This is a genomic window from Leptospira vanthielii serovar Holland str. Waz Holland = ATCC 700522, from assembly GCF_000332455.1.
Taxonomy (GTDB): Bacteria; Spirochaetota; Leptospiria; order Leptospirales; family Leptospiraceae; genus Leptospira_A; species Leptospira_A vanthielii.
This window is the reverse complement of sequence record NZ_AOGY02000051.1, coordinates 1-115,343: the sequence shown is the minus strand read 5'-3', so window position 1 is coordinate 115,343 and position 115,343 is coordinate 1. Positions and strand designations below refer to the sequence as shown.

The window sequence follows — 115,343 nt, the reverse complement described above, 5'->3', positions numbered from 1 at the left end:
GTTAGAGTAAATCCCGTTTGAGGATTGAACGGAAAGTTCGCGTAACCTCTGTAAGATAGAGTTTACTTGGTCTAAAGATCCTTCGGTGACTTGAATAAACGACATACCATCCTGGGTATTTCGTTCTGCTTGGCCAAGGCCCCGAATTTGTGATCTTAATTTTTCGGACACGGCGAATCCCAGAGAATCATCCCCTGGTCTGTTGATTCGCATACCCGTTGCTAGGTGTTCCATGGATTTATCCATGTCACGCCCGGTGTTTGTGAGCGCCCGTTTCGCAACAAGCGCGCTGATGTTGTGATTGATAATCATTGTCACACCCTCCTGTGTGTCCATGACCCGCCTGTTTCCCTACATGCGGAGAAAAGTAAAAATCACTTTCCGAGAAATCCGTTCCCGTCGGGAAGAGAAGGGGTTGCCTGCCCTTGGTTCTTCCGTGAATTTTGCCTTTCCAGATGATTCTATACCAAAAAACTGATGTCTGTAAAGAAAATTTAAGCACTTAAGGAGTGGGAAATTGAAAATCTACACCAAATTTGGCGATGGTGGTCAGACCTACCTTGCTTCCGGAATCAAAGTTTCCAAAACAGATCGCAGGGTGGATCTCTACGGAAGTTGTGATGAACTCAATAGTACGATAGGCCTTGCTCTTTCATTTACAAAGGATCTGAGTTTCGACCCCCCTTTTCTAAATTACCTAAAAGGCATTCAAAGTTTTCTTTTTGAGATTGGATCAGAACTGGCAGGTTATGTTCCGAAGGATTCTAAGGAAGGAACGGTTGTTTTGCGATCAGATGTAGAAAGTTTGGAAAAGGAAATTGACAGGCTTATGGAAGTCCTTCCTGAAATTAAGTTTTTTATTTTACCTGGGGGAAGTTCAGTGGCAAGCACTCTGCACATTGCTCGTACAATTTGCCGGCGATTGGAAAGGGACCTTCTTGTATACATTGAGTCTGGCGGAGAGATCCATTCCGACTTAAGAATTTATCTCAATCGGCTTTCTGATTATCTTTTTGTTGCCGCACGGTTTGCCAATTTTTCTATTGGAAACGAGGAAACCATTTGGAAAAGCCGAACGAAATAGATTTGGACAAACACCCCGAAGGAATCGCGCCACTCTTTCTCACCGAGATGTGGGAAAGACTTAGTTATTATGGGATGCGAGCTCTCCTTGTTTTGTATTTGGTAAAGTCACTCGGATTTTCTGATGCAGATGCAGGAGCTGTTTATGCTTTTTATACAAGTTTCGTCTATCTAACGCCTGTTCTTGGAGGATATTTAACAGACAGATTTCTTAGTTACAAATTATCCATATATTTGGGAAGTTTTCTTATGCTTTGTGGGCATATCTCCCTTGCTTTTTCTGATTTATCTTTTTTTTATTCGGGCCTTGTTTTGTTAGCTCTCGGGAATGGATTTTTTAAACCCAATATCTCTACCATCTTTGGAAGGTTATACGAAAGGAAACCTGGGCTTCGGGACAGTGGATTTACCATATTTTATATGGGGATCAATTTGGGTGGACTGATTGGTCCAATTCTCTGTGGAAGTTTGGGGGAACGAGTGGATTGGCATTTGGGTTTTTTATCTGCCGGATTTGGAATGGCAATCGGTATGGTCGTATTTTATTTCGGAAGTAAACGTTTGCCAAATTCCCTTTGGGAGAAACAAAGAGACCGAGTTGTCTCTTCTGCTATGACCGTAAACGACCACCAAACCAAACCAAAAATTTTACTAATCATTTTACTCTCTTTTTTTAGTATCTTCTTTTGGATGGCTTTTGAACAAATGGGTTCTTCACTCAACCTATTTGCACTCCGAAATACTGATAGATTTTTGTTTGGATTTGAAATCCCAGCGTCGGTATTACAATCCATCAATCCTTTATTTATCCTTCTATTTGGTCCTATCGTCTCTACTCTTTGGACGGGCCTTGCCAAACGAAAAAAGAATCCTAATCCTGTTTTGAAATTTGTTCTTAGTTTGGTTCTTCTTGGAATTGGATTTCTCGTGATGGTCGTTGCTGCAAAATATGCCGAAGCGGGAATTGCTGTTTCTATTTTGTTTTTGGTGTTTGTATACTTTTGGAATACATTAAGTGAACTTTGCCTTTCTCCAGTAGGATTATCTTTTGTGAGTCACATGGCGCCTGTTAAATACGCATCCGTTCTTATGGGGATTTGGTTTTTATCCAATGCCTTTGGGCATTATGCCGCAGGGATTTTATCGGGTTACCAAAACCAATGGGGAAGTATGACTAACTTCTATGGTTTTTTTGTTCTCTGTTCTTTCTTTGGTGCCATCCTTTTATATGGAATCTATTCTCTGAAAAAGAAATCGATTCTACTTTTGTTAAAAGGTAAAGAAGAAGAAAATGCGATCTCGGCTGCTTAAGTAAAAAGATGGGACTCTTGATTCTATTTTTTATCGGGACAAGAATCCCAACACTACCTAAGTCAAACTAACCTTTAGTTTCTAAAACCAGGGATTCGATTTCATCAAATTTTTCTTCTCCTGCAAGTGCTATCACTTGTTCGGCGAGGAGTTTTGCTTTCCAAGAAGAAATTTCCTGCACTTTTTCTCCGACTTCACGCATCAGCGGGAGTGCAGAACTCAAATCCCTAAACCCAAGCCCAATGAGGACAGCGGTAAACATGGGATCACTTCCAATCTCTCCACAAATACTAATGGGTTTTTTCTGAGAATTGGCAACATCGGCAATGTTCTTCAAAAGAAGTAAAAAAACCACTTGCCACGGGTTGTAAAGGTCACCCACCAAATGGTTGTTACGCTCTACTGCGAGAAGGTATTGTAATAGGTCGTTTGTCCCGACACTATAAAAATCTACATGGTTTCCGAGAAAGGGTAGGTTTAGGGCGCAAGCAGGTGTTTCTACCATGATCCCAAGAGGAATTTTTTTTGTGATGTCAAGTCCTGTAATCTTTAGTTCTTCACGACATTCGGCAAACAAAGTTTTTGTTTGTAAAATTTCCGAACGGGTTGTGATCATGGGAAGCATGATTCTCATGGTTCCAAATTCACTAGCACGAAGGAGGGCTCTCAGTTGTTCCTTAAAAAAGTGCGGATGGCGGAGAAGGTAACGAATCCCCCGATTTCCGAGAAAGGGATTGGCTTCTTCGTATCCATTTTCCATTTTGTCAGCACCGATGTCCCAGACACGGAAAGTTACGGGCCGTCCCACCATCTTTAGTAAAATGCGTTTGTAAACGGCAAACTGTTCTTCTTCTGTGGGTTTGAATTCTACATAGCGAATGAATAAAATTTCGGTTCTTACAAGACCAATTCCATCGGCTCCTTGTTCAAAGGCCAAATCCACTTCGTCTTCGGAATCAATATTGGCTCTGAGGGAAAACTTTTTTCCATCTTTGGTTTTGATTTCTCTTGGACCATCACTGATTTCACGAAGGGGTTGGACTTTGTGAATTTCACTTCGGATTCCAGCGAGTTTGATTTCATCAATCCCGGGAGACCGGTTTAAAATTCCTTTAGTAGCATCTAATAAAATATAGTCATCGTCTTCTACGTGTGAGGTGATGTTTTTTAAACCGACAATCGTTGGAATTCCGTAATTTCTTGCAATGATTGCCGTATGACCCGTTTTCCCTCCAAAGTCTGTGGCAATTCCTCTTAGGCCTACTTTTCCCAATTGGATCATCTCCGAGGGAGTGATTTCCTTGGCGATAAGGATGACATCCTCAGGGATTTTCGTTTGATCGGCTAATTTGTCAGGATAAAGATTGGATTCAATTCGTTTCCCAATATCCAAAATATGGTCGGCCCGTTCCCGAAAGAATTCATCGGGAATGGATTGGAATTCGTCGTATAAGGAACTAACAGCTGTTTCTAGGGCAAGGCCCGCCGACTCGTTGTTTTGCGAAATTCTTTCGAAGACTCGCGCACGAAACAAGGGATCATTCAAAAAAACAATTTGGGATTCTAATATTTCGGAGAGTTCTCTGTTTGCCTTAGATTTTTGGACGAGGTCGGCCAGGTCATCTTCAGTTTTGAGGAGTCCCTTTTTTAGGAGTTCTACTTCTTCTTTGATTTCGTCAGGGGAGAGGTCCGTGCGGTCTTCGCGTTTTCGTTTGGATTGTTTCCAACGAAACACTTTGCCATAAACTGTGCCTGGATAGGCAGAAATGCCTTTAAATGTGGTTTTTTCTTCCATCCGTCCCTTTGCCAAAAATACTTTCGGCTAGGCTTCGTTTGGAAAGTAAAAAACTGCGGATTCTAACGGACCGCTTGTTTTTTAGCGAAAAGTGGGATTCTTTTGCTTTTGAACTGGGTAAGTTCATTTCCCGTGACTTGGCTCATAATGCATTTGGCAAGAGAGATGTCTAGGGCGTGACCTGCTTTGGAAGCAATCAAATGGCCACGAAAAGGCCGGCCCATCACTGCTAAGTCCCCAATGAGATCGAGAATCTTATGACGGACACATTCGTTGTCATAACGCAAAGTTTCATTCAAATACCCGTCATCTGTCAGAACAACCGCATTGTCGAGAGACCCACCCATGGCAAGGCCTCTTGCTTGGAGGGCTTCCACATCTTTCAAAAACCCAAAAGTTCGGGCAGGAAGGATGTCTGTTCCTAAAATGGATTCGTCAAGAGTGGTGGTGTAAGATTGTCCTCTGAGGAGGGGGTGGTTGAAATCGATGCTATAAGTGACTTTGAGTTCGTCGGAAGGTAACATAACGAGGTATTTGTCCCCGTCAACCACCCAAATGGGGTTGGCAATGGTAATGGGTTCAATGGTTTCATCCAGCACCCGAATTCCTGCCGACCGGATTCCTTCCCAAAAGGGAAGAGAGGAACCATCCATAATCGGAACTTCTACGGAATCAATTTCAAAAATACAATCAGTAATGCCTAAGGTATGGACTGCGGCAAGAAGGTGCTCTATCGTTTGCACCCGGTTGGAACTTCCGTCACCGATGGTTGTGGCGTTACTTGTATCGACTACATGGTCGAGAGAGACGGGAATTCGAATTTTTTGGGTCCCTTTGTAGAGATAAAAGATAAGTCCTGTATTTGCTTCCGCCGGATGGAGCCGTAAAGTTACCATTTTCCCGGAATGTACGCCAATTCCCTTAAGAGTGATGGAGTTTTGGATCGTTTTTCTATGTATCGCCGTTACCATAATCAGTTCCTACTTACAAATTTGTAGAAATAGGGGGAGGGACAATTCCAAAACCGTAGGCCCAAGTCAAAAAAATGTCTCCTTTTTACAACAGTGTGGTGGGATTGTGACGGCCTCCATTTGTGCACCAAACCAAAGATTTTTACTACAAATGGGACCGTATTTTGCGTGTTAGTGCTTAAAATGCGCTGAGGGCAGAACGAATGAAACTCGTGACGGGAGCCTGTTCCCTGGTGTCTTCCAGTCCTTCCCGGAGCTCTTTCAAAACAACCTGGGCATCGCCAAGAGTGGTATTCACAGACTTATGTACATCACTTTCATTGATGAGTTTTCCTAGGGTTCCTTGGCCTTCATTGATTTTTCCGGTAATTCCGGCTATGTTTTGTACGGTTTTGCGGATATCGGAGCGATTTTCGACAATGAGTTCGGATAAGGAAACGAGAGGGTCTTGTGTGACTTTTCCCTGGATGGGCATCAGTTTTCCTGACTTGGGGGAGATCTCCACTTTGGTCAGAGCAGGTTCTGTCATCATATATTCTTTGGTTTTTGGATCGACCGGGAACTTGGAGCCTGGGTCGAGAGAGACCACACGTCCAGAAAGGAGGCTCTCGTTTTTGATGGTGATTTCGTAATTGGAAAAAAGTTGCACATTACCTTTCAAAAGAAGTGTGAGTTCCACCTTCGTTCCAATCCCCGATTCTCCTTCGGGGAGTAGATTTCCATATTCATCAATCTGCACCAAACGGATTTTCGAAACATATCCAAACGGAACCCCGTGGATGGTGACCTTGTTTCCAATTTTAATCCCTTCCGCATCGGGAAAGTATACGGGAAGTTGGTAACCCGACTTTTGGAAGGGACCACCTTCTGTGACTATGGTAAAATAACCCACTGCCACAAGGGAAAAGATAAATAAAAGACCGACGATGAGAGCGCGACCTACGGTAGGCATTCCCTAAAGTTCTCCTAATGTTTGAGGCAAAGTCAATTGGATTTTCCTTTTTTTAATTCCGAATGATCCAGAATCATCGGACCTACTGTATTTCCATGAATGAACTGTTGGATGACGGGATTGGTTGATTTTTGGATCTCTTCCGAAGTCCCGCAAAACTGCACCTTACCTTCATAGAGAAAACTAATTCTATCGGCAATCCTGTAGGCTGAATTCATATCATGAGTGACCACTATAGAAGTTAGACCGAGTTCCTTTTGCAACCGGATGACAAGATCATTGATGACATTGGACATCACTGGATCAAGGCCCGATGTTGGCTCATCGTATAACACGATTTTAGGTTGGGAAGTGAGTGCTCGTGCAAGACCCACACGTTTTTTCATCCCCCCAGAAATATTACTCGGTAACGTGTCTTTGGCGGGAACTAAATCCAACCATTTTAATTTTTCCATAACAATGCGGTCAAGCTCTGCCCCTGAGGCAATTTTATGTTCTCGGAGAGGAAGAGCTACATTTTCATATACAGTAAGCCAGTTGATGAGAGCCCCAGACTGGAACAAAACTCCTAATTTGGAACGGAGCGTTTCTCTTTTTTTTTCATTGGCATACACTATGGATTCACCAAAAATTTGGCAATCTCCTTCATCGGGATCAAGGAGCCCTGTGATGTGTTTGAGACTCACTGATTTTCCTGTTCCCGAAGGACCAAGGATGACCATAGTTTCTCCTTGTTTTACTTGAATGTTCATTCCCGTTAGGATCTTTCGTTTTCCGAAAGCTTTGTGGACGTTTTTCATTTCAATGGCAAAGGTTTCCATACTTTCCTTCATTTATAAAATAAGGCAGTGAGCACATAACCAGAAAAAATGACCATAAGAAACGATGTGACCACAGCCTTTCTTGTGGTTTGACCCACACCGATGGCACCACCTTCTGTCCTAAGTCCTTGGCTGCAGGAAATAGTCGAGATGGAGAGACCAAACACATAACCTTTGAGAAGTCCCACATACAAATCTTTCAGGCCTGGAACGGAAGAGATTCTATAATATACATCTTGGAAGTAACTAATCATATCAATTCCCAGTTGAAAATGTCCAACAATACCTCCACCTAAGATTCCTAAGGCGGCTGAATACACGCAGAGCACGGGAACCATAAGGGAAAATCCAACGATTCTTGGCATCACCAGATACCGAACGGGATTGATGGACATCACTTCTAACGCATCAATCTCTTCGGAGACTTTCATGGTTCCAATCTCAGCAGCCATCGCCGAACCCACGGAGGCAGCAAGGATGAGAGAGGTCATAAAGGGAGACATTTCTCGAGTGAGTGTGATGGTAAGCAGTAGTCCAATTTGCCCTTCGGCCCCAAAGTCCCGAAGACCAAGACCAGTGTTTAGGCCAAGGATCATTCCTGTAAAAATAGATACGATGGAGACAACAAAAAGAGAACCAACACCCGCAATGAACATCTGTTCAAGGATTTCTTTTCGTTTGAAATAGAGATGGTGGGACTGGCCAACCGAACGAAAGAGAAGGAGGACCGTATACCCAATGGCATAGAGTAAAGGTTCCAAGGTTTTGGAATATAAGCGCTTCATAGTTCCCACCAAAGGAGTTTGTATTTGTTTATTGTTTCTCTTGTATCGATCCCAAAAAGTCCATAACCCAATTCATATCGAAAACCAGTAGGTGATTTAGAATACTCTACAAGGATTGGTATGTGGATATGGGTTTCTTCTTCCGTCCATCTTTGAGTATAAAGTCTTGTGATTAGATGCAAACGTTTCTCTCCATTGGAGGACCTTTTGTATTCGATAAGAGAAAAGATAGGTTCCCAAACATCTTCCATCACTTCAAAACGAACCGGGATGATGGCAAGTGTATTCCAGCCAAAATTTCCATCAGCGTCTTTGTGGTAACGAAACAAAGGCCATAGTTTCCAATAGTAATCTTCTCTACCTGTTTGGACATATTCACTTTTCATCTGGGAATAAAAAGGTAATAAAAAATGGGAAGTTGCTTTTAGGTGAGAGGTATTTTGCGACAAACGGATGTAAAATGGAGTGATGAACTCCGCTTCTTTATTGGCAAAATAAGAATATCCATAAAAGGGAAAAAACACTAGTTTTTGTGTATCCTTTTTTTCAGAAGTTGTGTATTGGAAAAAAATAAACAGCGCCGTGTAATTGGTTTGCCCTGTTTTTTTATCATAACCATAAGAAAATAAAGAATTCAAAATGGGAAACCAAAGATAGGCTCTACTTTTCATATTTCCATCTTTTGAATCTTTGCTGTTATAGAAGGGAAAAAAAATTGAGTAAGTTGTAGGTTCTTTTTTATCCAACCTTTCTTCTCCCCACTGAAAAAAAGGCCAAAGAAAAGATTGGCGTTTGTATTTTCCTTCGTGTTCCTTTTTAGAATACAAAGGAAAGATTCGAAAGTCACTTCTAGTTTCGGAACCGCCCCACATGACTAAAGGCCAAAGGATGGATTTGGCTTCGTAAGTTTTGTACTTCCACTCAGAATAAATGGGAAAAAGTGCATAACTCAGTTCTTGATAAGAGAGTTTGTTCCGAATTTTGCCGTAAAAAGGAAAGACACTAAAATAGTTTTCCCTTTGGGATTCTCCTTTTCCCCAAATGAAAAGTGGAGTGAAAAGAATGTCTTCATCGGCGTCTCCTTCTTCGTGTTTGAATCCCGTACCACTAAAGAAAAATAAAGAAGACCAAGTATACCAGTAGTTGGTTTCTTCTTTATAATAAAGAGGGGATAGATAACTCTTAAAACGAAAGGCATAGGTTTTGTCTTGAAAACCTATGTAGAATGGGCGAAAGGCTAAATAACTTTGGCGCCCTCTTGTTTCCGATTCATATAAAAACCAAAATTGGTGGTAGTTGGATTTGATGTCTTCGGTAAAGGAGTTGGGGAGTTTTGCATATATGGAGGAACTGAGAAAGAGGAGACAAAAAACAATTCCGAATTGAATTTTAAAGCGGGAATCCACGTAATTTCAATATCTTCAAGTTTCTAGAAAAGGAATCAAGTGATTTCATGATCCAAACCAAAATCGCACTGCTTTTCGGAGGTATCTCCGGGGAACATATCATCTCCATTCGTTCTTCTTATTTCATTTTTAATACAATCGATCGGGACAAATTCGAAATTTGTCCTGTTTACATTGACCAAACGGGAAAATTTTGGATCCCGAAAGGAAAAGATCCGATCTACCCTGACCCTACGGATAAAACCGAATCTGATTTTTTAAAAGAATTTTCTTCCATAAACCAGATATCAGAACCAAAGTCAGGGGCAGGGCTATTGGAACATGGATTTGCGGCCGCCTTTTTGGGATTACACGGTGGAGCCGGTGAAGATGGAAGGATCCAAGGATTTTTAGATGTATTAGAGATTCCGCATACTGGTTCAGGAGTTTTGGCATCAGCTCTGGCAATGGATAAATACAGAGCCAATCTTTTATTCCAAACCATCGGTATTCCTGTTGCTCCCTTTGTGGATTTAGAAAAAGGAAAAGTAGACGCAAGAAAAACAGTTTTAAATCTGCCCTTTTCCTTCCCCGTATTCATTAAACCGACATTAGGCGGATCTAGTGTCAATACAGGAATGGCAAAAACCCCAGAAGAGGCAATGGTTCTTGTTGATAAAATTTTTGTCTCCGAAGACCGGGTACTCATCCAAAAGTTAATTTCGGGAACAGAAATATCCATTGGGGTTTTGGAAAAAAAGGAAGGAACCAAACGAATTCCCTTTGCTCTCGTGCCAACAGAGATTCGGCCTAAGTCCGAGTTTTTTGATTTTGAAGCCAAATACACCAAAGGGGGAAGTGAAGAAATCACTCCAGCACCGGTGGGGGAGGAGATCACAAAAAAACTCCAAGAGTATACTTTAAAGTGTCATGAAGTGCTTGGTTGTAAAGGATACTCGCGGACAGATTTTATCATTAGTGATGGAATCCCTTATGTTTTAGAAACCAACACTCTGCCAGGAATGACGGGGACAAGTTTAATTCCCCAACAAGCAAAAGCACTGGGGATAGAGATGAAAGAAGTATTTACTTGGCTTTTATCGATTGCTCTTTCTTAGGAAAGAAGTACATTCCCACAAGGATGGCGATAAGACTGGCTATCGTTCCATAGAAATGGCTTGTCATATCGTCGCCATACACTTCGAGTACGAGCCAAGTCCCAATTCCTACAAAGAGGGATAAAAGGGCAGCCCGTTCGTCTGCTTTTTGGCTTAATAGCCCAAAAACCATGGGAATGAAGAGTGTCACGAGAGAGATCCCTCCTGAGTCTTCCACAAGAGCGTAAATAGATGGTTTTCCTACAGCGAGTAAAAATGAAATTCCTGCAATGATAAGAACGGAAGTTCTTGAGAGAAAGAGTAACTTTTTATCATTCATATCTTTAAATGCGTATTTTAGAATATTCTCAGATAGTATGGAGGAAGGAGCGAGGATGGCCCCTGGGGCAGTCGAAAGTATAGCAGAGATGAGGGCTGAAAAAAATAAAACCTGAACCCAAGGGCTTGCAAATTTTGAAATCATAGTGGGGATGAGGAGTTGGCCCGTTTCACCGTGTAAATCAAAATCGGGTAAGAGACTTTTGGCATGGAGACCTAAAAACAAAGGAATCAGGGCAAAAAGCAGATACAAAATGGAAGAAAGATAAGAGGCGGTAATGGCCACTTTTTCGGATTTTGCAGACATCACCCTTTGGAAGATATCCTGTTGGGGTAAAGATCCAAACCCAACCACCATCCAAGCAGAAAGATACAAAGTCCATGCATGGTAATTGGACTCTGGAAAAAAACGAAAGAACCCATCGGGTTTTTCTTGAATCGAAGTCCAAATTGGTTTAACTTCGTTTAACTCGAATAAGACGATCACAAGACCCACAATGATGGAGATGGATTGGAAAAAATCTGTTAAGGAAACCGACCACATTCCCCCAAGATAAGTATAAAAAACAACAAGACAAGCTCCTATGACTATGGCTGTGAATTGGTTGATTCCAAAAAGAATCTGCACCATAATTCCGAGTGCCACAAATTGTGCGGCCACCCATCCGAAATAGGAAAAAATCAAACAGATTCCGGCGATAAATTCCATCTTCTTTCCATACCGGTTTCTATAAAAATCGCCAAAGGTAAGGATTTGCATTCGGTAGAGATACTTTGCAAAAACGAGACCTAGTAAAAAAAGACAAAGGGCTCCGCCAAACGGGTCTTGGATGACAGATAAAAACCCTCCTTTAGCGAATTCAACGGAAGAACCAAGGATGGTTTCACTTCCAAACCAAGTAGCAAAAAGTGCGGCAGTAGAAATAGGAAGAGGAAGGCTTCTACCCGCTAAGATAAAGTCACGAGAGTTTTTGACTTTTTTTGCCGCATACACTCCAATGGCGATCGTTATGAGTAGGTAACCAACAATGAAAACTGCTTGGAAACTCATTCTTTAAAATAAATCTTCTTCCACAGGTTTTGAAGGCCCATCTTCTTTCTTTTTTTTGACCGCAGATTTTACGATTTCACCACTCGGTGCTTTGGATAAAAATTCAATTTTTGCTTCTGCATCCACAAGTCGTTCGGAACAAACTTTTTTTAATTCCATTCCTCTTTCATAGGCCTTGATGGAATCTTCTAAGGAAAGGGTTCCTCTTTCTAATTTTTCTGCAATGTCTTCTAATTCACGCAGTGCTTCTTCAAAACTAATTGATTTTTTCTCTACCATTTTGAATTCCTATATTTTTTCTTTTACTTCTACGAGAAGTTTTCCATCGGAGAGGAATACTTCTAAACTTTCATTTTCTTTGATACTATGGATGGAAGATAAAACTTGTTTGTTTTGATTACGAACTACCGAATACCCACGTTTTAAGGTCCCTAGTGGAGAAAAATGTTCTAATCTTTGTTCTGCGAGAGTGAATTTATTATGGATTCTTTCTAAATAGGATTTCCAGTTATGGGAAAGGTTATCAAACCTCTGGAATTCGCTTTGTTTGCGAACCAAATAGTTTTTTCCGAGCAGTGAAATTTTGGTCATCAGTTCATCCAGTGTTGTGGATCTGATTTCTAATAAAGTTTTCGGATTTTGAAAAACAGGTCTTGTGATAAGGCCTGCCCATTTTTCTTTTCCTATGCGGATAACATTAGTTAGGGCAGATTTAATTCGGTCTTCCATTTCATCCAGTCGGATGAGAGTATCCGATACATTGGGAATGGCTAGTTTTGCCGCGGCTGTGGGAGTGGGAGTAGTCGCATCCGCCGCAAGGTCTGTGAGCACTCGGTCTATTTCATGACCCACTGCGGAAATAATAGGAATCCTTGAATGGTAATAAGCCATCACGACTGCTTCTTGGTTGAAGGCCATTAGGTCTTCGAAGGAACCACCACCACGTCCTGCAATGATCACATCCACTTCCCATTTGGGATCATTCAGTTCTTTAATGGCTTCGATGATAGAGACCTCAGCCCCATCTCCCTGTACTAGGCAAGGGGAAACCAAAATCTGAATGGAAGGATTTAAGTCTGTGGCAATCCGAATGATATCCTCTACAGCTGCCCCTTTGGGTGAGGTAACTATACCTAGGCGTTTTGGGAACTTGGGAAGAGGGCGTTTGTGTGTGACATCAAAAATCCCTTTATCCAATAGTGCTTTTTTTAATTTTTCAATTTTGAGAAGGATGTCACCCTCTCCAATTTCTTCAATCTTTTGAACTGTTAAACTATAATACCCACCAGGTTCATAAACTGAAATCGAACCATATACCAAAATTTCCATTCCGTTCCTCAGTGGCGTTCCACGGTAGTTTTTGGCTTGGAAGGAAAAAAAAGCACACTTGATCACACTCGTCTGATCTTTCAGGGAAAAATATACATGGCCTGAGCTATTGGTTTGCGAATGGTTGGATATCTCGCCGCGAACCCAAATGTTTTTAAAATCCGATGAGTCCTGGAGTTTGGCTTTTATGAGGCGGTTGACCTCACTGACACTGAGAGATGAGTCCACAAGTTCCATTTAGATATTCTGAAAACGTGTCTCTCTAAAAATTTTCCAAAAATCCCAAAGGATGATGACAAGTGTTAAGGCCATAGGTCCAATAATGATCCCAGCGACACCAAACTCTTGTAAACCGCCAATGAGAGACAAAAATATTAAAAACGGATGAGTTTTTAGTTTTTTATCTAAAATTTTGGGTTTTACTAAGTTCTCTAAAATCAAATAACTCGCACCACCCGCGATCATAAAAAGTACACTCCCTGTCCAGTTCTCTTGGACAAGTCCAATATACAAACCAATGGGTAACCAAACAACCGATGTTCCCACAACAGGGATGAGTGAGAAGATGGTGGCGATGCTAGAAAGTAAAAACTTATTTGAGACGGAGGTAAATAGTAACAATACGTATACGAAGGTTCCTTGTAATAGAGAAATGAATAAGTTTCCCATCATCACAGTGCGAATGGCTTCTTCGATACGCCTACCTAGTCGTTCTTCAATTTCTGTTGGGAAGGGAAGTAAAACAAAAAGTGCATGTTCCATCCGGCTTCCTTCTTTGTATAAAAAGAAAAGTAAAATAAATGTAAAAAATGCATTAAAAATAATGGCACCAGGTACTTCAAACGAGCCAACTAAAAAACCAGAGGAGTTTTTTAGTAAACTATAAATGGAATCTAGATTTAAAATGTCCATGTGTTGGCCTACATATTCCCGGTACAACAAAGGAAGTTTGATCCAAAAAAATTCGTTCTCCGTAAAGAAGTCTGTGAGCATCGGACTATTAAGTAACAAAGATACAATAGATTCTTCTGTGAGTTGGTTTCTAATATAGCTGACTAAGTTTAAAGACTCGCGAATTAGAGTAGAAAGAATCAAATAAGACGGAATAAATACTCCAGCAAGCATAAGGATCACCATGATATAAGGCGAAAGTCCGTGGAATTTGACTCCGAGTATGTTTTTTAGTTTTTTGTGAATCTTTCTTGTTGTAAGATAAAACAGTAGAGCAAGGAAACTGGCCCAAAGAAAAGGTTTGAATACAAAAAATAAAGTAAGACAAGTCCCTATAAATATGGCACCAAGCAAAAGATAGACGATAATTTCGTTTTTGTTTTTAATCCAATTCATAATTAATAACTGGATTGTTTTCTAAAATAAAAACGTAAAAAATGAGAATTCCCAGCACTTTCAGAGACAACGATCGAAAGAGATTTTTTGATAAAACCTTCCAATAAATAAGTAATTTCTCCGTTTTTTTCTGTTTTATCGATGAGTTTCCAGTCACCTTGGGCTGCACGAGTTTCAATTCGTTTGCGAATACTTTCTATACTTTCTTCCGACTCCACTAGAAGATAGGCTTCCTTGGTGTGGATGTGACTTGTTTTGAACTCACTTGATTGTAGAAACTTGGTTTGGTCAGGGAAAAAAGACTGTGGGAAAGCGGGTGGTGCGTTTGTCGGGTTTTTTGTAACTATGATTTGATCGAAACGATAGATTTCCGTTTGGGTGGTTGGTGAACAAGCCCAGAGAAATAGCAATAAAATAGGCAGAAATCGAAGCATTAGGGAAAGCAAATGTGAGACTAGGGATTCCTTCCATTCATTTTTTTAAATCTTTGTTGCCATTGGACAGGAAGGCATATCTTTTCTTTTGTGTTGGATTTTCTACAGTTTGATGCCTTTTTGACTCGGATTTTAGAGTTACCGCCCGTCGTGCTTTGGGGTTTCTTCTGTTTTTCAAATTTTCTGGAAAATGTTTTTCCCCCTTGGCCGGGCGACACGGTCACTGTGTTTTCTGGATTTCTGGCCTCAAGTCCGGGTTCTCCTCTGTCTTTTGTTTCTGTAGTAGCGGCTACTTATTTGGGGAATCTTCTTGGGGCCCTTGTCATGTATTTTTTTGGGGAAAGGATCCTCCATTTTCTAAAACGATCACGGTTCCCTTTTTTGTCGGCCCTCTACCAGGAAGAAAACTTACATAAAACACTAGTCTGGTTTCGCCGGTATGAACTCATTGTGGTTCTCTTGTCCCGATTTTCCGCAGGAATTCGCTTCTTTGTTTCCATTGTTGCAGGAATGAGTAAAATGAACGTTATTAAATTTGTATTGTTGTACTCGATTGCCATTTCGCTTTGGTGCGGAATCCTGCTATTGGGAGGCTCAGTTTTGGGAGCCAACTGGAACCAAATCGTTGTTATGTTATCTTACTACAATCAGGTCATAGGATTAATCATTCTATGTTTATTCTTTTACTTTCTATACCAAATTAAGAAGAAAAGAAATACAAAGTTGACATGATTTTATTTTCTGTTAGGGTTTTCACCCATGAACTCTTGGGGAAATATAGCGTTTGATTTTTATACATTCGGCTCTCTGGTCGGTGTAATTTTTACTTTTTACAATGCACAATTTTTTTTAACGGTTAAAGAAAAGTCGGAGGCTACCTACCAATTGGGAATGGGAACTCTTTGGCTTGGCCTTTTTCATTTCGGATATATGATCAATTTTTCCTTTATGGGACCTGCTTCCGCATACTTGCGTTGGCTTGTGATCATTGGTGCTATGGCCGGTGCCACTTACCTGACAAGTTTTTTCTTAAGTTATCCAGAGGTTTATTTCCCGCGATTTAAAAAATACCTCTTTCGAATCATGATTTCGGTTGTTGTATTCGTTACAGGATATTTTGTTTACATTAGTCTAACAGCAGGTAGGTTGTTTTTCTTTAGTGGCCATTATTGGGACTTCCCCGTTCCTGCTTTTTATAAAGTTTATGCGATCATAGTTTTGGTTTTTTTTGTTACCTTTTCTTTAGTTGCATTAGTTCAGATTTTCAAAATGCAAAAGGAGTCAAGATTTGCTACAACAAGTATCTTGATTGCTTTTATCCTTGTAACCATCATTCCGGGAATCATGAATGCTCAGTCAAGAGATGGCGCCATTGGACGGGGTATTTATCAAACCATAACGGATCTTGTTTTGGTTGTTGGACTTTTTGTGGCCAATGTGGTCTATATCAACAACACAAAAGATAAAACCACCATTATCTCTCGGATCATCGGAATCTCGCTCGCTTCTTTTCTGTTAGTATTACAATTAGTTGCCTATGTAGTCATTCAACAATCAGAAGATAACTATGATATGGTGCATACTGCCCGCGCAAAGAACTTCATCGCTGGTTTAGAAACGGACCAAGTCCCTAGTTTTCATTATACTTATGATACCAGCCAAAAAGAATTTATTCGGAAAAAGGGAATGGATGAATCTGCGGTCGACCCCAAAAATTATGAATCGGAGTATTGGAACTATTGGGCTCTAGAAACCATTCTATCTTTCAAAGAAAGTAAGGATTGGAAAGATAAAACAAAAAATTTACTTTCCGTTTTACCTGAAACAAGCAGTGGTTATGTGGCAGAAATTAAACGGCTTTTAGCTTTAGAAAAAGTTACCGATCCAAAATCTTTGATCCATGAATTAGAATCGGAAAAAAGAAAAATTCTCTATACAAGAAACAAATTGAGGGAAATACAGACGAAGAATTTTTCGGACAATGCAGATTCTCTTGTTTCCAAAAAAGAGGGACCTCTTTCCGGTTTTTACGCAGAGGCGCGTTCCGTTCTCGACTCCCAACTCCCAGAAGAAAAAAAATCGGAAATCCTCGACCAAATGTTTTCCCCCATGCCAAATCATGGAGACAGAAACTATCGGGGTCGTGTTAAATTTGCCGAGGACAATCCTGAGTATTCATTTTACGTAAGTTATCTGATAGTCGACAAAACAAAGGGTCTTGTACATGAAGTAGGTTACCCTTATCTAGATTACCGGGAATTCCAAGAGGAGGTGACTCTACCTTGGATCATTGGCGTTTTATCCCTGGCTGTTCTTGTGATTTTTGGTTATAGACTCTTCTTTTTAATAGCACTCCTTAGACCCATAGAACAAATTATTGAAGGTTTGACTGAGGTAAATTCCGGAAACTTAGAACATCGCCTGACCGTGCATGTAGAAGATGATATTGGATTTATGGCTCGATCCTTCAACCGAATGGTTCGTTCCATCCAGGCCGCAAGAAAGAAATTAGAGCAGTACGCAGATCAGTTGGAAGTCAAGGTGCAGGAACGCACCAAGGAATTGGAAAACACTTTGAAGGAAGTACAATCCTTAAAACACCAACAGGATGGTGATTATTTTTTAACTTCTCTTTTGTTACAGCCATTTAACGCCAATCATGCGAAACATGAAAATGTCCATATTGATTTTTTACTGGAACAAAAGAAAAAATTTACCTTCCGCCAGTATGAAAAAGAAATTGGTGGGGATTTAAATATCGCCAACCAAATTTTTCTAAACAATCGCTCCTATACAGTTTTTCTCAACGCAGATGCTATGGGAAAATCGATGCAAGGTGCTGGTGGAGCATTGGTGCTTGGCTCTGTATTTGAGTCCATCATCACAAGGACGCAACTTTTGGGTGAGGCAAGAAATACTTATCCAGAACGTTGGATAAAAAATACTTTTTTGGAACTTCATAAAATTTTTGAAGGGTTTGATGGGTCCATGCTTGTTTCTTTGGTTCTTGGTCTGATTGATAATGAAACAGGGTTATTGTATTTTATTAATGCCGAACATCCTTGGATGGTTCTTTACCGAGATGGGATTGCCAGTTTTATCGAAAACGAATTGATGTTTCGGAAATTAGGAACTTCGGGCGTTCAGGGAAATCTTTATATCAAAACCTTCCAGCTAGAACCTGGAGACATTTTGATTGCCGGTTCAGATGGTCGGGATGATTTACTGATTTCGCACACCGCCGATGGAAAACGGGTGATTAACGAAGACGAAAGGTTATTCTTAAAAGTTGTGGAATCGGGAAAGGGTGAGCTCGATAAAATTTATGATGAATTGGCTAAATACGGTAGTCTCACAGACGACTTATCCTTGTTACGTGTTTCTTATATCGAGGAAAAAGAACGGTACAAAATTGAAAAAGAACGTTTGAAAGAAATCCAAGCCCTCCTACTCAAAGCAAAGGAAGCCAGTGAATCCTCTGATTTACAAGAAGCGGTTGCCTATCTTGAGGAAGCAAACTCCCTAGAAGAAAACATCCCTGAGATCAAAAAGAAATTCATCCAACTCTACTTAAAATTAAAAGACTATGGCAACGCCAAAAAAATGGCAAAGGACTATAGTTTGTTAAAACCTATGGATACAGAGATTATGTATATCACTGCTTTTTGTGCCCGTAAAGTTGCCGATGTCAAAACAGCCATTGACTTTGGGGAAAGGGTTCGTCTTCGTGATCCGGGGCATGTCAAAAATTTGATTAATTTGGGGCAGACGTATTTGGCAGATAAAAATTTGGATCGGGCAGAGAATATACTCAGTTCCGCTTTGGAATTAGATCCAGAAAATCCTAGTTTGCAACGGCTTCTTGACCACATTCGGAAGAAACAAAACAAACAAGATGTTGTAAGTTAGAGTCTAAGGTTTACATTGAGTGAATCATTTGAGATTACGATTTCCCACAAGTTTGGGGAGTTTACAAAGGAAGAATGGAATCTCCTGGTTTTACCAGATTCGGTCTTTCAAGAATATGAATTTCTATTTGGATTAGAGAAGACAGGTTGCATAGGAGATTCCGATTGGACTCCTGTGCTTGTCTCTGCTAGGCGAAGAGGAGTTCTATCGGGAATCCTTCCTGCTTATGTTCGGAGTGATTCCTACGGGGAATATATTTTTGATTTCCAGTGGGCCAATGCATTCCACCGGGCAGGAATTCCTTATTACCCAAAACTCACAGTAGCGGTTCCCTTTACTCCGGTGACGGGAAGTCGGATTTTACTCCATCCAAATCTGACAGCAGAGGAAAAAGTTTTTTTAAGTTCTGAGCTTTTACAAAGACTACTCCAGTTCGGAAAACAAGAGGAAACGTCTTCGGTTCACCTTTTATTCTGCAAAGAAGAAGAACAAAAAATAGGAATTGCCAATTCTTTTGCTCCTAGGCTCTCTCATCAATACCACTGGTTTAACAAAGGTTTTGCGAGTTTTGAGGAGTTTTTAGCAACACTCGTAAAGGATAGAAGAAAAACCATTCGCCAAGAACGACGGAAAATTTCTGAGTCAGGGCTTACCATTCAAACTCTCACTGGAGATGGAATTACGGAAGACCATGCACATATATTTTATGAATTTTATAAGGATACCCATTCCAAAAAATGGGGACAACCCTATCTTAACCGTCAATTTTTTTTAGAGATGTACCAAACCTTTCGCCATAGACTTTTGTTAGTTTTGGCATCGGACCCATCGGGTAAACCAATCGGTGGAAGTTGGAATGTATTTCGGGATGGGTTTTTATTTGGAAGGTATTGGGGGGCTTTGGAACATGTTCCCAATTTGCATTTTGAATGTTGTTATTACCGATTGATCGATTATGCTATCGAACATAAAATGGAACGAGTGGAAGCGGGTGCCCAAGGCGAACATAAATTCCTTCGGGGGTATGAAGCGGTTCCTATGTACAGTTTGCATCATATTTACAATGAACAAGGCCGAGCCGCAATCGAATCCTATTTGGAACGAGAGATTGTTATGGAAAGGGAAAATATTTCCGCCTACAATGCGCAGTCTCCTATTAAGGCTCTGCGGGAGGGATAATGTCAGATCCAAAAAGAAAGTCTTACACAGACATGAACGTAGAACTGCTTGAACGGGAAAAACAAAAGCAGAAATTAAAGAAACCGGATCGTTATAAGGTGATTCTCATCAATGATGATTACACTCCGCAGGAATTTGTAGTTTATGTTCTTGCCAATGTTTTTCGGAAATCTATGGAAGAATCTCGTCAAATTATGTGGAAGGCGCATACTTCTGGCTCTGCCGTTTGCGGGGTGTATTCTTTAGACATTGCAAGAACCAAAGTTGCGGAAGTCCATAAACTGGCAGAAGATGCAGGACATCCATTACAATGTCAATTGGCAAAAGAGGAGGACGAATGAACCTTTCCACTGATTTAGAAAAAAGTCTGGAGCTTGCAGGAAAAGAAGCATCCAAATACCACCATGAATTTATCACCTTGGAACACTTGTTATATGGACTGACTTTTAATGAAAAAACAAAAGAAGTCCTAGTGAATGTGGGTTGTGATTTGGATCTCCTCAGAAAAGAATTGACTGAATACTTCGAAGAGGATCTTTCGACAATCGCAGTTCCTAATTTAAAAATCCAACCACGTTATACTGTGGGAGTTCAATTTGTCATCCAGTTTGCAGCCTTTCATGTGCAAAATTCCGGCAAAGATGAAGTGGATGGAAACAATGTGCTTGTTGCACTCTTTCGAGAAGAAGATAGCCAAGCCTATTACCTTCTCGCCAAACAAGAAGTGAACAGACTCGATGTAATCAAATACATCTCCCATGGAATCAAAAAAGAAAAGGATTCCGAGGAACCTGAATTTGCCGAAGAAACGGAATCCGGCGAAGCGGACGCAAGCTCTCGTAAGTCAGCATTAGAAAAATTTTGTGTGAACCTCACAGAAAGAGCTAAACAAGGAAAACTAGATCCTTGCATTGGACGAGAAGTAGAAATCGAAAGAACCATTCATATTTTATCACGTCGTCGTAAAAACAATCCCATCTTTGTCGGAGAAGCGGGTGTTGGAAAAACTTCCATTGTGGAAGGAATCGCCGAACGCGTAGACAAAGGTCTTGTCCCCAAAAGCCTTCTGAATATGGAAATTTATTCTTTGGACATGGGCCTTGTCATGGCAGGAACCAAATTCCGTGGAGAATTTGAAGAACGCCTGAAGGCCATCTTACAAGAAGTCGTCGGAAAACCAGAGAGAATCATTTTTGTAGATGAAATTCATACCATTGTGGGTGCCGGAGCTGTCTCTGGGGGAAGTTTAGATGCTTCCAATCTAATGAAACCTGCCCTTGCCAATGGCGAATTGAAATGCATTGGAACCACTACGTATAAAGAATACAAATCGATCTTTGAAAAAGACCATGCTCTTTCCAGACGATTTCAAAAAATTGAAGTTTCGGAACCGTCTCGGGAAGATGCGATTGAAATTCTAAAAGGCCTAAAACCCAAATACGAATCTTTTCACGGAGTCACTTACAGTGTTAAGGCCATTGAAGCTTGCGTGGATTTATCCAGTTTGCATTTGCGAGACCGATTTTTGCCAGACAAAGCCATCGATTTAATGGATGAATCTGGCGCCTTTGTCAAGTTACGCGATGAGAAAAAGGAAAAACCTAGAAAACAAGTTGGGATCTCGGAAATTGAAACCTTGGTCGCAAAGATTGCTAAAATTCCAGAAAAAACTGTCAAAGCGGATGACAAAAAGAAATTGGAACATCTGGATTCGGAAATTAAGTCCGTTGTTTTTGGACAAGACCATGCCATAGAACAAGTGGTAGATGCCATTCACTATTCTCGTTCAGGACTAAGTGACGAAGGAAAACCGATTGGTAGTTTTTTATTTGTGGGTCCTACAGGTGTTGGAAAAACAGAAGTGGCAAAAACTTTGGCAGAGAAAATGGGAGTGGAGTTCCTTCGGTTTGATATGAGTGAGTACATGGAAAAACATTCCGTGTCTCGCCTGATTGGAAGTCCTCCCGGATATGTGGGATATGACCAAGGGGGTCAACTTACAGATGCCATTGCCAAAAATCCCCACTGTGTTTTGTTATTCGATGAGATTGAAAAAGCACATGAAGATATTTATAATATTTTACTCCAGGTGATGGATCATGCCACACTTACGGATAGCACTGGTAAAAAAGCTGACTTTCGTAATGTGATCCTAATCCTAACGACCAATACAGGAGCTCAGGAAAGTTCCAAACCACTTCTCGGTTTTGATACAGATAGGTATGATGATCGGTCCTTGAAAGCCATCGAACGGACATTTACACCTGAATTTCGAAATCGTTTGACTGCGGTTGTAGAGTTTAACGCATTATCCATCTCTGTGGTAGAACTTGTGGTCAAAAGAATGTTTCGCAGTTTACAAGCCAAAGCCGAAGAAAAAGGGATTCATTTGGAATTGTCAGAGAAAGCGGTGCGTTATTTGGCGGAGACAGGTTATGACAAAGCCATGGGAGCAAGGCCCATCCAACGGATTCTCAATTCAGAAATCGGAAAACCCCTTTCTAAAAAAATTCTTTTCCACAAAGACAAAGTGAACCGTTACCTTGTGGATGTGAAAGAAAAAGAGGGGAAAGATGTATTAGAAATCCAGGAAGTGAGTTCCTAATTAAAAGTTCTAAAGTAAGAGAGTCAAAAATCTTTTGATTTCTAGGCAGATTCTTTCTAAAAACGGTAATGACGTATGGACCAAGAGACTGGTCCATAAACCACATAGTTTATGGATGAATTCTACTTAATACTTCATCTTCTTTTTTGAAGGTGAGATATCCAAAAACAAACGCTCCGAGTACTGAACTTAAAAACAAATAGAATGGAATGTGGAGTCCCACTTCCTCTGGTTTCACAAAATCATAAAAATAACGTTTGGGATCCAAATACCCCCAGATCACAAAAACAACCGATACCATTTGGCTTGCGAAAAACCAAAACCTCGTCCATTGGGATTTCCAAAATCCGAGGAAAAAAAAGTTAAGAAGACTCAGGAGAATGAACACCGAATTTAATTTGGGCCCAAGCGAAATGGATTCTTTAATTTCAAAAAAACGAATCTCATATGAAAACCAAGGAAGGATAGAGAAGAGTAGTTGTAAGAATAAAAAGATAAAAAATATTTTATCAAAAAAAAGTTTTGTGTCCCAATAACGATAGAGAGAAAGGAAAATCCTTTTTGTTAAAAACCACCAAGCAAGGATTAGGTCAGGAACAAAAAGAAATGATTCTTTGGTGAACTGAAAAATAGCTATACATTTAATCAAAAAAGAATTTGTCATTCGACTTCGGTCACCACTTCCAATTCCACACTGGCATCCAGTGGGAGGGAACTCACTCCAATCGCAAACCTGGCATGTTTTCCTTTGTCTCCAAAAATTGCGGCTACAAGTTCTGAAGCTCCATTGGCCACCAAATGGTGTTCGGTAAATTCAGGACTGGAGGAAACAAAGACACCTAACTTCACAATGGATTTGATTTGGTCTAAGGATTCAACCTGAAGTAAGATGGCAGCGAGGGCATTCAGTAAGCACTGTTTGGCCTCTTCTTGTGCTTCGGCAAGGGTGACATCCTTTCCTACCTTTCCTGTTTTCCGCAATTTTCCAGCAACGAGAGGCAATTGCCCAGAGGTAAAAATTAAGTTTCCAACCCGTTTGGAAGGGATATATGCAGCAAGGGCTGCGGGAACAGGAGGGATTTCTAAACCCAATTGTTTTAAAGTATCTTGGATAGGCATTGGATTCCAGGCTAGAGAGGACTGGTGTTAGGGACAAAATTTTTTTTCTAAAATATGATAAAATAGAAAACATTCTTGACGATTGGCAGTCAAACATGTAGAGTGCTAATGAAAATAGCAATCAAGAAATTTGAGTGCTAAAGAGGAGAATGAGCATGTTGTTCCGAATTCTAGACCCACAAACAAAAGCAAATCAGTTCTGGAGAGACTTTGACCGGTTGAATGATGAGTTGACCCGATCCATTTTGGACAGCCAATTCGGTTCTTCTTCCAATTTCCCTCCTGTAAATGTTTATACAAAGGAAGATGAGGCTCTGGTTACTTGTTTACTCCCTGGGATGGAGGCCGACGAGATCGATATCAATGTAAAAGACAATCTTCTTTCCATTCATGGAAAGAAAAAAGCTGAAGAATTGGCGGAAGGAACAGAGGTGCATCGTCGTGAAATCTTTAATGGAGAGTTTCATCGAACTTTGGAACTACCATTTCGCGTCGATCAAGATCATGTCCTTGCAAAATTCACAAACGGTGTTTTAAACATCCACCTTCCTCGCAGAGAAGAAGATAAACCTAAAAAAGTATCCATCATTGCTGGTTAAGGAGAGAATTATGAATACACTCACAAAAGAAAACAAAGAAGAAGTCACAGGTAAAGTTGCCGAGAAAGTGGAAAAAACACCGGTGAAAGTTTACTCACCAAATGTAGATGTGTTGGAAACAGAAGCGGAACTTCTATTTCGCGTGGAAATGCCAGGGGTTGACCAATCTTCTGTGGAGATATCAATTGAAAAAGACCAACTGATTTTAGAAGGAAAGTTTGTTACACAAGTGGAATCTCGAGGCCAAGTGCGACTTGCAGAATACAGAGAAGGAAACTACTTCCGTAAATTTACCATTGGGAAGGCGATTCATTCTGACAAAGCAACGGCAAAAATGAAGAATGGGATTTTGGAACTAACCATTCCTAAAATGGAGCCGAAAAAAACAAAAATCGAAATTCAAAAATAAACAATTCCTTGTTAGGTGTTTGGTAATCCTTAACGGAATTTTATCACAAACCCGGTTTGTCAATTCTGACAAGTCGGGTTTTCTTTTATAGAAAGAAGGCTCAGTCAGTTCAGTTGCGTTTCTTTTATAAAAGGGTGCGAATTGTTTCTAGCAATTGTTTGTTTTCTTCTGGGGTTCCAATGGTGATTCGAATGTAGTCTTTGGAAATTCCTGTAGAGAAATAACGAATGAGAATGTTCTTTTCTTTTAATTGTAAATAAAGACTTTCCGGAGAGATTCCCACTTTTGGTTTACAAAATAAAAAATTGGTAGAAGAGTTTGGAATGGAAAATCCGATGGACTCCAATTCTTTTTTTAACTTTATTCTTTCCTGGATCACAAGGGATCGTTTTTCAAAAAAGTATTCTTTGTCTGAGTATGAAGCTTCGGCAACCACTTGTTCCAAAATTCCCACATTGTAAGAATCTTTTAGTTTACGAATCCAATGGATGACATTAAGGGATCCCACAAGATATCCCACCCGAAGTCCTGCAAGCGCATAGGATTTGGAAAAGGTCCGGGAAACAACAAGATTTGGATGGTTTTTAATCTCAGAAATTAAACTAGCGTTAGGCTCAGTAAAATCAATATAGGCTTCGTCAGAAAGAACAAGTCCTGAAAAATTTTTAACTAAGTTTAAAAGTTTTGATTTTTCTTCTTCCACACCGGTTGGGGCATTCGGGTGGGCAAAACAGAGTAACTTACCTTTTTCTTTTAATAAAGATTCAAAATCAAAATGTAAATTAGGTAGGAGGGGAACCGCTTTGTAGATAGCCCCCACCATCATTTGTTCAGTAAGGACCGGATAGTAGGAATACGTGGGGTCTGGCGCCACAACCACATCCCCAGGTCCAATGAGTGTATGGAATAACATCCGTAAGGCTTCATCCGAACCATTGGTGACTAAAATTTGGTTGGGATCCAAATCATAATCTTTTGCTATGAGCTCTTGAAGTTTCCTTGCGTGGTAGTTGGGATACTTCCGTAAAACACCAGTTAGCATGACTTTCTCTACCGCATCTTTGGTTTTGGGAGAAGGTGGGTAGGGGTTCTCGTTGGTATTGAGTTTGATGGTAGATGTGCTAAGACCTGGTTGTTCGCCAGGAGTGTATGGTTTGAAAGTTAGTAACTCTTTACGCACCAATGTTTCCATAGAAAATATTTCGTTTGGACTTGTCACTGGATTATAACCGATTCAGGGCATTGATATAGGCTTTCGCACAGGCTTCAATGATATCTGTGGAATCCCCTTTTCCTACCACTCGTCTTTCCCCATCTTCTAAAGTCACAGAAGCTTCTGCCATGGCATCGGTTCCTTCCGTCACGGGAGAAATCACAAGCCGAGATAAGAGTGGGGAAAGTCCAGTCACTTGGTTTATTGCTTTAAAGATACTATCTACCGGCCCATCTCCATGGGCTTCTCCTTGTTTAGTTTCTCCTTTGATGGACAAAGAGATTTTGGAATCAGGAGTTTTGTTTGTTCCTGTATTTTGTTCAAAGGAAACAAGTCGGTAGGTTTCCTCCACTTGGGAACGGCTGATTTCTCCTTGAAAAAGTGCGGCTATGTCTTCATCAAAGACTTCCTTCTTTTTATCAGCAATCTCAAGGAAACGGTTGTAGGCGTTGTCAATTTCTTCCGGTTTGGGTTCAAAACCCATACGGATGATTCGATCTTTGAATCCCGCTCGGCCAGAGTGACGACCAAGAACCATACGATTGGATTTGAGTCCCACGGATTCCGGTGTCATAATTTCATAAGTTTGTCTGTTTTTAATCACACCATCTTGGTGGATTCCAGACTCGTGAGCAAAGGCATTGGTACCCACAATGGCTTTATTCGGTTGGACTACCATACCGGTTGTGGTTTTTACCAAATGAGAACCGCGAGTGATGAGTGTGGAATCAATTCTTGTTTCCACCCCAAAGGCATCCTTTCTTGTTTTTAATGCCATTACCACTTCTTCCATGGCAGTGTTACCGGCACGTTCGCCGATCCCGTTGATTGTGCATTCAATTTGACGACCTCCCGCAAGAACCGTTGCGAGTGAATTGGCCACTGCAAGACCAAGGTCGTTATGGCAATGGGCAGAAAAAATCACTTTGTCGGCACCTTTCACTTCCTTTTTAAGGAAGCGAAATAGATCCATATATTCTTGTGGGGTGGTATAACCCACAGTGTCTGGAATGTTGATGGTGGTTGCGCCTTCTTCGATGACAGCTTCGACTAACTCGCGTAAGAATGACCATTCCGAACGAGTGGCATCCTCTGGTGAAAATTCAACATCGGTAACAAAGTCTCTTGCCATCTTGACGGCAGCTCTTGCCATCTCCAAAACTTCCGCAGGAGACTTTCCCAATTTGTGTTTCATGTGGATGGGAGAGGAAGCTATGAAGGTATGAATTCGTTTGAGTTTGGCCGGTTTTAGCGCATCACGTGCGGCTTCCAGATCAGGACGAAGGCTCCTTGCGAGTCCACAGATGATTGGTCCTTCGATTTCCCGAGCGATTCTTTCTACAGCTTTGAATTGTACAGGAGAAGAAACTGGAAATCCAGCTTCGATGATATCGACTTTCATTCGGGCAAGGTGTTGGGCAATTTCCACCTTTTCATCTTCGCTCATCGCAGCCCCGGGGCATTGTTCCCCGTCCCTTAGAGTGGTATCAAATATGCGTACGTAATCTTCCATCTCCTTCCAGATCATAGGTTTGCTTTACTCTGTCAAGTGCGTATGGAATGCACCTGTGATCCAATGGTAGGGTTTCCCGTCTTTATCGATAGGAACGGGAGTTTGTTTCCCTTCGCTCCAAAACCGGATGGGTTTTTCCAAATCGTAGGTCACTTCCTTGTCTGTGATGGAGGATAACCTGGATTGAACTTCTGCTCTCGGATACGGTAGGTAGAAAAGGAAGACCATCACACCTCCCAGGGCCAAAAAAAGAACCCAGTGGGAAATCTTCTTAGTAAAAGGAACAAGGACCCAGGTGATTCCAAACAGGGCAAAAAACCAGAGGGGAAATAAATACCGAATGGGATAAGGATGGAGGTATGTGAACCTTCCCACAAGTAGGAGGAGTCCGACTAGGACCGGAAAAAAGACAATCAGGAGGTGGCGGATGAGTTTAGGAAATTTTGGATAAGTAAAAAAGAGCAAACAAATTAAGAAAAGAATCGATTTTCCTTGGTAGTAGATATGTTTCGAAAAGTCCCAAAGGTAAGTTCCAGAGAGTTGCAAACTACTTTCTAAAGTTTGGCGTGAAAGATAATTCCATAGAATTTGGAAACTTCCGGGAATCTGAAAGATCTGTCTCAAACCGAGGAATGCGAGTTCATTGAAGAGAATAAATAGGAAGCTTAAAATCCAAAAACGTTTCTTTTGGAAGTAAGAAATTCTCTCCGAGAGAGGCCTCTTCGAATCCCAAATTCGAACCACAAAAAAAGAGATAGCACCCACAGAAAACGAAAAACGATCTGAGAGATAAAGTAGCGAAAAACTAAAGAAAAAGAAGGCAGTTAAATGATTGGGAAGATACTGGTGAGAACCATCCCCTCGGTGATCCTTTTCTCTGTCGTTTAACACCGAATAAAGATACATGGTAAGAAGAAGTGAGAAAAAAAAACCTGTGCTGTGGTGTGCCTGCGATAGAAAATATACAAAAGGAAGGGGATTGTCTCCAATCCAATATCCGAGGAAAGAGACTAGGATCAAAAGAAACTCGAAACGAAAGAGAAACTCTAGTGCCGCTGTTTTGGTTGTATACTTGGTAATGAAAAAAGAAATTCCGAGTAACACAAAAAACATTTGGAGAGTTCCATACGCTGAAGGAATGTATAAAAATGGAACAAATGGATAGAGGATTAGATTTAAAAATAAATCAGGGAAAAAATAGGGAGATGGAGGCAAATACCAGTGAAACATTCCATGTCCCGAAGCTAAATCCTTTAAAAGTAATGGAAGGTAGAGATTGTCTGCGGAATGAATTAGATCAAAGTAAATTGTTTCGCATAACAAAAAGTTAGTGATGCCGGAAACCAAAAAAAACCAAAAAAAATAAAATTGCGGTGGGGATTGGATCGACATAGGATACTAAAGAGGGAACCTCAACATAACGAGGCGAGTTCCTTGTATGATGAATGATAACAAAAACATGGATTTAGTCCTTCCTCAGTTCTTTTCTGTCAATTTAGACGGTGGCGAGGACACTACGATTCCACTCCGATTCTACCAATCGTTTCTCGGGGGGACTGTCCTAAAAGAAAGTTTTGGTCATTCTGAATTGAAATTGAAATCGGGGGAATGTTTGGTCTTTTCCAAAGTTACAGAACATTGCCCGGTGCGTAAAGGAACCATCACTCTTACTTGTGACACAACCACCCTCAACCACTCCAATTTTTCTTCACTCAAACTGGTTCAATCCATTCCAGACAAAAACTATTCGTTGTATGAAGATCCTTGGGGAAATTGGGTCTGGTTTTATTTTTTAGATTCTAAAAATTCCGCCAAACGGTCGGGATAGTCTGTAATGAGACCTGCCACTCCCACTTCCATTAACTGGCTCCATTCTTCTTCCGTATTGGTGGTATAAGGAATCACAAGTAAGGACTCTTCCTTTAGGCCTTGCACAAATTCTTTTGTACAGGCAGAAAGATGGGGAAGAATTAAATCCGGCTCATAATCCATGTAACTCTTGTTTAGCGAATCTCCTTTTTCCATGAGAAGGCCACGTAATACCTCGGGTTCTTCGATTCTGATCAGATCCACAAGATCCCAATCAAAACTACTGACCCAAATGCGATCACTGAGTTTGTATTTCCGAATCAGTTTGACAAGGGCCGATGCCAGAGCCTGCCTTTCCTCTTTTTTACCTTCACTTTTCATTTCGATATCAAAAACAGTATTTTCGGGAAGAGTTTGGATCACTTGGGAGAGTGTGGGAATTTGTTCTCCTTCAAAGGCTTCTTCAAAAAAACTTCCCGCATCGAGTTCCGCAAGAGCCCGGTATTTATAATCAGCCACTTTTCCTTTCCCATCGGTGGTTCGATCCACAGTGAAGTCATGGATGACCACAAGTTCGCCGGACGCACAAAGCATGGTATCCAATTCAAAAAACCGTGTGGAATCAGATCCCACAAGAAAGGATACAAGAGTGTTTTCTGGAGCAAGGCCCCGTGCCCCCCGATGTCCGATATTGGCAGGAGTTTTTCCGAGAATGGCTTTGATTCTTTCGATTCTTGGTTGGAACATAGTCGCCTTACCCTGGTTGGATGGTGGATTCGAAACCCTCTTCTTCCATGGCTGATCGGAACATTTGGTTTTTCAAAGTTTCTCCCAAATAACGATCAATGTAGATATGGATGGCATAGAGAAGAGGTGTGATGGCGATTGCCACACCCATCTTGTATAAAAAATTCGTATTGGCAATGGCGATGAGTTTGGAGACGGGATGGTATTTGCCGAGGGCGATAAAGATCACTACATAAGAATCAATCAGTTGGGAGATGATGGTGGAACCGGTAGCCCTTAGCCATATATGTTTACCGGCAGTTTTTTTCCTAAGGAAATGGAAGGTATGGAGGTCAATCATCTGCCCAATCATATAAGCGATAATGGAACCTAAAATCACAAGGCCGGAATTGGCAAACACCCGTTCAAAGGAGGCATCATCAATAGGAGACTCAGGGCTTGCTGGAATTTGGATGTCGATCACAATAAGAAGGTAAGCAAGTCCAATCATCACCATACCAAGAAAGGTTGTGGCTCGTACTACCTTTCTACCATAGTATTCGTTTAAAAGGTCCGTGATGATAAAGGTGACAGGAAAAGGGATAACCCCCATAGTCATTGTGAATCCGAAGGCAAAAAATAATTTACTACCGGTAAGTTCGGCAAGCAAAAGAAAGGTTAGAAAAAAACTAAGAAGAACCGTATATAGAATGACCGGTTTTTGTTTGAGAACATGCATAAATTTCTTTTTCCTTTCCTTTGAATTTAGACTAGGAGAGAATCCCTCCTGAAAAATCATGGGATGAGAAATAGGGTCTTGGGAGTTTCTAATATTCTCTACTCTTTTTTTCATCCGCGTTCGATAATCATACTAGAAGTAATATATGCCCGAATCTGAAAACTCATCCTCTTCCAAACATCCTCTGTCTAATGCAGCTAAATATTCCTTATTATTTGCCTCTTGGGTCTTTTTATCCGCCATCTCCTTCTATTTAGGAATGAATTTAATCCAAACGAGTGGAACCGCCCTTGTTTTGAAAGACGCGCCCAAAATGGGGAATGCCAATCCAAGTGTAGTCGAAGCTTCGACTCCCTCTCTTGGCACTCCCTCCGAGATGGAAACAAAAGATAACTCAGAGTCCCAAACAACACAAACCGTAGAAGAATCTGCGTATTTGCCGGGTTTCCTTCCAGATGAGAATGTAACATTTCGTTCCTCCGCCTGGTCCACTGATTGGACAGCGATGAAAAAAACAGTCCATCTCTACAACGAAATCCATCCTTTCATTTATACTATGAAAGGAGGACTTTCTAATAATGGAGAATTGATTTCGAGTTGGTCTAGTACTTCCAAGAAAGAACGAGTTCTGGAACTTCGTGCGTTAAATCCAAAAGTGAAAATCATACCCACTATCTTTCGTTGGGAAAATCCAAAGGAAAAAATCCAAGAAAACATTGGAATGGGTGGCCGTAACGACATCCGTGACCACCACATCCAAGTCATCGTAAATGAAATTATGACTTATGGTTATGATGGAATTGATATTGATTATGAAGGAATGTCCTGCGACAAAAAAGAAAAGTTTGAAGAGTTTTTTGCACTACTTGCCCGAGAAGTTCATAAAAAAGGAAAACTCATTTCTGTTGCGGTTCACCCGAAAACTCCTGCGGAAAAAACAAAAAAGAAAGAACTGAATTGCCGTGGCCTTTCCAAACCGATCGTTCTTGACTTCCGTGAAAATTGGAGAGGGCCCACTACGCATGATTATGCTTTCCTTGCCAAACACGCGGACCGAGTGAAAATTATGGCCTATGAACTCCATCCCCGTAAATACCATAACCCAGGTCCAGGCCCCCAAGCACCGAACGTTTGGTTAAAAGAAATCATCACTTATGCCAAAAAAAGAGTGCCCATGCATAAACTTTATATGGCCATTCCCACTTATGGATATGATTGGGCTCTCAATTGCAAATCTTCTGCCAAAGCCATTTATCATTCCGATGCCCAAAGGATCAAAGCAGGGGTCCATAAAAATCGCCAACCCACGGATATCAATCGGATCTTAAATGAAGAGAACAAAGTGGCTAGTTGGAGAAACTTATCTAAGTTTTCTGACATCCATAAAAATCGCGCTTATGAAGATCCATCCCTTTGGTATACCAGTGGTGGTTGTGACCGAGTCGCTTTTTACATGAACCGAAAAGCCTTTGAAGAAAAAATGACCCTTCTTCGTAAATACGATTTGGGGGGATTTTCTTTCTGGCAACTCGTGACTGACAATGATCCAGAAATCAATGTTTACTTAAGTAAACTGGTCCAAGGCCAACTCCCTCCTGTGGAAAAAGCCAAAGAGGAAGAAGAACCAAAGGAAGAAACAACAACTCCAATGAGTGATTCCAAAGAGGCATTGAAAGTATCCGATTCCAAATCTAAATCCAAAACAAAAAAGTTTTAAGATGAAAACCTTAATCTCTTCGGATGTACGTTTGCTTGCGAACCTCATCCAAGAGGGAAAGGTCGTTATTTTTCCCACAGAAACTGTCTATGGAATTGGCGCTTCCACAAGGCTTGAGTCGGCTTGTCTCCGCGTTTACGAAATCAAAGGAAGGCCCAAAGACAATCCTCTCATTGCCCATTTCCATTCTATTGAATCCATTGCCGCCGTATGTGAGTTAGGGGAAGTTGGTAGAGCATTATTGGAACGTTTTTCTCCAGGCCCCCTCACTCTCATCCTTCCTAAAAAAGACAAATCCCTTTTTCCAAAGGAATTGGATACCCTTGCCGTAAGGATTCCTAAAAATCCAGTGGTTCGTGAATGGATTGAACTTTCTCGGGGACCGGTCTCTGCCCCTTCAGCCAATCTATCAGGAAGGCCTTCTTTAACCAAACTAAGTGATGTTTTGCGATACTTCGATGGGGTCGTGGATGGAATCCTTGTTGCTGAGGAGCCGAGTTTTGGGATTGAATCGACGGTGGTAAGTCTAGTCGGATCACATCCCACTCTCCTCAGGCCAGGTTCCATTGAGTCGAGCGAACTTCTGTCAGTTGTATCAGATCTTGAAATTCCAGGTCCCACTTCTAAATACGATATTCGAGCTGTGCCTTTAAGTCCCGGAACCAAATACAAACACTATGCCCCGACGGCCCGTGTGATTTTGGCATCCAAAGAAGAATTCGAATTTAGTTTAAAGACAATGAATGAATCCAAGTCCACCGCATGGATTGGATTTTCCTTGGAAGGGATAAAACCAGTGTTAGAAAACCAGAGAATTCAAAATCACACATTAGGGGAAGGTAAGAATCTTTGTTTAGTATCATCTAACGAAGATTATGCGTCTAAACTCTATGCTTTTTTTGAATCCTGTGACAGTTTGGGATTCCAAACCATCGTTTGCGAAGTTCCCAAACCGGGACCTGGGGAAGAGGGACTTCGCAATCGGCTAGAAAAGGCCGCAAGTATTTAGGCAAACGAAGTACAATTTATCTTCTGTTTTTCCAATCCAAACGAATAGGAGAGAGTAGGGAAACCTCATTCAGTGATTCCAATACCTTTAGTTCAGCAATGAGTCCGCCAAGAATGGGAATTTTGTTTCTTAGATTGTAAGCAGGAAGTTCTTCTGTGAGAAGGATCGGTTTTCCACCTAATCTTTCTTTCACTTCATGAACTGCATCTAAAAGCCCTCCGAGTGAATCCACAATCCGGTTTTCCACAGTTGGCAAATACACTCTCCCCATTCCAATTTTCGGAAGGTCTTCTAAGGAAATTTTTCTACCTTCGGCCACACGCCTATAAAACAAACCTTCGATCTTTTTGATTTGAGATTCTAGATACTGAACACTTTGTTTGGAAAGGGGTTGGAATTCAGAATGGATGTCTCGAAAGGGATAAAATCCAACGGCCTCTTTATTCAATTGAAACTTCTTGTATAATTTTTGTAAATTGGCTCGGATACTGACTGCACCAATGGAACCTGTGATACAAACGGGGGAGGCTGTGATATGATCTACCGCCGAACCAAGGTAATACCCACCACTCGCAACAGTATCTTTAAAATAAGCGGTAACAATTTTGGTTTTCTTTAATTCTAGAATCTCTTGGTGGATTTGTTCTGAATAAAACGCAGATCCCCCAGGTGAGGAAATTTCTAAAATCACAGCTTTAATTTTTTTGTCTTCAGAAAGAGCTTTTAGATTGGGAATGATTGAGAAGGCTTCAATTTTTCCATTTTCCCTATGTTTATGTAAAAAATCACCCCCAGAGATTCCTCCTTCCAAAGGAAGGATCACGACTTCAGCTTTTCGTTTGGGAAGGATGCGAAATTCTTTGATTTTGTAGTGTAGGGACGGATAGTTTCCAGAAAACACCTTTCTGTTTTCAGAAAAGAATTCTGTTTCTTTTTTGATTCCTTGGATGATCCCAGCTGACAGAAGTTCATCGGCAGAAAGCATTGGTCTATAGAAAATAGGTTCTAATGATTTTTTCCCATTGGTAAGGGCATCAAGGATTACTTTTCGTAAATCCAAAACCAAAGTTTCTAAATTCTTTTTTGCTTCTTTAGAAAACTCACCCCTAGTGAAACTTTCGGCAAAGGATTTGTAGGGACCGGAGGCAAAGGCTTGGACTTCAATCCCCCAGGTTTTTAAAAACTTACCGAAAAACATGGGTTCGGCGCTTGGTAGTAAAACCATAAACTCAGATTCCGGGGCCAAATAACTTTCTGAAGCTGCTGTTAAGAGAAGTAGAGTTCCCACGCCACCTTCTTTGGCAAAGATTCGGACTTTTTTCCCTGATTCTTTAATGGCTATTAGCTGGTTTCTCACTTCATAGAACTCAGAGAGAGTCCATTCCAGAGGTGGTAGGGAGATATCGAAGGTTTTTATTTTCCCATTTTTTTGAATGAGTTTGAGAAGGATGAGAAGTTCTAATCTTGTGACTGTTTCTTCCTTACCCTGAAATTTTTTGACTAAGTAAGATTTGTAAGAATCTTCAAAAACAGCAGGAAATTCCAGTTCATAGACCTCGCGGCCCGATTGGAAAACTAGGCTTAGACGTAGGTATAACTGATACAAAAGGCGAAAGGGCAAAAAAAGTATCAAAAAAAGAATGCGAAACACGGGCGAACCTCTTCCGTCATTTCTTAAAATTCTTTCCAGAATGAAAGAGGAAAACAAGCTATCCGATGTGGATTCCTTTATTCGTATTCGCGGCGCCCGAGAACATAATCTCAAAAACGTAAACCTTGATATCCCAAGAGATAAACTTGTGGTGATCACTGGACTTTCTGGATCGGGGAAGTCCTCCCTTGCCTTTGATACCATCTATGCCGAGGGGCAAAGGAGGTATGTGGAATCCCTTTCCAGTTATGCCCGCCAGTTTCTCGGGCAAATGGAAAAACCGGAAGTGGACCAAATTGAGGGTTTGAGTCCCGCCATCTCCATTGAACAAAAAACAACTCACCGAAATCCGCGTTCGACTGTGGGTACGGTTACGGAAATTTATGACTATTTACGGCTGTTATATGCCAGAGTGGGAAAACCTCATTGTCCGAAATGCGGAACCGCTATTTCTAGTTTGTCTGTAGACCAAATCACCGATAGAATCAATTTATTTCCCGAAGGAACGAAACTCCAAATTATGGCCCCCGTCATCCAGGGGAAAAAAGGGGAACATCGCGAGGTCCTCGAACGTTTCAAAAAAGAAGGATTCAACCGGGTTCGTGTGAATGGAGAGGTGTATTCATTAGAGGATGAAATTCCTTTGAAGAAAAACTTCAAAGCAGATATTGATATCGTTGTCGATCGGATTGTAATAAAACCAGGAATCCAGTCCCGGTTGTCGGATTCCGTGGAAACCGCTTTAAAAACTGCGGATGGAATTGTTGTCGTGGAAGATGGGGAAAAGGACCATCTGTTTTCGCAAAAACTATCTTGTCCCAAATGCGATGATGTGAGTATTCCCGAACTCACTCCAAGACTATTTTCTTTTAATTCTCCTTTTGGAGCTTGTTCGAATTGTGATGGACTGGGTGCTCTCTTAGAGTTTGATGAATCTCTTCTTGTCACAGACCGAGAAGCCTCACTTGCGGAAGGTTGTATTGAGGCCTGGGGTGGTTCTAAATCCAACTCCTATTGGTATATGGCCACCATACAAGCATTATCTAAAAAGTTAAAATTCAATCTAAACACTCCTTGGAAAGATTTATCCGAAAAAATTCGATCTACAATTTTACATGGAGATGCGTCCATTCATATCGATTATGATTTTCGGGGTGCCAATTCGCATTATGAATTTTCCAAAAATTATGAAGGTGTGATTCCTAACCTCAAACGTCGGTATAAAGAAACAAAATCGGATTCGATGCGCCAGTGGTTTGAATCCTTTATGACAAACCATGATTGCGATGAATGCCATGGAAAACGTCTCCGTCCGGAAGCCTTGGCTGTCAAAGTACAAGGAGTGGGAATCGATGCTTACACTGGTTATTCCATTGAAAAGGCCTTAGCGTTTACAAAATCCTCCGAATACAAAGGGGCCGAAGATACCATTTCCAAACCCATTCTAAAAGAAATCCTCCAACGCCTTCACTTCCTAAACGATGTGGGCGTGGGGTATTTGAATTTAAGTCGTTCCGCAGGAACTTTATCCGGCGGTGAGATGCAGCGGATTCGTTTGGCCACTCAAATTGGATCTCGCCTAATGGGTGTTTTGTACATTTTGGACGAACCTTCCATTGGCCTTCATCAAAGAGACAATACAAAACTTGTCCAAACCTTAAAAGGCCTTCGTAACCTCGGGAATACAGTTCTTGTTGTCGAACACGATAAAGAAACTATGGAAGAGGCTGACTTTATTGTGGATATGGGTCCTGGTGCCGGAGTCCACGGTGGGGAAATTGTGGCCTTTGGCACACCCGAACAAATCAAAAAAGACAAACATTCTGTCACAGGTAAATTTCTCTCTGGGGAAAAAAGAATTTCCATGCCGAAAACAAGACGTGAGGGTAATGGAAAATTCCTGAAAATTACAGGAGCAACGCACAACAATCTAAAAAATATTGATGTATCGATTCCACTCGGGAGTTTAACGGTTGTTACCGGTGTGTCGGGTTCCGGAAAGTCTACGCTGATTAATGAAATTCTTTATAAGGAACTCGCAAGTTCTGTGATGGGTATGAAACTCATTCCCGGAAAACATAAAAAAATCCTGGGGAAAGACCAGATTGATAAGGTGATTAACATTGACCAGTCGGCCATCGGAAGAACTCCGAGATCCAACCCGGCAACTTACACTGGTTTGTTTACTTTTGTTCGGGATTTGTATAGTGGACTGGAAGAGGCAAAAGTCAGAGGATATGGTCCCGGAAGATTTAGCTTTAATGTGGCTGGCGGACGTTGTGAAAAATGCGAAGGAGACGGTATCTTAAAAATTGAGATGCACTTTCTTCCTGATATTTATGTGGAATGTGAAGTTTGTAAGGGAAAACGATACAACCGTGAAACTTTGGAAGTAAAATACAAAGGAAAAAATATCTCTGATATCTTGGATATGACCATCGAAGAAGCCGTTGTTTTCTTTGAAAAAATTCCAAATCTCAAACGTAAGTTAGACACTCTTATGGATGTGGGACTTGGTTATATTAAACTCGGCCAAGCTGCCACAACCTTTTCTGGGGGTGAGGCCCAAAGGATCAAACTATCCACAGAACTTTCCAAAAGACCTACCGGAAAAACACTATATATTTTGGATGAACCAACCACAGGACTTCATTTCGAAGACATCGAAAAGTTACTTTCTGTCCTGCAAGTCCTTGTCGACAAAGGAAACTCTATGGTTATCATCGAACATAACTTAGATGTAATTAAAGCCGCAGACTATATCATTGATATTGGACCTGAGGGTGGTGACGGTGGTGGGGAAGTGATCGCTACAGGGACTCCAGAAGAAGTGGTTACCGTAAAACGTTCGTTTACTGGCCAGTATTTAAAAAAAGTATTGGAAGAAGAGAAGGCACTCGATATCAAGTATGCCAAAAAGAAATCCAAGTAGTTTGTCGTGAGTGTCAAACCAGAGAATTTGATTTTAAAGTATGGTGCCCCTGGTTCTTCTTATCCAAAAGATACCGGTGGACCAGAGACCGGGTTTTATCGAAGTTGGAAACCCTATCTCATAAAGGAAGGTTTTTATCACTTTCTTCTCGGTTTAGAATCTTATTTAGAATTCCAGAAGAAACTATCTCACTTAGCAGAAGAGCCTGTGGGTGTTTCCCTTGCTCTTTCCTGTATGGTCGAAGTCAATGTGGCAGGGGGAATCCTTCTGCAAAGTACAGACTTACTAGAGCAAAATCAAAGTTTGGCCAAAAAAATAGCTGAAACGAAAAAAAGATCCTTGGATTCTCTTTGGAAAGGTTTTCGGGAAGGAACCCCTATAAGAATTTATGCTGTAGGAGTGAGTGAGCCCGGTTGGGAGGGCAAACTTCGAAAACTTAGTTCAAATCTAGAGAATGGACTTCTATCAGGAACCAAATCCTTTATCACCAATGGTGGGGAGGCCGATGTAATTTTCTGGGTCACTAAATCGGGATCTGAGAATCCCGTCTATCTAGTGCAGAGGCAAAAAGATGGAATCCCTGCGATTCGGGAAAACCAAATCCAAGAAGAATCCTTTCCTACAGACTTTACTCACCTGGTAAGTCATATCAAACTTACGTTATGCGAATTTCCCATCACTGAGACTGACTTGGTTTTGGAAAACTATGGCAAACTGGGAATGGAACTAAGATTAAAAGAGCTTTTGTCTTTAGTTTCGTTACTGATTGGCAAAACAAAAAAGATCTCGTTAGAAGACAGAACTGTAGCAAAAGAAAGGGAAAAACTGATCGAATGGAGAGATTCGTTTCTCTCTTCGTGTAATGGTTTCCCCGATAGCGAATTTTTACTTTCTGGATTCCCTTACCCGACGGAAGGCCTACTTTCCGCACTTGCAGAACATTGGAAGGTTACTTCACCTCAGGAACTTAAGTCCATTGATCCAGACTATCAACTTTTTGTTTGGGAAGATTCCTTTACTAATTACTTAATCCAAAAGAAAAAAAGAAATCTCTAGTGATGGTGGTCATGTGCATGCCCATGGCTATGACCATGATGACCAAACTCACGTTCTGTTTCTCGAACAAAGATATCCTCTAGTTTCTCTTTCAGTGAAGATGATATTATTTCTACAGAAACAAAAGGGACTCCAAATTCTTCTTTTAGTACTTTATGAATTTCTAAAACGATTTTATCCCTGTCTGCATCTTTTTTGACTAAAATTTGTAGTTCAATAGAAAACACACCGGATGTGAGTTTGCGAACTGTGATTTGGGGAACCGATTCGATACCCCGATAGGTTTGAATATGTTCTAATAAATGTTCTTTGTCAAATTCACTTGTGTCCGCTTCGATGAGAATTTCTATCGATTCTTTGACAATTCCATAAGATGTTTTTAAAATAAAGATTCCGAGAATTACACTTAGGAAATGATCCACTTCTCGAAATCCAGTAAATCGAATAAGAATGGCCCCAATAACAACCGCTAGGGTCCCGAGTAAATCGCTAATTACATGAAGATATGCCGATTTTAAATTGAGACTTGTTTTACTGACCCCAACAAGAAGACCTGCTGAAACCAAATTGATCCCAAATCCCACAAGCGAATAGGCGAGCATCGAGTCCGCTTCCACATGGGACGATCCAGAAAAACGCATATAACTTTCATACAATATAAAAAGCGCAATCCCGATGAGGAGTAGACCATTGAATAAAGCAGCCAAAACCTCAAACCTATGGAATCCAAAAGGATATTTTGCGTTTGGTTTTTTAGAGGCAATGAGGAGTGCAAATAGCGAGATAATATGGGCAAATACATCAGTAAAGATATGACCTGCATCTGCAAATAACGCAAGGCTTCCGCTTTCTTTCGAACCAATCCATTCAATAAAAAAAATAAGAATAGAGAGTAAACCCGAAAGGCTTAAGAAAAATACCAACCGGGAACGTTTGGGTCTTGGTTTACTCATTGTTTGTATTGAGTGATCCTGTGGCTCTTGGAACAACGACGATGTCTACTCGGCGGTTGAGTGCTTTGTTTTCTTTTGAGGTATTGGGAACAATGGGTTGGAATTCCCCATAACCGGCACTGGAAAAATTCTTTGGATTTAGATTTTTGTTTTGTAACATATTATCCAAAACAGATAACGCTCGTTCGCTGGAAAGGTGCCAGTTGTTTCTGAATTTTGTTTTGATAGGAACATTGTCTGTATGTCCTTCTACGACAATGTAGTTTTCAGGATAAGCAGCCAAAATATCCCGAATTTTTTCAATCGCAGGAAGGATGGCTGGTTTTAGTTCCGAAGAACCACTATCAAAGGATATTTTATCATCAATATTGATGATAAGTTTGTTATGAAAACGTTTAAGGCGAATTTGGCCTGAAGTGATTTCTTTGGCTAACTTTTCTTCAAACTCTTTGGTTTGTTCGGCAAGCCGTTCCAATTCTCTTTTTTGTTCTTTAGTGAGTTTCCGAAGGTTAGCCAGTTCCTCTTCTAAATTGCGAATCCTTTCTTTGAGTTCATCCATTTTGGATTCGTAATTTTCGCGGAGTTTTTGTTCTTTTTGAAGACATTCTCGTTCTTTGTCTTCAAGTTTTTTCTTTAAGGCATCTAGATCGGCCCGATCTTTTTCTTCTCGTTTTCGATTTTCATCCGCAAGAAGGCGTTCTTTGTCCGTACCTTTTTTTTCCAGACCCCGAAGGCGCATATTGTAATCGCGCATTTTATCGGAATACTCGTCTTGTTCTTTGGTTCGATTTCTTTTTTCTAGTTCTAAATCTTCTGTGAGATTTCGATTTTGGGTTTGGAGTTCTTTTTTTTCTTCTTCCAAACGATTCAATTCGTTTTGGTGTTGTTTGCGAATGTCGGCCAGTTCCAATTCCAAAGCATATTTTTCTTTGTAGATTTGGTTGTATTCGTAAGGAAAATAAACCCAATCTGCGGATAGTCCAGAAACAAAAACAAGAGTTAGGAGTAAAAAACTTAGGTTTCTCTGATTATTTCGCATCATCAAAACTGTCCTCTAAATTGACTTTCGGTAAACTCGGAGCTTCTGTTTTGACTCGCTCCCAGTCAGAGACACGACGACGAGCGTCGGATTTTTTTTCGGCATATTGGGTTTCATAAATTTCTTTTTTGATATATTCTGGATCAGCAGGAGTTTTGCCTTGGGATTCTTGGAACTTAACTGCAATTTCGGAACGAACTAATTCCAGTTCGGCGATTAGTTCTCCCAGAGCCGCTTCCTTCATTTCCAAATAGGCTTTGTCTTCTTTTTCTTTTTGTATCCAAGTTTTGTAGCGTGTTTCTTCTTTGGCCCGTTCCAATTCATGGCCTTGGCTTTCTTCCAGATACCGTTTGGAAGCTGCCGAATCTTCTTTCAAAACAAAGTAAGTTTCTTTCGCTCGTGCTAACTCGTGCTGTGAGTTATGTTTTGTTACCTTGCTTTGCGAGATTTTGATGGCTTGGGCTGTGAGAGTGTTGGCCTTTCTTTGCGCCGAGACTTCGTTGTTGAGTTTGATGATTTTATCAGTGAGGACACGTGTGGCATTTTTCTGCTCGGTATTCATAACCTCATCGCGCACATAGGCATCAGGAACCTTGCTGATTTTTGGTTCGAAGAGAACACATTGGGAAAAAACAAGTAGAAGAAAAAGATTCGTTTTCAAAATTCGAACTCGTGCCGACATAGGATATAGCCTATGGTCTACGTGACATAACCGTCAATTGGAAAATTCAGGAAATCCGCTGATTTATGGAAGAAGAAAGAAAGAAAGAGTCCGAATTCCGTATCAAAATCGACAGAGACAGCGATTCCTATGATGAGTTTGTCAGTCAGATCAAAGACCTCATTGCAAATGAGGATTCCAAACAATTAAAAGAAATGCTCGATGGGGCGCACCCTGCCGACATCGTCACCTTATTTCGTGATCTAGAAAGAGAAGAGGAGTTATATCTATTCCGTCTCCTTCCGAAAGAAGACCAAGCCTATTCTCTCATCAAAATGGAAGAGGAGACCTTAGAGTCTTTTTTAGAGGAACTTTCCGTTGATGAGATTTCGAACACTCTGGACCATATCGAAACAGATGAAACTACTTACCTTCTTTCTTATCTTCCGGGCGCCAAACGGGAATTAGTTTTAGCCAATTTAAGTAAAGCCGATAGTTTTGAAATTCGTTCCCAATTGGGTTTTCGCGAATACTCTGCCGGACGTCTTATGTCCAAAGACTTTGCCACAGTGTCCATAACGGACAATGTTCGTAAAGGAATCATCAACGTTCGTAAAAAAGCTAAAGAAATCGAAGATATCTACCAAGTGTATGTTACCGATGAAGATGGAGTCCTTGAAGGATTCATTCCTTTAAAAGATTTATTCCTGACTCCGATCAACACTAAGGTAGCAAAAATCACAAACTTCTCTGTGTTTGCGTTTCATTATGACGTTGATCAGGAAGAGGTAGCCAATACATTTAAAAAATACGACTTAGTCAGTGCCGCGGTCACCGATGATTTGGGCCGTATCATTGGACGCATCACAGTTGACGATGTCTTGGAGATCGTAGAGGAAGAAGCATCGGAAGATATCCTACTTATGGCGGGGGTATCGGAAGATGAAAGGTTATCCACCCCCATTTTACAATCGGTAAAACGACGGATCATTTGGCTCAATGTCAATTTACTCACTGCTTTTGTAAGCTCCACAGTAGTTGCGTTTTTTGAAGATACCATTTCTCAGATTGTGGTTCTTGCTACTCTTATGCCGATTGTGGCGGGACTTGGTGGGAACGCAGGTACGCAGTCAGTAACTGTTGTTATCCGAAATATTGCCACCGGAGATCTCTCATTTTCTAATTGGTGGGAAGCGGTTCGAAAAGAGTGTACAATTGGAGTGATCAATGGACTTGTACTGGGAACTGTCACAGGTTGTATGATCTTTTTTGTGAAAGGAAACTTAGTTCTAGGTCTTGTGGTAGGAACTGCTATGTTTGTAAATATGATTGTGGCTTCACTCACTGGATCTTTAGTTCCGATCGTACTGAAGGCAATGCGTGTGGATCCGGCAATTGCTTCCTCTATTTTTGTAACGGCAACCACAGATGTTTGTGGGTTTTTCTTTTTCCTCGGACTTGCCACAGTGTTTGCAAAATATTTGATTTAGGGTTTGCCCTTTCCTTTTAAAATTCTTGCCACTAAAGAGAAATCACCAAATACTGATGTCGAAATGAAATTCTTGCATTTGTTTGTATCGGTTCTCTCCTTTTTTCTTCTGATCCATTGCCAATCGGCACCCCAAACGAGCACAAACGCGAATGCAGAATTAAGCCAAGAAATAACATCTGTAAAAGATTTACTTCCGCCGCCCGGTGGTGAAGGGGAAATCATTATCAACGAAAGGGGCGAAGAAGTCCAAAACCATACGGGGGAGATTCCTTTCTTTCAAAAGAAAAGTGATCTTCCCACAGAAATTTTTCGCGTTTTTATTGCCTCCGATTCCTACCAAGTTCGCCAAATCCGCCATACGGATAAAATTCGCAGAAAACCAGATGCGGGTGGGGACGAACTTTCGAAAGAGGAAATGAAGAAGTTTGATCTCCTCAGTTTTGTGGATGATGGAATGATCACCATTGGACTCAATACAGTGACAGGAAAACTAGAATCGATTGCTTTCGATCGGCGTGTTCCGAGAATCAACGACATCGCAAAGATCATCCAAAACGATGCTTCTAGATTCAATTACGAACATTCTAGTAAAGATGGAACGCCCATCATTACTAGGTTTCTAATTAGTTACCAAATTCGCCTCTATCCTGGAAAAACGAGAGACGAAATCAAACAGATGTTACAAAAGAAGAAATAATCTATCCGCAAACTGATTTGAATTCAGGGAATCCTTTTTCCCTGCTGTTTCGATTGGTGAAACTTCCATTGTTTACCACTTAAAGTTTCCATGTTTTTCATATTGGAAAGGAATGGTTTCCGCAACTGCTGGGACTTGCAGTCCTGAATCTCCCTTTAAATCAAACTGAGCTGTTTTGGATTGGATGGTTTTGTAAAGAGAGGAGCTAATCGAAGTGATTGGAAACTTTGTGGCTACTTTCACAGTGGAAGTTTTTCCAGAATTGAGAATTTCTTTAGGTGCTCCATTTAAGAATTTTTCCCCTGCCAAATTTAAATCGTAGGTAAGACCTGTTAGGTTTAAGTTAGAGGCAGCTTGGTTCGAGAATACAAAATCAAACTCGGTATTTAAATCTAACTTTAAGCCAGCTAATCCCGCTTTGGCGGCCGAAGTGGCAGGTTGTTTGGATCCTCCCAAAAGCCCTTTTAGAAAACCAGTGGCCGTGTCAGCAAGGCTATCTGTATTGGATGCGCTTAGGATATCGGCTTCCGTGGGCATTAGAATTTTGAAATTTTGGATTTCTACATTGGGAAGAATGGCAGGGATTTCTCTCTTTTTTATGAAGGGGAAAGTTAGTGAATCTTTTCCCAGAAGTTGCCATTGTTTAGGGATAGGAACTTTCATATTTCCTTCAGCACTAACTTCTAATAAGGGTTTGTTTGGAAATTTTTTATAGAGATTGAGTAGGTCAGTGTATTTTAGTTTGACTTCCAAAGGAAGTTGTTTTGTTTTTTTTCCTTCAATGGCACCCAGATCGGTTTTGATTTGGGAAAGTTTTAATCCTTCAATTTTAATATCCATATCGATTAAGGAACTGGGAATCGAAACGGGATAGGGATTTTCCACTGAAGTCACCACATTCAAAGTGATATCAGTGAATGTGATGCTCTTGATTGATAGAGAATCAAATTCAAAAGCAGGCATAGGAATTCTATCCTGGATCACACCAAGAACAGAACATTGGAAAGTGAAAAGCGAAAGGATTAAGGGAAGTGCCAATTTCATCTTAAGAAATCTCACCTAAATCTAAGGTTTTGTCAAGTGAATTGGATTTTCATAACAACGGGTGCATGATCCGAGAGAACGGGTTCTTTGGCAATGTGAACGGACTCAATTTTGTATTTAGAAGATTTAGTGATAAAAAAATAATCAATCCTCCAACCCTTGTTGTTTTTCCGAGCTTGGAAACGGTAGGTCCACCACGAGTATTCGTCTCGAAGCTCTGGTTGTAGAATCCGAAAACAATCGAGAAAACCCAAATCCAAAAACTTGGAAACCCAGGCCCTCTCTTCGGGAAGGAAACCAGAGCTCTTTTGGTTTCCTTTTGCGTTATGGATGTCTATTTCTGTATGAGCAATGTTCACATCCCCACAAACAATTAGAGGTTTTTTCTTCTTGGTATAGGGTTTTGCTAGTTCAAAAAAGGAATCTAAAAATTGGTATTTTACTTTTTGGCGTTCTTCTCCACTCGTTCCTGAAGGAAAGTAGAGATTCCAAAGATAAAAATCATTATATTCCAGAAGAATGGATCTTCCTTCCGAGGAATAGATTCCCTCTCCCCATCCAAGAGAAATGGATTTGGGTTTTATTTTGGTCAGAACCGCAGTTCCGCTGTATCCAGGTTTGTCTGCGATACAGGTATATACTTCATATCCCAGATCTCGGAATTCTTTTCGGTCAATTTCTGTCACAGGAGCTTTGGTTTCTTGGAAACAAATAATGTCAGGATTTTCCTGACAGATAAAATCGAGCAAACCTTTGCTCAAACTGGAACGAATTCCGTTGCAATTTAACGTGATGATTTTCATCTAGAATTGAGATCGATTGTATGGCGTAATAAGTCGATACTAAAAAAGGCATGATAGAAATTTCCGCAGAAATTCCGTTCCTCCGAACGTCCAAACTCTCGTTTCTCTTCTGGGATGAATCCCCAGGTAGTTTAGAAACTTGGGACTGGAACGAGGGGATTACTATATTCTTCCAGACTCGGCGTGCCGGTGAATTGGAGTTCCGCTTTGGGCCTCCACTCTGGGGAATACCAACGGAAACGAACCGTCTCGAGTTTCCTTTTGTTTCCATTCATAATATTCCGACAAACAAGTATTTGGCGTCAGAGTTATCTCGATTAGGGGAAGGCAAAACTATCTATGTACTGATTCCGAAAGGTTTGGAATTGGAAGCCCGTTCTGTTTTTGCTCGTTTAGAATACCTTTGGGATGATAAAATTTCCCCAGATCGTATCACTCATAAATTTGGACTAACAGGAAAAACAAGTTCTGTTGCCGATTCTACTGTTTCTCAAAATCATATTTCTAAAAAAGTATCCTTCAGCCATCCACCTTTAGAGTTTGTGGGAAAGTCGGGTAGAAAAAAGGAAAGAGAAGAGGTATTGGTTTCTGCCAATGGTACGAGTGTTCACTTGGAAGAAGTTAATACGGAACTTGCCTACGAAGAACGGGAGGAAATTTCCCCACCTGATGAATCGCCAAACCACCCTTATGATTTAATTGAATCTTCTTTTTCGGAATCAGAAACTGAAACTGTTGAGCCCATACCGGTAAAACCGGAAATCGTTCCAGAACAAAAATCTACCGAGACCGAAGAATCTTCGGAGTTACATGCATTAGACGAATCTGCGAATACAAAATTTTCGCTTCAGTTGAAGATGATGGGGGTGATTAGTTTTCTCTTTATACTTTCTGTTTCCGTTATTATCTTTTTTGCTTCTTTTTATTTTAAAAGATCAATAGAACTTCAGTTACGTGATAACAATATTCGCATTGCCGAAATTATCGGTTCCAAAGTAAAATCGGATATTTTGGGTGTTGTGGAAAAAGGCCGCCAAATTGCCATTACACTCACAACCCAAGGGCTTCCCGAGGTAGAACGAAGACTTCTGATTAAAACATTCTTTCAAAACGATAAAGAATTTATTTACTTAGGGATTTTCGAACGGAAAGAAAATACCTTAGTTATGAAGCGGGAAGTTTTTAATGAGGAAGAGTTAAAAAAAAGCTCAGTTACAGAAGAAGACTTCCACGCAGTTGTCAACAGAAATCGGGATGCACTTGCGGAAGCATTTAATGGGCAAGCTGTATTATTAAACTCAAGTCCTGGATTTCAGGAACCTTCTTTTGCCATTGCCATTCCAACATCCGAAAATGGGGAAAATGACAATGCTCTTGTGATGATTGTTAAACTAAACAAAATCATAGGTGCTTTTTCCAAAAAAGGAATCGAAACCACTTTTATGGTGAATGGAAATGGAATCGCTCTTGCCCATCCGAAGGAAGACTTAATCCTTGCGGCGACAGATCTTGCTTCTATGCCAATCGTCAAATCTATGTTAACCAGTGCTCCCAATACTGGTCAAATGAGTTATTTGGATGAAGAATTAGGTGGGTCCTACTTGGGATCTTTTCAAAAGATTGGCTTTGCGGATGCGGGAGTGATCACCATTGTATCAGAAGAAAAAGCATTTGCCGATGTTTATAAAAGTCAAAAAACAAATTTATATATTGCTGGAATTGGACTTTGTTCTGCACTCATCTTTGTATTTTTCTTTTCAAAAACCATTACAAAGCCAGTTTTACAACTCTTAACTGCCACCTTAGAGATCGCCAAAGGAAATTTTAAAATTGGGATTAAACCAACAACTCAAGATGAAGTTGGCCTTCTTACCAAATACTTTATTGATATGGGTGCGGGTTTGGAAGAAAGGGAAAAGGTAAAAAACATCCTCGGGAGTATGATTGATCCTGTGGTGGTGCAAGAGGCCATGGTGGATTTGGCTGCATTGAAACGGGGATCAGAAACTCATATCACTGCTTTTTTCTCGGATGTTGCCAGTTTTTCTACCATCTCCGAACAGCTAAAATCGGCAGATCTGGCGGCCCTACTAAACGAATACCTATCTGCGATGACCCTTTTACTTAAAAAACATGAAGGTGTTTTGGACAAATACATCGGGGATGCCATTGTGGGAATCTTCAATGCACCAGTTCCCGTTTTAGACCATGAGCTAAAAGCCGCCCGTGCTAGTGTAGATATGGTGATGAAACTTGCTGAGTTACGCGAGTATTGGACAGAAAACAATCTCTACTCCAAAGAAGCTCAAGTGATGGATGCAAGGATTGGACTGAACTCTGGACCAGCTAAGGTTGGTTTTATGGGAACTGATGCTTTGGCATCATACACAATGATGGGGGACACGGTGAACCTTGCGGCAAGGCTCGAAGCTGCAGGTAAAGATTATGGAGTGAATATTCTCATCACAGACCCCATCCGTGATGCCATTCAAGGGGAGATGGTGACTCGGTATTTGGACCTTGTTCGTGTGAAAGGTAAAAATGAGCCTGTGAAAATCCATGAACTCATTGGTTATCGGTCTTTGGTTGCACCAAACGCCATAGAGGCGGCAGAGATTTATGAATCGGGATTTAAAGCCTATTTGGAACAAAACTGGGATTCTGCGATCAAATTATTTACTGAGTCTGAAAAAATAAAAGCTAATAAAGACAAATCTAGCCGGATGCTCATGGAACGCTGTGAAGAATACAAACTAAACCCTCCAGGTTCCGGTTGGGATGGTGTGTTTACAAGGACACATAAATAAACTCTATGAGATGGTTAAACGATACAAGATTTGTAGTTTCAGCACTATTGTTACTCATTCTTGTATTCTCATTTCTTCTTCATCGAAATTTAAACTATCGTTTTAATGACGCTTCAGGTCCCACGATTGGAGTCATTACTTTCAAAAATAAAACGGTACTCCGAAAATACAATGATGCAGTCGTTTGGGATTTGATAGAATCTAAAACAGAAGTAAAAAACAGAGACACCATCCGCACCGAAGGTCTATCGGACGCCATACTCACGTTAAATGATGGGACCAAGATCAATATATCTGAAAACTCTATGATCCTTTTGGATATTTCTGACAAAAACATTAATATTAATTTTGCGTATGGATCTTTTGAGGCCGCTAGAGAAGGTACTGTATCCGGTGATATAAAAATGAATATCACTGCTGGTGACAAAACCGTTCAAGTGGCAAACGGCGATGTAAAACTAGATAAAACCAAATCAGAGTTAAATATCAAAGTAGATCAAGGTGAAGCAAAACTTACATCCAATGGGAAAGAAGAAACTATAGCCAAAGACCAAATCGCCAATGTAACTGAATCGGGAGTTAAGGTCGGAAAACCTGTTTATCGATTGTTAGCACCAGAAGACAGAAAGAATATTCTTTCCGAATCGGGGTCAGAACGAATTCAATTTTCGATCTCGGGTTGGAAACAAGAGTCTGCTAAACAGACTATTCCTTCGATAGAAGTTTCTTTATTACCTGATTTTTCCAAATCGCTGTTTAGAGAAAAACTCACCTCAGCCAACCTTTCTAAGAAATTGGGTGCAGGCTCTTACTATTGGCGTGTATCCTATGAGGATCCGAATACTAAATCAAAACAAACAACAGAAGTTTACCAATTTAGAATTTTAAGTGATCCAGGCCTACGGATTTTGAGTCCAAAAACGGGCGAAGTGTTTACTTACACACAAGACACACCCGTAGTTCGTTTTGTCTGGAATCCATTAGATCTTTATTCTTCTTATACCGTACAAATTGCAAAGGATTCCAATTTTTCGGAAGGAGTTGTCTCCAAACAAACCCAAAACCAATCTTTGGCCTTTGATTCCTTAAAAGAGGGAAGTTATTTTGCAAGGATACAAGCTAAATCCAATCTTCCTGGAATAGCGGAAAAAACTTCTGGAGTAGTTAGTTTTCAAGTCACTAAAAAAACAAATATCTCACCTCCCGAGTTATTGGAACCTGCACGTGGGAAAACCTTTGCTGAAGAACAAACCAAATCACAACTTTTTTTTCTTGGAAGGATGATAAAGATTTTAGCAAGTATGAATGGGAGCTAAGTTCTGATTCCAACTTCCGATCCAAACAAAAATTCGAATCGACTAAGGACAATTTTTTAAAAATCTCCACAGGTCTCGGTGTGGGAGTTTATTTCTGGAGAGTGAAAGGAATTAGTTCCAATGGAGTTTCTCTGGAATCAAAATCAAATACATTTACTGTCATAGCTAAAGAAGAAATGGAGTTAGTTGCACCGCTAAACGGAGCTGAGGTGGAGGTAGATGAACGTTCGACCGTGGTTCTTAAATGGAAAAAATTAACTGGTAAGTCCAATTATGAACTGGAAATTGCAAGAGAAGCCGATTTCAAACCCCTCTTAACGAAAGAAACTGTATCTGGAAATTATTTCGAATTCAAATCTAAAGATTTAGGTCGTTTTTATTGGCGCGTTCGGCCTGCTGAGGAGGATAGTGATTTTAGTGTTGTCCGTAACTTCCAAATGATTACCAATCGGGAACCACCGAGTTTACTAAATCCTCTACGCAATGAAACTATAGATTTGTTTACTAAAAGTTCGATCCTATTCACCTGGAAACCAGTAGAGAAAGCCTCTGGGTATCGAATCCTAGTCATTGATATTTCTGGGATTCGAGAAAAACAAATCTTAAACGAACGAACCAATTCCACCAAACTACAGTTTAGCGAAATCCAAAAGTTGAATGTGGGAAGGTACAGGTGGGAAGTTGCTGCCTTATACAAACAATCAGACGGAACAGAAAAAGAATCTGCTTATAACAAACAAGATTTTTTCATTTCCGTACCAGAATTAAAAGTTCCAAAAATCCTAACACCAGGAAAAATCTATGTTGAATAAGTTCCTGTTAATCATTTTCGTTTCTTCTATTTTTGTAACATCCCTGGTTGGGCAAACGAATGGGGAAGAAGTTACTCAGTACCAATTACGTTGGATGGAAGTAGATGGTGCTACCGGTTATGTTTTAGAAATTAAAAACTCTAGTGGCTACTTGGTTTTCTCTGAAAAAGTGAATGGTACAAGTTATGATCTAGTAAATTACACTTCTGGAATTTATGAACATCGGGTAGCTGTGGTCAACAAACTGGGGAAGGTTGGTAGTTATTCTGACTGGGTAAAATTTGAAGTTGTTGTATCTAGGGTTCCAACACTTACAAAAGATTCCATTTACTCAGTATCGAAAGAAGAAAAGGAAAAAGTCTTTTTACTCGAAGGTAAGGATTTTATTTACCCCATGAAGGTATATCTCGTGATTGGGGGAAAAAAAATTCTCGCAAAGAAAGTTATTATAGAATCTGATTCCGTGGCCAAAGCAACCTTCGCTGTGGATGCAGACACAGATACTGGAATTTATGATTTGGTATTAGAAAACCCAAGGAACAAAGTTCTTACCGCAAAACAAAGAGTGGTTTTATCTGATTCTAAAGAAAAGGCAGCCAGGTTTGCGGCTAGGCAAGAACGTATCATTCGAAAGGAAGTTCCAGAAGACTACTACGAAACTCCTTATTGGTCTACACTTTGGCGGTCTACTCTGTTACCAGGTTGGGGACAAAAATACATTGATGGAAAAAATTGGAAGGTATATGTTTTCCCATTAGTTGCAGTCTCTGCGGTTGCCGTTTATGCCAATTCGTATAATAAATTTTTAAGTGCAAGATCCGACTATCAATCGGCAGTTCTTTTGGGAGCCTTACTTGTCGAACAACAAGATGCACAAGTTCTTTGGTTAATTAATAGAACCAATGCGGAAGCAAAATTCAATACCGCAAAAACTGAGTTAGGCGTGATCCAGGCCGGTGCTGGAATATTAGGCGTATTTTTACTCTATAATATGGTGGATTCTTATTTTTCTGCCAAAAGAAACGTAGCTCACTATGAACCAGGATTTCCTTTAGGGGAGGCGACAAAACGCATACAAGCAACTGTCACAACAGATGCCGGTTGGAACCAATCAAAATTTGCTTATGAATATGGATCACGTTACCAAATCGAATTCTCGTCCCGTTTCTGACAAAAAGCTTGTTTAGGGAGGGACCTCCCTCTATGCTGATTTTATGCCGATTCCTATCCTACGCTGTGACAGAAATTCACGGAATCAATTGGATCGTTTTCTATTGGATGCCAAAGAAGACCTAAGTTCCGCTACCGAAAAAATCCTTCCGATTTTAGAAGCTGTCCGAACGAGAGGTGACCAGGCTCTCCTCGAATACACAGAAAAGTTTGATGGCATCAAACTGAGTTCGGTAACACTCGACCCTCGTTCTATCCAAACAAATCTAGATCCAAAAATCAAAGAAGCCTTCCTTCGGGCAAAGGCCAATATCGAAGAGTTCCATAACGCTCAAAAAAGAAAATCCTGGTCTAAAACCATTGATGGAAACCGGTTAGGTGTTAAATACACAGCCATTCCTTCCCTTTCTGTGTATGCACCAGGAGGAAAGGCTTTGTATCCTTCTAGTGTTCTTATGGGAGTCATTCCGGCAAACATTGCAGGAGTCGGAAATATCCAACTCGTCACACCGCCTCAAAAAGAGGGACTACCGGAAATTCTGGTTTGGCTCTGTCAGATCCTTGGAGTCAATCGTATTGTGACTGTGGGCGGAGCCCAAGGAATTGCCGCTTGTGCCTATGGAACAGAATCTATTCCAAAATCAGAGTTTATTGTCGGGCCTGGGAATGCTTATGTCGCTGCCGCCAAATCCTACTTAGCTGGTAAGGGTTTGATTGGAATTGATAGCCCAGCCGGTCCCAGTGAAGTATCTATCATTGCAGATAGTTCCGCAAATCCCAAATGGATTGCTTGTGATATGTTATCACAAGCAGAACATGGCGAGGATTCTTCTGCGATTCTACTCACTACAGAATTAAGTTTTGCAGAAAAAGTCAGTGAAGAATTAGAGAAAGCATTTCTCGAACGTCCCAAACGATTGAAAATGAAACAACATTCCATCTATAAAAATTCTGCTATTTTGGTTTTTCCAAATATGGAGGATTGTATTTGGTTTTCGAATGAACTGGCTCCTGAACATTTAGAAATCCAAACAAGGGACAATGAAGCAGTATTTTCAAAAATTGAACATGCGGGAAGTGTTTTCCTTGGTCCTTATTCGCCGGTTGCCATGGGTGACTATATTAGTGGAACCAATCATATCCTTCCCACAGCCAGAGGCAGTCGGATCTATTCATCGTTAGGTGTGGATACCTTCTTAAAACGAGTGACCTTCCAAGAAGTGACTAAGGAGTCCTTAAAAAATCTTTACCCATTTGTGAAGTTGATGTCGGAATTGGAAGGTTTGGATGAGGAACATGGAACCAGCGTTAAAGTGCGCACCGAGGAAACTCTATGAAGGTTGTTTCTAAGATTTCAGAACTAAAAAACCAGATTGCAGAGTGGAAAGGTGAAAAGTATTCCATAGGATTTTGTCCTACCATGGGAAGTTTACATGCAGGCCATCTCGATCTTGTGGAAACTTCAAAAAAAGAAACTGATAAAACCATTGTTTCTATTTTTGTCAATCCAACCCAGTTCAATGATCCCAAAGATTTTGCACAATATCCAGTGAAGACGGACGACGATCTACTGTTATGCGAATCGAAAGGGGTGGACCTGGTGTTTTTGCCTGAAGTAAAAACCATGTATCCGGAAACAAAAACCCCTATCAGCTTAAGTATTCCGGAATTACAAAAAAACCTTTGTGGTCGTACAAGACCTGGTCATTTTGAAGGGGTTTTGCAAATCGTTGCCAAACTCTTTCATTTAACAGAACCAAACAAAGCCTTTTTTGGTTTGAAAGACTACCAACAGTTCCGAGTCATTTCTGCAATGGTAGAAAATTTGAATTTTCCTTTAGAAGTGATCGGGGTGCCGACGCGTAGGGAAGTGGATGGCCTTGCCATGAGCTCACGTAATGTCCGTTTAACGGAAAAAGAAAGAGAAACGGCAAGCCTAATCCCAAGAATGTTTGCTCTGGCCAAAAAAACAATTCTTTCGGGAGAAAGGGATCTCAAACTTTGGAAGGAAATCCTACGAGATTTTCTACTCACGGGACCTTCCGTTCGTATTGATTATTTAGAAGTTGTAGATCCGATAGAACTCCAATCCAAAGAAAAATTAAACGGTGAAATCTTACTAGCAATTGCTGTATTTGTTGGGGATGTCCGCCTCATCGACAATCAAATCATCCAAATTCCCAATTAAACATTCATGTCAAAAGAAATCGAAGATCGTAAATTTAGTCCCAAACCAGTATTAGCAGAATCGAAATCATCCTTAGTCAATTTAAGTGGGATACCTGAGTCGGCACATTCTTTTGTTGCAAGTTCTTTGTATGAAACACTGAGTGCAGATTCTACATTTCTTGTAGTCCTTCCCACAAACCAAGATGCAGAAAGTTTTTCTCGCGAACTTTTAAGTTTTCTTCCGCAAGATGAAATTTTTTATTTCCCAGGACCAGAAAATATTCCTTACGAATATACCAAATGGCAAATGGAATGGAAGAGGGATCGGATCCTCACGATCAATCGAATTCTATCAGGGAATCGTTGTTTGGTGGTAACATCAGTATCTGCACTTTTGCGTAAACTTCCTGTAAAAGAAAGTTTGAAAGGAAAATCAATTACCCTAAAGTTAGGTAAGGATTTTCCTCTAGATCAGTTGTTGTCCGAGTTAGTGAATTTAGGATACCATAGAGAAGAGGTCTGTGAACAGTTTGGCCACTTTAGTTTAAAGGGTGGGATTCTGGATATTTACACTCCTTATTTGGCAAATCCAGTAAGGATGGATTTTTTCGGAGACACTGTTGATGAAATCAGAACCTTTGATCCCAATACCCAGAAGTCCATAGCGAAAATTCAGGAAATTGTCATCACTGCTGCGAATGAGACGATTGTTAGCCGAGAAGAAAAGGCTAAGTATCAGGATGAACTAGAAGCTCATAAAGAGAAGCGACTCCCCATTGATTCCGAATTGGAAATCATCGAAGAACACCTACCTTTGGTGCGAAAACACGAAGGTTTTCTCAGTTTTTTTGCAAAAAAGCCCATTCTAATTTTTCCAAGGTTTTATGATACCAAGGAACGTTCTTATGGAATGGAGAGGGAATACAATACACTCTATGAGAAAAAAAAGGAAGAATCTTTGTGCCTAAAACCAGAGGAACTCCTTTCTTTTAGTGAAGAATGGCAAACTCTCACTTCGGAGGAAACTCCTGGAATTCGCTTTTCTCTTTTGCCAGACAACATAAGAAATTTTTCTTATGAACCACTTACTGAGGTGCGGGGATTTCGCGGCAAAATTCGGGAAGCCAAGGAACATTTTTTAGAGTTACTTAGCGAAGATCCAAAGAACAAAATATTTATCACGTCCTCATTTTCTGCTCAAATGATGCGCCTAAAAGGTCTCTTTACCGATGGAGAGGTAGAAACCGTTCATTCTGATTCCGAAGATCCCACCCCCCTTCCACTTAACAAGGTAAAGCCGGGAATTCATCTTGTGATTTCTGATCTAAAAAAGGGATTTCACATTCTTGATGAGAATGTCTATATTTTTACGGACAATGATTTATTCGGTCGTCAATACAAACGTAAGACCAGGTATAAAAAACAAGCCTCACAAATGATCGAATCTTTCATTGATCTGAAAGAGGGTGATTATGTAGTTCATGTCAACCATGGTGTGGGCCGATTTGTTAAAATCGAAAGAACCAAGGCTGATGGAAAAGAAAGGGATTTTTTAAAATTAGAATATGCCGGTGGGGATAGTTTATTTGTTCCTCTGGACCAAATTTCTTTGGTCCAAAAATACATCGGCGGAACCGATTCTCCAAAACTGGATACACTGGGGAAAAATTCCTGGAAAAAGGCCAAAGAAAGAGTTCAGGAATCTGTAGACAAACTTGCCGAAGAACTGGTGTTACTCTATTCGAATCGACTCAAACTGAATGGATTTGCTTTTCCTCCCGATACCATTTGGCAGGAGGAGTTTGAAGCAGCCTTTGAATTCGAAGAAACCCCTGACCAAATTTCAGCAATTGAAGCTGTTAAACAAGATTTGGAATCCATAAGACCCATGGACCGTTTAGTTTGTGGGGACGTAGGTTACGGGAAAACAGAAGTTGCCATTCGCGCAGCATTTAAGGTGATTATGGCAGGAAAACAAGTGATGCTTCTCACTCCCACAACCATTCTTTCCTTACAACATTTTAATACATTCAAAACTAGATATGAAAATTACCCAATCAAAATTGCCTTTGTATCTCGGTTCCGAACGCAGGCAGAAATCAGAGAAGATCTAAAGAATTTTTCCGAAGGAAAAATCGATATGCTCATTGGAACTCATGCCATTTTATCATCCAAGGTAAAACCAAAAAACTTAGGCCTTCTCATCATTGACGAAGAACAGAAGTTTGGTGTCACTCACAAAGAGGCTATAAAGAAGTTCAAAACTCTGGTGGATGTTTTGACACTCACGGCAACACCGATTCCAAGAACTTTGCATATGGCACTAACTGGAATTCGTGAACTTTCTATTATTTCTACGGCGCCAAAAAATAGGCAAAGTGTCGAAACTTATGTATTAGAAGAAGATGACACTCTCATTCAAGAAGCTATCCGCAAAGAAATCGAACGAGGAGGGCAGGTTTTTTATCTGTACAACCGAGTGGAATCCATTGAAGAAGAGGCAGCTTACATCCGTTCTTTGGTTCCAGAAATTTCTGTGGGGATTTTGCACGGCCAGTTGACAGAAGATGAAATTGAAGAAACCCTCGTTGATTTTTATGAACGAAAATACGATATTCTAGTCACAACTACGATCATTGAATCGGGAATCGATATGCCCAATGTTAATACTCTTATTGTCAAACGAGCCGATATGTTTGGGTTATCCCAATTGTACCAAATCCGAGGCCGAGTGGGCCGATCGGACAGAAAAGCTTATGCTTATATGTTCTATCCTTCAAAGAAATTAATGACTGAGCTTGCTGAAAAAAGGCTAAATACAATTTTCGAATACCAAGAGTTAGGCTCCGGTTTTAAAGTGGCTATGCGTGACTTGGAGATTCGTGGTGCGGGAAACCTACTCGGCAAAGAACAATCTGGCGACATTATGGAAGTGGGATTTGACCTTTATGTGAAAATGTTGGAAGAGGCAATTTCTCGTATCAAAGGCGAAGAGGTGCGCGTTGAAGTTCGGACTGCGGTAAATTTAAAAACCAACTTCTATCTACCGGATGATTATATTCCTGACACAAAACAGAAAATTGAATTTTACAAACGATTTGAAGGTTCAGCAAATCTGGACGAAATTGAGGAACTTTCCTTGGAGATGGAAGACCGGTTTGGCGAATTACCACAAATTGCCAAAACTTTTGTGGAATTAGAAAAGATCCGTACCCTTGCTTCCAATTTAGGTTTTGAATTTGTCACTGAAAAACCAGAGGAAATTCTCTTCAAATGCGGAACTTATTTCCGGGGAAATCCAGACCGAGTGATCCAAGCAATGGCCAAATTTAAGGGCCTTCTCATTTCCCCGCAAGAGCCATCTGTATTACGTTATACGATTCCAGAACGAGAAGATTTGCAGAAAATCAAGAAATTGCTTTCTCTTTTGGAATTTTTGGCCGCTTAATTTTTAGGCAATAGAATCAATGCCTACCTGCTTAAAAAAAGATAGACATTGAGGGAATTCACGAAACCATCATCACAAATCCTTTCAGGCACTAAAATAATATGACTAAAATCCTTCCTTTGTTTGTTTTTTTGGCATCCCTTTTCCTCGTTCAGTGTTCGGACTCATCTCCGGTCATCGAAACTTTGGATAACCATAAAATTACCGTAAAAGACTTTGAAGCAGCTTACGATACGGCTCTTGATTCCATCAGCCGATTGCAAAATATCGAAAAAAAGACTCTTCTTGAATTCATTGAAAAAGATATCAACGAAGTTCCTCAAAATTTCCAAGATTTAAACTACCAACTCCAAAAGAAAAATTTTTACCAAACCTACCGTCAGATGATTATGACTCGTCTAGTTGCTGAGAAAAACGGTTATATCTCTCGTCCAGACGTTGCAGAAGTGATCAAACAAGTTGAAATGCAAACCATTGCGCAAATGTATGTTTCTGAACAAGTGGAGAAAAAAATCCAAATCACTGATGAACAAGCAAAAGCGGAATGCGAAAGACTTCGTGGATTAGACAAAAATATTGCAAACCTAACAATTGATAAATGTCTTACTTTTGCAAAAGCTCAAATCAAACAATTGCAAACTAGAGAACAACTTCCTTTAGTCGTAGAAAGAATTAAAGAAGAAGTAACTATCAAACGTAATGATAAATTCGATTTGGATGCATACCTTGCGCCAAAGAAAAAAGTGGAAGAACCAGCCAACCAACAAAAATAAGTCGGAATGGACAATACTTTAAACGCGTTTCTCCGTGGCATCATCGAAGCTGCCACGGAATTCCTTCCGGTTTCCTCGACAGGACACCTTTTCCTCTTCAGCTACTTTTTTCCCTTTGAAAACCTAAAAATAGATCATGAATCCTTTGAGGATTTATTTGATATCTTTATCCAAACGGGTGCAATTCTATCCGTTGTTGTTTTATACTTTCAGCTATTATGGACACACACAAAAGCAGCTACGTTGTATTTAGTTAAAAAAACAACAGACAAATCTGGTTTTGATTTCTATCGTAATTTAATAGTAGGAATCCTTCCTATCATCATTTTAGGATTTGTTTTTAAGAATAGTTTAGACCAAATCAAAATGCGACCTGACCTTCTTCTCATCATTGGGCTTTCCTGGTTTGTAGGTGGCCTTGTTATGGTTTTTGTTGAGATGAAAAACTATGACGAAAGTGATGGTAGGACTATTGGAATGAAAGAGTCCATCCTCGTGGGATTTTTCCAATGTTTTGCATTGATTCCAGGCATATCTCGTTCAGCAGCTACGATCATTACGGCAAGGATTCTTGGAGTCTCAAAAAAAGATTCTGCGGAGTTTTCCTTTTTTCTAGCGATTCCGGTTTTGACATTAGCAGGTATTTATAAACTTTATAAACACCGTGCCATATTGAATTCAGAGACAATAGGTTTACTTCTTTTTGGAAGTATTGTATCGTTTGTAATCTGTTATTTTATCATACGATTGTTTATGGCTTTCATTCGTCGTAGGAGTTTTTTGTCTTTTGGAATCTATCGTATTTTTCTCGGAATCCTTGTTATACTATATTTTCTTCGTGGCTAAAAAACTCTGAATAGAATTCCTTTTTATCTATATTGTTTGTTTTATCAAGCAGATTCATAAGTAATTTTGTATTCTGCTTGTAGAGTTTATTTCTTAAAAATAGCCGTTCACACCAAATCACTGCTTCTTGGTTTTGTCCATTTTTTACTAATGTTTTGGCGGTCATATAAAGGTAATCTTCCCGATTCGGATTTTCTTTTGCGGCGAGTTTGAAATTTACAATTGCTTCCCCCCAGTTTTTTAATTGGTACTGTAACTTTCCCGCTAAGGCAAAAAATGATGGGTGAGGGTATTTCTGGATGAGAGGATACAATTTGTCCAAGGCCTCAGTATAGTTTCCTTGGTTGGATTTAGTTTTGATTTCCAAATATTCTGTTCTAACTAATTCAGGGAACGAAATCCTTGTTTTTCTGGGAAAATATTCGATCTTCAAGAAGGAAAGGTCATCTGTAATCTCTCCACTGGATTCTATTTCATGAACTAAACGTTTTAGGTTCGATTCGGAGCGTTCCACAAAACGTAAAATCAAAGTTTCATCTTCATTGATCGAACGAAGAGAACTATTTTCTGAAGGGAGGACAATATCATCTCTTCCATCGGAACCGATGAGTAAGGTATCTCCTGCTTCTAGTGAAAAGGTTTTGATTTGGAAGTAGTGATCGTTTTTGGGAAATCCTAGTTTTCTCATGGAGAGTTCTGTTTCAATAAAGGATGCCACTCCATCTCTATAGAGAATACTCCAAGGGTGTTCTGCATTGATATAATAAACAAATCCATCTTTAGATACCATACCGAGTACGACACTGGATAACATGGATCCATCGAAACTCACAAATACCGATTGAAGTTCTACATAAAGATCTTTTAACCAGAGCTCTGGAGGTCTTGATTTTGTGTAACTAGATTTGGCTCTGGAGAGAACCGCTTGAAAGACAACTCCGAGAACAAGGGCACCGCCAGCACCTTGTATGGATTTACCCATGGCATCACCATTTGCAAAAACCGTATAATCACCTGATTCAAGGTGAACTGTCCCCACAATGCAGATATCTCCACCAATCTCTCCGTCCTTTCCACGAAATTGGAATTTTTTCTTTTGGTTAACGTAGGTTTCAATTTTGATTTCAGGAATTTTGTTTTCAATGCGAGCCAATGGTTGGATGAGAAGGGAAGTTAAAAAGTAATCTCCATCTTGTTTTTCTTTTAAAATTTGCAACTGGTTTAAGGATTCGTTTAAGGCATCTGTCCTTTCTTCTACTTTTTTCTCTAAGTTTTTGTTTAAGTCTTCCACTTCTTCATTCAGTTTGACAAATGAATTCGCAAGGATTATTGCCAGTGAGATATTGAAAACAAGAAAGGTATAACCCATAATTCTAGGAAAAACCCAATAGTTGCGATTGGTTGCCGTGTCTACGACTGCTGCAAATAGAACAATGGTGAGTCCGATAGTAATATAAAAAGCTCTTCTTTCCTTTTTCTTTAGGTTTCTATATAAAATTACAAAGATCAAAACTACGTAAACGATCCAAGTAGGTTGAACAAAATTTGTGAGTAAAAAACTGAAGGTTTCAATATCGCTAGTCAAAAGGAAAAAAAGAAAAAATCCCGTTTGTAATCCATCTAAAATTTTTCCCCAAATACTATAACGTTCCTCAAACAAAGTTCTAAGGAAATGGTACATAAATGGAATAAGCAGTAAAATCACCATGTATTCCATTTTTTTCATTTCTAAAAATGGAAATCCAAATTCATATTTGAGTTGGTTTCTTAGGAAATTATATATTACAAAAGAAAAGGAAAATAGTGCGAAAAAAAGGTTCTCTCTGTCTTTTCTTCTACGAATGTAAAGAAAAAGAAAGTATCCACCTACCGTTAAATAAATGGTAAGGAAAAGTAACTTTACAAATTCGTCTTTATAGTATCTTGCAAAGATTTTGTCCGAGGGCCCAAGCGTAGTTTCATCTTGTTCGATTCCTCCTGAATTTTCAAAATACGGTTGGATCTTTAACAAAAGTAAGTTCTTTTTTCCATATCGAATTACATTGGAAGGAATATTATAAATTCTTAATTTGTCATAGGCTTGAGGTTCCTTTGCATCCCACTGCCCAGTGTTTCCAATCCAATATCCATTTAGGTAGGTTTTGTCACGATCGTTGATGATGCCGAGGCGTATGCTGTATTGAGTGGATGGATCTTCCGAAAACTGAATCCACTTAGCAAGTAAAATGTTTTTTTTGCCTACATAGTCTTTGTTGTTCGAATAGATGTTCCCAGGAACTGCAATTCGCTTCCATGGAATTTTTAAAAACTCTGACTCGGTCATCGATTGGATTGCCGATTCGCTAAGATCCAATTCTGTCATATACCAAAAGGAATTGGGATCTAATTTGTTCGTGTCAAGTGAGACCAGTGTCTTTGCATCTGTTTCTGTAGCAGAATCTGGTATGCTTTGTGCATAAAGGAGGGAAAAAGAAAAGACAAGAAAAATGAGTACCGGTTTTATCATATATAAACGAACTCTAACGTTCATAACTCTGTTATATTTCCAAATGGATGTAAAATGGTCATTCGATTAAAAAAGAATAAAGAAAAAGCTGTATTAAATTTTCATCCTTGGATCTTCTCGGGAGCGATTGCTTCAGGGGAAACAGGAGTAGCTTCTGGAAGTGTTGTCCGCGTGGAATCATCTTCAGGTGAATTTTTGGCTTGGGGTCATTATGATCCTAAAAGTCAAATTAGAATTCGGTTGTTCTCTTTTGATGAAAGAGAAGATGGTTCGCAGGAAACGTATTGGACCTCCAAGTGGGAATCCATTTATGAATCGAAACAAACATTATTACCGAAAGAAACAACAGGATTTCGCCTCTTTCATTCTGAGGGGGATGGGGTTCCCGGAATTGTAGTTGACTGTTACCACAAAACAGCCGTTATGCAATTGAAAACACCAGGTGCCTTAAGTTTACGGGACTGGTTAGTTTCTTTTTTATCAAAAAAAGGTTTTGTGACCATTTTGGAAAGGGGAGAAAAACTAGAGGACAAAGCAGCGGGAGAACCAACCTTTCATAAAGGGAATGATTCTGAACCTGTGTTTTTAGAACATGGAATTCAGTTTATTGCCGATATTACGAGAGGGCAGAAAACGGGGTTTTTCCTAGACCAAAGAGACAACCGTGCTTTAGTTTCTCGTTATGCTACGGGCCGAACCGTCTTAAATACATTTGCCTATTCAGGAGCATTTTCTGTTTATGCATTGTTAGCTGGTGCAAAGCAAGTCCATAGTTTGGATATTTCTAAACAAGCAATAGAACTTTGTGAGAGAAACCTGGTTTTGAATGGACTAGAGACCACAAACGGATCTACTCGGCACAAAAGTTTGGTTTTAGATAGTTTTGATTATCTGAAAGCTATGGAGCCTAATTTCTATGATCTTATTATTTTGGATCCTCCTGCATTTACCAAAAGTATATCTATGGTAAACCAAGCCAGTCGAGGATACAAAGATATCAATATGAGGGCCATGTCCAAAATACGGACAGGCGGTTTGATTTTTACCTTCTCGTGTTCCCAACATATTTCTTTTGATTTGTTTAAAAAAATTGTTTTCGGGGCTGCAAAGGATGCCAAAAAAAGAGTTAGAATTTTACACCATCTGACTCAAAGCCCAGATCATGGTTATTCCGTCTTTCATCCTGAAGGAGAATACCTAAAAGGCCTTGTGATTCAGGTTGATGGTGATACATGAGTTCGTATATTGGTGAAATCTTAGAATGAAATTTACATCCCTTAGTTTTCTATTGTTCTTTCTTGTTGTATATTGTTTGCACTGGATGTTCCGCGGCAAATCTCGGTTGAGTTTTTTGTTTTTGGCATCGTTTGGATTTTATGCCGCTTGGTCCATTCCTTTTGCATTTCATTTTTTAAGCATTGTTCTATTGAACCATTTTTTTAATAAACAAATCCTTAAAAATAAATCCAGCTTCTGGTTTCCTGTATCTCTTTTTGTAAATTTTGGGAATCTTTTTCTTTTTAAGTATTTTTACTTTTTATGGGATACACTCTTTCAATTAACGGGAAGTATTTGGTTTGCGCCGGAATCCATCCAAAGTTTTTTAAATTCTCAATTTGGTGCTGATTCGATTACTCTACCTCTTGCAATTAGTTTTTATACATTTCAGATGGTTGCCTATACCGTTGATATCAAAAGAGGTAATGCAGAGGAAAATCCGAACTTTTTACAGTTTGCACTATTTATCTTTTTCTTTCCGCAGTTGGTTGCAGGTCCCATCGTTCGTCACGGAGAGTTCTTCTATCAATTGGAAGTTTGGAATGCTAAGAAGGAACAACTTTTCGAAGGATATTATTTAGTTTTCCTTGGCCTTTTTAAGAAGGTGATTCTTGCAGACAATTTATCCCCTGTTATCGAACCAATTTTTCAGAATCCGGAACAGTATGATGGGTTCTCCAATTTTATTGCCATGTTCGGATATTCCGCAAGAGTTTATTGCGATTTTAGCGGTTATACAGATCTTGCCCGTGGTTTAGGAAAGTTACTTGGTATCAATCTTCCAGAAAATTTTCATGCGCCATTTCTTTCCGCTTCGGTCAGAGAACTTTGGACTCGTTGGCACATGACACTTGCCACTTGGATCAAAGATTACATTTATTTTCCGTTAGGTGGTTCAAGAGTATCCGAATATCGTGGTTACCTGAATCTAATTGTAACTTTTACTTTAGCGGGTTTTTGGCACGGTGCTAATTTTACGTTTATCATCTGGGGATTTTTACATGGGCTAATGCTTAGCGTAGAGAGAAAAATTGAGTTGATTCGGAAACCTGATAAAACAGCAAAAATAGCTAAGTGGCAAAAATTTTTGGGTATTGTATATGCCTTTGGATTTTTTACATTCACAATCGCTTTTTTCAATGGTCCAACAGTTCATAATTCATTAGTCATGTTAGCCAAAGCATTTACTGGAGGAGCCGGAATCAGAACGAATAAATTAGAACTAATTGTTTATACTTTGATACTTACATTTATTCTAAACTACTTACAAACCAAACCAAGTTTTCCAAGAGAAAATTGGTCTACAAAAACTTCACTAGGATTTCTCTTACTTTTTTCGTTAGTGATTACCATTCTGTTAGGTTATCTTGCTCCGGGAGGAACGGAATTTATCTATTTCCAATTTTAATATGAATTTTAAACTTAAATTTCCTATAGTATTATATCCAATTTTTTTGGCTTTTTGTCTTTTCCTTTTAGATAAAATTTTCTTTTTGCCAATCGTTGTCGAAAACACATACAGTTGGAAAAAAATTGAAAGAAAATTTTATGAATTAAAAGAAGATCTTTTTCTGGTAATGCTTGAAGAGATAAAGAAAAATCCAGCCAAACAAATTGGTTTGATTTTAGGGAGTTCTCGTTCTGGTGAATTTGATTCTGAAATGTTAGAATCCTTTTTCCCAAATACAAACTCATTTAATTTTGCAGCTCCGTTTGGACCACCAAGTTTTCAGGCTTATTGGCTTGAAAGAAGCCTAAAGGCAAAACTCCCACTTAGATATGTACTCATCGAAGTAGATCTACTTTTATTTTCGCAATCTGCAATCGAGTATTCTTTAAATGGATCCTATGATAATGAATATGTTTTAAAACAAATTGATTTCTACCGAATGAAAACAAAAAACCCATGGATGGCTGATGCTAAGGGTTTCTCCATGGATGAGGTAGAGGTGTATTTTTTAAAAAAATTATTTGCTTTGTACAAATATCCGTTGGATCCAACAGCGATCAAAGCTAATAATAAAGAAATTGAAGTTGGTTTTTTCCCAGGGATGTCCGTTGGAATTACAGGAAAAGACCACAAACGAAACTACATCGATAAAATCAAATTGGTGAACCGAGTCAAATTTGGTGCTCTTCCCAATGAAATTAAATTTGCGAATATGGATGTCTTTTTAGAAAGAGATGCCGAGGCCATGTACAACCAATACCTTCGGGGAACCAAACTTGCACCGACACAAATCTATTTCTTCAAAAAAATGTTAGATTTACTGAAAGGAACAGGAATTCCTGTGATCATCTATTTTCCAGCAGTATCAGATGCTTTACATAGGCGACTGAGTACAGATGGGCTTCTGGAAGGATTCAATGTGGAAATAAAAAAAGCTGTTGTCAATGCTTCGCAAGTTCCGAATTCGAAATTCACTGTGGTAGATCCGAATAAAGATCCTAGATGGGTTTGTAAAGATTTTGTAGATTCGTTGCATTTAAGCGGCGCCTGTTTTCCAAACCTGTTGCCAATTCTATTTGCTAAAGAAGTTCGTTAGTTTCGTTTTTCCTTCCGTTTTTTTAATTCTTTTTTTAGAAAGCGGAAGCGAAAGATTAGATAACCAATAGCACTCAGGACAAGAAATATTCCAGAACCCCATCCAGAAACCATTTCAAACCAGACATGATCCTTTTCTATATTCTCATTCCAAAGAGAGTGTAGAAGAACAAATCCCGAATACAAAAGCAGATTGAGAACCATATAAATGGTGGTTTTTTTTAGAATCCAGAGGGTGTCTCCCATTTCCTCGCGAAACTGCGTAAAATCCCCCAAGATTTCTTGGTAAGATTTTTGGTGGCTCAATCGGTAGACATCATAGGCTTCTTCCATCTCTGGATCTTTTGCCTTTCCATCCAATAGGACAAATTCGAAGTCTAGTTGGTGGTCATATTCTTTTCTCTTTTTCGGATCACTCAGAGTTAAGTAGGCACGGGTTAACTCTAAAATTTTGTCCTTTCCTTCCGGAAGGCCTGCACCCTCCAAACGCTCCCAAAACTCTAATTCTTTTAAATAAATGGCTTCGATTGTTTCTTGCGTGGATTCCTTCGTTACCCCCAAGATTCCGTAAAATGTCTCCCTTTTTGTCCCTGCCATATACTCCTTTTAGTTCCCTTCTTCTTTGCTTTACAAGGAAATTTTATGGAAAAACATATCATTATGAACCCATCCTTGACTGAAATCCCATCCACAGAGAGTCCCGTCCAACTCGGAAAGGTTTACGTGGAGACCTATGGGTGCCAAATGAATGAATACGATTCTGGGATCGTCAAGGAACTCTTTCGGAAAGAGAATTATGAGGCTGCCGAGTCTGTCGAAGACTGTGATATTATTTTTCTCAATACCTGTGCGGTAAGAGAAAATGCTCATGCGAAAATTTACGGTAGATTACAGTCCCTTGGTTATTTAAAGAAAAAAAATCCAAACCTAGTCATTGGTGTTCTCGGATGTATGGCACAAAATTTAGGGGACGATTTGTTCCATCAGGAACTCCCTCTAGACCTCATTGTCGGACCCGACAATTACAGAACGTTACCAGAACTCATTCAAAAAATTAGGGCAGGGGAACGTGATGTCCAACTAACACGTCTTTCTCGTACTGAAACCTATGATGAATTGGAACCAAAGGTAGTTAATGGAATCCAAGCCTTTGTTACTATTATGCGTGGTTGCAATAATTTTTGTACTTTCTGTGTTGTTCCCTATACAAGAGGTAGGGAAAGAAGCCGGGAGCCTGGTTCCATTGTCGCTGAAATTCTTCAATTAGAAGAAATGGGTGTAAAACAAATCACACTTCTCGGCCAAAACGTAAATAGTTATCTGTTTGAAAATACTGACTTTTGTTCCTTAGTCGAAAAGATACTTGCAGAAACGTCAATTGAGAGAGTTCGCTTTACAAGCCCTCATCCAAAAGATTTTCCAGACCACCTAATTTCACTTATGGCAAAAGAGGATCGTTTTTCTTCTCAGATCCACATGCCGCTGCAAGCAGGAAGTTCCAAAGTACTTCGGGATATGAAACGTAGTTATACCAAAGAAGAGTATTTGGATTTAGTGGCTAGTATCCAAAGCCGAATTCCTGATATTGGAATCACTTCTGATATCATTGTTGGTTTTCCTGGAGAAACAGAGGAAGAGTTTCAAGAGACATTAGAAGTTGTAAAAAAAGTGAAATTTGACATGTCTTACATGTTTAAATATTCGGAGCGAGAAGGTACAATCGCAAAACGAAAGTTTATTGACGATGTACCTGAAGAAACCAAAAGCAAACGACTCATTGAACTGGTTGAGCTGCAAACCAAAATTTCCCACGAAAAAAATCAAACAAAAATTGGAAAAGAGTTTTCCGTACTGATCGAAAACACATCCAGAAAATCCAAACTTGAGTTATGCGGTCGCTCTCATTGTGGAAGAATGATTGTATTTCCTATCCCTGAAGGTTTATCTAAGGATCCATCTGATTGGATTGGAAAAACCGTAAATGTAATCGTTGAATCGGCTACTAGTGCGACTTTAAAAGGAAAACTCGTTGGCTAAACCAGTTGACTTACGAACTGTCAGAGTCTTCTCAAAAGATGACTTGCCACCAGGTTTTATGGTGGATACAGATCGTTTGGGGAAGTGGAAACGGTTTAAACCTTCCATTCTTAGAATTTATATATTAAAAGAAATTCTAAGTCCCTTTCTTGTTGCACTTTCTTTTTTTACTATGATTTACATGGCTGTTGCCATTCAAAAGATGATTGGTCTTTTCGTTGGTAAGGGAGTGGACTTCTTCCGTTTACTCGACTACATGGGTTACGTATTCGGAAATACTTTGCCAATGACAATTCCTATGGCTTGCCTCATGTCAGGGATTATGGCTGCCGGTCGTTTGTCTGGTGATTCTGAGATTACTGCAATGCGTGCGTCTGGAGTATCTTTTCCTTACATCTATTCCAATTTTCTTGTCTTTGGGTTTCTAATGACCCTCATTGTAGGTTATTTGAACTTTTACTTAGGACCAGAAAATACTCGTAAGATGAAGGACTTTGATAATTGGATTGCAACCTATAACCCTCTACTCGCAATCCAACCAGGTCAGTTCTCTGGCGATAAAACTCAGGATTTTTTCTCTGAAAAAGGAAGGACAATGTATTCCGGTGGTATTGATACGGACGGAAATTTAAGTAACGTTCAAATTCGTGAATGGTCTATATCTGCGGATGGAAATGACTTTATTATGGTAAATAATTTAGCAGTCCCTATGGGTGGGTCTCGCATGTTACAAATCATCAATGCCAAAGAAGGTCTGTTAGTTGAGAAAAAAAACTTATCAGGGGAATATGAAAAGTCAGTCAGACTCCGCAAAGGTTATGTAATCGAATGGGATCCCGAAACCAATGCGATAGGTATTACTAATTTTATGGATGGTGAGATGGATTACAACACTCCCGCCAAAAAAGATACAAAAACAATGAGTATCAATGTAAAACCAGATACCTTTTCATTACCAATGTTATTTGAAATTCGTAATGCGATTGAATCGGAAGGACTCGAAAACATTCCAGGTTTAGAAATTTTGAAAGAATACGGACTTTCCATTAAAGGTGTGGGAGGTTTAAAACAAATGGTAGAACAATTTAAATATGAATTACTCATGGGTGCAAGTTCTGGGAACCAGGAGGATATGGCACAAAAATTTGCGCTTTTTACTCAACTGTCTGAACTTCTAAACGAGTCGAAAAAAACACTTACCGGATTTAATGTAGAAATTCATAAACGTTTTGCGACTCCAATATCTTGCCAAATCTTTTTCTTTCTCTCTTTCCCTCTTGGTCTTGTTGTAAAACGTTCTGGAAAAGGAATGAGTTTTACGTTGGCTGTTATCTTCCTTTTAATCTATTATACATTTTTCATTTTTGGATCTGGTATTTCTTATAAGGAGAATGTTCCTGATTGGGTAGGGCCATGGTCGGCTAATATTGTGATTGCTACACTTTCCATCTATATAATGATTTCACGCACTGATGCCAAATTGCCTGATTCCATTCGGAATCGACTGGGATTTTACTTCCGGTTTCGGGACCAGTGGGAAGAGCGCATCGAACTGATAAAAAATCGCTTCAGAAAAGGCAAATGATACAAAATTTGCTAGAAAATTCCACTTACTACAGTCCTATAGAATCAGTAGTTTAGTACAGGAGATCTGGTTTGAAAACTTCTTACATTTGGAATATTTCTAAAGGACGCCCCTTTCCGGTAGAACTTTGGAAACATTCAAAGATCAAAGTTCAAGTCAACCAAATGCAATTGGACGAGTTGGATCGTATTTCGATCACTCCGAATGACATTCACATTCTGTTCCTCCAGGTATCGATTGCAGAATGGAAACAAATCCAGTCAACCATCGTATCGTCTTTTGAGGCGAATCCTTTTGTGTCTTTGATTTTAATTTCCTCGGAAGATGGAGTAAGTCAAATTCAAGATATCGTTCAAGGTCATTCCAAATATTTAGTTTTGGAAAATCCTCTTCATGTAAGAGAACTAAGGATGATTTTAGACCGAACTATCCAATCAGAATCTTACAAAGCCGCCGCTTTAGATATTGGTAATTCGTGTTTAGAAAATGTCGGTTTTTTCGAAGGTGTGTTTTCTTTAGCACACCAGGAATACGAAGAATCGAAAAAAGAAAATGAAGCATTACGTTCTATTTTAAAATACGAAGAACTGGTCAAACGATCTCAAGCTGGTATTAGCACAGCTTTGGAAAAAGTAAATGATATGAAAAACCAGGAGTTGATTGAACTTCACGAACGTGTGAAAGCAAGCCAACAATTGGACGAACTTCGAGAAAAAGAGCTTAAACAGGCCTTGGAATTACAGAAAGCAACGGAACAGGTGTTAAATTACTCTCGTATTGAAGAGATGAATTTAGATAAAATTTTAAGAGCTCAAGATCGTCTTTTTGAATACACCGAACAAGAGATTAAGGAACTGGTTGAAGAAAATCGGTCACTAAAAAAGAAACTTGGTTTGATTTAAAAATCCTTCCCCACCTTTTCTTCTATGCTCGCGTATTCTTTAGAATCGCGACCATAGTGAATTTCTGCAAATCGTAAAAGATGTTTTTTCTTTAACTCTTTGAATTCATAATAAAGTTCTTGGTTTTTTGAACGGATTGCTGTTTGTTCCATCTTTTCATAGGATAGGGCAAGGAGTCTATGCGGTTCTGCTTCCGCTTCATTTTTAGAAGAAAGATCCATATACCGGTGTGTAAAATCAATAACCTGTAGATAATTTTTAAAGGCTTCTTGGTGTTTGATGTAATCTCTATAAATTCCAGACTTTAAATCAAGGTATGGGGCACTTTCCTTTACCTTGGGATTTTCAATTTTATCTAAAAGATTCATACCTTTTACTAAACGTGCCACAGTCTGTGAGCGTAGGTCGAAGATTTGTTTTTGAAATTCCTTTTCTTTGTTTTCTTTTCGGATTTGTTTTTGCCATTCGTATCTATCTTCATAGTAGATTTCTTTTTTAGAATCCTCTCTACGTTTTTCGATATTCTTTCTTCCTGACTCAAAATAATCTATAGCAGTTGCATATTCTTTGTTCGCATCCTGCCAACGTTTCTGGGAGTTCTTTTCATCCACTAAATTGAGAATGTCAATTGTATCCAATCGTTCAGAACTATTTCCCCAAGGAGATCCTGATTCTGGTGTTGTGGGAAGGATGGATTCCACCCGATTTTCTTTAGCAGACGCCTGATTTGTATCTTTGGAACTGAGGGACAAAGAACCTAGGAAAATCAAAGAAATCCATAAAAATAGGATGGGAAATTTCATTTACAGGGAAACTTTCCTTGAATCCTAGATATTGGCAAGAACTATCATTCTATGGTACTAATTCAAAGAAAAATGGAGATCACTAAAAAGATCGTTCTCATTGCACATGATAATAGAAAAGAAGATTTATTAGATTGGGTAAAATACAATAAAGGCACCTTAAGCAAACACCATCTTTCGGCAACAGGAACCACAGGAAAATTGATTCATGAACAAATAGGACTTCCTGTATTTCGGTTCATCTCTGGACCTCTCGGTGGAGACCAGCAGATTGGATCCAAAATCGTTGAGGATGGAATTGATTTTATGGTTTTTTTCTGGGATCCTCTCTCAGCTCAGCCGCATGATCCAGATGTAAAAGCGCTCCTCCGAATTGCAGTATTGTATAATATTCCAATGGCTTGTAATCGTTCTAGTGCTGATTTTTTAATCTCTTCCCCTCTAATGGAAACAGAATACAATCGCCAATTGATTGATTACGGATCACGAATACCTGCAAAGAATTAATTTTGCTTTTACTCTGAAGTGTTTTGCAGTGAGCGCATGTCGTTTACGGAACATAAAATAAAGGATCGGGAAAAGAAAGAAACGTGAGATAGGCCAAAGATAGTAGTCTATTTGAATTTCATCAGAAAGAATACTGGAATTACTTCCTTCAAACCCATCCAAAAATCGATGTGTGTGTAGGAATTTGCGAAAGGGACCTTTTTCCTGGTTATCTTGGAAAAAGTTATTTTTACTATAGGCAATATGTTTTGCAATCCAGGTTAGTTTCCAAAAGGGCAAAATGGAAATCTTCAAGACCACTTCTTCTCCTACATGTATGGATTTTGGGGCTTTTACGATTTCTATACCGTTTGCTCCAGCAACTAAAGTTTCAAAGCCGATTGGATCCTTGTGGAATTGAAACAAAACTTCCTTTTTGATGGGAAAACTGGATCTGTAAATGAATGTATTCATAATGATTAGAAGGTAATGATTTCAAAATGATTTGGTTTCCCTTTAAAAAAAAGAAACAGATGTTAAGAATCTCCGAAGATGCCAAAGAACGAATTGATGCTGAGTCAAAGAAACTAGGGAAAACTCAGGTTTTGGTCCTAACTTTGGAACACAATCAGAAAGGAGTAGGATCTGTTTTAGTTGAATTTGCGGACAAAACTAGTTCTGATTCTGGTTTGGTGCGCTTGCAGGAGGCAGGTACCAAGAACGTCCTTTCTTTGGGAGAACTTAGGTTCGATTCCGGTAATTTTTATTTTTACCCAAATATAGATTTGGAATGGGAAAAAACACCAAGGCCAGAAATCCACAAAGTCATTTCTAACTATACATTTACCAAAGAACCCATTTATTTAGAAGCTAAAGATTTTCTTCGTTTGCGTCCAGTTTTATCGCGTTGTTTTCAGAGAGAAGGAGTTCTTTCGATTTATCTAGAAGGAAATATTTGCCAATTAGAAATTCCAAACCTAACTAAAGAGAAAGAAGAGAAAATTTCCGAGGATCTTCTTACTTATCTGTCTTCTCTGTACGAGAGTCCTTGGGCAGAATGACATCGTCTCCTGTTGCGAGTTCCTTTTCCCATCCACGGACACTTGGTTTCACAGAAGAAATCGATTTGCCAAGTTCAGTAATTTCACCTTGAAATAAGATTTTTCCTTTTCTCTGGAATTCTAATTTTGAATCTTTCTTTAATCCATCATCTTTCCCAAGAGAAACAATCACTTCATCTTTTTTGACTTTTAAAATCTTCCCTTCTTTGGGCAGTAAGTCTTTGATACGTTCTGCGATGCGGTGTATGACAGTAGGTAGACTATCTCGGCCTCGTTGGTTGGTCGACCAAGTGGCAATATCCCTCAAACTATCTCTGTCATAAACGGATACATCAAGACGAATGTCTCCGTCTTTGATTTGATACCTTCCGTGGACAATATAACGAATCTTAGATGCATTTTTTCTTTTTACATCTAGAAGGTGAAGGTTATCAATTGTAAATGGAAGGGTTTGCGAAAAAGGATGGTAATTAGATTCTTTGAGTAAAGTTCGTATATGTTTTAACTCATCACCATCTACAACTCTTACAGCTTGTATCTGCTTTAAATTGTATCGAAAAGCCTCAGCCAAAAGTCTTCCCGCTTGTAGGTGATAGGGGAACGCCAAACTGGATTCCAGGTCAAAAACATATACTTCCGGACTGAAACGGACTGTATTTTCCTGGATCGCATTGGGATCTATTTGGAGATAACCTTCTCTGAATTCTATCGATTCTTTTAGATTTTTGATAGAAAACTCCAGTTTGTTTTGAAGTTTGAAAGAATTTGGATCTTCTTCTCTAAGACGAAGTAATAAATTCGTATATTTTACTGCTTCTCCCGTTTGGTTATAAAATTCTAATAATTCCTTCCGAATAACCGGCGTTTGTGGACTAAGGTCTTTTGATCGTTTCAAATGGAATAAGGAACTTTTATGGTACAACGAGTGTTTTTCTGAATAAAAACGATCTCTTCTATAATCTCCCAATTCTCTTCGTAATTTGGATTCTTCCTTTTCGAAGGCAATCGTATATTCTTCCGCTTCAAAACGCAAAATTTCGTCTAAGTCATCTAATTGCAATGCTCTACGGTAGTGGTAAGTGGCAAATTTTGTTTCTCCAAGTTCCCATGCCAAATTTGCTTCCAAACTATGGTAAAGTTGGTTTTCTGGAAATTCTCTGGCTAGTTCGTAGATGGTTCGGAAGGCACGTTTTTTAATTTCTTTGTCAGCAGTTTGATTTGCGAGAATAATATCATGGTATACAGAAAAGAATCTCGCCTTTTCTCCTTTTGGATCTAAGTTAATGGAATTTTGTAGTGCCTCCTCTACAAGAGAAAGAACCGACTTCAATTGATTGGGATAAAAATAGTTTTGGTATAAAAGCACTTTCGCTTTAAATGCAAATCCATCAGCATCGTTAGGTTCTTTTTTTGTATAAGAATCGATTGCAATATAAGAGTTATTATAATTTTGCTTAGTAAAATAAAGCTCAGCTAACATTAACAATAAATCAGCCGGCTCATCAAGTCGATTAGCCAATGTTTTGATTTTATAAATGGCGGAATCTAACTTTCCTTGTTTCTGTAAGGATTTTGCTTCAGTAATTCGTAAACCAGTATGGTTCGGAAATTCAACGAGCAATGGGTCAATCAACTTAGCTATTGCGGCAAAATCAGAATCACGTAAATAGATTTCAGATAAACCTATAATCCCAAGAATATGTTTTGGTTCTCTTTCTAGGATTTCAAGATAGAACTTTTTACTTTCTCGGAAGGCACCTAATCGAAAGCTACAATCCGCAACTCCTAACTTAGCATCGATTGAGTTGCCATTTTTTTGAAGGGCAGACTGATAAAGCTGAATTGCCTTTCTACAATTGTTTTCCGATTGATACCGTTTTCCATCTGTAATATCTTCTAAAGTAGTAGTCTCTGCGTATAATAAAGAAACTGATATCAATAGACCAGTTACAAACAGGAATAAAATTTTCAAATTAACGAGGTTCTGGAACAAAGTATCCTCCTTCATCACGACCTTTGACTCCTCTGTGTTCCACGCCAATTGCTAACTTGATATAACGATTAATCAGTTCAGGATTCGTATCTGTCTTATAGGAAAGAATGTAGCGATAGTCTGTATGAGATTTTAATTTTTTATATAATTCCCTTTCTTCTCCTTCACCATCGAGTATTATGTAGCGCCCATTTGTTGGACCAGTCATATCAGACCAGGTTTCTTCAAGTGTTGGATTAGGATTCACCGTCAAAATATAGATAGGAATTGAATGTGCTTTGGCAAAGGCAACAATACGTGACTTTTGGTACTGGTAAAAACTATCTTCTCTACTTTCTCCAGAAACCAAATAAACCAGTGCCTTCGGACCCGTCTCTAAGGATAATTTTTGTAAGGCGGCAATGCTTGCTTTTCCAAAATTAAATTTTTCTTCCGATACATTATCTCTAATTTTAGCTAGGATTTCACGTAAAGATACTGTTTCCGAAAGAATCAAATTGCTATCCTTCCCGGCACGGTAGAGAGATATTTTATCTGTATCTCGAAGGGAACGAAAAAAAGGAAAAAGTCCATCTTCCAGCGATAATTTAGCCTTTTTCAAACCATCACTGTTCTCGTATACAATAGCAACTGTAAGTTTGTCGTTTAGTTTATTTTTATTTGCTAACGAAAAGAGAGGTGTCATATTGTCGTTTTCAAAAATCCGAAAACTCAACCGGTCAATTCCTACGATTTCTTTACCGGCACGGTTACGAACCCGGGTATAAATATGGATGTCTGGAAATCCAGAGGTATCAATGGATTCAATTTTTAAATCTAAGTTAGAGAGTAGGTGGTTTTTTTGAGAAAATATATCAATTCGGTGTTTTCCGAAATCAACAAAATATAAACTGCCTGTTGAATCCATATTTGTCGAAAAAGGGCGAAACAAAACTCGATACACTCCCTTTTTGTCACGAAATTTACTTAGTTGTTTCCACTCACCATTTAACAGAGAATAGGTCCAGATTCCAGTGATTTCGTCTGTTAAATAAATTTGATTCTCTAGAATACGAACACTTCTTGGTTTTTTCCACTCTGGTTTTTCGATTGTGCTTAATGTATTACCATCACCATCAAAAATAACCACACGAAGATTCTCTTTATCCACAACGTAAATTTTTCCTTCATGGACTGTGAGGCCCGAAGGATTCCCCAATTGGGAATTTCCAGAACCTTGAAACTCTAAAACAAATTTTCCATTGGCATTGAATTTCTGAATCCTGGCATTTCCGGAATCAGCGACAAAAAGATTTCCACTGGGATCAATAGAAAGAGAAGAGGGTCCTCGAAATTGCCCTTGTCCTTTTCCTGAACCACCAAGTGAGGAAATAAAACTTCCTGATAGGTCAAAAAGTAATACTTCATCTCGTGCAAAATCGGCAACGTAGATTTTCTGGTTGTAATAGGCTAAAGAAACCGGACGTTCCAGCTTTCTTGTGATTCCCCCGCGCCAGTTCGAAAGTGCAGATCCTGCGGCATTGAATTTAATGATATTGGAAGTATCAAAACCTGCAACATAGAAGTTTCCATCTTCGTCAAAGGTAATGTCCACTGGATTACGAAACCGGTAACCACGAATGGAATCTCCTTCAATGGTTTTGAAATAAAATTTTTCTTTATCGGTAACACCACCAGCGATGGCTAAACGAAGTGCTTCTATTTTATTGATGATTAAAAGATCGTTTTTTGCTTTGGAAGCAAGAATTTCTAACTCGTCTAATGCTTCTTCCCACTCACCTAACAGATAGTAATTGTTTGCAAGTTCCAACCTTGCCAAGTGAAAATCTTTTTTTAAATTCACGGCTTTTTGAAAACGTTCCTTGGCCGCAGAATATTCTCTTAAATTTTTATAGGTCAGGCCTCGTTTGAATTCTTCCTTGGCATTCTCTTCCCCCAAGGAAAAGTTGGGAAAGTCCAGAGGGAAAATTTGTGTGCTCACCAATAGAAAGAAAAACGATAAGTATTTTCTCAAAGACACGTCCCTCCAACCCCAATCTAATGGGACATAATCTGTAAGTCAACCCATTCCTTAGGATTCGGATTGTGGTTTTCTCTTTATTCTCGACAGAATCTTAAATTTAGACAGCATGGAACCCAAGTTATGTCTCCCGAACTCATAGAAAGAGAAGTCCGCCGCCGAAAGACCTTTGCCATCATTGCTCACCCTGATGCGGGGAAAACCACACTCACTGAAAAACTCCTTCTTTACGGAGGTGCGATTCAACTTGCCGGCGCGGTTAAGGCCAAAAAGGAAGGGAAGTCGGCAACCTCTGATTGGATGGCAATGGAAAAGGAGAGGGGGATTTCGATCACTTCGGCTGCCCTACAGTTTGAATACAAAAATAGCATCTTAAATCTTTTGGACACCCCTGGTCACGAGGACTTCTCAGAGGACACATACAGAACCCTTATGGCGGCAGATACAGCCGTGATGGTGTTGGATGCTGGTAAAGGGGTCGAACCCCAAACCATCAAACTTTTCCGCGTTTGTCGAGACCGTGGAATTCCCATCATTACTTTTATCAACAAAATGGACAGACCGACTAAGGACCTGTATGCACTTTTGGATGAAATTGAAAAGGTTCTTGGAATCAAAGCTGTACCTGATGTATGGCCACTCGGAACCGGTTTTGATTTTAAAGGGGTTTATGACCTTCGCGACCAACAACTGTATTTGTTTGATCGAACTCCTGGTGGAAAACAAAAGGCAGTCTTTCGTATGGCAGGTCCCAATGATCCGAGTCTTGATGAACAATTTGATGCAGAAATTGTGACTGCTTTTCGGGAACAGATTGATCTAGTCGAAAATGGAATTGGGAAAGTAGACAAAAATATGTTTTTACTTGGTAAAGAAACCCCGGTTTACTTTGGTTCGGCGGTAAATAATTTTGGGATCGAACTTTTTTTAAATAAATTTTTGGAATTGGCTCCTGGTCCTGACCACATTCCCCTTCGCGATGGAAACTATTTAGATCCCATCAATGCACCTTTTAGTGCTTTTGTGTTTAAAGTTCAAGCTAACATGAATAAGGCGCATCGGGACCGGATTGCCTTCCTTCGGATTTGTTCGGGTGTCTTTGAACGTGGATTAAACGTAAATCATAACCGCTTAGACAAACCAGTCAAACTTTCTTCCAGTTTTGCTTTTTTTGGCCAGGACAGAAACACTGTGGATACTGCCTATCCGGGAGATATCATCGGACTTGTAAATCCTGGAACTTATAAAATTGGGGACATCTTGTCTACAGGGAATACACCGCCTTTACGATCCCTTCCTAGTTTTGCACCAGAACTTTTTGCTACCATTTCTTGTAAGGACACCTTACAATTGAAGTCTTTTAAGAAAGGCCTCGATCAATTGGCAGAAGAGGGAATCCTTCACCTTTTCACCTCACGAACGATTGGTGGTGGTGTCCCCATCATCGGTGCTATGGGGAAACTCCAGTTTGAAGTTTTCCAACGCCGCCTCAAAGATGAATATGGTGCAGAAACTTCTATCCATATCCTTCCTTATGGAATCTCTCGTTGGGTAAAAAAAGAAGACAGGTCCAAAATCCCATCAAATGCTAATTTGGTGGAGGATTTATTTGGAAATATGGCTCTCCTTTTTGATACGGAATGGGATATGAATTATTTTCACAAGAATAATGAAGGAATAGAACTTTTAGACAATCCTCCTTTAGAAGACTAATTAGATCACTTCAATCCCGATCCAGGTGATATCATCTAAAAAGGGAATTCCTTCGCTATAGGAGCTTATCTTTAACTCTAATTCTTGTTTGATAAGGGACATGTGTTTTGCCCCCATGGAAGAAAAAAACTGGACAAGTTCATTTTCCCATAACTTTTCCTGTTTAGAATTTTCTACATCTTTTAATCCATCGGTAAAAAGATAAAATCTGTCTCCTTTTACGATGGGGAATTCTAGAATCTTTGGCTCCATACTTTGGATCATTCCAAACATTGGATTTAGTTTTTCAGGACAACTCATATCTGACTTCGATTGGTATAACATTCCTGGATGTCCTGCGTTTCCGTACTGCACAGTATTCTTATTGAAATCAAACAACAAAAAGATAAAGGGAACGAAAGCATAAGGATCTGGAAAATTTGTAGATACCCCTTCATTCATTCTACTAAGGATTCTTTCGGGATCGGATTCTGTTTTAACAATTTGATGAAACAAAACACGAAGTACAGTCATCATCATGGCTGCCTTCACACCATGACCAATGACATCTCCTATTGCAAAAATGGATCGGTTGTTTCCTAAATCAATATAGTCATAATAATCCCCACCCACTTGGATGAGTGGTTTGTATAAAACTTCATAGTCCAAATGGGGTAAAATGATAATTCGATTGGGAAGGTATTTCTTTTGTAAATCCTTCGCATATTCCATTTCCTTTTCAAATTCTTGGCGTTTTTTGGTTACGTTTTGGACAAGAACTAGAGCCCCACTAGCATATTGGTATTTTTGTTCCAAATACCAGAGTTGGTATGTAAATTCAATGAGATAAACGGAACCATCCGCCGAATAAAATTCTGATTCTTCTCGCCTAAGTTTTGTTTGGTCATTCTGGATTTTGGAAACTGATTTTAAGAAAGAACTAACCTCTTTTTCAATCCATTCCTTAATCGAAAGTTGGTCCCGATACAGTTCAGTTACCAAAAGTTTTGGTTCGATCTCGACATTTTCTAATAGTATTTTCCCTTTGGGGTCAAATAGGATAGCGGCATGGGGGAACTCTTGTAAAAGAAGTCTTAATTTTTGTTTAGATTCGATTTCTCTGAGAGTGATCACAATAGAAAATACAAAAGAGAATACAAATAGAGTAAACAATATCACAACATTCTTCTTTAACGAATCTTTTATTGTAATAAGAACCAATTCCTTTGGACTAACAATAAATAGGTGAAGGGGAAGTCCATACATGGGAAAACTAACCACAAAAAAATCCATTTCTTCTTTCCGTGTCTCATGCAGAGTCGGCAAGTTGGACCGGATTTGCAGAGAGGACTGAACATCTTTTTTCCAAAATTCTGAGACTAAAAAATCGTCCTCAATAAATCCTGAAATTCCAAAGTTCCCATCACTATTGAGGACAAAGAGTCCTTCATTGGGATCACTAAAGGGAGAGTCTAGGAGCGAATCTTCCAGAAATTTTGCGGAGTGAATAGAAATCTGTTTACCGTCAAAAACAAAAAGATAAGATTTTTCCTCTGAATCCAGTTTGCAACTCACAAGAGTTAATTCTTGTAAATCTTTTCGGTTATGGGTCAAGGGATTACAGTTTTTACTCACTCTCTCGAAGTCTGAGGGTGAAAGGATGCCGATGGTCCTTCTTTCCATAAGATCCGAATTGATTACTTCTCTGATTTGGTTTTCTAAATCAATGGCAAGGAGTTGGATTCGAATCAATTGAAACCTTTGGTTCCAGTCCAGTGCTTCTCTGTATTGCGAGTGAATCATGGATGCAACTAATAGGAAATAGGGAACAATTAGAAAAGTGACAATAGAGAGAAATAACTTAAGAAAGGACTTTGTTTTGATTACAAATAAAAAATTTCCATACAATTCCCGAAACCATCTAACATAATACACGAGTTAGTTTTCCTGGTTCGTTTGTTTGATTAGAATTCTCTTCGGAATTTCTTCATTTCCTAAGCGATCGGTGGCAGAAATTTCCACTTCCAAATCTTTAACACAAGATTTTACTAACTCATTCCAAGAATTCTTATGATCCCAAAGATACCATTTGCTCTTTGGACTAGTTCCACAAGAGCTACGAAACCGAATCACATCCACTCCCGATCCTAAGTCAAAAGATTGAAGTTTGAGATTTGTATTTGCCGATATATAAATTTTGCCCTTGTTTATATGGGTATTTGGTTCCCAAAGAAGTTCCGTGTTTGGTGGTGTATTGTCCACACTAAATTCCCAAACCTGCATAGAATCCGAAATACCAAGTTCATTGGTCACTTGGTATTCCAATCGGTAATCTCCATCCTTAGAAAAGGAAAATTCTGGAATTTCTGTCACTTTCCAGGGACCTCTATTCAAACGATAACGAACCGATGAGTTTAAGGATTCTTTGGTCACTGGTTTTACTTGGATTTTACTTTCTGTTAGATAAAAGTGACTGCTTCCATCCTTTGTGGGGATGGGAATGAGCACATCCGTTTTCATCGGTTTCTTAGATACAAACTTAGTGGTCTCTTTTGGCCTGTTTTTCCCAAAGGAATTTACTTCGAATAATTCAGTCCAAAACCCGCGCACTTGGCGTTTGGCAACAGCACGGATGCGAAAGTATTCATACCCATTGGGAATATAGAGTTGGATTTTCCCAGGGTTTGCTACCACTCGAAATGGAATTTCTAAATCAAAAGATGTCCCTTTCCATAATTCAAATTCATATTGGATGATGTCATCACGTTCTGGCTCTAAAATCAATAGAATTGTTTTTGATTCCGAAAAGATAGGGAAAGTAGTCCCAAATAAAAGAAGTATAAAGGTGAAAATCTTAAATGAAGTTTTCATTCTTCTTTGGGCTTCGGCGGATCTGGTAGAGCAAAGGGTTTTAAAGGAGGTTTACCTTTTTCCACATAAGTGGCAAATCCCGAGGCCACATTCACAGTCACATTTTGGGCACTGACAGCAACTAATCCTTCGTAACAGCTGAGAGTAGTGTTTCCAGATCCGTCAACTTCCGTAATGAAGTCAGTTCCTTTTACTTCTGATACCGCAGCATCCGTTCGTAGAAGAAACATACGTTGGTTAGACGATGGTTTTTTTTGGATGATGGAGCGAATTCTCCCTTTGCGGAGATAAAGTTCATCCGGTTCGGAGTCCGATTTTCCTTTTTCCATTATGATATGGCTATTTTCTGTGATTTCAAAGCGAGATCCAGAAAGTAAAAGGAATTGTGCTTCTGATTCCTTGAAGGTCCTCACTTCATCTTTTGTATACAGGCCTTCACCGACATTGGCCCCTGCCCAATCTGATTGTTTCTGAGAAACTTTGAGAACCTCTGTTTTTCCTGTATATCTTTGGATGTCTGCTAATGGTTTTTTCCCTAAACTTTTTGGAATCCACAACTTCATTCCAGGGATAATTAGATTGGGATTTTCTATTTGGTTGGATTTTAAGAGTTCTTTCCATTTTCTTGGATCATCCAAATAAGTTTTGGAGATGATACTTAAGGTTTGTCCTTTTTCTACAATGATGGTAATTCCATCACCTTCGGGTGGTTGGATCCTCTGTTGTTTTGATTCTGGATGAATGGGAGAAAGGAAAAAAAAGAAGATAATAGATGCGAATCGGATTTTTTGATTGAGAAGAGTTTGGATTAAAACGGGAAAGGTGGAAGTTTCCTCCCACCTTCTCAATGGAAAAATAGAAATCAGTTTGAGGAAATTCTGAAATTTCATTTTTTCCTCAAACTTAAATCTTGTTAGTCGATATTCTCGGCTACAAGTTCCGCAATGTCTTTTACTTTTACGGAATCAATTTTTTCTGCAGCTTTCACACCATCTGTAATCATCGTGATACAGAATGGGCAAGCCGTAGCGATGGTTGTTGCACCCGTATCCAAGAGTTGACCTGTACGTTTGCTATTCACACGCATACTTTCTGGATTGGATTCATCCACATGTTCTTCCATCCAATACTGCGCTCCACCCGCTCCACAACAAAGTCCTTTGGAGTGATGGTCGACAGCTTCCTCGATTTTTCCACCGGATACTTTTTTCACAACATCACGAGGGTTATCGTAATTGTTGTTATAACGACCGATGTAACAAGAGTCGTGGTAAGTGTATTTTCCGGTGTTGGCATCGTCAGCTACCTTCACATCAATTTTACCATCTTTAGAAAGTTGGTTGATGTATTCTGAGTGGTGGATGACTTCAAAGTTTCCGCCAAACTGAGGGTATTCGTTTTTGATTGTGTTGTAACAATGTGGACAAGCAGTTACGATTTTTTTGATTCCGTAACCATTAATTGTGTCTACGTTGGTTTGTGCTAAAGTTTGGTAGAGATATTCGTTACCACCGCGGCGCGCCGAATCTCCCGAACATCCTTCTTCTGTTCCAAGAATACCAAAGTTTACATCTGCTTTTTGCATGATTTTAACAAAGTCACGAGAGATCTTTTTGTTTCTTTCATCAAAAGCACCCGCACAACCTACCCAATAGAGTACGTCTACGTTTTTGTCTTCGGCTTCGGAAAGAACTTTTACATTCAAACCTTGTGCCCAGTCTGCTCTTGTATGAGCTCCCACACCCCATGGATTGGAATTGTTTTCCATGTTTGTGAAGGCTTTTTGAAGTTCTGGACTCATTTTTGATTCTGCAAGAACTAAGTGACGGCGCATTTCGATGATGGCATTCACTTGGTTGTTTCCAACAGGGCATGCTTCTACGCACGCATAACAAGTAGTACATCCCCAAAGTGCTTCTTCACTTAAACCTTCATGTGAGTTGATCACTCCGGTCTCTAAAGCAGCAACTGCTTCTGCACCTTCTTCAGGAGTTTTTCCAGCACGGGCAGCTGCCACTTCTGGCATTTTCTCTAACATTTGGTGTTTGAGTTCTACAATGATGGCTTTTGGGTTTAGAACTTTTCCTGTTCTGTTTGCTGGGCATTCCACTTGGCAACGACCGCATTCAATACAAGACATACCGTCGAGTAGGTTTGGCCAAGGAAAATCTTCCACACGGTTGGATCCCCAAACTGCATTTTCATCATCTAAGTTGAGTTTGGAAAGTTGACCTTTAGGAGTGTCTGTTGCTAGGAAGTAGTTAAAAGGAGCAAAAATTAAGTGCGCGTGTTTTGATGTAGGAACATACAACATAAACGAGAACACAGTAAGGATATGGCCCCACCACATGATTTGGAACACAATGTCCGCATTGGAATTAGCAACACCGATGGATTCCCAAAGTTTTCCAATGGCTCCATCAATCAGTCCCGCATGTGTGAAATAAGTTGCTGCAACGGTCTTTGCACCATTTCCAAGTAAGGTGGTGACCATAAGAGTGGCAATCATACTGATGACAATCGCAGAAGCGGGAGAGTGAACATCCAAACCTTTTGCTTTTTTAATCCAACGTCTCCAAGCGAAAAAACCGAGACCAGTTAAAACGAGGATGGATACATAATTGACTGCTTGTTCGTAAATATGATTCGCTGCTTCGCCAAAGAGGAAATTGGGAAGTGCAAACTTGTAAGGGTCGTCCATTACATAACCAAAAATACCGGCAACCATTTGGCTTGTTGTATGGATGGTATAGACTAGGAATCCGTAGAATACAAATGCGTGCATGATTCCGCGCACAGGTTCCCTGAAATTTTTCTTTTGGAGGACGACGTTGATCAGAAAGCTCTTTAGGCGGAATCCGATGTTAAGGTTCTTTTTTGCATCTTCATTGAAGAATGCAGGACGACCATTGAAGATCAATCCGAGCCTGTAAAGGATGGCGCGGACAAACACAACGTTTGCCACGACGAAAAAAGCTGTGAATAATAGGTGAAAGATGATTCTTCCGATATCCATTTATGTTTATGCCCTTAAGGTGTTTGGTATTTCCTAGGATTTGTATAGAAAAATGAATGTCCAGGAAAATTCGGTTTTTACAGGGATCTGTAAGCAGATTTCCTGTCCAAGTAGGTAGAGATCATGAATTTAGCTTCTTTTTCCCTTAGCCCGAGCGACCCTGCTGATTCCGTCCTTTTGGATGCAGTTCAAGGCAAACGCATTTCCCCCGAGGAGGCTCTTGTCCTCTACAAGGAAGGTGATTTCTTAAAAATCCAGATGGTGGCTCGGTACTTACGTGAAAAGGTAAGGCCCCATACAGAAGCCAGTTACACCATGTTCCGAGTTGTGAATTATACGAACTATTGTAACGTAGAATGCAGTTTTTGTTCCTTTATGGATGAAATTGGGAATGGAAAAGGTTATGTTCTCTCGAAAGAGGATATCTTACAAAAAATGGACTACGCTGTGGAAGAAGGCGCAGACCAAATGTTCCTGCAGGGGGGAGTGTATCCAGAACTACCTTTCGATTATTACTTGGATGTGATTCGCACGGTTAAATCGAAATATCCTAAGATGCACATTCGGGCCTTTTCCCCGGTAGAAATCATCAATTTAGAAACGATCACTGGAAAGCCATTAAGAGAAGTGCTTTTGATTCTGAAAGAAGCTGGGCTTGATTCGGTTCCCGGTGCTGGTGCGGAAATTTTAACCGAAAGAATGCGCCAAATCATATCTCCCAAAAAAGCCACTGTTTCGGAATGGGTACGAGCCATGGAAACTTGCCATGAAGTGGGACTTCTCGGATCAGCCAATGTTGTTTTTGGTTCGGAGGAAACAGAAGAGGAAGTAATTGAACACTTAACTGTGGTTCGTGACCTCCAGGACCGCACTGGTGGATTTTTATCCTTTATTCCTTGGACCTTCCAACCACAAACCAAACGTTTTAAAGTAAGGCCTGTTCCGACTCATGAATACCTCAAGGTTCTTGGGATCTGCCGCATCTTTTTGGATAATATCAAACACATGGAAACTTCCGTGATGGTTCTTGGAAAAGGTGTGGGGCAACTCGCTTTGTATTCGGGAGCTGATGATATTTCCTCTGTGGTAATCGAAGAAAATGTCCTTCGTTCCTTTGGACTCAAAACAGAAAAGGAAGCCAGAAAATTCTTGAAAGAAGGGGGGTTCCAACCGATCCGCAGGAATTTACTTTATGAGGAAGAATACGATTGCAACCAAGTGGGAGTGGATTGATTTTTCAGAGTCGCCCCTTTTTTTGATAAAAAAAAGATGGGGTGTTCGCCCCATCTTTCGAAATTTTACACCTTATCCGTAATGGACATAAACTGAGAATCAGTCTCAATTTCAAGTATTTAGAGATTTCGAAAACTTGTCGATCATTTTTTTACGATTCGATCAGGGTAATTCGATTTCTGCCTTCGTTTTTTGAGGTGTAGAGGGCGGTATCGATTTTGTGATAGAGTTCGTCAAAACTCGGATCGTCTTCTGCACGAAAGAGTGTGGCTCCAATCGAGACCGTCAAGGTAAGAGATTCGCCTGGTTGGTTGTGGATCGGGATTTGCAAACGTTCCAATTTTTCGCGGATGGATTCGGCAAGAACTTGTAATCCTTCTTTATCGATTGGTGAGACGAGTAAACAAAATTCATCCCCACCGATCCTTGCCGCAATGTCTGTAATCCTTGTCCTTGACTTTACCGTTTTGGCAAAAGCTTGGATGGCAAGATCCCCTTGTTTATGACCGTATTTATCGTTAATCGCTTTTAGGCGGTCTAGGTCCAAAATCACAAGTCCTATGATAAAACCTTCGCGGTTGGATCTTTTTTTATAGAGATCAAATTGTTCTAACAAATGACGCCTGTTAAAGAGCTCAGTCATTGAGTCCACTCGAGACAAATCTTCTATCTTTTGGTTGATACGAAGTAATTTTCCAACTGTGATTCGAAGTCTAGCTTTGACTCGGTATTCTTCAAATCGCCAATAGTTGATGAGAAGGTTTGCTACAAATCCGAATGCGAGTAAAAACGAAACTATGAGTACATCCTGGTAAAAAATAAAACGATCAAACCCTTGGCTTCGAGAGAAGTTCAAATGCAGAGGGATAAAAACAGCAATATATAAAGTGGATAACAGAAGGATACGAAAGGGTTCAATCCATAATAGGATGGATGCACTGGCAATAACGATAGCAGAACCAAATAAATAATAAGCATGGTTCGGTTTGTCATATACCATCATGGGAATATAGAGTAGTATGAGTCCGATAAGAACAAGACTTGTAATTCCATAGATATGTTTTTGGTATAACTTGACCCTTTTTCTACCAAAGAGATAAACAACGAAACAGATTGCAAGAGAGGAGATCCGAAAAAAAGCGATCCAGAAACTAGCTTCTTTAGTTCTCACGAGAGAATCCACAAAAAGGAGAGAGATGATAGAGGTAAATGCCGTCATCACACTGAAAATCTGTAAAGAAGATCCGATGTCAGAAATATTGGTGGAGGTGAAACTCGGGTGATAGGTTCGTAAAAACATTTTACGAAATACAAAAAAATACCTTTTGAATGTATGCCTACGCATGAGCGAACCAAAAATCAGAATACAGTAAATCTAGCATCTGTAAACCATTTACTAAATTAAAAAATGATTACCTTTCTTTGGGATTTGGCAAGAACTTCTGGGATCGTCAAACCATCACTCCCCAAAGTGCGAATTCGTTCTCCATTGGTATAAAGAACGACTGCTTTGATTCCAAAATTACCTACCATAGTAAAAATGATTTGGTCCAATCGGTCTTTTAAAATCTCCATACTCCCGCCGTAACTTATGTCTTCGGAAACAGAGATATGAAGAATTCCATTTTCCAATCGGTAATTTGGCTCCATTCGGATACGTTTGGATAAAGCAGATAGGACTCCTTTGCCCTTTTCTTCAGGGTTCGGACCTTTGGTGAGTTCTTGGAATAAAAAAGGAATGGGATCTCCCCCTGGGAATTCCCGCGAAAGTTTTACCAGTTGCGATTGGCTATTTTTTCCTGTTCCATAAAATTTCAAAAAATAAACGGATAAGTAACCCGCGTCCGCTTGCAGACGTTTGCCGGCACCAGGGAACCTGTCTTCTGGAAGAGTGATCTCAGGAATGGTATCATCAACTAATTTTTGGCGTGGTTTTGTTTTGGGGTCGGAATCAGGAAAAGTCTGTGTGAGAACTTCTTCTTCCCAATTCAAATCATCTTCCCAGTTTTCTTTGGTAAAAGGATCTGTGGGCTCTGCAAATTTTGATTTCTCTTGGGTCTTTCCTATGTTCCGAAATCCTTGTTTGGGAAAAAAATTTCCTCCCGTTTTCGGATCAAAACCCATAGACTTTTCAATAAGAACAAGTACAAGGAAAATTCCGCCAAGCAAATAGCGTAAAGATTTCCATTTGTCTTCTTGGATTTGGGGAAGTACCGCCACACTATAAATGTCGGAGGAAGAACAAAAAGAGGGTTTAAAAAAACTCTTTTAGGGTCGGTAAATCGTCAAATTTCCATTCAAAATCGGGAATTTCGCCGGGAAGGCCGTGGCCATAGGTACAAAATCCAAAAGGGCAGCCAGTCTGTCTGGCAGCTTCCCAATCGCTATGCCTGTCGCCAATCATCGCAATGGAACTCGGTTCTAAATTGTACTTACGAACATATTCAGCAAGGATTTCACCTTTGGTCTGGATTGTGTCTTGGTTGATGACAACGATTGGTTCGAAGTATTGTAAAACTCCTGCCGTGTCTAAAACCGTTTCGATATAGGCCTTTCTTCCATTGGATGCACAAGTGATGGTGTATCCCTTTTCTTTTAGATAATGGATGGTGGATCCAACTCCCGCATAAAAATCTCCACCACCGCTTCGGATGGCGTCACAGAGAAGGTCTAGAACTCTTCCAGAAATCATATCACGTTCGGATTCGGGAAGGTCAGGCAAGAGATTCGCAAAAATCGTTCGCACTGGTTTTCCAATTTCATTCATAATCTGGTCATGACTGGGTAAGGACGTGATTTTTCCCGTCTTGCTTGCAAACTCTTCGATTGCCTGCACATAGGTCTTAAAGATTATGGATTCTGAGGAAAATAAGGTCCCATCGACATCGAAGGCGACCATGCGGATTTCCCCCAGGCGGTTTTCTTGCATTACCACCAGAAAAGAATTTGGCGGTCTCTTGGCAAGTAAGGAATTGGAAGTTATGCTCGTGCAAAGCAGTTTATCAGAAGTTCTTAAGGCGCGGAGTGAGTTGTTTTCCCGGACAAATTGGACGGATCCTACCTCACAGTTGCAAAACAGAGTTAAAGGCGAAGACCTTTCAAAATACTTTGTGCTTACAGAATCGGAAGAAATAGGAATTCGTGAGACCATCCGCCTGCATGTCTCTACAACACCATATTACCTGGCGCTTTCAGACCCTTTAGATCCCAGTTGCCCGATTCGCAGGATGATTGTTCCTCGCTCGGAAGAAGCAGTCCTTTCTTCGGAAGAAAGTGCTGATCCCTTAGATGAAGAACGCCTAAGCCCTGTTCGTGGACTCACTCATATGTATCCCAATCGGGTGCTTTTATTTTCCAACCACTCTTGTAGTGTGTATTGTCGTCATTGTATGCGGGGTCGTAAGGTATCCTCCAGTGAAGAACGAATGGAAAAGGGAGATTTAGAAAAGGCCTTTGATTACATTCGTAATCACAAAGAAATTGAAGATGTTGTGATTAGTGGAGGAGATCCACTGAACTTAGCTGATTCTCGATTGGAGTGGATTTTATCGGAACTTCATTCTATTCCCCATGTAAAAATATGTAGGCTAGGGACAAGAAATCCTGTCACCTTGCCTTTTCGCATAACGGATAACTTGTGCAGAATCATAGAAACCTATAATGATGACAATCTATCCATTTTTTGTAACACTCAGTTCAATCATCCCAAAGAATGTACAAAAGAATCCAAGGAAGCCATCCTTCGGTTGTTAAAAGCCGGAGTTTCTGTGGGAAACCAATCTGTTTTATTAAAAGGAATTAATGATGAGGAAGAGGTAATGCTCAGTCTCCATAAAAAATTATTAGAGATGAGAGTCCGCGCCTATTATCTTTATGATCCAGAACTCATTCCAGGTTCCAGGGGGTTTCGAACCCCGCTTGCTCGTGGGATAGAAATTGTAGAGTATATGCGAGGAAAAATCGGAGGAATGGGAATTCCACAATTTGTAAATGATTTACCTGGAGGTGGCGGAAAGATCACCATCGCACCAAATTGGTATTTAGGATACTATCCGAAAACGCGCCAACATGCCTTCCGTTCTGCAGTCACAAAAAAAATTCATCTTTCCTTTGAACCTATTGGTTCTGATAAAGAATCTTATTATCCCGTCATTAGCGATTCTCTATGGGAGAAATTGGGATTATGAAGCGCAGTGTGGTTTTGGCCTGTGATCTTTATGATCCTAAGACTCCAGAGTTATGCCAAGAATGGGAATCAAAAGAAACGATTCTGAATATGGAAGATACCATTCGGAAACTAGGCTATGATGTTGCGGTTTTATCTCATCCAACTGAAATTGCCTCAGTTTTAACAAACATCCCACCAAACGATAGAAAAAACTGGATTGTATGGAATCTCGTCGAAGGATATCATTCTCCTAATCGAGAGGCTTACATACCTGCGTTATGCGAATATTTGGCAATCCCGCATACAGGAAGTTCGGCTTCAGTCCAAACCTTAACTCTAGATAAATACAAAACAAAATTATTTTTAAAATCTTTTGGAATTCCCACTGCGGATTCGCAGCTTATCCTAAGTCCAAACGACATTCCTAAGATTCCATTTCCCTTATTTCTAAAACCTAACGGGGAAGGTTCGAGTCTTGGCATCGGAGAAAATAATCGGATTGATCAGAACGAGGATTTTGCGCGGGTAACATCCAAACTCTTAGAAATATATCCAAGTTTACTTGCTGAAACTTATTTGTCCGATCGGGAATTAACAATCGCTGTTTTGGGTAACCAGGGCAATTACCAAGCCACCCCACCAGCCTTTGTGGACTATCCCGGTTCAGTTTATAGTGACCTTGTCAAATCCAAAGAAAGTTTTGTAGAATCATTAGACTTCCATGTACCTTCGGAGCTCTCGAATTCAATCCAGTTTTATTCCTTAAAGGTGGCAGAGCTCTTAGGGAGTTCCGGATACATTCGTTTGGATTTTAAACTAGAAAAAGAAGAGGTTTACCTTCTGGAAGTCAATGCCACTCCTGGATTTTCATCCATTTACTCCACCTTGCCCTTGTTATGGGAAAATACGGGGAGAACCTATGCTGAACTTTTAAACTATTGTTTGGAGTTGGGGTTTGAAGAATACAATCATCATTTTCGTTATCAATATGCAAAGGATCGAAACGTATGAACTTAATAGAAACTTTAAAAAAGGATGTGGAAACCCATCCTGTACTTACATCCAAGTGGTTATTAGAACGAAACATCTCTATGAGTTTTAATGACTTAATTTTATGGCTAAGCCAAGAATACTTTGTATCCATTGGTTTTGTGGATTGGTTTTTGCAAGTAGCAGCAAAAACAAGAGACCAAAATGCAAAGATCGTCCTTGTCGAAAATATATGGGGGGAATTAGGCGAAGGGAAAATTTCTGATACCCATGTTTCTATCCTTACCGAGTTTTTAACAAAATTAAACTTTGACTTTTCCAATCATATACTTCTACCTGAAACAAAAACTTATTTGGATAAAATGGAATCCATAATTGGGAAAGGGTTTTTTTATGGATTAGGAGCTTTAGGACCAGCGAATGAATACCTTCTAAAATTAGAATATTCGCAAATTGCAAATGCATATCGGAAATTAAAAACTGAAATGGACCTCCCTGAAGGGAAGTTTTTCCAAGTGAATTTGGATGCTGATGAAGGTCATAGCCAAAGGATGTTTGAACTCATTGAAGAAACAGCAACTACGGAAGAATCTAAAAACCAAGTGTTGGAAGGAAATTTACTCGCTCTTGTTGCAAGAGAGGATTTTTATACAGGACTTTCTCGTTTGGATAGAGAACGACTAACTAAAGTTTAGAACGAAATCGTTTCAAAAGATACATAGTAGCCATACCTAAAAAAGGAATGAGGGGCAAATACAAAAGAAAGGCAAAATATTTGTATTGGTCCATCTTCCAAAGGATTTGTCTAACTGCAAAAAAACCAGGGTAACGATTTCCTTCTTCAATGAACTGAACCTCTCCCGCACAGAGTTCGTTTGTCAGTTGTTTATGGATAGATTCCAGTTCCAACTTTGATAGTTTATGGTAAGAAACAAAGGTTATCTTTTCGTTTGTTTTTTCTCGAATGGATTTGGCAAGCCGCGTACAAAATCCACAGTTTCCATCATAAACTAATATAGATTTTGGAGTTTGCATAAGCGGTTTATTTAGGAAAAAAAATCTTCGGGTTGTACTTTTAACGTTTGTATGGTGGCAGGAATGAGAGACCGGTCGAGGCCCAACCAATAGTAATACCAACTTTCGTCTTTTTCAATTCCTTGAGCTACAGACATATACCATTTATTGATATTGTTGTCGGGTTTACTGCGCCAAAATAGGGGGCGGCAGTGTTCCAAAATTTGATCCCAAATGTCTCGTCCAACTCCTGCCCCTCTTGCCACACCATTGACCGCAAACTTAGATAGTAAGTATCCGTGTTCCGTTTTTTGCATCCAGGCGCAGGCCCTGTAAGATTCTTCTAAAAATAGAACATCAAATTTTGTTTTGTAGAAATCTGGTTTTAAAGGTTTTCCGAAAGATTCCTCAATGAGTTGGAACACTCGTTTCATATCTACATCTTCGGTAGAATGGCAGACTTTAATTTTGTTTTTTCGCTTAACAAGGGTTCCGCTTCCTTTGACCGTAAAAAGTTCTGTAAGCAGGGTAAAGGGTGATGTGATTACAATACCAAATTTAGGGTCTTCGATTTTGGATAATAGATCTTCCGACAGATTTACAAATTCTTCCTGTGACCTAGAGAGGGTAGTCCCTTCTGGTAGAGAAAAACTTTTATCTCTTTGTACAATGGATTTTACTTTGCCAGAAATTGGATCTTTCAGCGGACCATCAATCGAAACATAAATGACTTTTGAAGAGTGAAGGATGGACCTGCACCGATCTAGGAGAGAAGAAAGTTTTTCCGAATCATCATCCCAAAGTAAAATAGGGATTTTTTTCTGACGTATGCTTTCTGTTACTGCTTCTTTCAGTGGTTGGTTACGATCCATTACTTGATAGGTAAAACCTAAACTTTTTTCTCCTTCTGCATTCATTTGTTCGAGAGGGAAAAAAACTTTCAAATACTGGAAACTATCAACTTCTAAAACAACAAAAGGAAATAAATCCAATTGGTAGAGTAACTTCAAATCGGAGAAAAGGGCTTCCGAACTCTCAAATATGGTTTCAGAATCCGCATAAAGAATGGCAAACGATTCTGGGGAAAGAGACTGAAATTCTTTTAAGAAAAGAAGCCCGTCTCTTGGATCCCTTGTGATTTCAAAGACTCGGCTAAGAACGTCTTTGGAATTCATTTCCCCCCACGGATTTCGTAATCCACTATTTTTGCTTTTAGGTTTGCATGTTTTAAACTTAAGTGGGAGTTTTCTTTCAGACCAAACTTTCCAAGGAGAGAAAAATCTGCAGAAAGAACGGTAAACTTCCAACCACCAAATTCGTTTTTGATGACCCGTCCAAATTGAAAATACATCTCTCGCAAATCTTCCATTGGTTTTCCGATCCGGTCCCCGTATGGCGGGTTTGTAACCACGTGTCCCTGGGTTCCAAAATTGTTTTTGAGTTCTAAACAATCGCCCACTTCAAATTTCACAAAGTCTTCCACACCAGCCTCATAGGCATTTTCTTTTGCTATGCGAATGGCTTCCGGATCCACATCAAATCCAAATAGGTGAGGTGATTCTGGTTTTTCTTTTTTTCGTTCAGAAAATACATAGGTAGGAAAAAGAATTTGAAACACGGGGGATTCAGCAAATAAAAACCGATTGATTTCGCCATACAGGCGTTCTCTGAGTGCCGCTTCAATGAGGATGGTGCCTGAACCGCACATTGGATCCACCAATGTATTTCCTTCTTTCCAACCAGACATTTCCAACATGGCCTGGGCTATGGGTTCACGCACAGGTGCATTCCCAGCAAACAAACGGTAACCTCTCCTGCCCACAGGATCTCCGGAAAAGGAAAGTTCAATACTAAACTTGTCGGTATGGGAGCGAACTACAATGGTGATGTCTGCCATTCGTTTTTCGATTTCAGGAAGTGGAATCTTTTTGCTACGGAGCCTGTCGAGAACTGCATCTTTCATACGATGCATGGTAAATTCAGAATTTCTTAATTTGTCCTTGGTTTCAGCATCAATGCGAAAACTAACTTCAGGACCAATGTATTTTTCCCAAGGAAGTTCACTTGCTTTAGTATAAAATTCATCATAGTCATCTGCATTGTCATGTAATAGTTGTAAGTTGATCCTTGAGGCAAACTTTGTATGGATGGCAAAATCAATGACATCCTCTTTTTTTCCAGAAAAGAAAACTCCACCTCGGTTAGAACTATCAATTTTAAGGCGATGTGATTTTAATTCGGATTCCAAAAGCGGAGAAAGACCCTCTCCGCAAATGGCATGGTAAGTTGGGTGAGTAGGTTTTATTCCGAGTCTCCTAATTTCTGAGCCAAGTAGTTTTGGATACCAATCGACTCAATAATGGATTTTTGAGTTTCGATCCAATCGATATGTTCTTCTTCGGAAACGAGAATTTTTTCAAAAAGTTCTCTAGTTCCATTGTCCTTTGCGGCAACACAGATATCGATTCCGCGATTGAGTCTTTCCACAGCACCATATTCCAATTGTAAATCATGGTCCAACATTTCAGGAACCGTTTGTCCTACATTGATTTTTGAGTATTTTTGGAGATCGGGAATTCCATCAAAAAATAAGATCCTTTCTATGATTTCGTCCGCATGTTTCATCTCTTCGATGGATTCTTTACGAAGGTATTCTGCTAGTTCCAAATACCCCCAATTTTTACAGACTTTTGCATGAATAAAATACTGATTGATGGCTGTGAGTTCTGCCGTGAGAACTTCCGCTAAAATGTCGATTACTTCTTTCTTTCCCTTCATATGGGTGGCCTCATTTTATTGCGTTCAATTGGAAAGATAATTGGTTTTCATAGAATAGGCAAGCGTAAACTCTATTCGTATGAAGAAAGTTTACATTCACAATCCAGCATTGAGTGTATTTGGTAAACACAAAGGATCCCAATTGGATTTATCCTTTGCGACCGCAAAACAATCTGTACATGAGTTTCAATCTCACAAAATTCAGTTTATTATTTATGCCAGCTTTTCTCCTGATTCTTATAACAAAGAGTATCATCTCTCCGCAAAACTTCCCAGTCGGCTTGGACTTCGTGATTTGTATTCGGTAAGGATGGAAACCGCATCTTCGTCTGGAGCTGCCGCCTTTCAATTGGGGGTGAATTTAATTCTGAGTGGTAGATTCGATCATGGATTGGTAGTTGCCACTGAACTCATGTCGCAACTGAATCGAGAAGAAAGTAATCTTTTGTTAGGTTCTGTCCTCTCGGATTCGCAAAAGGCCTTGGGGATGTCCATGGCCCAAGGTGGTGCCATGATCACTCGGAAGTATCTAACCGATTATGGATACAAAGAAGAAGACCTTTTTGTTATTTCAAAAAAACTCCATGACAATGGACTTCAGAATCCCAAAGCACATATCAAAAAAAATCTAACTTGGGAAGACTACAAAACTCAGGCCATGATTGCAAGTCCCCTGGGTTTGTATGATATCTCACCACTCTCAGATGGTTCGGCTGCACTTGTTCTTTCCAAAGATCCGAGCGCCATTGTTGTCAAAGGAATGGGTTCGGGAACAGCCCCCTTTCTTTCTTCTGCAGAACCTAGTTTCCTTGCCAACCAAAATGCCTTCGCCAAAGCGTACGCAGAAGCAGGGGTGGGTCCAGGTGACATCGGTTTTGCGGAATTGCACGATGCCTTCACACCTTTTGAGCTCGTTGGAGCAGAAGATGCCGGCTTTTTCAAACGGGGGGAGGCTTTATTCCAAGTAAAAGCAGGTCTCACCCATCCCAAAGGAAAAATCCCTATCAATTCCTCAGGAGGACTCAAATCACGGGGCCATCCGGTGGGAGCCTCGGGACTTGCACAAATTGTAGAACTTTGTCGGTTCTTTGAGGAATGGCCGGAAAAGCGGTTGGCAGTAGCACAAAGTATAGGTGGACTTGCTACAAACAACTTTGTGTCGATACTAGAAAGAGAGTGATGCCCGAAAAAATATTGATCATCCAAACGGCCTTCTTAGGTGACCTGATCCTATCTACTTCGTTTTTCCATGCGGTAAAAACAGAACATCCAGGTGCAGAAGTCCATGTACTCGTGAATGCCGGCACAGAATCCGTATTAGATAATAATTCGGATATAACAAGAGTTTGGTCTTTGGAGAAAAAAAGGATCAAAAAGAATCCGTTTGCCTTTTTACATTTTGCCGGATTATTGAAAAAGGAACATTTTAGTAAGGTATATTCTGCCCATTTTTCTTTTCGTTCGAGTTTGCTTTCTTATCTAACAAAGGCTCCCATTCGAATCGGTTATAAAGAGTCGGGGTTTTCTTTTTTACATACAAGAACGGTACAAAGGCCAAAACAAGGCCCGCATGAAGTAGAAAAACTATTCTCCCTGTTATTTGAAGAGTATGATTTTCCTAGTGGAAGAGAAAGAAGGCCTTATTTATTTCCGGGCCCAGCTGAAGAAGAATCTTTTTTAATAAAAAAGAAAGAGATTTTATCAAATGAAGAAGGTTATATCCTCATTGCGCCATCTTCTCTTTGGGAAACCAAACGAATGCCAGAAGAAAAATTTGTGAGTGTCATCACTCAGATTCTTCGCAAACGAAAAGAAACAGTCATTCTTATTGGTAGCAAAGCAGATTTAGAAATCGAAAATACAATCTTTCGACTGATGAAAACCGAACCTTTACAACTCCGGGAACGCAATCGTTTGTTATCACTTGTCGGAAAAACAAATTTGAAAGAACTGATGGTTTGGATAAAAAACTCCAAAGCCATTATCTCTAATGATTCCAGTCCCATTCATTTTGCCTCCGCTTTTAATACACCAACTGTCATGTTGTATGGAGCGACCATTCCTGCCTTTGGTTACGGAAGTCTTTCTGATAAACATAAAATTATGGAAGTGCAGGGTCTAAACTGTAGGCCATGCGGGATCCATGGAGGTCGGATTTGCCCTGAAGGACATTTCCGCTGTATGATGGACCAAAACCCTGTCCGTATCTTTGAAGCCCTAGAGGAAGTCATCAAACCATGAAATTGCCTGATAAAAAAACAAAAGATTATAATGGAAAGTTGTATCGCAGTCGGATCACAAACATCCAAAAGAAATTAAAAAAAGGTGAGATCTTTTTACTCTTTGCCGCAAGCCATAAAATCCGAAACAGGGATGTGGAATATAAATTCCGCCAAAATTCCGACTTTTATTATCTCACCGGAATCACAGAAGAAGATACAATTCTTGTCATTACAAGTGAAGTGGCAGGTATGTTTTGTTTGCCTAAAGATAAAGAAAAAGAGATCTGGACCGGGATTCGGATCGGAAAAGAAAAAATCAAATCGATGTTAGATTTAAATTTTTCCTATGACCTAACCGACTGGGAAAAAGAAAAATCTGCCATTCTTATCGGGAACCACACTCTTTATTACTTTTTTGGAGAGAACCCTGATCGGGACCGGGAACTGATTACAGAATGCCGTAATCTTTCAGAAAGGGCAAGAGAAGGAAAGTTTGGTCCGCACCGGATCGAACATCCCAATTTTTTGCATGAAGAAAGATTAATCAAATCCAAAGAAGAAATTTCTCTTTTAAAAAATGCCTCTGAGATTACGAAACAGGGCCATATACGCATTATGCGAGAAAGTAAACCAGGAATGTATGAATACGAGTTAGAAGCACTGCTTGATTTGGAATATTTGAAATATGGGTCCATTGGTGGTGGGTACGGTCATATCGTTGCTGCGGGAAAAAATGCCTGTATCCTTCATTATGTGAATAACGACGACATTCTAAAGGATGGGGACTTGGTTCTTGTCGATTCCGGTGCCGAATGGAATTATTATACTGCTGATGTGACAAGGGTTTTTCCTGTTGGAAAAAAATTCACCGAGGCTCAAAAGACAGTGTATGAAATTGTTCTTTATGCGCAAAAAAATGCGATTCGTAATTCTGTGGTCGGAACTCCCTTCAATGAAATCCATGAAAAAACCGTTCGATTTCTTGCCGATTGTTTGAGAGATATGGGTTTATTAAAAGGAAGTTTAGAAGAAATTATCGAAAAGGGAACTTACCGAAAGTTCTATATGCATAGAACAGGTCACTATCTTGGAATGGATGTACATGATGTGGGAAGGTATTTCCTAGAAGGCAAATCTCGACCATTAAAAAACGGCCAAGTGGTTACAGTCGAACCTGGACTCTATTTTGATCCGACTGACGATACCATTCCTAAAGAATTTCGAGGGATCGGAATTCGTATCGAAGATGATATTTTGATTCATGGAAAAACACCCATCAACTTAACGGAATCTATCCCTAAAGAAATTTCCGATATTGAAGCTTTAAAGGCCTAAAGGATAAAATCATTGATAGACAAGTTTTTTCTTTATGACTAGAGAACTACCGAAACGTTTCCGATCGGTTCGTTACTTCGATCGGATCAGTTCTGAAATTGCAGAAATTGTCCGTTTAGAGATGGAGAAGTTAGGTTATCCGGGCCTTACTACTTCCCATTTTGAGATCCTAACTTTTCTTTTGCGAAGTTCTGTTCCTATCAATATGACGCAAGTTGCCAAAACCATTGAGAAAACAAAGCCGACGTGTACTGTACTTGTCAATCGTTTGGTAAAGGAAGGTCTCGTGGAACGAAATCCTTCTCCGAGTGATGGAAGGGAATGGGCCCTTTTGTTATCTAAGGATGGAAAAAAAATTCGCCAAAAGATAGTTACAATTTCGGCAAAACTTCTTTCCTTACAAACCTGGGGAATCTCAAAAGAAAACGAGGATATTTTGTATCCTATCCTCGATCAAATTTACAAACACATACGAAAGAAAAAAGAAAGTTAAATTAAAAAAGGGGAATCCTTAGGAAGTAAAAACGGGTCTTCTTACTTGCACAGAAGCAGAAATTCCTTCCTGCGCATCTTTGGATTGGATACTTTGGATGGTTGCCTTGATATCTGTTTCTATAAGTGCCAAAAGGTCTCTTTGGACAGACAAAATTCCTGACTTTGTATCTTTCATAGCAGAAAGAGAATTCTTTTTTAGTTTGGTCTGCAAAGACTTAGATTTTTTCTTTAAGTCATCTTCCGTAGTCACAATTTCTTCAAACAAAGTGGGCATCTCTTTTGCTTTAAAAGCATCACCTAACAAAACATGGCGTTTTGCCGCATCATAACCTACAGCTTCTCCCATCAGTGCATAAATAAAGGAGGGGACCTGGATTCCAATTTTTACTTCCGGCAATCCAAAACGAATGTCTTCTGTGACAAACCGGTAGTCGCAAACAAGGGCCAACATCGCCCCGTAACCGAGAGCATGGCCTGAAATTTCCGCAATGGTGGGAACAGGAAGAGTGTATAATCCTTTTAAATTTTCATAAAACAGATTTAAAAAAGGTGCAAGGTCTTTTGACATATCCATGGTGCTGACAGTAGTTAGGTCGAGACCCAATGAAAAAGTTCCAGGAGAATCACTTTTTAAAACAATGACTTTGGAATTAGATTCCTTTGCCGATTGGATTGCCTTTTTCAATGCCAAAAACGATTCGTTAGAAAAACTGTTCTTGTCATTGATTCCTAATCGGATAAAACCGGTTCCGTCTACTTCTTCGAATGAAATCATGTGAATCCTCTAAAATGGTTAGATGTCTAACTAATGAAACGGGGGTAAAAAACGACAAGAGTAATTTTCTTTATTTGGAATTTAAAAGGTAAGTTTTGATGACTTCTTTCATGACCGCAAGGCCAATGGGAAGGGCATCTTCATCGAAATCAAAAAAAGAGCTATGGTGTGGGTGGACCAGTCCCTTGGATTCATTCCTAGAACCGATAAAAAAATAACATCCAGGGCGTTCCATAAGAAAGGCTGAAAAATCTTCTCCACCCATGGTTCGAGTATTCTCTTCTGTGAGAGAGTCCTCTCCTAGAACATTCTTTGCGGCGACTCTGACGATATCTGCCATACTAGGATCATTGATGGTGGGTTTATCGATCCGGTTGTATTCGAAATCAATTTTGGCACCAAACCCAGAGGCAACTTGTTCAACGAGTGCCTCCATTCGTTTCGGAATCATTTCATAAACTGACTTGGAATAGGTTCTTACTGTTCCGTGAAGAGTGGCGGTTTCTGGAATCACATTGAAAGCATTTCCGGAATGAAAAGATCCCACTGTTACTACACATGGTTCCAGAGGGTCTACGTTTCGAGATACTAATGTTTGTAAGGCAGTGACTAAGTGAGAACCAACAACAATGGGATCCACTGTATGTTGTGGCATAGCCCCGTGGCCTGAGGTGCCCTTGACCGTGATTTTGAATTCATCCACAGAAGCCATCATGGTTCCGTTCACAACACCCACTTGTCCCAAATCAATATGATTCCAAACATGGAGGGCAAATACCGAATCCACTTGGTACCGGTCCAAGATCCCGGAGGCAATCATACGATCGGCTCCCGAACCACCTTCTTCGGCAGGTTGGAAACAGAGGAGGACACGACCTTTGGGAACAAATTCAGAAAATGAAGTTTTTAGTTCGGAAGATAGAGCCAAAAGGATGCTTGTATGTCCATCATGGCCACAAGCATGCATCTTTCCGGGTGTTTTACTTTTGTATTCATGCGTATTTTCTTCATGGATAGGAAGTGCATCCATATCAGCACGAACAAGGATGGTTTTTCCGGGAATTCCAGAATCAAAGAGAGCCACAAGCCCAGTCTCTGCGATCCCGGATTCCACTTGAAAACCTAAAGATTCTAAATGGGAAATAACAAAAGAAGCCGTCCCCCTTTCTTCGTATTTGAGTTCTGGGAACTGGTGAAAGGTTCTTCTGTAACGAACCATCTCCTCTTTACGTTCTGTGGGATAAACTTTCATAATTTGTTGGTTTCTTGTTTGGCTCTCTTTTCGACTTCTTCCAAAATAGAATAGAGATCGAGTCCATATTTCTCAAAAAGAGAATTTTTTGCCAACTCATAACGAACTAAATTAATATTAAAATTGATCTTAGCTTGTGTCACTGCAAGTTCCACATTCGCCAAACTATCCAAGGCATTTTTTACGTTAACAGCCGTATAACGGCCCTGGCGGAATCGTTCCATAAGCCCATTGTAAAAAATTTCCGTTTCTTTACGAGTTTTCATTAGGTCTTTTAGAAGGGCGTGGCTTGCAATCAGTGCTTCATGACGATTATCAATCTCTTGAGTGATTTCCTGTTCCAAGTTTTGGATTTTCATCTCGTTTACTTTGAGATTGGTTTCCGCATCTCGAATTCCCGCCTTGATTCCCAAATCCCAAAGAGGATAAGACATCTTTAACTCTGCCAAAATTTGAGGGTAGTTGAAGGAAGTAATTCCCCTTTGGCGAGCAATGAAGTTGTCCTGAGGAGAAAGGAAATTTTGACCAATGGAACTATAAGAAAACGTGGCAAGTAGAGACGGATCATCTTCTGCAAGAGCTGTGTTCAGAGCAAGTTTGGCAATTTCTCTCTCTCTTTTTAAGATGAGGTAGTCTGTCCTACGGGAAAGTGCATATTCTTTGTCAGCTTTTAAATCGATTCCTGTGGGCAAGGTTTCACTTAAGTCAGTGACTCCTTCAATGGAAGAACCTGCATCTACATTCAAAATCCGAACCAAATTTCTTTCAGCTTCAATTCGATCGACTTTTGCTTTTTCAAGTAAAGACTGAGTTCGTAAGTATGCCTGGTTCCATTGGTTCACTTCAAATCCTTCTGAAAGTCCAAGTCCAGTTTTACGCAAAGTCAAACGTCGGATCTCTTCTGTATTTTTGGAAACCTTTTCGTAAGTGGCAATGCGAGAATCCACAATACTAAGAGACCAGTAGTCAACGAGAATCTTTACAACAAGTTGTGTTAGTATGTTGATATAGTTTTCACGAATGAGTAAGGTTTGGTTTTTTAGAAGTTTTTCTTTATCTTCTTCGTTTTTGCCAAACCCATATTTGAGAAGTTCTTGGGAAAGAGTTGCTGAGATCGCTCCCGTATACATGGGGGGAGCTGCCAGTAAACTTGCAAAACCAGCAGTCTGTGAATTAGGATTTTCAAATGCGTTTACGTCATAACGTATGGTGCTGATTTCCGTTTTGAAATACGTTCCGGTTTTGAACTGTTTTTCTACACCTGCAGAGATTTTATCTTGGGACCGAATCGTTTCGGCAAAGATATTGTTTCGGTTATCAGGAAAGAGTTGTTTGGCGGATTGAATACTTGCCAAAGCTTTCCAACTGTATTTAGACTCGTTTTTCCATTCGGGACTGTCTGCCTTAACAATTTCCAATTTTGCATTTTGAACAATGGTATTATTTTCAATTACCTGTTCGATTGCTTGTGAAATGCTTAGGCGTAGTTTTTTTCCTGGTTGGAGAGAATCCGGTACCGTATTGCCGTTTTCCCATTGGGCAAGCTGCATACGTTTTATATCTTCATCAAAGTCTGATTCCGCAAAAATGGGGAAACTTAGGAGACTAAAAGATATTAACCAGCTGGTCAACTTCCGAGGATTTATGTGAAAATATGGGGAAAAAAAATTGTGACTGTTCAATGGAAACTTCTTAAACCCCTTACTCAGACAAGATGAAAAAATCAATGTTGTCAATCAACCTAAAATGTAAAAAGCTACGTGAAGAAACATTGGTTTCTGGGAGTGCAATGTGGCAAATATGTCGAAAAAACCGAATCGTCTGGTTCATGAAAAAAGTCCTTACTTGTTACAACATGCACACAATCCCGTTGATTGGTTCCCCTGGGGAGTGGAAGCCTTCGAAAAAGCCCAAAAGGAGGATAAAGTCATCCTTTTGTCCATTGGATATTCGACTTGCCACTGGTGCCATGTGATGGAACGGGAATCATTTGAAGATGATTCTACAGCAGAAGTCTTAAATCGTGATTTCGTATGCATCAAGTTAGACAGAGAAGAACGTCCCGACATCGATAAAATTTATATGGATTCACTCCACGCAATGGGAACACAGGGCGGGTGGCCACTCAACATGTTTCTCACACCTAATAAAGAACCCATCCTTGGTGGAACTTACTTTCCTCCTGAAAATCGCTACGGAAAACGTAGTTTCAAAGAAGTTCTGCGCCTGGTTTCGGAAGCATGGAAAAATCAAAGGGAGGAATTGATCACTGCCGCTTCCGATTTGACAAAATACTTACGAGACAACGAAACAAGAACCAATGAAGGAAAACTTCCAGACCCAGATATCATAGATAGGAATTTTGAACGATACCTCCAAGTGTACGATAAAGAATTTTTTGGTTTCAAAACGAACACGGTAAATAAATTTCCGCCCAGTATGGCCCTTGGTTTTCTTGTGGAATACAGCTTACGAAAAAAAGAACCACGGGCCTTGGAGATGGCTTTTAACACAGCTTATGCCATGAAGTTTGGCGGGATTTACGACCAAGTGGGTGGCGGAATTTGCCGTTATGCGACGGACCATGAATGGCTCGTTCCTCATTTTGAAAAGATGTTGTATGACAATTCTTTATATGTAGAAGCACTATCTTTACTTTATAAGGCGACTGGTGATTCCTTCTTTTTAGATGTAATCAGAGAAATTGTAACTTATATTAGAAGAGATATGACTTTAGAATCGGGAGGCATTGCCAGTGCGGAGGATGCAGATTCCGAAGGAGAAGAAGGAAAGTTTTATCTCTGGAATCATTCGGAATTTAGTTCGATTGTTTCTGAGGAAGAAATCCTAGGATTTTGGAATGTCACAGAAGAGGGAAATTTTGAACACCAAAACATCCTCAATCTCTATTGGAAGGGAAAAAATCCTTTTGTTGAGGGAATTCAGTTCAAACCAGATTTTTTAGAGAAACTAGAGTCAGCCAAATTGAAGTTACTCGCAAAACGAAGCCATAGAATTCGTCCGTTACGGGATGACAAAGTGTTAACTTCTTGGAATTGTCTTTGGATCCGAGCCCTTCTCTCGGCTTATGAAGTCTCCGGCGAAAAAGAGTATTTAACGGATGCCAAAAAAATCTATGCCTTTCTCATAAAAAATTTAGTCGGTGAGGACGGTTCGATCCTCAGGCGCTACCGGGAGGGAGAGGCTAAATACTTCGGGACCCTTCCCGATTATGCAGAATTTATCTGGGTCTCTTTTAAACTCTTTCAGTTGGAAGAAAACCTCGAGGCTTATGTAAAGGGGAAACGATCATTGGAATATTTATTTTCCCATTTTGAATCCAAGGTAGGACCTTTTTATGAATCCTTTCACGGAAACGAAGATTTACTTGTGAGAACCATGGAAGGTTATGATGGAGTGGAACCTTCAGGAAATTCCACCATCTTACACTTGTTCCATCTTTTACATTCTTTTGGATATAAAGAAAGAGATTTGTTATCGAAAGCCAATTCGATTTTTGCCTACTTTCTACCGGAGCTCACGCAAAACTCCCTTAGTTATCCTTCCATGATTTCAGCCTTTCAGAAATTCCAATACCCTTCAAAGGAAGTACTCGTGGTATACAAAGACAAGGATCCTAGGGAAGTGGAATCCATTCGAAACAAATTAGGGGAAATCAAAGATCCGAACCTAGTTTGGTTGGTGTTAGAGGAATCTAAGGCAAAGGTTTTGGGGTCGGAACTAGAGCTTCTTTTCGGAAGGGATGCAGGTTCCGGTCTCCGGTTTTATGTATGTCGTAATTTTACTTGTGAATTGCCTAAAGACAATTGGGAAGAAACATTCGCTCTTATACAGCAATAGGAGCAGCATCACCCCAAAGACGATCTAACGAATAATAGGTTCTCATTTCGTCTGTCATGATGTGTACACAAATTTCACCGTAATCGAGAAGGATCCAGCCTGTGGCGTCTTTCGGAAGGTCGGCTAAGTTTTGCCGTTTGACTGCGAGTTTCAAAGGTTTCATGTACTTATCGATGTCTTTGGCACAAGAGCGACCTTGTGTTTCTGTTTTCACAGTTGCGAGTACAAATAAAGAAAGATAACTATGTACGTCTTTTAGATCCAAAAACTGGATATTTTCACATTTTTTATCGATTAATGTCTGTTTGATTTTTTTGAGATGTTCTAATGTCTCGGCACTGATATTCGGCATTTTAGTCCTTGGAATTTTGAAAATCTTCCCCGAGTATGACGGTGGCATCAAGTCCCAGATCTTTCCTAAGGGCGAAGTAAACCCTTCGTCCTTGGAAGGTATCGGAGATAATATCCGTGTACTGTGTGTTTCCGGAGCGGTTTAAGATGATACTGGATTTAAAACTAGAATCCCAGGCATTGTCAACGGAGAGAACTTTCAGACCCTTATCATTCAGAAGCACCTTACCATATCTGGCAAGCCCATTTTTTGGGGTTCCATTCAGGACTTCGATCCGCGCCCGTTCCCCCTCACTAAAGGAAAGGGATCTAAGTTCGCTTGCAAATTTGTGAAAGGCCACCTTTACCGTTTCTTCGTTCGCTTTTAAAACTTCATCTTTGAATTTGGGGCGTCCCATTGGTTCGCCTGGGACTTCAGAAACGCCAAAGTGGATCTTTTCTTTTTTCAAAAAGTCGACTAGTGTCTCCCATTCTTTTAGGGAGAGATTGGTTGTCATTTGAGAATGCAGATACGCAACACGCTGTTTTCCGAGTAAGTCCTTTTTTTCGTGAATGGCTTCAAGAACAGTTAGGAGCACCGTTTCTTGGATCTCCAAACGACGGATATAGGAAATCATAGATTCGTCTGCGAGTGAGCTCATCCAATCAAAAGTATCTTCCCCATCTAAAATATAAGTCTGTTTATTTCTTGCATAATTTTTTGTTATATGAAGCGACTTGGGTTCAAAAAAAAGATTGAGTCCACCAAGTAAGTTGACCCAATTCTGGAATTGCTGTTTGGTCCAAACAATTTTAAAAGGGATATTAGAATCTAAAGTATCTTCCAAAACAGATTCCACATACGATGGGGCAGAACTTCCTTTTTCTTTTAGAGATTTATCCCCATTATCAAAACTGGTTTTGGGATTTACAAAAAAAAGAGCCGCCTTCTTTTCATTGGGATAAATTTCCGCATAAAGAGAAAACAAATATTCGTCCTTTTCACCTAACACGGAAAATAAGATAGGCAATCGTTTGCTTTGGGAAAACTTTTGGTCTAGAGAAAATCCCGCTTTGGAGCGAAAGATTAAAAAAAGGAGTGCAATCAAAAAGAAAGATCCTGCTGCGATCAAAAGAGTTTTTGCAGGGATTGTTTGTTTTTTAGGAGCTTCACGTAACATCGATTTGGTTTCCTTTTGAATTTTTCGCAGATAGGTTGTACATATGCATTGTATAAGGATGAATGACTTCTTTTTTTTCCATAAGAAAGGAAATCGTTTGGAACGCTTTCATAAAAACACCGTAGTCCAGGTTTTCCTCTGTTTTCTGAATCCAGAAAGTAAGGTCGGCTTGTTTGTCCGCATAGTCAGAACCTAAAAAATCAGCGGCATACAAAATTTTATCCAAAAGGGAAGGTTCTGGATTACCAAGGGTATGAGAAGAAATGGCTTTTGCGATTTCAGAATCAACAAAACAGTATTCCCTCTCTAGCCATAAAGGTGCCGAATAAGCATGAAGGGCCTGCAAAGGAATCCCATCCATATCCACAGTAAATTCTCGAAATAATTCAGAATGAATTTCTGTTTTCTTTTGTTTGGTGATGTCGTGACAAAGTCCTGCCAGGTAAGCTTTCTTCGGGTAAGGATAACCATGGACCTTCGCTAAGGTCTCAGCATACTTTGCCACCCGAAGGATGTGTTGGAAACGAGTATCCGTGACTTGGGTGGGGACTTCCGCTTCAAAGAACTCCATCCAATCTTCTAGTGATGCGGAAGGAGATGGTTTCACAAAAAAACATCACCCTGTTTTGCTTTTAAAAACTGGATAGCGAGTTCTCTTGTTTTTGGTAAAACAAATGGCTCCTCCCAGTCTCCGTTGGCAATTTTCCGAATTTCTTTGCTACTCATCGGAAGGATCGGATTTTCTAAAATGAGAACATGCGATTTAGGAAGGAAGTTCGGTAGCTGGATCTCTTGGGGATACGAAGTCTCCCTGCGAACTACAATTAGTTGTTTGGTGGCTTTTAGGATTTCTAAGTAGGACTTCCACTGATCAAAAGAACTTAAATTGTCTTCTCCTATAACCAAAGAAAGTTCGGCGTCTGGATGGAGACATTTTAGTGCCTCTAAGCTATCGATCGTATAACTTATATTTGATTGTTTAATTTCCTCATCCCAAAGGATCACTTTTTCAGAAAGGAGTCCTTCAAATTCAGCCAAACAGAGTTCCCAAATTTCTCCTGGTGTAAAGGTGCGTTCACCAACCTTAAAAGGAGAAACGTAATTAGGACAAACATACAAAAGGGCATTCGGATACGTTTTGGAAATCGTTTCAATCACATGCCGATGTCCTCGGTGGGGGGGATTGAAACTTCCTCCAAAAAAAAGAACTTCCATTTTAGCCGCGGACCTGCCCGCCACCCGTTACATATGTAGTCGTTGTAGTTAGGTGGATGAGGCCCATAGGTCCACGTACATGGAGTTTCCCTGTAGAAATTCCAACTTCAGCACCAAGGCCATACTCACCTCCATCATGAAACCTGGTGGAACAATTCACAAAAATGGCCGCACTATCTAATTCTTGTTGGAATTTACGAATTTCAGAAACGTCTTCTGATAATATACATTCGGTATGGCCAGAACTATACTTACGAATATTTTCCATGGCTTCTGTCACAGAACCCACAATTCGGACACTCAGTCTTATATCTAAAAATTCTGTATAAAAATCATCTTCTGACGCAGGTTTGGCGGTAGAGAGTTGTTTTTGAATCGAAGTATCCCCAAGAATTTGGATTCCAGAAGATTCTAAGTTAGAAAGTAATCCTGCAAGATTCGGATAATCTTTATGGATAAACAAATTTTCTAAAGCATTACATACCCCAGGACGTTGTACTTTGGAATTTACAAGAATGGGAAGAACAATCTCCGGATTGGCATGGTTTGATAAATAGAGATTAGTAACACCTTTATCATGTTTAATTACAGGGATTTTACTATTCTCAGATACAAACCGAATGAGGGCCTCCCCACCACGAGGAACAATCACATCAATCAGGTTTTCCAATTGGAAGAAGGGAACCATGGCTGCGCGTTCTGTATTTTCTACAAAGGTAACAACATCTTTTGTTACTCCAGGGAGTTTTATTTCTTCAATTGCTTGGTGGAATAATGAGGATAGAATCAAATTCGAATGAAAGGCTTCTGAACCACCTCGCAAAATACAAGCGTTACCTGATTTAAAAGAAAGAGAGGCGATGTCAATAATGACATTGGGTCTAGATTCAAAGATTGTCATCACCACACCAATAGGTACTCGTTTGGTGAGAAGTTCGAGTCCATTCGGAAGGATTGTTCCTCGAACCACTTCGCCAACGGGATCTGGAAGGTTACGAATCTCTTCGATGCTTTTAGCCATTCCTTTGATTCGTTTGGAATCTAAAAGAAGGCGGTCCATCATAGCGGAAGAGAGTCCTTTCTCTTTTCCGTTTTTCATATCCAATTGGTTTTTTTCAATGATTGCGGCTTCGTTTGTTAAAAGGAGTTCTTCCACACGGAGAAGGACTGCATTTTTTTGAAGGGTGGTAAGTCCTTTCAAGGCTCTACTTGCTAACTTAGCCTTGGAGGCTAATTCCTTTGCGTAGGTTGTCAATTCATCTGCCATAATTCACTCCGAGGGTAAAGAAAAGAAATGCGTTTGGATCTCCGATGTGGTTGGAATTCTATGAGGAAACGATTCATTGGCCACTAAAGTTCCAATATTTTCCTTTTCAAAAAATTGAGAGATGGCATGTTTCTCCTCCCCGTTTACAATCCCTGTTTTAATTCCAAACGGTAACAAAAGTTTCGCGGCATTGATTTTGGTAAACATACCACCGGTGCCGGGTCCAGAAGGTCCAGTGGCAAGGTTTTCCGTTTCCTTGCTAATTTCGGTAAATAAATCGATTTTGGAATTTTCTTTTAAAAAACCATCCACACCCGTTAATACAAGAAGTAGGTCAGCACCCACAATGGAGGCCACAATGGCAGAAAGAATGTCATTATCTCCCAGATTGATCTCTTCGGTAGATACAGAGTCGTTTTCATTGACGATAGGGAGGATTCCCCAATCCAAAAGTTGGCGAAAGGTTTGTTTCAGGTTGGTAAAACTTTTTTCTTCGTTTAAGTCTTTTCTTCCAAATAAAATTTGAGCGATAGGAATATTGACTCGGCTAAAAAAACTTTCATACAAATTGAGTAGTTTGTTTTGGCCCATAGCAGCAAACGCTTGTTTCTCGGCAAGGGTGGTTTTTCCATTGGGAAGATTTCCGTTTTGGTTGACCAATAGTTTTTTCCCTTGAGCAATGGCACCCGAAGAAACAAGAATCACTTCTTTTCCTTGGTCACGTAAACTTCGGATATCACCAACAAGGTCATATAAAAAGTCATTAATTTTGGATTCTTCGCCCGAAACACGAGCACTTCCAATTTTTACAACAATGAGCTTTGCTTTTTGGATGGAGTTTAAAAATTCCTTACGTGTTTTCATAAACTAACTTAGTTTTTTCAGGAAAGAATACTTTATCTATCCGTTCGAGTAAATAATCAAGGTTTGACTCTTTGTCTGCTGAAATACAAATAATTTCACCTAGATGAGAATAGTTCTTTTGAATCTCTGCCGTGAACTCGGGGTCATTATCCCAAATATCCATTTTGTTGATGACAATGAGAAATTTTTTATCCAAAAGAGAGTCATTGTAATTCCCAAGTTCACTTCGTAACATTTCCAATTCTTCTTCGAGTTGTAAATTCCCACCATCGAATAAAAATAGAATCCCTTGGACCCTTTCAATGTGTTTGAGAAAACTAATCCCAAGGCCCACACCGCGAGAAGCCCCTTCAATGATTCCAGGGATATCTGCTACTGTATAACGAAATAAATCTTCATGTCTATGCACCACACCTAAGTTAGGGGAGAGGGTAGTAAAGGCATAACCAGCAATTTTAGGATGGGCATGAGTGATTTTTGCAAGTAAGGTCGACTTGCCAGCGTTAGGAAGTCCTACAATGCCAATGTCTGCGAGGAGTTTCAGCTCTAACAATAACGATAGTTCGCCGCCTTCCTCTCCGGGTTGGCTATATCTCGGTGCTTGTTGGATGGATGTTTTGAAAAAAGTATTTCCTTTTCCACCGCGCCCTCCGGTGGCAATGGTAAAACTTTCTCCATCAAAATTGAAATCATAGAGAAGTTCCATAGTCACCGAATCGAGGATTTGAGTTCCTACGGGAACTTTGAGGATTAAGTCTTCTCCGTTTTTTCCATGTCTGTTTTGTCCAAGGCCAGGTTCGCCGTCTTGGGCAGAATACAAACGGTCGGGTAGGTAATTTTCCAAAGTCATCATCCGTCCTTCGGCAAGGAAAATGACATCTCCTCCTTTTCCTCCATCACCCCCGTCAGGGCCACCAAATTCGACAAACTTCTCTTTATGGAAGTGGACAGAACCTGCCCCTCCGTGTCCGGCTCGAATTCGAATGGGTACTTCGTCGATAAATCCGCTCATAATATCCTTTGGTCAAAAAAAAACCCGTTCAAGGAAATCCTAAAACGGGTTTTGTCCTCTCATCTGTAAGAGAGGATTATACTTTCGGGTAAACGGAGATTTGTTGTCTTTCTCTCGTTACATGTTCGAAAGTAACAACACCGTCAATCAGTGCAAATAGGGTATGGTCACGACCCATTCCTACGTTCTTTCCGGGTTTGTATTCTGTTCCTCTTTGGCGAACGATGATGTTACCAGCAATTGCGAGTTGACCACCGTAAACTTTTACACCAAGTCTTTTCGATACCGAATCACGACCGTTCTTTGTGGATCCCCCACCTTTTTTTGTAGCCATTTGTTTACCCCTTTATGATTACGTCTTGGATGGAAATCGCTTCGGAATGAGCAGTTGATAAACTTTTTAATCCAAACTCCACCATAGAAAGTAGGCTTTGGTAGCCATCCCTTTGGTCCATTTTGACTAAAAACTCTAAATACCCGTCTCGTTTTGTTTCCGATTCCAAACTGTTTTGTGATGCCAAATACGAGTGTGCACTCTGAACAAGAGTGGATACTCCAGCACACAAAAGGTTTTCGCCGTTTGAACCTAAGTTCTTGGGAGAATGTCCTTCCAGTTGGATTCCTGCGATTTTCCCTCCTAAATTTTTAAAAATCTTACTATAAATCAATTATCCGTTGATTGATACTACTTGGAGTTTTTGGAGTTGTTGTCTATGACCCCAAGATCTCTTGTAGTTCTTTCTTTTTTTGTATTTAAAGCCGTGGATTTTTTCACCCTTACAGTCTTCTAATACCTTTAAAGTTACTTTGGCACCGGAAAGCGCTGGCGATCCAATGTTTACTTTATTGTTATCGGAAAGGAGTAGGACTTTTGTTTCTACTGTACTTCCGACCGAGTTTCCTGTTTTTTCGGCGACGAATACCTGGTCAGGAGACACTTTAAATTGTTTGGCTCCAAGTTCAATGATGGCGAACATATAACTATCCTAATCTCTTTCTCGAATGTAGTTCTTACCAGGATTTCTGATAGGCACCTCTTGTCAAACGCAAATCCCCATTTACAGCCTAAGTGGATTGGAATTTCTGGTAAAAACAATGGAAATTCGCAACATCGCCATCATCGCACACGTCGACCACGGTAAGACGACACTCACAGATTGTATCCTTCGCCATACGGGCGCCGTAACCGCGAAAGAAGACCGAGAGAGAATTATGGACTCCAATGCATTGGAGCAAGAAAAAGGGATTACGATCCTTGCCAAAAACACTTCGGTAAAGTATAAGGGAACCCGCATTAATATCGTAGATACTCCAGGTCACGCTGACTTCGGAGGAGAAGTGGAACGAGTTTTGTCCATGACAGACTGTACACTTTTACTTGTGGACGCTTTTGACGGGCCAATGCCACAAACCAGGTTTGTACTTGGGAAATCACTCCAACTAGGCCACAAACCGATTGTAGTGGTGAATAAAGTCGACAGGGAAGGGGCAAGGCCAGGTTTTTCGGTGGATAAGGTATTTGACCTATTCAGTGATCTTGGTGCCACAGAAGAACAGTTAGACTTCCCTATCATCTATGCTTCCGCAAAACAAGGTTGGGCCGTAAACCATCTATCCGAAGTTCCAGGATCTAACATCGAACCACTTCTAGATAAAGTTTTAGAACATGTTCCGCCGGTGAAAAGAGACAGCCACAAAGAACTTCAATTCCAAGTCACTGCTCTTGACTATAATGAATATGTAGGTCGTATTGCCATTGGTAAAATTTACCAAGGTACGATGAAAAAGGGTGCGGATGTCACTCTTGCTAAAACCAACGGAACCACTGCCAATTATAAAATCACAAAACTTTATGGATACGAAGGACTCACTCGTTACGAAATTGATGAAGCGGGGTCTGGGGATATCGTGGCCATGGCGGGAATTCCGGATGTATTTATCGGGGATACCGTTTGTGACTTAGGGAATCCACTCCCACTTCCAGCCATCCAAGTAGAAGAACCGACTGTATCCATGTTCTTTATGGTAAACAACTCTCCGTTTGCTGGTAAAGAAGGAAAGTATGTAACAACACGGAACTTACGTGAACGTCTTGACCGAGAGTTAGAAACCAACGTAGCACTGCGTTTGGAAGAAACAGAAGATAAAGATCGTTTTAAAATTTTGGGACGTGGGGAACTCCACTTATCCATCCTCATTGAAAACATGCGAAGAGAAGGGTACGAACTCCAAGTATCTCGACCTGAAGTCATCATCAAATACAACGAAGCGAATGAGAAAATTGAACCATACGAAACACTCGTGATGGATTTACCTGACCAATACTCTGGTGCTTGTATCCAAGAACTGAACCGCCGTAAAGGTGAGTTACAAGGAATGGATGCGCATACTTCAGGAATCACTCGAGTGGAATACATCATTCCGACACGAGGACTTATTGGTTTTAGAGGACACTTCATTTCGGAAACACGAGGGGAAGGGGTTATGTCTAGTCGTTTCCTAAAGTTTGATAAATACAAAGGCGAAATTCCTGGTCGTAAAAACGGAGCTCTTATTTCTATGGACTCTGGAGATTCGACGGCTTATGCTCTTTGGAAAGTGCAAGAACGTGGAGATCTTTTCATCGAACCACAAGTTGCTGTATATCCTGGAATGATCCTAGGAATGAATAGCCGTGACACTGATTTAGAAGTAAACCCGGTTCGAGAAAAGAAATTAACCAACGTTCGGGCTTCCGGGTCTGATGAAGCGATCCGCCTCATTCCCCCAAGGAAACTAACTTTGGAACAATCCATAGAATTTTTGGATGATGATGAACTTTTGGAAGTCACACCACAAAGTTTACGTCTTCGTAAAAAGGTTTTGGATGCCAGTATGAGAAAAAGATCTAGTGGTGGTCGTTAGAAAAAACGCACCTTAAACAGAGTAAAAAGGGACTAAATGTTTAGTCCCTTTTTTATGTACAATTAGTGTTTAGAAACCGAGTCCTTTTAGTGCATCTCCTGCACCTGGAATTTTTTTCAAGGCATCGGCTGCTTTGCCCTTGATGACTTCCTTCACAGCACCACCAATCAAATCAGTAAGTGTTCCAAGACCCACCCCGAGTTCCACATTGGGATTACGAATGTCTCCATAAGTGCGAAAGGGAATAAATAGTCTTTCGTCTTTCACTAGGTTTCCCACGATTTTATTACGAAGGGCTTTTGTATCCCCTTGGCCTTTGGTGGCTTGTTTGATTTTTTCATCCAAAGATGCTAGAGACTTTTTTGATTCGTCTTCATCATACAACATTCCCATTTTCATTTCATGGTAGTTTGTGGTTGTGACTATATAAGATCCTTTTGTAATTTGTAGGTCATAGTTTTTTGTGGGAAAGGTCGGTTCATCCAAAAAAGTAACCTTACCGTTGCTATACTCAACCTTAAAGGAAACATCTTTCCTTAGTTCTGCTTTTTCTTTCAGTTTATCGAGTTTGAGGCCAGCTTGGTTCATTACAGGTAGTTCTCCCGCAATGGCATCAAAGGCGGCAAATCCAGAAACAAAGGAATCTTCTTTCATGGTGACTTCATAAATAACTTTTGGATTCACAAGTCCCGTTTTCACAACAAAAGGAACTACTTTTCCATCCGTTTCTAAGATAAACTTGGCAGCTTCTTTTTTGTTTCTACCAACAATCGTCACATCGGCATCAAAATTCACATCAACGTTGTTATGCGAATCTAAATCACTTCCATCAATATCGATATCTGTTAATTCTAAATCTAATTTTTGGATTTGGATTTGTTGGCCAGTTTTGCGCATATTGACTTGGATGTTTCCATCTTGGATTCCTACAAGACCCATCTTAATGGCAATAGGAATGTCTTTGATAGAAAATGGTCCCGAAGGAGGAGAACTCGCTTCTTCTTTGGCCTCTTCTTCTGCTTCTTTTTTCTTTTCAGCAATTGCTTCCGCAGAAAGGGCAGGATTTTTCTCACCATCCACAATCTTTGGTGTTTTAAAAAGGGAGGTGAGATTATTTCCTCCATCTTCATTCATAGTGAGGGAAATCACAGGCTGTTTTAGAACAATTTTATTTACTTTTAAGGTTTTGGTAAGTAGAGCCAAAAAAGATATTTTAACTTCTGCTTTTCCCAATTGGATAAGACCTTTGGGTTTCGATTTCCTTTCGTCCAGTGGAGTTCCTTGGTTTGCCACTTCATCCCTCGGAGCAAGGATGATCCCTTCAATCTCAATTCCAGAAAGGACGTTGATGAGGTTGATATTGACTGATTCTACATGGGCGCGCACATTGATGGCGGATTCGATTTGTTTGACAAGAAAACTAGGAGTGATAAAACTCCCAGCAAAAACTAATGCGATGATTACGATGAGAAGAATGGTTGCGATCACCGCACCAATTCCATACCCTATTTTTTTCATATTTTCTCCTGATTTTGGCACTAAAGAGTGGAATTGAGACTAAGAGAAAATTGGGTTCTGTAAAGTAAAAAAGGGAAAGAAATTAATTCAATATCCGAACTGAACTGATAATGTTCGTTAACTGCTGGAAAAGTTCATCGCCCACTTCTTCATCGGAGTTGTAAGTCACAAGGATCATCCGCATTTGGTTGGCAACCATGTAGACCATCCATACGCGGTCTTCCTTTTGAAATTCACAAGCTCGGATCGAGGTTCCTTCGTTGTTTTCGAACACTGCCACATTTTCTGCGTCATAATCAATTTCGTGGATTTTTAGATAGTTTTCTAATGGTAGAATCAAATTTTTAACGCAACACCGATAATCTAATGAATAAGGTGTTAATAAATGAATCATTATACAAGAATTAATTTGAAAGAAAGGGAAGTAATTGCTGAGATGCGATTTAAAGAGGAAAGTATTAGAAGTATAGCTAAGATACTGAATCGAAGTCCTTCAAGCATTTCCAGAGAATTATCTAAAGGTTATTCAAGAAATTCTTTCATTAATTATTCAGTATCAAATGCTCAAATCATTTCACAGAAGAATGAAAGTTCCAGAAATTCTGGTAAAATAAAGTTGCAAAAACATCCAAATTTACGAAAATTTATAAAATCTAAATTAGAACTTAAATGGTCACCAGAGCAAATAGAGATGTCTTTAAAAGAAAATCTGCCAAGCGGAATTACAGAATCAGTTTCCCATCAAACTATTTATACTTATATCTATCTTTTACCGAGAGGCGAACTAAAAAAGGAATTGCAAAGCTATCTACGCCGAAAGATGAAACCCTACAAAAAGTCGAAAAATACTGATAATAGAGGTAAAATACCAGACATGATAAGCATTGAAGAACGACCAAAATCAGTTGAAAAAAAGATCAATTCCAGGACATTGGGAAGGTGATTTGATAATTGGAAAGAATCAACAAAAAGTGCAATTGGTACAAATTGTAGAGAGAACTACTAGAAATGTTATACTGGTTCCTTTAACAAGCACAGATGCTGGGACCGTCAGAAAAAGTTTTGCCAAGGAACTAAAAAAAATGCCAACAGAGCTTAGACTTTCGATAACTTATGATCAAGGTAAAGAAATGAGTAACCATAAGCTATTTACAAAAGATACTCAAATGAAAGTATATTTTTGTCATCCGGGAAGTCCTTGGGAAATCGTATAACTTCG

General features: G+C 39.9%; 101 protein-coding genes and 2 pseudogenes (1 of these 103 running past the window's edge). 46 read left to right on the top strand and 57 right to left on the bottom strand.

Annotated elements, in window-relative coordinates; genetic code table 11:
* Positions 1-312: the 5' portion of a flagellin N-terminal helical domain-containing protein gene (locus LEP1GSC199_RS11175; protein ID WP_039926747.1), read on the bottom strand. 537 nt of this gene lie to the left of the window's left edge; only the first 312 of its 849 coding nucleotides appear in the window; the start codon lies at positions 310-312; the stop codon falls past the left edge of the window.
* 205 nt (positions 313-517) lie between these two features.
* Between LEP1GSC199_RS11175 and LEP1GSC199_RS11170 the strand changes: the two genes are divergently transcribed.
* Positions 518-1,084, top strand: a complete 567-nt coding sequence (locus LEP1GSC199_RS11170) for a cob(I)yrinic acid a,c-diamide adenosyltransferase (protein WP_002982308.1) — start codon at positions 518-520, stop codon at positions 1,082-1,084.
* Positions 1,063-2,394, top strand: a complete 1,332-nt coding sequence (locus LEP1GSC199_RS11165; protein ID WP_002983126.1) for a peptide MFS transporter — start codon at positions 1,063-1,065, stop codon at positions 2,392-2,394. The genes LEP1GSC199_RS11170 and LEP1GSC199_RS11165 overlap by 22 nt, the downstream gene beginning before the upstream one ends.
* A gap of 67 nt (positions 2,395-2,461) precedes the next feature.
* Here the strand turns inward: LEP1GSC199_RS11165 and ptsP are convergent, their stop codons facing one another.
* From ptsP to LEP1GSC199_RS11135, 6 genes are all read right to left on the bottom strand, one after another.
* A complete protein-coding gene (ptsP, locus tag LEP1GSC199_RS11160; RefSeq protein WP_002982827.1) occupies positions 2,462-4,189 on the bottom strand; it encodes a phosphoenolpyruvate--protein phosphotransferase in 1,728 nt (575 codons plus the stop codon).
* Positions 4,190-4,251: 62 nt separating this feature from the next.
* Positions 4,252-5,160, bottom strand: a complete 909-nt coding sequence (lpxC, locus tag LEP1GSC199_RS11155; RefSeq protein ID WP_002982574.1) for a UDP-3-O-acyl-N-acetylglucosamine deacetylase — start codon at positions 5,158-5,160, stop codon at positions 4,252-4,254.
* Positions 5,161-5,338: 178 nt separating this feature from the next.
* Complete coding sequence (gene mce, locus LEP1GSC199_RS11150; RefSeq protein ID WP_002983220.1) at positions 5,339-6,112, bottom strand: mammalian cell entry protein Mce; 774 nt, start codon at positions 6,110-6,112, stop codon at positions 5,339-5,341.
* A 32-nt stretch (positions 6,113-6,144) separates the two neighbouring features.
* Positions 6,145-6,933, bottom strand: coding sequence for an ABC transporter ATP-binding protein (locus LEP1GSC199_RS11145; RefSeq protein WP_002982978.1), 789 nt, complete (start codon positions 6,931-6,933; stop codon positions 6,145-6,147).
* An 8-nt stretch (positions 6,934-6,941) separates the two neighbouring features.
* Positions 6,942-7,718, bottom strand: a complete 777-nt coding sequence (locus LEP1GSC199_RS11140) for an MlaE family ABC transporter permease (RefSeq protein ID WP_002982735.1) — start codon at positions 7,716-7,718, stop codon at positions 6,942-6,944.
* Positions 7,715-9,124 (bottom strand): hypothetical protein, encoded by a 1,410-nt coding sequence (locus tag LEP1GSC199_RS11135; RefSeq protein ID WP_002982451.1) that lies wholly within the window; start codon positions 9,122-9,124, stop codon positions 7,715-7,717. The genes LEP1GSC199_RS11140 and LEP1GSC199_RS11135 overlap by 4 nt, the downstream gene beginning before the upstream one ends.
* Before the next feature lie 47 nt (positions 9,125-9,171).
* On the opposite strand from LEP1GSC199_RS11135, the gene LEP1GSC199_RS11130 reads away from it, so the two are divergent.
* On the top strand, positions 9,172-10,221 hold the full coding sequence (locus tag LEP1GSC199_RS11130) for a D-alanine--D-alanine ligase (RefSeq protein WP_002983015.1): 1,050 nt from the start codon (positions 9,172-9,174) through the stop codon (positions 10,219-10,221).
* Here LEP1GSC199_RS11130 and LEP1GSC199_RS11125 read toward each other — a convergent pair.
* Genes LEP1GSC199_RS11125 through LEP1GSC199_RS11105 form a run of 5 tightly spaced genes read right to left on the bottom strand, consistent with a single transcriptional unit; the run spans position 10,190 to position 14,700 of the window.
* On the bottom strand, positions 10,190-11,590 hold the full coding sequence (locus LEP1GSC199_RS11125) for a high affinity choline transporter 1 (RefSeq protein WP_002982486.1): 1,401 nt from the start codon (positions 11,588-11,590) through the stop codon (positions 10,190-10,192). The genes LEP1GSC199_RS11130 and LEP1GSC199_RS11125 overlap by 32 nt on opposite strands.
* A 3-nt stretch (positions 11,591-11,593) precedes the next feature.
* Positions 11,594-11,869 (bottom strand): exodeoxyribonuclease VII small subunit, encoded by a 276-nt coding sequence (locus tag LEP1GSC199_RS11120; RefSeq protein ID WP_002982688.1) that lies wholly within the window; start codon positions 11,867-11,869, stop codon positions 11,594-11,596.
* A gap of 9 nt (positions 11,870-11,878) precedes the next feature.
* Complete coding sequence (gene xseA / locus LEP1GSC199_RS11115; RefSeq protein ID WP_002982435.1) at positions 11,879-13,156, bottom strand: exodeoxyribonuclease VII large subunit; 1,278 nt, start codon at positions 13,154-13,156, stop codon at positions 11,879-11,881.
* Positions 13,157-14,266, bottom strand: a complete 1,110-nt coding sequence (locus tag LEP1GSC199_RS11110) for an AI-2E family transporter (protein ID WP_002983235.1) — start codon at positions 14,264-14,266, stop codon at positions 13,157-13,159.
* Between the two features lie 2 nt (positions 14,267-14,268).
* Positions 14,269-14,700 carry a hypothetical protein gene (locus LEP1GSC199_RS11105; protein ID WP_002982896.1) on the bottom strand — a complete coding sequence of 144 codons (432 nt, stop codon included), beginning with the start codon at positions 14,698-14,700 and terminating at the stop codon, positions 14,269-14,271.
* A gap of 90 nt (positions 14,701-14,790) precedes the next feature.
* Between LEP1GSC199_RS11105 and LEP1GSC199_RS11100 the strand changes: the two genes are divergently transcribed.
* Genes LEP1GSC199_RS11100 through clpA form a run of 5 tightly spaced genes read left to right on the top strand, consistent with a single transcriptional unit; the run spans position 14,791 to position 22,393 of the window.
* Entirely contained in the window at positions 14,791-15,432 is a 642-nt protein-coding gene (locus LEP1GSC199_RS11100) for a DedA family protein (protein ID WP_051999757.1), read from the top strand.
* Between the two features lie 27 nt (positions 15,433-15,459).
* The gene (locus LEP1GSC199_RS11095; RefSeq protein WP_002983183.1) at positions 15,460-18,609 is read left to right on the top strand and encodes a SpoIIE family protein phosphatase; all 3,150 of its coding nucleotides are present in this window, start codon (positions 15,460-15,462) and stop codon (positions 18,607-18,609) included.
* A 15-nt stretch (positions 18,610-18,624) separates the two neighbouring features.
* A complete protein-coding gene (locus LEP1GSC199_RS11090; protein WP_002983230.1) occupies positions 18,625-19,788 on the top strand; it encodes a GNAT family N-acetyltransferase in 1,164 nt (387 codons plus the stop codon).
* Positions 19,788-20,129: an ATP-dependent Clp protease adapter ClpS gene (gene clpS / locus LEP1GSC199_RS11085; RefSeq protein WP_002982361.1), complete on the top strand. Its 342-nt coding sequence runs from the start codon at positions 19,788-19,790 to the stop codon at positions 20,127-20,129. Before LEP1GSC199_RS11090 ends, clpS begins: the two co-directional genes overlap by 1 nt.
* Positions 20,126-22,393 carry an ATP-dependent Clp protease ATP-binding subunit ClpA gene (gene clpA / locus LEP1GSC199_RS11080; RefSeq protein ID WP_002983289.1) on the top strand — a complete coding sequence of 756 codons (2,268 nt, stop codon included), beginning with the start codon at positions 20,126-20,128 and terminating at the stop codon, positions 22,391-22,393. The genes clpS and clpA overlap by 4 nt, the downstream gene beginning before the upstream one ends.
* 109 nt (positions 22,394-22,502) lie before the next feature.
* On the opposite strand, the gene LEP1GSC199_RS11075 is transcribed toward clpA, so the two are convergent.
* Both LEP1GSC199_RS11075 and LEP1GSC199_RS11070 read right to left on the bottom strand, forming a co-directional pair.
* Positions 22,503-23,057: a hypothetical protein gene (locus tag LEP1GSC199_RS11075; protein WP_002982775.1), complete on the bottom strand. Its 555-nt coding sequence runs from the start codon at positions 23,055-23,057 to the stop codon at positions 22,503-22,505.
* Complete coding sequence (locus LEP1GSC199_RS11070; protein WP_002982367.1) at positions 23,054-23,512, bottom strand: RidA family protein; 459 nt, start codon at positions 23,510-23,512, stop codon at positions 23,054-23,056. The genes LEP1GSC199_RS11075 and LEP1GSC199_RS11070 overlap by 4 nt, the downstream gene beginning before the upstream one ends.
* 155 nt (positions 23,513-23,667) lie before the next feature.
* On the opposite strand from LEP1GSC199_RS11070, the gene LEP1GSC199_RS11065 reads away from it, so the two are divergent.
* A complete protein-coding gene (locus tag LEP1GSC199_RS11065) occupies positions 23,668-24,111 on the top strand; it encodes an Hsp20/alpha crystallin family protein (protein WP_002983109.1) in 444 nt (147 codons plus the stop codon).
* Between the two features lie 10 nt (positions 24,112-24,121).
* Positions 24,122-24,520, top strand: a complete 399-nt coding sequence (locus LEP1GSC199_RS11060) for an Hsp20/alpha crystallin family protein (RefSeq protein WP_002983043.1) — start codon at positions 24,122-24,124, stop codon at positions 24,518-24,520.
* 124 nt (positions 24,521-24,644) lie between these two features.
* Here the strand turns inward: LEP1GSC199_RS11060 and hisC are convergent, their stop codons facing one another.
* From hisC to LEP1GSC199_RS11045, 3 genes are read right to left on the bottom strand one after another with little or no spacing between them, the layout of a single operon-like run.
* Positions 24,645-25,712, bottom strand: coding sequence for a histidinol-phosphate transaminase (hisC, locus tag LEP1GSC199_RS11055; protein ID WP_002982749.1), 1,068 nt, complete (start codon positions 25,710-25,712; stop codon positions 24,645-24,647).
* Between the two features lie 31 nt (positions 25,713-25,743).
* Positions 25,744-27,261, bottom strand: coding sequence for a 2-isopropylmalate synthase (locus LEP1GSC199_RS11050; RefSeq protein ID WP_002982535.1), 1,518 nt, complete (start codon positions 27,259-27,261; stop codon positions 25,744-25,746).
* Positions 27,262-27,270: 9 nt separating this feature from the next.
* Complete coding sequence (locus LEP1GSC199_RS11045; RefSeq protein WP_002982234.1) at positions 27,271-28,638, bottom strand: hypothetical protein; 1,368 nt, start codon at positions 28,636-28,638, stop codon at positions 27,271-27,273.
* 46 nt (positions 28,639-28,684) lie between these two features.
* Between LEP1GSC199_RS11045 and LEP1GSC199_RS11040 the strand changes: the two genes are divergently transcribed.
* The gene (locus LEP1GSC199_RS11040; RefSeq protein WP_002982676.1) at positions 28,685-29,074 is read left to right on the top strand and encodes a hypothetical protein; all 390 of its coding nucleotides are present in this window, start codon (positions 28,685-28,687) and stop codon (positions 29,072-29,074) included.
* Here the strand turns inward: LEP1GSC199_RS11040 and LEP1GSC199_RS11035 are convergent.
* Together LEP1GSC199_RS11035 and LEP1GSC199_RS11030 are read right to left on the bottom strand one after the other, a co-directional pair.
* A complete protein-coding gene (locus tag LEP1GSC199_RS11035) occupies positions 29,032-29,802 on the bottom strand; it encodes a glycerophosphodiester phosphodiesterase (RefSeq protein ID WP_002982618.1) in 771 nt (256 codons plus the stop codon). The two genes, LEP1GSC199_RS11040 and LEP1GSC199_RS11035, sit on opposite strands and share 43 nt — an antisense overlap.
* 7 nt (positions 29,803-29,809) lie before the next feature.
* Positions 29,810-30,520 (bottom strand): queuosine precursor transporter, encoded by a 711-nt coding sequence (locus tag LEP1GSC199_RS11030; RefSeq protein WP_002983135.1) that lies wholly within the window; start codon positions 30,518-30,520, stop codon positions 29,810-29,812.
* Between the two features lie 145 nt (positions 30,521-30,665).
* Between LEP1GSC199_RS11030 and LEP1GSC199_RS11025 the strand changes: the two genes are divergently transcribed.
* On the top strand, positions 30,666-32,237 hold the full coding sequence (locus tag LEP1GSC199_RS11025) for a glycosyl hydrolase family 18 protein (RefSeq protein ID WP_002982220.1): 1,572 nt from the start codon (positions 30,666-30,668) through the stop codon (positions 32,235-32,237).
* Position 32,238: 1 nt separating this feature from the next.
* On the top strand, positions 32,239-33,246 hold the full coding sequence (locus tag LEP1GSC199_RS11020; RefSeq protein WP_002982477.1) for an L-threonylcarbamoyladenylate synthase: 1,008 nt from the start codon (positions 32,239-32,241) through the stop codon (positions 33,244-33,246).
* 16 nt (positions 33,247-33,262) lie between these two features.
* Here the strand turns inward: LEP1GSC199_RS11020 and LEP1GSC199_RS11015 are convergent, their stop codons facing one another.
* The gene (locus tag LEP1GSC199_RS11015; protein ID WP_002983143.1) at positions 33,263-34,897 is read right to left on the bottom strand and encodes a S49 family peptidase; all 1,635 of its coding nucleotides are present in this window, start codon (positions 34,895-34,897) and stop codon (positions 33,263-33,265) included.
* A 40-nt stretch (positions 34,898-34,937) separates the two neighbouring features.
* Between LEP1GSC199_RS11015 and uvrA the strand changes: the two genes are divergently transcribed.
* Together uvrA and LEP1GSC199_RS11005 are read left to right on the top strand one after the other, a co-directional pair.
* Complete coding sequence (gene uvrA / locus LEP1GSC199_RS11010) at positions 34,938-37,829, top strand: excinuclease ABC subunit UvrA (protein ID WP_051999756.1); 2,892 nt, start codon at positions 34,938-34,940, stop codon at positions 37,827-37,829.
* A 6-nt stretch (positions 37,830-37,835) separates the two neighbouring features.
* Positions 37,836-38,885, top strand: coding sequence for an acyl-CoA dehydrogenase middle domain-containing protein (locus tag LEP1GSC199_RS11005; RefSeq protein ID WP_002982790.1), 1,050 nt, complete (start codon positions 37,836-37,838; stop codon positions 38,883-38,885).
* Here LEP1GSC199_RS11005 and LEP1GSC199_RS11000 read toward each other — a convergent pair.
* The 3 genes from LEP1GSC199_RS11000 to LEP1GSC199_RS10990 are packed head-to-tail and all read right to left on the bottom strand — an operon-like array spanning position 38,882 to position 41,559.
* Positions 38,882-39,838, bottom strand: a complete 957-nt coding sequence (locus LEP1GSC199_RS11000) for a cation diffusion facilitator family transporter (protein WP_002982622.1) — start codon at positions 39,836-39,838, stop codon at positions 38,882-38,884. The genes LEP1GSC199_RS11005 and LEP1GSC199_RS11000 overlap by 4 nt on opposite strands.
* Positions 39,831-40,877, bottom strand: coding sequence for an OmpA family protein (locus tag LEP1GSC199_RS10995; protein ID WP_002982397.1), 1,047 nt, complete (start codon positions 40,875-40,877; stop codon positions 39,831-39,833). Before LEP1GSC199_RS10995 ends, LEP1GSC199_RS11000 begins: the two co-directional genes overlap by 8 nt.
* Positions 40,867-41,559: a hypothetical protein gene (locus tag LEP1GSC199_RS10990; protein ID WP_002983217.1), complete on the bottom strand. Its 693-nt coding sequence runs from the start codon at positions 41,557-41,559 to the stop codon at positions 40,867-40,869. The genes LEP1GSC199_RS10995 and LEP1GSC199_RS10990 overlap by 11 nt, the downstream gene beginning before the upstream one ends.
* 65 nt (positions 41,560-41,624) lie before the next feature.
* Here LEP1GSC199_RS10990 and mgtE point away from each other — a divergent pair, with 65 nt between their 5' ends.
* Both mgtE and LEP1GSC199_RS10980 read left to right on the top strand, forming a co-directional pair.
* The gene (gene mgtE, locus LEP1GSC199_RS10985) at positions 41,625-43,028 is read left to right on the top strand and encodes a magnesium transporter (protein WP_002983028.1); all 1,404 of its coding nucleotides are present in this window, start codon (positions 41,625-41,627) and stop codon (positions 43,026-43,028) included.
* Between the two features lie 63 nt (positions 43,029-43,091).
* Positions 43,092-43,727 carry an LA_2219 family laminin/E-cadherin/plasminogen-binding protein gene (locus tag LEP1GSC199_RS10980; RefSeq protein WP_039926737.1) on the top strand — a complete coding sequence of 212 codons (636 nt, stop codon included), beginning with the start codon at positions 43,092-43,094 and terminating at the stop codon, positions 43,725-43,727.
* 72 nt (positions 43,728-43,799) lie between these two features.
* Here the strand turns inward: LEP1GSC199_RS10980 and LEP1GSC199_RS10975 are convergent, their stop codons facing one another.
* Together LEP1GSC199_RS10975 and LEP1GSC199_RS10970 are read right to left on the bottom strand one after the other, a co-directional pair.
* Positions 43,800-44,771 carry an LEA/WHy family protein gene (locus LEP1GSC199_RS10975; protein ID WP_002982322.1) on the bottom strand — a complete coding sequence of 324 codons (972 nt, stop codon included), beginning with the start codon at positions 44,769-44,771 and terminating at the stop codon, positions 43,800-43,802.
* Between the two features lie 32 nt (positions 44,772-44,803).
* Positions 44,804-45,574 (bottom strand): exodeoxyribonuclease III, encoded by a 771-nt coding sequence (locus LEP1GSC199_RS10970; RefSeq protein WP_002982337.1) that lies wholly within the window; start codon positions 45,572-45,574, stop codon positions 44,804-44,806.
* Positions 45,575-45,624: 50 nt separating this feature from the next.
* Between LEP1GSC199_RS10970 and LEP1GSC199_RS10965 the strand changes: the two genes are divergently transcribed.
* The 9 genes from LEP1GSC199_RS10965 (at position 45,625) to LEP1GSC199_RS10930 (ending at position 58,915) form a co-directional block, all read left to right on the top strand.
* Complete coding sequence (locus LEP1GSC199_RS10965; RefSeq protein WP_002982382.1) at positions 45,625-48,381, top strand: adenylate/guanylate cyclase domain-containing protein; 2,757 nt, start codon at positions 45,625-45,627, stop codon at positions 48,379-48,381.
* Between the two features lie 5 nt (positions 48,382-48,386).
* Positions 48,387-49,697: a FecR domain-containing protein gene (locus LEP1GSC199_RS21835; protein WP_002983191.1), complete on the top strand. Its 1,311-nt coding sequence runs from the start codon at positions 48,387-48,389 to the stop codon at positions 49,695-49,697.
* Between the two features lie 101 nt (positions 49,698-49,798).
* The gene (locus LEP1GSC199_RS21830) at positions 49,799-50,509 is read left to right on the top strand and encodes a hypothetical protein (protein ID WP_232420760.1); all 711 of its coding nucleotides are present in this window, start codon (positions 49,799-49,801) and stop codon (positions 50,507-50,509) included.
* Positions 50,499-51,680 (top strand): LIC11435 family protein, encoded by a 1,182-nt coding sequence (locus LEP1GSC199_RS10955; RefSeq protein WP_002982864.1) that lies wholly within the window; start codon positions 50,499-50,501, stop codon positions 51,678-51,680. Before LEP1GSC199_RS21830 ends, LEP1GSC199_RS10955 begins: the two co-directional genes overlap by 11 nt.
* Before the next feature lie 43 nt (positions 51,681-51,723).
* Positions 51,724-53,016 carry a histidinol dehydrogenase gene (gene hisD / locus LEP1GSC199_RS10950; RefSeq protein ID WP_039926630.1) on the top strand — a complete coding sequence of 431 codons (1,293 nt, stop codon included), beginning with the start codon at positions 51,724-51,726 and terminating at the stop codon, positions 53,014-53,016.
* A complete protein-coding gene (gene panC / locus LEP1GSC199_RS10945) occupies positions 53,013-53,867 on the top strand; it encodes a pantoate--beta-alanine ligase (RefSeq protein ID WP_002982752.1) in 855 nt (284 codons plus the stop codon). Before hisD ends, panC begins: the two co-directional genes overlap by 4 nt.
* A 6-nt stretch (positions 53,868-53,873) precedes the next feature.
* Positions 53,874-57,296 carry a transcription-repair coupling factor gene (mfd, locus tag LEP1GSC199_RS10940; protein ID WP_002983035.1) on the top strand — a complete coding sequence of 1,141 codons (3,423 nt, stop codon included), beginning with the start codon at positions 53,874-53,876 and terminating at the stop codon, positions 57,294-57,296.
* Between the two features lie 101 nt (positions 57,297-57,397).
* Positions 57,398-58,069 (top strand): lipoprotein LipL31, encoded by a 672-nt coding sequence (locus LEP1GSC199_RS10935; RefSeq protein WP_002982937.1) that lies wholly within the window; start codon positions 57,398-57,400, stop codon positions 58,067-58,069.
* 6 nt (positions 58,070-58,075) lie between these two features.
* The gene (locus LEP1GSC199_RS10930; protein WP_002983159.1) at positions 58,076-58,915 is read left to right on the top strand and encodes an undecaprenyl-diphosphate phosphatase; all 840 of its coding nucleotides are present in this window, start codon (positions 58,076-58,078) and stop codon (positions 58,913-58,915) included.
* Here LEP1GSC199_RS10930 and LEP1GSC199_RS10925 read toward each other — a convergent pair.
* Positions 58,890-61,421, bottom strand: a complete 2,532-nt coding sequence (locus LEP1GSC199_RS10925; protein WP_002982708.1) for a SpoIIE family protein phosphatase — start codon at positions 61,419-61,421, stop codon at positions 58,890-58,892. The two genes, LEP1GSC199_RS10930 and LEP1GSC199_RS10925, sit on opposite strands and share 26 nt — an antisense overlap.
* A gap of 54 nt (positions 61,422-61,475) precedes the next feature.
* Here LEP1GSC199_RS10925 and LEP1GSC199_RS10920 point away from each other — a divergent pair, with 54 nt between their 5' ends.
* From LEP1GSC199_RS10920 to LEP1GSC199_RS10910, 3 genes are read left to right on the top strand one after another with little or no spacing between them, the layout of a single operon-like run.
* Positions 61,476-62,657 carry a class I SAM-dependent rRNA methyltransferase gene (locus LEP1GSC199_RS10920; RefSeq protein WP_002982893.1) on the top strand — a complete coding sequence of 394 codons (1,182 nt, stop codon included), beginning with the start codon at positions 61,476-61,478 and terminating at the stop codon, positions 62,655-62,657.
* Between the two features lie 25 nt (positions 62,658-62,682).
* A complete protein-coding gene (locus LEP1GSC199_RS10915) occupies positions 62,683-64,107 on the top strand; it encodes an MBOAT family O-acyltransferase (protein WP_002982984.1) in 1,425 nt (474 codons plus the stop codon).
* Between the two features lies 1 nt (position 64,108).
* Positions 64,109-65,245, top strand: coding sequence for a DUF1574 domain-containing protein (locus LEP1GSC199_RS10910; RefSeq protein ID WP_002983205.1), 1,137 nt, complete (start codon positions 64,109-64,111; stop codon positions 65,243-65,245).
* On the opposite strand, the gene LEP1GSC199_RS10905 is transcribed toward LEP1GSC199_RS10910, so the two are convergent.
* Positions 65,242-65,841 carry a J domain-containing protein gene (locus tag LEP1GSC199_RS10905; protein WP_002983240.1) on the bottom strand — a complete coding sequence of 200 codons (600 nt, stop codon included), beginning with the start codon at positions 65,839-65,841 and terminating at the stop codon, positions 65,242-65,244. The genes LEP1GSC199_RS10910 and LEP1GSC199_RS10905 overlap by 4 nt on opposite strands.
* A 63-nt stretch (positions 65,842-65,904) precedes the next feature.
* On the opposite strand from LEP1GSC199_RS10905, the gene miaB reads away from it, so the two are divergent.
* The 3 genes from miaB to LEP1GSC199_RS10890 all read left to right on the top strand — a co-directional run bounded on the left by miaB (position 65,905) and on the right by LEP1GSC199_RS10890 (position 69,768).
* The gene (gene miaB / locus LEP1GSC199_RS10900; RefSeq protein ID WP_039926735.1) at positions 65,905-67,281 is read left to right on the top strand and encodes a tRNA (N6-isopentenyl adenosine(37)-C2)-methylthiotransferase MiaB; all 1,377 of its coding nucleotides are present in this window, start codon (positions 65,905-65,907) and stop codon (positions 67,279-67,281) included.
* Positions 67,274-68,866 carry an LptF/LptG family permease gene (locus LEP1GSC199_RS10895; protein WP_002982993.1) on the top strand — a complete coding sequence of 531 codons (1,593 nt, stop codon included), beginning with the start codon at positions 67,274-67,276 and terminating at the stop codon, positions 68,864-68,866. The genes miaB and LEP1GSC199_RS10895 overlap by 8 nt, the downstream gene beginning before the upstream one ends.
* Positions 68,867-68,937: 71 nt before the next feature.
* Positions 68,938-69,768 (top strand): hypothetical protein, encoded by an 831-nt coding sequence (locus LEP1GSC199_RS10890; RefSeq protein ID WP_002982696.1) that lies wholly within the window; start codon positions 68,938-68,940, stop codon positions 69,766-69,768.
* Here LEP1GSC199_RS10890 and LEP1GSC199_RS10885 read toward each other — a convergent pair.
* Positions 69,765-70,571 (bottom strand): FcpA-related putative periplasmic flagellar protein, encoded by an 807-nt coding sequence (locus LEP1GSC199_RS10885; RefSeq protein ID WP_002982699.1) that lies wholly within the window; start codon positions 70,569-70,571, stop codon positions 69,765-69,767. The two genes, LEP1GSC199_RS10890 and LEP1GSC199_RS10885, sit on opposite strands and share 4 nt — an antisense overlap.
* Positions 70,572-70,622: 51 nt before the next feature.
* On the opposite strand from LEP1GSC199_RS10885, the gene LEP1GSC199_RS10880 reads away from it, so the two are divergent.
* Positions 70,623-71,078, top strand: coding sequence for a methylglyoxal synthase (locus tag LEP1GSC199_RS10880; protein ID WP_232227652.1), 456 nt, complete (start codon positions 70,623-70,625; stop codon positions 71,076-71,078).
* On the opposite strand, the gene LEP1GSC199_RS10875 is transcribed toward LEP1GSC199_RS10880, so the two are convergent.
* Entirely contained in the window at positions 71,055-71,531 is a 477-nt protein-coding gene (locus tag LEP1GSC199_RS10875) for an SRPBCC family protein (protein ID WP_002983008.1), read from the bottom strand. The two genes, LEP1GSC199_RS10880 and LEP1GSC199_RS10875, sit on opposite strands and share 24 nt — an antisense overlap.
* A 26-nt stretch (positions 71,532-71,557) precedes the next feature.
* Here LEP1GSC199_RS10875 and LEP1GSC199_RS10870 point away from each other — a divergent pair, with 26 nt between their 5' ends.
* Complete coding sequence (locus LEP1GSC199_RS10870) at positions 71,558-72,118, top strand: hypothetical protein (RefSeq protein ID WP_002982356.1); 561 nt, start codon at positions 71,558-71,560, stop codon at positions 72,116-72,118.
* Here the strand turns inward: LEP1GSC199_RS10870 and LEP1GSC199_RS10865 are convergent.
* Entirely contained in the window at positions 72,075-74,111 is a 2,037-nt protein-coding gene (locus LEP1GSC199_RS10865) for a tetratricopeptide repeat protein (protein ID WP_002982465.1), read from the bottom strand. The genes LEP1GSC199_RS10870 and LEP1GSC199_RS10865 overlap by 44 nt on opposite strands.
* Positions 74,092-76,125, bottom strand: coding sequence for a 6-bladed beta-propeller (locus LEP1GSC199_RS10860; RefSeq protein WP_002982408.1), 2,034 nt, complete (start codon positions 76,123-76,125; stop codon positions 74,092-74,094). The genes LEP1GSC199_RS10865 and LEP1GSC199_RS10860 overlap by 20 nt, the downstream gene beginning before the upstream one ends.
* Positions 76,126-76,254: 129 nt before the next feature.
* Between LEP1GSC199_RS10860 and LEP1GSC199_RS10855 the strand changes: the two genes are divergently transcribed.
* Positions 76,255-77,844, top strand: a complete 1,590-nt coding sequence (locus LEP1GSC199_RS10855; protein ID WP_002982353.1) for a peptide chain release factor 3 — start codon at positions 76,255-76,257, stop codon at positions 77,842-77,844.
* On the opposite strand, the gene LEP1GSC199_RS10850 is transcribed toward LEP1GSC199_RS10855, so the two are convergent.
* Genes LEP1GSC199_RS10850 through LEP1GSC199_RS10835 form a run of 4 tightly spaced genes read right to left on the bottom strand, consistent with a single transcriptional unit; the run spans position 77,845 to position 83,710 of the window.
* Complete coding sequence (locus LEP1GSC199_RS10850) at positions 77,845-79,758, bottom strand: SpoIIE family protein phosphatase (RefSeq protein WP_002982639.1); 1,914 nt, start codon at positions 79,756-79,758, stop codon at positions 77,845-77,847.
* Positions 79,759-79,761: 3 nt separating this feature from the next.
* Positions 79,762-80,694, bottom strand: a complete 933-nt coding sequence (locus LEP1GSC199_RS10845; RefSeq protein ID WP_002982871.1) for an LBF_2017 N-terminal domain-containing protein — start codon at positions 80,692-80,694, stop codon at positions 79,762-79,764.
* Positions 80,691-81,584: a FecR family protein gene (locus LEP1GSC199_RS10840; protein ID WP_002982431.1), complete on the bottom strand. Its 894-nt coding sequence runs from the start codon at positions 81,582-81,584 to the stop codon at positions 80,691-80,693. The genes LEP1GSC199_RS10845 and LEP1GSC199_RS10840 overlap by 4 nt, the downstream gene beginning before the upstream one ends.
* A 23-nt stretch (positions 81,585-81,607) precedes the next feature.
* Positions 81,608-83,710 carry a (Fe-S)-binding protein gene (locus tag LEP1GSC199_RS10835; protein ID WP_002982586.1) on the bottom strand — a complete coding sequence of 701 codons (2,103 nt, stop codon included), beginning with the start codon at positions 83,708-83,710 and terminating at the stop codon, positions 81,608-81,610.
* A gap of 123 nt (positions 83,711-83,833) precedes the next feature.
* Here LEP1GSC199_RS10835 and mqnC point away from each other — a divergent pair, with 123 nt between their 5' ends.
* Positions 83,834-84,943, top strand: a complete 1,110-nt coding sequence (gene mqnC, locus LEP1GSC199_RS10830) for a cyclic dehypoxanthinyl futalosine synthase (protein ID WP_002983091.1) — start codon at positions 83,834-83,836, stop codon at positions 84,941-84,943.
* Positions 84,944-85,094: 151 nt separating this feature from the next.
* On the opposite strand, the gene LEP1GSC199_RS10825 is transcribed toward mqnC, so the two are convergent.
* From LEP1GSC199_RS10825 to LEP1GSC199_RS10815, 3 genes are read right to left on the bottom strand one after another with little or no spacing between them, the layout of a single operon-like run.
* Positions 85,095-86,288, bottom strand: a complete 1,194-nt coding sequence (locus LEP1GSC199_RS10825; RefSeq protein ID WP_002982521.1) for a GGDEF domain-containing protein — start codon at positions 86,286-86,288, stop codon at positions 85,095-85,097.
* Between the two features lie 56 nt (positions 86,289-86,344).
* On the bottom strand, positions 86,345-87,163 hold the full coding sequence (locus LEP1GSC199_RS10820) for a GerMN domain-containing protein (protein ID WP_002982701.1): 819 nt from the start codon (positions 87,161-87,163) through the stop codon (positions 86,345-86,347).
* A gap of 34 nt (positions 87,164-87,197) precedes the next feature.
* Positions 87,198-87,842, bottom strand: coding sequence for an HAD family hydrolase (locus LEP1GSC199_RS10815; protein ID WP_002983038.1), 645 nt, complete (start codon positions 87,840-87,842; stop codon positions 87,198-87,200).
* Positions 87,843-87,924: 82 nt separating this feature from the next.
* Between LEP1GSC199_RS10815 and LEP1GSC199_RS10810 the strand changes: the two genes are divergently transcribed.
* From LEP1GSC199_RS10810 to LEP1GSC199_RS10800, 3 genes are read left to right on the top strand one after another with little or no spacing between them, the layout of a single operon-like run.
* Positions 87,925-89,130: a KamA family radical SAM protein gene (locus LEP1GSC199_RS10810; RefSeq protein ID WP_039926622.1), complete on the top strand. Its 1,206-nt coding sequence runs from the start codon at positions 87,925-87,927 to the stop codon at positions 89,128-89,130.
* Positions 89,127-90,122 carry a D-alanine--D-alanine ligase family protein gene (locus LEP1GSC199_RS10805; RefSeq protein ID WP_002982453.1) on the top strand — a complete coding sequence of 332 codons (996 nt, stop codon included), beginning with the start codon at positions 89,127-89,129 and terminating at the stop codon, positions 90,120-90,122. The genes LEP1GSC199_RS10810 and LEP1GSC199_RS10805 overlap by 4 nt, the downstream gene beginning before the upstream one ends.
* Positions 90,119-90,796, top strand: a complete 678-nt coding sequence (locus LEP1GSC199_RS10800) for an iron-containing redox enzyme family protein (RefSeq protein ID WP_002983000.1) — start codon at positions 90,119-90,121, stop codon at positions 90,794-90,796. The genes LEP1GSC199_RS10805 and LEP1GSC199_RS10800 overlap by 4 nt, the downstream gene beginning before the upstream one ends.
* Here LEP1GSC199_RS10800 and LEP1GSC199_RS10795 read toward each other — a convergent pair.
* The 4 genes from LEP1GSC199_RS10795 to bfr are packed head-to-tail and all read right to left on the bottom strand — an operon-like array spanning position 90,786 to position 93,893.
* Positions 90,786-91,136, bottom strand: coding sequence for a DCC1-like thiol-disulfide oxidoreductase family protein (locus LEP1GSC199_RS10795; RefSeq protein WP_002982681.1), 351 nt, complete (start codon positions 91,134-91,136; stop codon positions 90,786-90,788). The two genes, LEP1GSC199_RS10800 and LEP1GSC199_RS10795, sit on opposite strands and share 11 nt — an antisense overlap.
* Positions 91,137-91,147: 11 nt before the next feature.
* Positions 91,148-92,290 (bottom strand): hypothetical protein, encoded by a 1,143-nt coding sequence (locus LEP1GSC199_RS10790; RefSeq protein WP_002983119.1) that lies wholly within the window; start codon positions 92,288-92,290, stop codon positions 91,148-91,150.
* The gene (locus LEP1GSC199_RS10785) at positions 92,287-93,390 is read right to left on the bottom strand and encodes a THUMP domain-containing class I SAM-dependent RNA methyltransferase (protein ID WP_415857907.1); all 1,104 of its coding nucleotides are present in this window, start codon (positions 93,388-93,390) and stop codon (positions 92,287-92,289) included. Before LEP1GSC199_RS10785 ends, LEP1GSC199_RS10790 begins: the two co-directional genes overlap by 4 nt.
* Positions 93,391-93,416: 26 nt before the next feature.
* Positions 93,417-93,893, bottom strand: a complete 477-nt coding sequence (gene bfr, locus LEP1GSC199_RS10780) for a bacterioferritin (RefSeq protein ID WP_002982601.1) — start codon at positions 93,891-93,893, stop codon at positions 93,417-93,419.
* 79 nt (positions 93,894-93,972) lie between these two features.
* Here bfr and LEP1GSC199_RS10775 point away from each other — a divergent pair, with 79 nt between their 5' ends.
* The 4 genes from LEP1GSC199_RS10775 to LEP1GSC199_RS10760 are packed head-to-tail and all read left to right on the top strand — an operon-like array spanning position 93,973 to position 97,943.
* Positions 93,973-95,073 (top strand): thiolase family protein, encoded by a 1,101-nt coding sequence (locus tag LEP1GSC199_RS10775; RefSeq protein WP_002982332.1) that lies wholly within the window; start codon positions 93,973-93,975, stop codon positions 95,071-95,073.
* Complete coding sequence (waaF, locus tag LEP1GSC199_RS10770) at positions 95,073-96,134, top strand: lipopolysaccharide heptosyltransferase II (RefSeq protein WP_002982995.1); 1,062 nt, start codon at positions 95,073-95,075, stop codon at positions 96,132-96,134. The genes LEP1GSC199_RS10775 and waaF overlap by 1 nt, the downstream gene beginning before the upstream one ends.
* Positions 96,131-97,450 carry an aminopeptidase P family protein gene (locus LEP1GSC199_RS10765; RefSeq protein ID WP_002982495.1) on the top strand — a complete coding sequence of 440 codons (1,320 nt, stop codon included), beginning with the start codon at positions 96,131-96,133 and terminating at the stop codon, positions 97,448-97,450. Before waaF ends, LEP1GSC199_RS10765 begins: the two co-directional genes overlap by 4 nt.
* A 34-nt stretch (positions 97,451-97,484) precedes the next feature.
* Positions 97,485-97,943: a MarR family winged helix-turn-helix transcriptional regulator gene (locus LEP1GSC199_RS10760; RefSeq protein ID WP_002982571.1), complete on the top strand. Its 459-nt coding sequence runs from the start codon at positions 97,485-97,487 to the stop codon at positions 97,941-97,943.
* An 18-nt stretch (positions 97,944-97,961) separates the two neighbouring features.
* Here LEP1GSC199_RS10760 and LEP1GSC199_RS10755 read toward each other — a convergent pair whose 3' ends face one another.
* The 3 genes from LEP1GSC199_RS10755 to LEP1GSC199_RS10745 form a co-directional block, all read right to left on the bottom strand.
* Positions 97,962-98,720 (bottom strand): enoyl-CoA hydratase/isomerase family protein, encoded by a 759-nt coding sequence (locus tag LEP1GSC199_RS10755; RefSeq protein WP_002983282.1) that lies wholly within the window; start codon positions 98,718-98,720, stop codon positions 97,962-97,964.
* 70 nt (positions 98,721-98,790) lie between these two features.
* Positions 98,791-99,972, bottom strand: a complete 1,182-nt coding sequence (locus LEP1GSC199_RS10750; protein WP_002982437.1) for a M20 metallopeptidase family protein — start codon at positions 99,970-99,972, stop codon at positions 98,791-98,793.
* The gene (locus tag LEP1GSC199_RS10745; protein ID WP_002982611.1) at positions 99,969-101,522 is read right to left on the bottom strand and encodes a TolC family protein; all 1,554 of its coding nucleotides are present in this window, start codon (positions 101,520-101,522) and stop codon (positions 99,969-99,971) included. Before LEP1GSC199_RS10745 ends, LEP1GSC199_RS10750 begins: the two co-directional genes overlap by 4 nt.
* Positions 101,523-101,772: 250 nt before the next feature.
* On the opposite strand from LEP1GSC199_RS10745, the gene LEP1GSC199_RS10740 reads away from it, so the two are divergent.
* Positions 101,773-103,833: a thioredoxin domain-containing protein gene (locus tag LEP1GSC199_RS10740; protein WP_002982316.1), complete on the top strand. Its 2,061-nt coding sequence runs from the start codon at positions 101,773-101,775 to the stop codon at positions 103,831-103,833.
* On the opposite strand, the gene rsfS is transcribed toward LEP1GSC199_RS10740, so the two are convergent.
* From rsfS to rplU, 10 genes are all read right to left on the bottom strand, one after another.
* Positions 103,820-104,185, bottom strand: coding sequence for a ribosome silencing factor (rsfS, locus tag LEP1GSC199_RS10735; RefSeq protein ID WP_002974064.1), 366 nt, complete (start codon positions 104,183-104,185; stop codon positions 103,820-103,822). The genes LEP1GSC199_RS10740 and rsfS overlap by 14 nt on opposite strands.
* 1 nt (position 104,186) lies before the next feature.
* On the bottom strand, positions 104,187-105,344 hold the full coding sequence (locus LEP1GSC199_RS10730; RefSeq protein WP_002982597.1) for a LytR C-terminal domain-containing protein: 1,158 nt from the start codon (positions 105,342-105,344) through the stop codon (positions 104,187-104,189).
* On the bottom strand, positions 105,334-105,951 hold the full coding sequence (gene yqeK / locus LEP1GSC199_RS10725; protein ID WP_002982858.1) for a bis(5'-nucleosyl)-tetraphosphatase (symmetrical) YqeK: 618 nt from the start codon (positions 105,949-105,951) through the stop codon (positions 105,334-105,336). The genes LEP1GSC199_RS10730 and yqeK overlap by 11 nt, the downstream gene beginning before the upstream one ends.
* Positions 105,948-106,559, bottom strand: coding sequence for a nicotinate-nicotinamide nucleotide adenylyltransferase (locus tag LEP1GSC199_RS10720; protein ID WP_002983132.1), 612 nt, complete (start codon positions 106,557-106,559; stop codon positions 105,948-105,950). Before LEP1GSC199_RS10720 ends, yqeK begins: the two co-directional genes overlap by 4 nt.
* A gap of 1 nt (position 106,560) precedes the next feature.
* Positions 106,561-107,826, bottom strand: a complete 1,266-nt coding sequence (locus LEP1GSC199_RS10715) for a glutamate-5-semialdehyde dehydrogenase (protein WP_002982519.1) — start codon at positions 107,824-107,826, stop codon at positions 106,561-106,563.
* Between the two features lie 3 nt (positions 107,827-107,829).
* Positions 107,830-108,690 (bottom strand): glutamate 5-kinase, encoded by an 861-nt coding sequence (gene proB / locus LEP1GSC199_RS10710; protein ID WP_002982555.1) that lies wholly within the window; start codon positions 108,688-108,690, stop codon positions 107,830-107,832.
* Positions 108,677-109,702, bottom strand: coding sequence for a GTPase ObgE (gene obgE / locus LEP1GSC199_RS10705; RefSeq protein ID WP_002983145.1), 1,026 nt, complete (start codon positions 109,700-109,702; stop codon positions 108,677-108,679). Before obgE ends, proB begins: the two co-directional genes overlap by 14 nt.
* Positions 109,703-109,778: 76 nt before the next feature.
* Positions 109,779-110,036 carry a 50S ribosomal protein L27 gene (gene rpmA, locus LEP1GSC199_RS10700; protein ID WP_002982837.1) on the bottom strand — a complete coding sequence of 86 codons (258 nt, stop codon included), beginning with the start codon at positions 110,034-110,036 and terminating at the stop codon, positions 109,779-109,781.
* A gap of 4 nt (positions 110,037-110,040) precedes the next feature.
* Entirely contained in the window at positions 110,041-110,370 is a 330-nt protein-coding gene (locus LEP1GSC199_RS10695) for a ribosomal-processing cysteine protease Prp (RefSeq protein WP_002982614.1), read from the bottom strand.
* Positions 110,371-110,679, bottom strand: coding sequence for a 50S ribosomal protein L21 (rplU, locus tag LEP1GSC199_RS10690; protein ID WP_002982882.1), 309 nt, complete (start codon positions 110,677-110,679; stop codon positions 110,371-110,373).
* A gap of 118 nt (positions 110,680-110,797) precedes the next feature.
* Between rplU and typA the strand changes: the two genes are divergently transcribed.
* Positions 110,798-112,606, top strand: coding sequence for a translational GTPase TypA (gene typA / locus LEP1GSC199_RS10685; RefSeq protein WP_002982596.1), 1,809 nt, complete (start codon positions 110,798-110,800; stop codon positions 112,604-112,606).
* Positions 112,607-112,675: 69 nt separating this feature from the next.
* Here the strand turns inward: typA and LEP1GSC199_RS10680 are convergent, their stop codons facing one another.
* Both LEP1GSC199_RS10680 and LEP1GSC199_RS10675 read right to left on the bottom strand, forming a co-directional pair.
* The gene (locus LEP1GSC199_RS10680) at positions 112,676-114,124 is read right to left on the bottom strand and encodes an AsmA family protein (protein WP_002982248.1); all 1,449 of its coding nucleotides are present in this window, start codon (positions 114,122-114,124) and stop codon (positions 112,676-112,678) included.
* Positions 114,125-114,206: 82 nt separating this feature from the next.
* Positions 114,207-114,452: pseudogene (locus LEP1GSC199_RS10675) on the bottom strand (hypothetical protein); the annotation flags it as partial.
* Between the two features lie 57 nt (positions 114,453-114,509).
* Between LEP1GSC199_RS10675 and LEP1GSC199_RS10670 the strand changes: the two are divergent.
* Positions 114,510-115,329: pseudogene (locus LEP1GSC199_RS10670) on the top strand (IS30 family transposase); the annotation flags it as partial.
* Positions 115,330-115,343 lie beyond the last annotated feature (14 nt).

Coding starts and splice junctions, on each gene's coding strand:
- LEP1GSC199_RS10990 (WP_002983217.1), bottom strand. CDS start 41,559: ATGTCGGCACGAGTTCGAATTTTGAAAACGAATCTTTTTCTTCTACTT.
- LEP1GSC199_RS11060 (WP_002983043.1), top strand. CDS start 24,122: ATGAATACACTCACAAAAGAAAACAAAGAAGAAGTCACAGGTAAAGTT.
- rpmA (WP_002982837.1), bottom strand. CDS start 110,036: ATGGCTACAAAAAAAGGTGGGGGATCCACAAAGAACGGTCGTGATTCG.
- LEP1GSC199_RS10885 (WP_002982699.1), bottom strand. CDS start 70,571: ATGAAATTTCCCATCCTATTTTTATGGATTTCTTTGATTTTCCTAGGT.
- LEP1GSC199_RS11125 (WP_002982486.1), bottom strand. CDS start 11,590: ATGAGTTTCCAAGCAGTTTTCATTGTTGGTTACCTACTCATAACGATC.
- LEP1GSC199_RS10720 (WP_002983132.1), bottom strand. CDS start 106,559: ATGGAAGTTCTTTTTTTTGGAGGAAGTTTCAATCCCCCCCACCGAGGA.
- proB (WP_002982555.1), bottom strand. CDS start 108,690: ATGAAAACACGTAAGGAATTTTTAAACTCCATCCAAAAAGCAAAGCTC.
- LEP1GSC199_RS11130 (WP_002983015.1), top strand. CDS start 9,172: ATGATCCAAACCAAAATCGCACTGCTTTTCGGAGGTATCTCCGGGGAA.
- LEP1GSC199_RS11000 (WP_002982622.1), bottom strand. CDS start 39,838: ATGAGTAAACCAAGACCCAAACGTTCCCGGTTGGTATTTTTCTTAAGC.
- lpxC (WP_002982574.1), bottom strand. CDS start 5,160: ATGGTAACGGCGATACATAGAAAAACGATCCAAAACTCCATCACTCTT.
- bfr (WP_002982601.1), bottom strand. CDS start 93,893: ATGAAGGGAAAGAAAGAAGTAATCGACATTTTAGCGGAAGTTCTCACG.
- LEP1GSC199_RS10855 (WP_002982353.1), top strand. CDS start 76,255: ATGTCTCCCGAACTCATAGAAAGAGAAGTCCGCCGCCGAAAGACCTTT.
- LEP1GSC199_RS11030 (WP_002983135.1), bottom strand. CDS start 30,520: ATGCATGTTCTCAAACAAAAACCGGTCATTCTATATACGGTTCTTCTT.
- LEP1GSC199_RS10680 (WP_002982248.1), bottom strand. CDS start 114,124: ATGAAAAAAATAGGGTATGGAATTGGTGCGGTGATCGCAACCATTCTT.
- panC (WP_002982752.1), top strand. CDS start 53,013: ATGAAGGTTGTTTCTAAGATTTCAGAACTAAAAAACCAGATTGCAGAG.
- rplU (WP_002982882.1), bottom strand. CDS start 110,679: ATGTTCGCCATCATTGAACTTGGAGCCAAACAATTTAAAGTGTCTCCT.
- hisD (WP_039926630.1), top strand. CDS start 51,724: ATGCCGATTCCTATCCTACGCTGTGACAGAAATTCACGGAATCAATTG.
- LEP1GSC199_RS10925 (WP_002982708.1), bottom strand. CDS start 61,421: ATGATAAAACCGGTACTCATTTTTCTTGTCTTTTCTTTTTCCCTCCTT.
- mfd (WP_002983035.1), top strand. CDS start 53,874: ATGTCAAAAGAAATCGAAGATCGTAAATTTAGTCCCAAACCAGTATTA.
- LEP1GSC199_RS11120 (WP_002982688.1), bottom strand. CDS start 11,869: ATGGTAGAGAAAAAATCAATTAGTTTTGAAGAAGCACTGCGTGAATTA.
- LEP1GSC199_RS10790 (WP_002983119.1), bottom strand. CDS start 92,290: ATGAATTCCAAAGACGTTCTTAGCCGAGTCTTTGAAATCACAAGGGAT.
- LEP1GSC199_RS11075 (WP_002982775.1), bottom strand. CDS start 23,057: ATGACAAATTCTTTTTTGATTAAATGTATAGCTATTTTTCAGTTCACC.
- LEP1GSC199_RS10980 (WP_039926737.1), top strand. CDS start 43,092: ATGAAATTCTTGCATTTGTTTGTATCGGTTCTCTCCTTTTTTCTTCTG.
- LEP1GSC199_RS10825 (WP_002982521.1), bottom strand. CDS start 86,288: ATGCGTAGGCATACATTCAAAAGGTATTTTTTTGTATTTCGTAAAATG.
- waaF (WP_002982995.1), top strand. CDS start 95,073: ATGCCCGAAAAAATATTGATCATCCAAACGGCCTTCTTAGGTGACCTG.
- LEP1GSC199_RS11040 (WP_002982676.1), top strand. CDS start 28,685: ATGATGAATGATAACAAAAACATGGATTTAGTCCTTCCTCAGTTCTTT.
- LEP1GSC199_RS10920 (WP_002982893.1), top strand. CDS start 61,476: ATGGTCATTCGATTAAAAAAGAATAAAGAAAAAGCTGTATTAAATTTT.
- LEP1GSC199_RS10880 (WP_232227652.1), top strand. CDS start 70,623: ATGGTACTAATTCAAAGAAAAATGGAGATCACTAAAAAGATCGTTCTC.
- LEP1GSC199_RS11050 (WP_002982535.1), bottom strand. CDS start 27,261: ATGATCTGGAAGGAGATGGAAGATTACGTACGCATATTTGATACCACT.
- LEP1GSC199_RS10995 (WP_002982397.1), bottom strand. CDS start 40,877: ATGCGAAATAATCAGAGAAACCTAAGTTTTTTACTCCTAACTCTTGTT.
- clpS (WP_002982361.1), top strand. CDS start 19,788: ATGTCAGATCCAAAAAGAAAGTCTTACACAGACATGAACGTAGAACTG.
- LEP1GSC199_RS10795 (WP_002982681.1), bottom strand. CDS start 91,136: ATGCAAACTCCAAAATCTATATTAGTTTATGATGGAAACTGTGGATTT.
- LEP1GSC199_RS11110 (WP_002983235.1), bottom strand. CDS start 14,266: ATGAATTGGATTAAAAACAAAAACGAAATTATCGTCTATCTTTTGCTT.
- xseA (WP_002982435.1), bottom strand. CDS start 13,156: ATGGAACTTGTGGACTCATCTCTCAGTGTCAGTGAGGTCAACCGCCTC.
- miaB (WP_039926735.1), top strand. CDS start 65,905: ATGAACCCATCCTTGACTGAAATCCCATCCACAGAGAGTCCCGTCCAA.
- LEP1GSC199_RS10870 (WP_002982356.1), top strand. CDS start 71,558: ATGATTTGGTTTCCCTTTAAAAAAAAGAAACAGATGTTAAGAATCTCC.
- mgtE (WP_002983028.1), top strand. CDS start 41,625: ATGGAAGAAGAAAGAAAGAAAGAGTCCGAATTCCGTATCAAAATCGAC.
- mqnC (WP_002983091.1), top strand. CDS start 83,834: ATGAATTTAGCTTCTTTTTCCCTTAGCCCGAGCGACCCTGCTGATTCC.
- LEP1GSC199_RS11020 (WP_002982477.1), top strand. CDS start 32,239: ATGAAAACCTTAATCTCTTCGGATGTACGTTTGCTTGCGAACCTCATC.
- clpA (WP_002983289.1), top strand. CDS start 20,126: ATGAACCTTTCCACTGATTTAGAAAAAAGTCTGGAGCTTGCAGGAAAA.
- LEP1GSC199_RS11070 (WP_002982367.1), bottom strand. CDS start 23,512: ATGCCTATCCAAGATACTTTAAAACAATTGGGTTTAGAAATCCCTCCT.
- LEP1GSC199_RS10910 (WP_002983205.1), top strand. CDS start 64,109: ATGAATTTTAAACTTAAATTTCCTATAGTATTATATCCAATTTTTTTG.
- LEP1GSC199_RS10740 (WP_002982316.1), top strand. CDS start 101,773: ATGTCGAAAAAACCGAATCGTCTGGTTCATGAAAAAAGTCCTTACTTG.
- LEP1GSC199_RS10840 (WP_002982431.1), bottom strand. CDS start 81,584: ATGAAATTTCAGAATTTCCTCAAACTGATTTCTATTTTTCCATTGAGA.
- LEP1GSC199_RS10905 (WP_002983240.1), bottom strand. CDS start 65,841: ATGGCAGGGACAAAAAGGGAGACATTTTACGGAATCTTGGGGGTAACG.
- obgE (WP_002983145.1), bottom strand. CDS start 109,702: ATGAGCGGATTTATCGACGAAGTACCCATTCGAATTCGAGCCGGACAC.
- LEP1GSC199_RS11145 (WP_002982978.1), bottom strand. CDS start 6,933: ATGGAAACCTTTGCCATTGAAATGAAAAACGTCCACAAAGCTTTCGGA.
- LEP1GSC199_RS10805 (WP_002982453.1), top strand. CDS start 89,127: ATGAAGCGCAGTGTGGTTTTGGCCTGTGATCTTTATGATCCTAAGACT.
- LEP1GSC199_RS10955 (WP_002982864.1), top strand. CDS start 50,499: ATGTTGAATAAGTTCCTGTTAATCATTTTCGTTTCTTCTATTTTTGTA.
- LEP1GSC199_RS10975 (WP_002982322.1), bottom strand. CDS start 44,771: ATGAAATTGGCACTTCCCTTAATCCTTTCGCTTTTCACTTTCCAATGT.
- LEP1GSC199_RS10745 (WP_002982611.1), bottom strand. CDS start 101,522: ATGCAGCTTGCCCAATGGGAAAACGGCAATACGGTACCGGATTCTCTC.
- LEP1GSC199_RS11035 (WP_002982618.1), bottom strand. CDS start 29,802: ATGTTCCAACCAAGAATCGAAAGAATCAAAGCCATTCTCGGAAAAACT.
- LEP1GSC199_RS11095 (WP_002983183.1), top strand. CDS start 15,460: ATGAACTCTTGGGGAAATATAGCGTTTGATTTTTATACATTCGGCTCT.
- LEP1GSC199_RS10970 (WP_002982337.1), bottom strand. CDS start 45,574: ATGAAAATCATCACGTTAAATTGCAACGGAATTCGTTCCAGTTTGAGC.
- LEP1GSC199_RS11045 (WP_002982234.1), bottom strand. CDS start 28,638: ATGTCGATCCAATCCCCACCGCAATTTTATTTTTTTTGGTTTTTTTTG.
- LEP1GSC199_RS10800 (WP_002983000.1), top strand. CDS start 90,119: ATGAACTTAATAGAAACTTTAAAAAAGGATGTGGAAACCCATCCTGTA.
- LEP1GSC199_RS11025 (WP_002982220.1), top strand. CDS start 30,666: ATGCCCGAATCTGAAAACTCATCCTCTTCCAAACATCCTCTGTCTAAT.
- LEP1GSC199_RS10815 (WP_002983038.1), bottom strand. CDS start 87,842: ATGGTCGCCTTCGATGTCGATGGGACCTTATTTTCCTCAGAATCCATA.
- LEP1GSC199_RS10750 (WP_002982437.1), bottom strand. CDS start 99,972: ATGAAAGTTTATCCCACAGAACGTAAAGAGGAGATGGTTCGTTACAGA.
- LEP1GSC199_RS10755 (WP_002983282.1), bottom strand. CDS start 98,720: ATGATTTCATTCGAAGAAGTAGACGGAACCGGTTTTATCCGATTAGGA.
- rsfS (WP_002974064.1), bottom strand. CDS start 104,185: ATGCCGAATATCAGTGCCGAGACATTAGAACATCTCAAAAAAATCAAA.
- LEP1GSC199_RS11105 (WP_002982896.1), bottom strand. CDS start 14,700: ATGCTTCGATTTCTGCCTATTTTATTGCTATTTCTCTGGGCTTGTTCA.
- LEP1GSC199_RS10965 (WP_002982382.1), top strand. CDS start 45,625: ATGATAGAAATTTCCGCAGAAATTCCGTTCCTCCGAACGTCCAAACTC.
- LEP1GSC199_RS10935 (WP_002982937.1), top strand. CDS start 57,398: ATGACTAAAATCCTTCCTTTGTTTGTTTTTTTGGCATCCCTTTTCCTC.
- LEP1GSC199_RS10875 (WP_002983008.1), bottom strand. CDS start 71,531: ATGAATACATTCATTTACAGATCCAGTTTTCCCATCAAAAAGGAAGTT.
- LEP1GSC199_RS10715 (WP_002982519.1), bottom strand. CDS start 107,826: ATGGCAGATGAATTGACAACCTACGCAAAGGAATTAGCCTCCAAGGCT.
- ptsP (WP_002982827.1), bottom strand. CDS start 4,189: ATGGAAGAAAAAACCACATTTAAAGGCATTTCTGCCTATCCAGGCACA.
- LEP1GSC199_RS10760 (WP_002982571.1), top strand. CDS start 97,485: ATGACTAGAGAACTACCGAAACGTTTCCGATCGGTTCGTTACTTCGAT.
- LEP1GSC199_RS10810 (WP_039926622.1), top strand. CDS start 87,925: ATGCTCGTGCAAAGCAGTTTATCAGAAGTTCTTAAGGCGCGGAGTGAG.
- LEP1GSC199_RS10835 (WP_002982586.1), bottom strand. CDS start 83,710: ATGGATATCGGAAGAATCATCTTTCACCTATTATTCACAGCTTTTTTC.
- LEP1GSC199_RS10765 (WP_002982495.1), top strand. CDS start 96,131: ATGAAATTGCCTGATAAAAAAACAAAAGATTATAATGGAAAGTTGTAT.
- hisC (WP_002982749.1), bottom strand. CDS start 25,712: ATGGAAACATTGGTGCGTAAAGAGTTACTAACTTTCAAACCATACACT.
- LEP1GSC199_RS10930 (WP_002983159.1), top strand. CDS start 58,076: ATGGACAATACTTTAAACGCGTTTCTCCGTGGCATCATCGAAGCTGCC.
- LEP1GSC199_RS11140 (WP_002982735.1), bottom strand. CDS start 7,718: ATGAAGCGCTTATATTCCAAAACCTTGGAACCTTTACTCTATGCCATT.
- mce (WP_002983220.1), bottom strand. CDS start 6,112: ATGCCTACCGTAGGTCGCGCTCTCATCGTCGGTCTTTTATTTATCTTT.
- LEP1GSC199_RS10915 (WP_002982984.1), top strand. CDS start 62,683: ATGAAATTTACATCCCTTAGTTTTCTATTGTTCTTTCTTGTTGTATAT.
- LEP1GSC199_RS10730 (WP_002982597.1), bottom strand. CDS start 105,344: ATGTTACGTGAAGCTCCTAAAAAACAAACAATCCCTGCAAAAACTCTT.
- LEP1GSC199_RS21835 (WP_002983191.1), top strand. CDS start 48,387: ATGAGATGGTTAAACGATACAAGATTTGTAGTTTCAGCACTATTGTTA.
- LEP1GSC199_RS10775 (WP_002982332.1), top strand. CDS start 93,973: ATGAAGAAAGTTTACATTCACAATCCAGCATTGAGTGTATTTGGTAAA.
- typA (WP_002982596.1), top strand. CDS start 110,798: ATGGAAATTCGCAACATCGCCATCATCGCACACGTCGACCACGGTAAG.
- LEP1GSC199_RS11065 (WP_002983109.1), top strand. CDS start 23,668: ATGTTGTTCCGAATTCTAGACCCACAAACAAAAGCAAATCAGTTCTGG.
- LEP1GSC199_RS10845 (WP_002982871.1), bottom strand. CDS start 80,694: ATGAAAACTTCATTTAAGATTTTCACCTTTATACTTCTTTTATTTGGG.
- uvrA (WP_051999756.1), top strand. CDS start 34,938: ATGAAAGAGGAAAACAAGCTATCCGATGTGGATTCCTTTATTCGTATT.